General features: G+C 48.5%; 91 protein-coding genes (2 of these 91 running past the window's edge). 34 read left to right on the top strand and 57 right to left on the bottom strand.

From position 1 onward, the window contains the following. Both CBX96_RS00525 and CBX96_RS00530 read right to left on the bottom strand, forming a co-directional pair. On the bottom strand, nucleotides 1-1,495 hold the start of the coding sequence (locus CBX96_RS00525; protein WP_109285342.1) for a DEAD/DEAH box helicase. It extends 1,754 nt beyond the left edge of the window; 1,495 of the gene's 3,249 nt are visible here — the first part of the coding sequence; it begins with the start codon at nucleotides 1,493-1,495; its stop codon lies beyond the left edge, outside the window. A 183-nt stretch (nucleotides 1,496-1,678) separates the two neighbouring features. Further along, nucleotides 1,679-3,502, bottom strand: a complete 1,824-nt coding sequence (locus CBX96_RS00530; RefSeq protein ID WP_109285343.1) for a DUF885 family protein — start codon at nucleotides 3,500-3,502, stop codon at nucleotides 1,679-1,681. Between the two features lie 522 nt (nucleotides 3,503-4,024). On the opposite strand from CBX96_RS00530, the gene CBX96_RS00535 reads away from it, so the two are divergent. Then, nucleotides 4,025-4,234 carry a cold-shock protein gene (locus CBX96_RS00535; protein WP_011623374.1) on the top strand — a complete coding sequence of 70 codons (210 nt, stop codon included), beginning with the start codon at nucleotides 4,025-4,027 and terminating at the stop codon, nucleotides 4,232-4,234. A gap of 387 nt (nucleotides 4,235-4,621) precedes the next feature. Here the strand turns inward: CBX96_RS00535 and CBX96_RS00545 are convergent, their stop codons facing one another. After that, a complete protein-coding gene (locus CBX96_RS00545) occupies nucleotides 4,622-6,568 on the bottom strand; it encodes a monovalent cation:proton antiporter family protein (protein WP_109285344.1) in 1,947 nt (648 codons plus the stop codon). A gap of 170 nt (nucleotides 6,569-6,738) precedes the next feature. Here CBX96_RS00545 and CBX96_RS00550 point away from each other — a divergent pair, with 170 nt between their 5' ends. Beyond that, the gene (locus CBX96_RS00550; RefSeq protein WP_109285345.1) at nucleotides 6,739-7,629 is read left to right on the top strand and encodes a GGDEF domain-containing protein; all 891 of its coding nucleotides are present in this window, start codon (nucleotides 6,739-6,741) and stop codon (nucleotides 7,627-7,629) included. Nucleotides 7,630-7,679: 50 nt separating this feature from the next. On the opposite strand, the gene tilS is transcribed toward CBX96_RS00550, so the two are convergent. The 17 genes from tilS to rpsB all read right to left on the bottom strand — a co-directional run bounded on the left by tilS (nucleotide 7,680) and on the right by rpsB (nucleotide 27,510). Then, complete coding sequence (tilS, locus tag CBX96_RS00555; RefSeq protein WP_109285346.1) at nucleotides 7,680-9,077, bottom strand: tRNA lysidine(34) synthetase TilS; 1,398 nt, start codon at nucleotides 9,075-9,077, stop codon at nucleotides 7,680-7,682. Between the two features lie 78 nt (nucleotides 9,078-9,155). Next, nucleotides 9,156-12,632 (bottom strand): DNA polymerase III subunit alpha, encoded by a 3,477-nt coding sequence (gene dnaE / locus CBX96_RS00560; protein ID WP_109285347.1) that lies wholly within the window; start codon nucleotides 12,630-12,632, stop codon nucleotides 9,156-9,158. Nucleotides 12,633-12,749: 117 nt separating this feature from the next. After that, entirely contained in the window at nucleotides 12,750-13,379 is a 630-nt protein-coding gene (rnhB, locus tag CBX96_RS00565; RefSeq protein ID WP_109285348.1) for a ribonuclease HII, read from the bottom strand. Continuing rightward, nucleotides 13,379-14,536 carry a lipid-A-disaccharide synthase gene (gene lpxB, locus CBX96_RS00570; RefSeq protein ID WP_109285349.1) on the bottom strand — a complete coding sequence of 386 codons (1,158 nt, stop codon included), beginning with the start codon at nucleotides 14,534-14,536 and terminating at the stop codon, nucleotides 13,379-13,381. Before lpxB ends, rnhB begins: the two co-directional genes overlap by 1 nt. Nucleotides 14,537-14,652: 116 nt before the next feature. Next, nucleotides 14,653-15,423 (bottom strand): acyl-ACP--UDP-N-acetylglucosamine O-acyltransferase, encoded by a 771-nt coding sequence (lpxA, locus tag CBX96_RS00575; protein ID WP_011623381.1) that lies wholly within the window; start codon nucleotides 15,421-15,423, stop codon nucleotides 14,653-14,655. Further along, nucleotides 15,420-15,884 (bottom strand): 3-hydroxyacyl-ACP dehydratase FabZ, encoded by a 465-nt coding sequence (gene fabZ / locus CBX96_RS00580; protein ID WP_041412686.1) that lies wholly within the window; start codon nucleotides 15,882-15,884, stop codon nucleotides 15,420-15,422. Before fabZ ends, lpxA begins: the two co-directional genes overlap by 4 nt. Nucleotides 15,885-15,916: 32 nt before the next feature. Continuing rightward, nucleotides 15,917-16,942 (bottom strand): UDP-3-O-(3-hydroxymyristoyl)glucosamine N-acyltransferase, encoded by a 1,026-nt coding sequence (gene lpxD, locus CBX96_RS00585; RefSeq protein ID WP_109285350.1) that lies wholly within the window; start codon nucleotides 16,940-16,942, stop codon nucleotides 15,917-15,919. A gap of 3 nt (nucleotides 16,943-16,945) precedes the next feature. After that, a complete protein-coding gene (locus CBX96_RS00590; protein ID WP_011623384.1) occupies nucleotides 16,946-17,443 on the bottom strand; it encodes an OmpH family outer membrane protein in 498 nt (165 codons plus the stop codon). A 65-nt stretch (nucleotides 17,444-17,508) separates the two neighbouring features. Beyond that, entirely contained in the window at nucleotides 17,509-19,989 is a 2,481-nt protein-coding gene (gene bamA / locus CBX96_RS00595; RefSeq protein ID WP_109285351.1) for an outer membrane protein assembly factor BamA, read from the bottom strand. A gap of 31 nt (nucleotides 19,990-20,020) precedes the next feature. Next, nucleotides 20,021-21,391, bottom strand: coding sequence for a sigma E protease regulator RseP (gene rseP, locus CBX96_RS00600; RefSeq protein WP_109285352.1), 1,371 nt, complete (start codon nucleotides 21,389-21,391; stop codon nucleotides 20,021-20,023). Between the two features lie 50 nt (nucleotides 21,392-21,441). Beyond that, nucleotides 21,442-22,632, bottom strand: coding sequence for a 1-deoxy-D-xylulose-5-phosphate reductoisomerase (gene ispC / locus CBX96_RS00605; RefSeq protein ID WP_109285353.1), 1,191 nt, complete (start codon nucleotides 22,630-22,632; stop codon nucleotides 21,442-21,444). A 4-nt stretch (nucleotides 22,633-22,636) separates the two neighbouring features. Next, nucleotides 22,637-23,494, bottom strand: coding sequence for a phosphatidate cytidylyltransferase (locus CBX96_RS00610; protein ID WP_011623388.1), 858 nt, complete (start codon nucleotides 23,492-23,494; stop codon nucleotides 22,637-22,639). A 20-nt stretch (nucleotides 23,495-23,514) separates the two neighbouring features. Continuing rightward, nucleotides 23,515-24,342, bottom strand: coding sequence for a polyprenyl diphosphate synthase (uppS, locus tag CBX96_RS00615; protein WP_011626708.1), 828 nt, complete (start codon nucleotides 24,340-24,342; stop codon nucleotides 23,515-23,517). A gap of 82 nt (nucleotides 24,343-24,424) precedes the next feature. Then, nucleotides 24,425-24,982 (bottom strand): ribosome recycling factor, encoded by a 558-nt coding sequence (gene frr, locus CBX96_RS00620; RefSeq protein ID WP_011623390.1) that lies wholly within the window; start codon nucleotides 24,980-24,982, stop codon nucleotides 24,425-24,427. A gap of 30 nt (nucleotides 24,983-25,012) precedes the next feature. Next, nucleotides 25,013-25,741 (bottom strand): UMP kinase, encoded by a 729-nt coding sequence (pyrH, locus tag CBX96_RS00625; protein ID WP_109285354.1) that lies wholly within the window; start codon nucleotides 25,739-25,741, stop codon nucleotides 25,013-25,015. A gap of 69 nt (nucleotides 25,742-25,810) precedes the next feature. Further along, nucleotides 25,811-26,662: a translation elongation factor Ts gene (tsf, locus tag CBX96_RS00630; protein WP_011623392.1), complete on the bottom strand. Its 852-nt coding sequence runs from the start codon at nucleotides 26,660-26,662 to the stop codon at nucleotides 25,811-25,813. Between the two features lie 119 nt (nucleotides 26,663-26,781). Then, on the bottom strand, nucleotides 26,782-27,510 hold the full coding sequence (gene rpsB, locus CBX96_RS00635; protein ID WP_011071784.1) for a 30S ribosomal protein S2: 729 nt from the start codon (nucleotides 27,508-27,510) through the stop codon (nucleotides 26,782-26,784). Nucleotides 27,511-27,819: 309 nt separating this feature from the next. Here rpsB and map point away from each other — a divergent pair, with 309 nt between their 5' ends. The 4 genes from map (at nucleotide 27,820) to CBX96_RS00655 (ending at nucleotide 32,704) form a co-directional block, all read left to right on the top strand. Beyond that, the gene (map, locus tag CBX96_RS00640) at nucleotides 27,820-28,617 is read left to right on the top strand and encodes a type I methionyl aminopeptidase (RefSeq protein WP_041408815.1); all 798 of its coding nucleotides are present in this window, start codon (nucleotides 27,820-27,822) and stop codon (nucleotides 28,615-28,617) included. Between the two features lie 82 nt (nucleotides 28,618-28,699). Continuing rightward, nucleotides 28,700-31,285 (top strand): bifunctional uridylyltransferase/uridylyl-removing protein GlnD, encoded by a 2,586-nt coding sequence (glnD, locus tag CBX96_RS00645; protein WP_011626709.1) that lies wholly within the window; start codon nucleotides 28,700-28,702, stop codon nucleotides 31,283-31,285. 18 nt (nucleotides 31,286-31,303) lie between these two features. Next, nucleotides 31,304-32,128, top strand: coding sequence for a 2,3,4,5-tetrahydropyridine-2,6-dicarboxylate N-succinyltransferase (dapD, locus tag CBX96_RS00650; protein WP_109285355.1), 825 nt, complete (start codon nucleotides 31,304-31,306; stop codon nucleotides 32,126-32,128). Nucleotides 32,129-32,350: 222 nt separating this feature from the next. Continuing rightward, on the top strand, nucleotides 32,351-32,704 hold the full coding sequence (locus CBX96_RS00655; protein WP_109285356.1) for a DUF3718 domain-containing protein: 354 nt from the start codon (nucleotides 32,351-32,353) through the stop codon (nucleotides 32,702-32,704). Between the two features lie 150 nt (nucleotides 32,705-32,854). On the opposite strand, the gene CBX96_RS00660 is transcribed toward CBX96_RS00655, so the two are convergent. The 6 genes from CBX96_RS00660 to CBX96_RS00690 all read right to left on the bottom strand — a co-directional run bounded on the left by CBX96_RS00660 (nucleotide 32,855) and on the right by CBX96_RS00690 (nucleotide 39,478). After that, nucleotides 32,855-34,783, bottom strand: coding sequence for an HD domain-containing phosphohydrolase (locus CBX96_RS00660; RefSeq protein WP_109285357.1), 1,929 nt, complete (start codon nucleotides 34,781-34,783; stop codon nucleotides 32,855-32,857). Nucleotides 34,784-34,991: 208 nt separating this feature from the next. Beyond that, nucleotides 34,992-35,807, bottom strand: coding sequence for a formyltetrahydrofolate deformylase (purU, locus tag CBX96_RS00665; RefSeq protein ID WP_023267379.1), 816 nt, complete (start codon nucleotides 35,805-35,807; stop codon nucleotides 34,992-34,994). Nucleotides 35,808-36,023: 216 nt separating this feature from the next. Beyond that, nucleotides 36,024-37,505, bottom strand: coding sequence for a PTS transporter subunit EIIC (locus CBX96_RS00670; RefSeq protein WP_109285359.1), 1,482 nt, complete (start codon nucleotides 37,503-37,505; stop codon nucleotides 36,024-36,026). Continuing rightward, nucleotides 37,457-37,921, bottom strand: coding sequence for a flavodoxin (locus CBX96_RS00675; RefSeq protein ID WP_109285360.1), 465 nt, complete (start codon nucleotides 37,919-37,921; stop codon nucleotides 37,457-37,459). Before CBX96_RS00675 ends, CBX96_RS00670 begins: the two co-directional genes overlap by 49 nt. Nucleotides 37,922-38,316: 395 nt before the next feature. Further along, nucleotides 38,317-39,171, bottom strand: a complete 855-nt coding sequence (truC, locus tag CBX96_RS00685; protein WP_109285361.1) for a tRNA pseudouridine(65) synthase TruC — start codon at nucleotides 39,169-39,171, stop codon at nucleotides 38,317-38,319. Continuing rightward, complete coding sequence (locus CBX96_RS00690; RefSeq protein ID WP_109285362.1) at nucleotides 39,158-39,478, bottom strand: YqcC family protein; 321 nt, start codon at nucleotides 39,476-39,478, stop codon at nucleotides 39,158-39,160. Before CBX96_RS00690 ends, truC begins: the two co-directional genes overlap by 14 nt. A 146-nt stretch (nucleotides 39,479-39,624) precedes the next feature. Here CBX96_RS00690 and CBX96_RS00695 point away from each other — a divergent pair, with 146 nt between their 5' ends. Continuing rightward, entirely contained in the window at nucleotides 39,625-40,638 is a 1,014-nt protein-coding gene (locus tag CBX96_RS00695; protein ID WP_109285363.1) for a DUF3549 family protein, read from the top strand. After that, nucleotides 40,635-41,021, top strand: coding sequence for a DUF3301 domain-containing protein (locus tag CBX96_RS00700; RefSeq protein ID WP_011623404.1), 387 nt, complete (start codon nucleotides 40,635-40,637; stop codon nucleotides 41,019-41,021). The genes CBX96_RS00695 and CBX96_RS00700 overlap by 4 nt, the downstream gene beginning before the upstream one ends. Nucleotides 41,022-42,679: 1,658 nt before the next feature. Here the strand turns inward: CBX96_RS00700 and CBX96_RS00710 are convergent. Further along, nucleotides 42,680-42,985, bottom strand: coding sequence for a DUF962 domain-containing protein (locus CBX96_RS00710; RefSeq protein ID WP_109285365.1), 306 nt, complete (start codon nucleotides 42,983-42,985; stop codon nucleotides 42,680-42,682). After that, a complete protein-coding gene (locus CBX96_RS00715; protein ID WP_109285366.1) occupies nucleotides 42,978-43,616 on the bottom strand; it encodes a GNAT family N-acetyltransferase in 639 nt (212 codons plus the stop codon). Before CBX96_RS00715 ends, CBX96_RS00710 begins: the two co-directional genes overlap by 8 nt. Nucleotides 43,617-43,760: 144 nt before the next feature. On the opposite strand from CBX96_RS00715, the gene CBX96_RS00720 reads away from it, so the two are divergent. Next, the gene (locus tag CBX96_RS00720; RefSeq protein WP_011623407.1) at nucleotides 43,761-43,994 is read left to right on the top strand and encodes a DUF2789 domain-containing protein; all 234 of its coding nucleotides are present in this window, start codon (nucleotides 43,761-43,763) and stop codon (nucleotides 43,992-43,994) included. A 49-nt stretch (nucleotides 43,995-44,043) separates the two neighbouring features. Here CBX96_RS00720 and CBX96_RS00725 read toward each other — a convergent pair whose 3' ends face one another. After that, a complete protein-coding gene (locus CBX96_RS00725; protein ID WP_109285367.1) occupies nucleotides 44,044-44,442 on the bottom strand; it encodes a DUF3192 domain-containing protein in 399 nt (132 codons plus the stop codon). 147 nt (nucleotides 44,443-44,589) lie between these two features. Here CBX96_RS00725 and CBX96_RS00730 point away from each other — a divergent pair, with 147 nt between their 5' ends. After that, on the top strand, nucleotides 44,590-44,973 hold the full coding sequence (locus CBX96_RS00730) for a hypothetical protein (protein ID WP_109285368.1): 384 nt from the start codon (nucleotides 44,590-44,592) through the stop codon (nucleotides 44,971-44,973). Beyond that, complete coding sequence (locus CBX96_RS00735; protein ID WP_109285369.1) at nucleotides 44,973-45,746, top strand: Zn-ribbon-containing protein; 774 nt, start codon at nucleotides 44,973-44,975, stop codon at nucleotides 45,744-45,746. The genes CBX96_RS00730 and CBX96_RS00735 overlap by 1 nt, the downstream gene beginning before the upstream one ends. 102 nt (nucleotides 45,747-45,848) lie before the next feature. On the opposite strand, the gene syd is transcribed toward CBX96_RS00735, so the two are convergent. Next, nucleotides 45,849-46,499 carry a SecY-interacting protein gene (gene syd, locus CBX96_RS00740; protein ID WP_109285370.1) on the bottom strand — a complete coding sequence of 217 codons (651 nt, stop codon included), beginning with the start codon at nucleotides 46,497-46,499 and terminating at the stop codon, nucleotides 45,849-45,851. Between the two features lie 59 nt (nucleotides 46,500-46,558). On the opposite strand from syd, the gene queF reads away from it, so the two are divergent. Then, the gene (gene queF / locus CBX96_RS00745) at nucleotides 46,559-47,419 is read left to right on the top strand and encodes an NADPH-dependent 7-cyano-7-deazaguanine reductase QueF (RefSeq protein ID WP_109285371.1); all 861 of its coding nucleotides are present in this window, start codon (nucleotides 46,559-46,561) and stop codon (nucleotides 47,417-47,419) included. Nucleotides 47,420-47,513: 94 nt separating this feature from the next. Here the strand turns inward: queF and CBX96_RS00750 are convergent, their stop codons facing one another. From CBX96_RS00750 to CBX96_RS00760, 3 genes are all read right to left on the bottom strand, one after another. Continuing rightward, the gene (locus CBX96_RS00750) at nucleotides 47,514-48,254 is read right to left on the bottom strand and encodes a sporulation protein (RefSeq protein ID WP_109285372.1); all 741 of its coding nucleotides are present in this window, start codon (nucleotides 48,252-48,254) and stop codon (nucleotides 47,514-47,516) included. Nucleotides 48,255-48,315: 61 nt separating this feature from the next. Then, on the bottom strand, nucleotides 48,316-48,837 hold the full coding sequence (locus tag CBX96_RS00755; protein WP_011623414.1) for a hypothetical protein: 522 nt from the start codon (nucleotides 48,835-48,837) through the stop codon (nucleotides 48,316-48,318). 269 nt (nucleotides 48,838-49,106) lie between these two features. After that, entirely contained in the window at nucleotides 49,107-50,105 is a 999-nt protein-coding gene (locus CBX96_RS00760; protein WP_109285373.1) for a 4'-phosphopantetheinyl transferase superfamily protein, read from the bottom strand. Between the two features lie 380 nt (nucleotides 50,106-50,485). On the opposite strand from CBX96_RS00760, the gene CBX96_RS00765 reads away from it, so the two are divergent. The 8 genes from CBX96_RS00765 to CBX96_RS00800 all read left to right on the top strand — a co-directional run bounded on the left by CBX96_RS00765 (nucleotide 50,486) and on the right by CBX96_RS00800 (nucleotide 72,374). After that, nucleotides 50,486-51,355, top strand: coding sequence for a transcriptional regulator (locus tag CBX96_RS00765; protein WP_109285374.1), 870 nt, complete (start codon nucleotides 50,486-50,488; stop codon nucleotides 51,353-51,355). Further along, nucleotides 51,352-59,277, top strand: coding sequence for a type I polyketide synthase (locus tag CBX96_RS00770; RefSeq protein WP_109285375.1), 7,926 nt, complete (start codon nucleotides 51,352-51,354; stop codon nucleotides 59,275-59,277). The genes CBX96_RS00765 and CBX96_RS00770 overlap by 4 nt, the downstream gene beginning before the upstream one ends. Then, nucleotides 59,274-61,754 carry a PfaB family protein gene (locus CBX96_RS00775; protein WP_109285376.1) on the top strand — a complete coding sequence of 827 codons (2,481 nt, stop codon included), beginning with the start codon at nucleotides 59,274-59,276 and terminating at the stop codon, nucleotides 61,752-61,754. The genes CBX96_RS00770 and CBX96_RS00775 overlap by 4 nt, the downstream gene beginning before the upstream one ends. Then, the gene (locus tag CBX96_RS00780) at nucleotides 61,751-67,687 is read left to right on the top strand and encodes a beta-ketoacyl synthase N-terminal-like domain-containing protein (RefSeq protein ID WP_109285377.1); all 5,937 of its coding nucleotides are present in this window, start codon (nucleotides 61,751-61,753) and stop codon (nucleotides 67,685-67,687) included. The genes CBX96_RS00775 and CBX96_RS00780 overlap by 4 nt, the downstream gene beginning before the upstream one ends. A gap of 128 nt (nucleotides 67,688-67,815) precedes the next feature. Continuing rightward, nucleotides 67,816-69,468: an eicosapentaenoate synthase subunit PfaD gene (gene pfaD / locus CBX96_RS00785; RefSeq protein ID WP_109285378.1), complete on the top strand. Its 1,653-nt coding sequence runs from the start codon at nucleotides 67,816-67,818 to the stop codon at nucleotides 69,466-69,468. Between the two features lie 663 nt (nucleotides 69,469-70,131). Beyond that, nucleotides 70,132-70,308: a DUF1328 domain-containing protein gene (locus CBX96_RS00790; protein ID WP_011626732.1), complete on the top strand. Its 177-nt coding sequence runs from the start codon at nucleotides 70,132-70,134 to the stop codon at nucleotides 70,306-70,308. Nucleotides 70,309-70,330: 22 nt separating this feature from the next. Further along, a complete protein-coding gene (locus CBX96_RS00795) occupies nucleotides 70,331-70,525 on the top strand; it encodes a hypothetical protein (protein WP_011623423.1) in 195 nt (64 codons plus the stop codon). A 154-nt stretch (nucleotides 70,526-70,679) separates the two neighbouring features. Continuing rightward, nucleotides 70,680-72,374: a diacylglycerol kinase family protein gene (locus CBX96_RS00800; protein ID WP_109285379.1), complete on the top strand. Its 1,695-nt coding sequence runs from the start codon at nucleotides 70,680-70,682 to the stop codon at nucleotides 72,372-72,374. Here CBX96_RS00800 and CBX96_RS00805 read toward each other — a convergent pair. The 3 genes from CBX96_RS00805 to CBX96_RS00815 all read right to left on the bottom strand — a co-directional run bounded on the left by CBX96_RS00805 (nucleotide 72,367) and on the right by CBX96_RS00815 (nucleotide 75,793). Beyond that, a complete protein-coding gene (locus tag CBX96_RS00805; RefSeq protein WP_109285380.1) occupies nucleotides 72,367-73,023 on the bottom strand; it encodes a hypothetical protein in 657 nt (218 codons plus the stop codon). The genes CBX96_RS00800 and CBX96_RS00805 overlap by 8 nt on opposite strands. A gap of 212 nt (nucleotides 73,024-73,235) precedes the next feature. Then, nucleotides 73,236-74,312, bottom strand: coding sequence for an L-dopachrome tautomerase-related protein (locus CBX96_RS00810; protein ID WP_109285381.1), 1,077 nt, complete (start codon nucleotides 74,310-74,312; stop codon nucleotides 73,236-73,238). Nucleotides 74,313-74,419: 107 nt separating this feature from the next. After that, nucleotides 74,420-75,793 carry a sigma-54-dependent Fis family transcriptional regulator gene (locus tag CBX96_RS00815; RefSeq protein ID WP_109285382.1) on the bottom strand — a complete coding sequence of 458 codons (1,374 nt, stop codon included), beginning with the start codon at nucleotides 75,791-75,793 and terminating at the stop codon, nucleotides 74,420-74,422. A 253-nt stretch (nucleotides 75,794-76,046) separates the two neighbouring features. Here CBX96_RS00815 and CBX96_RS00820 point away from each other — a divergent pair, with 253 nt between their 5' ends. Beyond that, on the top strand, nucleotides 76,047-76,523 hold the full coding sequence (locus CBX96_RS00820; protein ID WP_109285383.1) for a hypothetical protein: 477 nt from the start codon (nucleotides 76,047-76,049) through the stop codon (nucleotides 76,521-76,523). 272 nt (nucleotides 76,524-76,795) lie between these two features. Then, nucleotides 76,796-77,344, top strand: a complete 549-nt coding sequence (locus CBX96_RS00825; protein WP_109285384.1) for a BON domain-containing protein — start codon at nucleotides 76,796-76,798, stop codon at nucleotides 77,342-77,344. A 148-nt stretch (nucleotides 77,345-77,492) separates the two neighbouring features. On the opposite strand, the gene CBX96_RS00830 is transcribed toward CBX96_RS00825, so the two are convergent. The 6 genes from CBX96_RS00830 to CBX96_RS00855 all read right to left on the bottom strand — a co-directional run bounded on the left by CBX96_RS00830 (nucleotide 77,493) and on the right by CBX96_RS00855 (nucleotide 82,837). After that, on the bottom strand, nucleotides 77,493-77,909 hold the full coding sequence (locus CBX96_RS00830) for a DUF3224 domain-containing protein (RefSeq protein WP_109285385.1): 417 nt from the start codon (nucleotides 77,907-77,909) through the stop codon (nucleotides 77,493-77,495). Between the two features lie 124 nt (nucleotides 77,910-78,033). Further along, on the bottom strand, nucleotides 78,034-78,843 hold the full coding sequence (locus tag CBX96_RS00835; protein ID WP_181382115.1) for a hypothetical protein: 810 nt from the start codon (nucleotides 78,841-78,843) through the stop codon (nucleotides 78,034-78,036). A 165-nt stretch (nucleotides 78,844-79,008) separates the two neighbouring features. Continuing rightward, complete coding sequence (locus tag CBX96_RS00840) at nucleotides 79,009-79,599, bottom strand: histidine phosphatase family protein (protein WP_109285386.1); 591 nt, start codon at nucleotides 79,597-79,599, stop codon at nucleotides 79,009-79,011. Nucleotides 79,600-79,668: 69 nt separating this feature from the next. Next, complete coding sequence (locus tag CBX96_RS00845) at nucleotides 79,669-80,277, bottom strand: histidine phosphatase family protein (RefSeq protein ID WP_258293816.1); 609 nt, start codon at nucleotides 80,275-80,277, stop codon at nucleotides 79,669-79,671. Nucleotides 80,278-80,359: 82 nt separating this feature from the next. Then, the gene (locus tag CBX96_RS00850) at nucleotides 80,360-81,403 is read right to left on the bottom strand and encodes a porin (protein ID WP_109285387.1); all 1,044 of its coding nucleotides are present in this window, start codon (nucleotides 81,401-81,403) and stop codon (nucleotides 80,360-80,362) included. Nucleotides 81,404-81,493: 90 nt separating this feature from the next. Continuing rightward, entirely contained in the window at nucleotides 81,494-82,837 is a 1,344-nt protein-coding gene (locus CBX96_RS00855) for an MFS transporter (protein ID WP_206191659.1), read from the bottom strand. A 484-nt stretch (nucleotides 82,838-83,321) separates the two neighbouring features. Between CBX96_RS00855 and CBX96_RS00860 the strand changes: the two genes are divergently transcribed. The 4 genes from CBX96_RS00860 (at nucleotide 83,322) to CBX96_RS00875 (ending at nucleotide 88,518) form a co-directional block, all read left to right on the top strand. After that, nucleotides 83,322-84,476 carry an ABC transporter substrate-binding protein gene (locus CBX96_RS00860; protein ID WP_258293820.1) on the top strand — a complete coding sequence of 385 codons (1,155 nt, stop codon included), beginning with the start codon at nucleotides 83,322-83,324 and terminating at the stop codon, nucleotides 84,474-84,476. Between the two features lie 44 nt (nucleotides 84,477-84,520). Next, a complete protein-coding gene (locus tag CBX96_RS00865; RefSeq protein ID WP_258293822.1) occupies nucleotides 84,521-86,845 on the top strand; it encodes an ATP-binding protein in 2,325 nt (774 codons plus the stop codon). After that, nucleotides 86,835-88,112: a sigma-54 dependent transcriptional regulator gene (locus CBX96_RS00870; protein WP_109285389.1), complete on the top strand. Its 1,278-nt coding sequence runs from the start codon at nucleotides 86,835-86,837 to the stop codon at nucleotides 88,110-88,112. The genes CBX96_RS00865 and CBX96_RS00870 overlap by 11 nt, the downstream gene beginning before the upstream one ends. A gap of 163 nt (nucleotides 88,113-88,275) precedes the next feature. Beyond that, a complete protein-coding gene (locus CBX96_RS00875; protein WP_011626746.1) occupies nucleotides 88,276-88,518 on the top strand; it encodes a hypothetical protein in 243 nt (80 codons plus the stop codon). A gap of 8 nt (nucleotides 88,519-88,526) precedes the next feature. Here the strand turns inward: CBX96_RS00875 and CBX96_RS00880 are convergent, their stop codons facing one another. The 7 genes from CBX96_RS00880 to CBX96_RS00910 all read right to left on the bottom strand — a co-directional run bounded on the left by CBX96_RS00880 (nucleotide 88,527) and on the right by CBX96_RS00910 (nucleotide 95,161). Then, nucleotides 88,527-89,033 (bottom strand): YgjV family protein, encoded by a 507-nt coding sequence (locus tag CBX96_RS00880; RefSeq protein WP_109285390.1) that lies wholly within the window; start codon nucleotides 89,031-89,033, stop codon nucleotides 88,527-88,529. A 133-nt stretch (nucleotides 89,034-89,166) separates the two neighbouring features. Next, on the bottom strand, nucleotides 89,167-89,775 hold the full coding sequence (locus tag CBX96_RS00885; RefSeq protein WP_109285581.1) for a Crp/Fnr family transcriptional regulator: 609 nt from the start codon (nucleotides 89,773-89,775) through the stop codon (nucleotides 89,167-89,169). Between the two features lie 4 nt (nucleotides 89,776-89,779). Next, nucleotides 89,780-90,406: a fumarylacetoacetate hydrolase family protein gene (locus tag CBX96_RS00890; RefSeq protein ID WP_109285391.1), complete on the bottom strand. Its 627-nt coding sequence runs from the start codon at nucleotides 90,404-90,406 to the stop codon at nucleotides 89,780-89,782. A 48-nt stretch (nucleotides 90,407-90,454) separates the two neighbouring features. Beyond that, nucleotides 90,455-91,468: a succinylglutamate desuccinylase/aspartoacylase family protein gene (locus CBX96_RS00895; RefSeq protein ID WP_109285392.1), complete on the bottom strand. Its 1,014-nt coding sequence runs from the start codon at nucleotides 91,466-91,468 to the stop codon at nucleotides 90,455-90,457. A 69-nt stretch (nucleotides 91,469-91,537) separates the two neighbouring features. Then, on the bottom strand, nucleotides 91,538-92,074 hold the full coding sequence (locus CBX96_RS00900) for a MarR family winged helix-turn-helix transcriptional regulator (RefSeq protein WP_109285393.1): 537 nt from the start codon (nucleotides 92,072-92,074) through the stop codon (nucleotides 91,538-91,540). A 175-nt stretch (nucleotides 92,075-92,249) separates the two neighbouring features. Next, nucleotides 92,250-92,813 (bottom strand): alkylphosphonate utilization protein, encoded by a 564-nt coding sequence (locus tag CBX96_RS00905; protein ID WP_011626751.1) that lies wholly within the window; start codon nucleotides 92,811-92,813, stop codon nucleotides 92,250-92,252. Between the two features lie 134 nt (nucleotides 92,814-92,947). Continuing rightward, nucleotides 92,948-95,161 carry a TonB-dependent receptor domain-containing protein gene (locus tag CBX96_RS00910; RefSeq protein ID WP_109285394.1) on the bottom strand — a complete coding sequence of 738 codons (2,214 nt, stop codon included), beginning with the start codon at nucleotides 95,159-95,161 and terminating at the stop codon, nucleotides 92,948-92,950. 230 nt (nucleotides 95,162-95,391) lie between these two features. Here CBX96_RS00910 and CBX96_RS00915 point away from each other — a divergent pair, with 230 nt between their 5' ends. Continuing rightward, nucleotides 95,392-96,099: a DUF2461 domain-containing protein gene (locus CBX96_RS00915; RefSeq protein ID WP_109285395.1), complete on the top strand. Its 708-nt coding sequence runs from the start codon at nucleotides 95,392-95,394 to the stop codon at nucleotides 96,097-96,099. Between the two features lie 86 nt (nucleotides 96,100-96,185). Here CBX96_RS00915 and CBX96_RS00920 read toward each other — a convergent pair whose 3' ends face one another. Beyond that, nucleotides 96,186-96,797 carry a TetR/AcrR family transcriptional regulator gene (locus tag CBX96_RS00920; RefSeq protein WP_109285396.1) on the bottom strand — a complete coding sequence of 204 codons (612 nt, stop codon included), beginning with the start codon at nucleotides 96,795-96,797 and terminating at the stop codon, nucleotides 96,186-96,188. 155 nt (nucleotides 96,798-96,952) lie between these two features. Between CBX96_RS00920 and CBX96_RS00925 the strand changes: the two genes are divergently transcribed. The 5 genes from CBX96_RS00925 to CBX96_RS00950 all read left to right on the top strand — a co-directional run bounded on the left by CBX96_RS00925 (nucleotide 96,953) and on the right by CBX96_RS00950 (nucleotide 103,940). Beyond that, entirely contained in the window at nucleotides 96,953-97,579 is a 627-nt protein-coding gene (locus CBX96_RS00925; protein ID WP_109285397.1) for a glutathione S-transferase, read from the top strand. A 61-nt stretch (nucleotides 97,580-97,640) separates the two neighbouring features. Then, on the top strand, nucleotides 97,641-98,309 hold the full coding sequence (locus tag CBX96_RS00930) for a glutathione S-transferase family protein (RefSeq protein ID WP_089067366.1): 669 nt from the start codon (nucleotides 97,641-97,643) through the stop codon (nucleotides 98,307-98,309). A 179-nt stretch (nucleotides 98,310-98,488) separates the two neighbouring features. Beyond that, on the top strand, nucleotides 98,489-99,862 hold the full coding sequence (locus CBX96_RS00935; protein ID WP_109285398.1) for an RsmB/NOP family class I SAM-dependent RNA methyltransferase: 1,374 nt from the start codon (nucleotides 98,489-98,491) through the stop codon (nucleotides 99,860-99,862). A gap of 554 nt (nucleotides 99,863-100,416) precedes the next feature. Beyond that, nucleotides 100,417-100,575, top strand: a complete 159-nt coding sequence (locus CBX96_RS00945) for a hypothetical protein (RefSeq protein ID WP_011626757.1) — start codon at nucleotides 100,417-100,419, stop codon at nucleotides 100,573-100,575. A 239-nt stretch (nucleotides 100,576-100,814) separates the two neighbouring features. After that, nucleotides 100,815-103,940, top strand: coding sequence for an NAD(P)-binding protein (locus CBX96_RS00950; protein WP_109285399.1), 3,126 nt, complete (start codon nucleotides 100,815-100,817; stop codon nucleotides 103,938-103,940). Between the two features lie 105 nt (nucleotides 103,941-104,045). Here CBX96_RS00950 and CBX96_RS00955 read toward each other — a convergent pair whose 3' ends face one another. After that, a complete protein-coding gene (locus CBX96_RS00955; RefSeq protein WP_109285400.1) occupies nucleotides 104,046-105,713 on the bottom strand; it encodes a diguanylate cyclase in 1,668 nt (555 codons plus the stop codon). Nucleotides 105,714-105,910: 197 nt separating this feature from the next. On the opposite strand from CBX96_RS00955, the gene CBX96_RS00960 reads away from it, so the two are divergent. Next, nucleotides 105,911-106,762 carry a DMT family transporter gene (locus CBX96_RS00960; RefSeq protein ID WP_109285401.1) on the top strand — a complete coding sequence of 284 codons (852 nt, stop codon included), beginning with the start codon at nucleotides 105,911-105,913 and terminating at the stop codon, nucleotides 106,760-106,762. A 57-nt stretch (nucleotides 106,763-106,819) separates the two neighbouring features. On the opposite strand, the gene CBX96_RS00965 is transcribed toward CBX96_RS00960, so the two are convergent. From CBX96_RS00965 to CBX96_RS00975, 3 genes are all read right to left on the bottom strand, one after another. Next, nucleotides 106,820-107,359 (bottom strand): YfaZ family protein, encoded by a 540-nt coding sequence (locus CBX96_RS00965; protein ID WP_011626761.1) that lies wholly within the window; start codon nucleotides 107,357-107,359, stop codon nucleotides 106,820-106,822. A gap of 163 nt (nucleotides 107,360-107,522) precedes the next feature. Beyond that, nucleotides 107,523-108,032 carry a GNAT family N-acetyltransferase gene (locus CBX96_RS00970; RefSeq protein WP_109285402.1) on the bottom strand — a complete coding sequence of 170 codons (510 nt, stop codon included), beginning with the start codon at nucleotides 108,030-108,032 and terminating at the stop codon, nucleotides 107,523-107,525. 28 nt (nucleotides 108,033-108,060) lie between these two features. Beyond that, nucleotides 108,061-109,431, bottom strand: a complete 1,371-nt coding sequence (locus CBX96_RS00975) for a magnesium transporter (RefSeq protein WP_011626763.1) — start codon at nucleotides 109,429-109,431, stop codon at nucleotides 108,061-108,063. 146 nt (nucleotides 109,432-109,577) lie between these two features. Between CBX96_RS00975 and CBX96_RS00980 the strand changes: the two genes are divergently transcribed. Next, the gene (locus CBX96_RS00980; protein ID WP_011626764.1) at nucleotides 109,578-110,063 is read left to right on the top strand and encodes a glutathione peroxidase; all 486 of its coding nucleotides are present in this window, start codon (nucleotides 109,578-109,580) and stop codon (nucleotides 110,061-110,063) included. Between the two features lie 599 nt (nucleotides 110,064-110,662). Here CBX96_RS00980 and CBX96_RS00985 read toward each other — a convergent pair. The 3 genes from CBX96_RS00985 to phoR all read right to left on the bottom strand — a co-directional run. Beyond that, nucleotides 110,663-112,480: a M1 family metallopeptidase gene (locus CBX96_RS00985; RefSeq protein ID WP_109285403.1), complete on the bottom strand. Its 1,818-nt coding sequence runs from the start codon at nucleotides 112,478-112,480 to the stop codon at nucleotides 110,663-110,665. 470 nt (nucleotides 112,481-112,950) lie between these two features. Next, entirely contained in the window at nucleotides 112,951-113,922 is a 972-nt protein-coding gene (locus CBX96_RS00990; protein WP_011626766.1) for a PstS family phosphate ABC transporter substrate-binding protein, read from the bottom strand. A gap of 226 nt (nucleotides 113,923-114,148) precedes the next feature. Next, on the bottom strand, nucleotides 114,149-115,343 hold the 3' portion of the coding sequence (gene phoR / locus CBX96_RS00995) for a phosphate regulon sensor histidine kinase PhoR (RefSeq protein ID WP_109285404.1). Its footprint extends 104 nt past the window's final position; 1,195 of the gene's 1,299 nt are visible here — the last part of the coding sequence; the start codon falls outside the window, past its right edge; the stop codon is at nucleotides 114,149-114,151.

Below are 115,343 nucleotides of genomic sequence, written 5' to 3' on the forward strand. Positions count from 1 at the left end.
ACGACAGGGAGAACCAGCCCTCTTGGCTGTCATCCAGCTCAACCGTTAACGGCGTATCGACCACCTTAAGGCTAAACTCTGGGGCAAATCGCACCTCTATGCCTCGAGTTTGTAATCTTGGGACTTCTTCATCGATAAACGCTAGCCATTCCCGAATCACATCGGGCAAGTTGCCTAAGCTCCAGAAGGAAGTCCCATTTGCTACGCCCTCCAAGGAGAAACGGCTAAAGCCAAGGGTTTGCAGCTTGGACACGGCTTGCAGCTCTTCTTCAAGCGCGCGGTTAATTTGATAGGTGGTGCCGCCTTGAGTCACTAGGGTTAATGCTTCTTTGGCAGCATTGCCACTTAAGACGAGATCCCCGTAGACAAACTCCAGCGCCAGATACGGCTGGGCGATGCTGCTCTCCGTTGCAGATGATTGAGTACTTCCAGGTGGCATTGTGGCTGCGGGGACGACCTTAAGCGTCAAACGAAGCTGTAACTTATCTCTTAGCTCAACAAAATCAATCGCACTTGGCGGCGGCACAGTACGCGCCGAAAAATGCTTGATCAGTCGATGGCTCACCAGTTCAACCTGGGTGCTCGGCACGGGCGGCATTTGGCTGAGTAGCCGCAGCTTATCGACGCTAATGTCGGTATCTATAGCGCCGATGTGAAAATAATCCAGTTCGATATAGTAAGGCGGCTCTGTCGGCACGAGTTCCCAGTTATCCCGCTCGGGCAAGACTAGGCGCATTTGCTTGTGCTCGCTGTCGATATCTTGCCAGAGAAATTGCGGTGTAATGGCCTCGCCCGCGGTTAATGCGAGACGGCTCTCCTCCCAGAAACAGCGCTCAGTAGCGAGCATTTTCTCAATCGCTACCGCCCCTAACTGCGCCTTAAGATACAAGCGCGATGCGCCGTGGCGTCTGGTCGACATGATAAGATTTAAGATCAGCACATCCTCGGCGCCAATCCAAGCGGGCATATAATATTGCACGTCCGAGAGCGCAATCTTAGTGCCCTTGTTGTAACCGCCCTTCTTGCCAAGCTTACCGCGCCTAAGCTCGATAAACACCCCGTTATCGTCCTTTGAAAGGATATACAGCACCCTGTCATCGTAAAGGGATTCGACATCATTCACATTGGGATCATCGGCTTCATCGAGTAGGTGTAACCACTGGGCGATACGTTGGTCCTCAACGGTCTTATCCGTAAGCAGACTGTAGAGTACCGCGGCCATATGTTTACAGTTGCCGCTGGCGGGGCAGGAGCAGAAGCCATTCATAACGAGTTTATGATTGACACTGACCAGACGAATATCCTGACGATAAGGCGTGGTTTCCGTGCCAGTGACGGTGCCTTCGATATGGCGAAAATCGGCATTGGCTTTCGCGCTTAACACCCTCCCCTGCATCACATAATCACGGGCGCGCATCAGTGTCGGCGGCGTGAATAAGGACTCAATAGCCGTTTGAGTCAATTGGATTGGCTCTTGGGGGGACAAGCGATTCATCTGCAAAACCTTGAAACTCAAAAATACCTCGACGGACAATAAACCATGATTGTCTAAGGCATTTATCAACGTGTAAGGGAGAATTGTATTGAAACCGAATGGGGAAAGCCAGAATAGGACTCACATACAAGAGCCGGATAACATACCCGCAGGCTCACCTGCGGGTCGTTAGCTTACGCAAGCTTAGGCTTGGCTGCGTTTTTCGGCGATATAACGGTCCACTAATTTTTCTAGAATATCTAAGGGAACGGCACCATTTTTCAGCACTACATCGTGAAAATCCCGTAAATCGAATTTATCACCTAGGGCTTGTTTGGCTTTTTCCCGCAGCTCGAGAATTTTCATCATGCCCACCTTATAGGCCGTCGCTTGGCCGGGCATAACGATATAACGCTCGATTTCTGCAGTCACGTCGCGGTCGGACATACCAGTGTTTTGTTTCATATAGTCAATGGCTTGCTCACGGGTCCAGCGGCTATGGTGAATTCCCGTATCGACAACCAGACGCACGGCCCGAAACAGCTCCGCCTGTAAGCGACCGATATTGTCGAAGGGATCTTGCTGAAAACCGAGTTCCCAGGCCAAACGTTCAGAATAGAGTGCCCAACCTTCGATATAGGCCGTAAAAGGCGCCATCTTGCGGATCAGCGGTTGTCCTTCCAATTCCATCGCCACCGCGATTTGGAAGTGATGCCCAGGGATGCCCTCATGGTAAGCCAAGGTGCGCATACCGTATTTAGGCGTCGCTTTGATATCGAACAGGTTGGCGTAGAAACGTCCCGGACGACTACCGTCAATCGCCGGCTGCTGATAATAAGCGCCCGGTGCAGTTTTCTCTTTAAATTCAGGAATGCGCACCACTTCCATTCCCGCTTTCGGGCGAATACGGAAGGCATTGTCTAAGCCAGCATTCACTTCATCGAGGATTTTTTGGTAATCCACTAAGATCTGCGCTCGGCCCGCATCTGAGTCTTCATAATAGAATTTTGGATCGGCGGCCAGCGCTTCGATTGCCACCGAAAATCCTTGGCTGGTGTCGTATCCCTGCGCGGCCAAAATCGTCATGATTTCGTCCTGAATACGGCTCACCTCAGCTAATCCCTTGGCATGGATTTCATCGGCGCTGTAATTTGTGGTGGTAAAAAACTTCAGCAACTGCTCGTAGGCCACATCACCATTCGGCAAGGCCCAGTAGCCATCGTCCGTGCCCGCTTTGGCTTGTAATGCCGTGAAGTAATCGATAAAGAGTCGATATGCCGGTTTAACATCAGACTCGATATTGGCTTTTGCCTGCGCGAGCAAACGCGCCTGTTCATCGGCACTGATTTGCGTGTCAGCGAGCTTAGTCTTAAAGGAGCTATAGAGAATATTGTCTTCGACGGGCGCGTTGATGAAGTCATTCATCTCGGTTAGCACCCGCTCAATCACAAACTTAGGCGGAATAATACCCTTAGCCTCTCGAAGCTTTAATCCTTCTAAGGTTTGGCCAAATTTAGTCTTAACCGCAATTAAGCGTGATAGATAGTTTTCAGCATCTTCAACCGAGTGAACTTGGTGCTGCGCCTGCATAAAGCTTGGATAACCATTTTGCACACCAAACAGCTGATTTACAGGGTAATTGTGGTAACGGTAGGGTTCAGAGGCCAAAGCAAAATCCGCCAGATACAGTGCAATGTCCTTCGAAATGCGCTGATTATCATCCAGATCGGTATCTTGGTAGCTGAGTAAGGTATCCCTTAAGGCACGGACTTGGGCAAAGGTTTTATCCATGGCCGCAGGGCTATCATCGTCGAGCAAGGCATTGTGGCCAGTGATGCCAACGGATTCTAAAAATCCCAATGAGGTTAAGGTCTCTGGGCTTTCGAATGCCATTTTGACCATGCTTCTATCTAAAAATGCACGGAAGAAAAAAGGCTTTTTCGCAAACCATTCATGGGCGGCGAGCGCCCCGAGCAACAGCACTATGGCGAGTGTGCCAAGTCCAATTCGTTTTAATACCGTTTTCAATATTCACGCTCCACTGGTCGTTATTATCAACATCAATGGGACAACATCCCGAACGAAACAATACCACCACCAGAAATTAACAACAATTTAATAAAGTAACGAAAGATGACAACGAACCCATTCTCCGCGAGAAGATTAAAAGCGATTTTATTGCCACACTGAGTCTGGTTAATAAATTATTTTCATTTAGGACTTATGGATGCCGAAAACTGCTATCCCCATGAATACGTAAAGTAAAAATATTTATTTTTTTCAATAACTTTTCATAAAAACTCAATATGAAAGCCCTTATTAAAAATAAAGCTATACAAAACGTCAGCGTATGTTATTCTGCGTTCTGGCCTGTGAGTCAGACCTATTTATAAGCAATATTATGTTTTTGAAAACCTTCGCTGTATCCTGCAATTTGTTTGCTGTCATGAAGCTTTCCACTCATAACTTATCATCGATGTAAATAATTCTATTTCTGGCTAAAGTCCCGCATTGTTGCGAATTATTTTTGATAAAAATTTGGAGACATTCATGTCTAAAACTACTGGTATAGTAAAATGGTTTAACGAAGACAAAGGTTTTGGTTTTATTTCCCCTGATAACGGTGGCGCTGACGCATTCGTTCACTTCCGCGCAATCGTATCTGAAGGCTTTAAAACTTTAGCCGAAGGCCAGAAGGTTTCTTACGAAGTCGAACAAGGCCAGAAAGGTCCTCAAGCTGCGAACGTTGTTGTTCTGTAATTAAACTCCCGTAAGGGATTAATTAACAACAAGTTTACAGACAAAAAATGCCGACTTAGTGTCGGCATTTTTATTGGTGTCTTTTGGGGATTCTCGTTTTTTTACCTAGTCGTAAACTCTACTAGGGCGTGTTGACGTTTCGAGATTAAATTTTGTTCGTTCTGGCAAGCACGTGCTCGCGAAACGAGGAATGATGTGTAGTTATTCTACTCAAATGACGAGTGACAAAGAGCAAGGGCTTGCCAGACGAACCCTTCGGGCAGCATTTGGCTGGCTTTTTTGCTGCGTTATCGTCCGTTTATGTAGAATAACTACACTGCACGGACTTTGCCTTGCATAAAAGCCAGCCACATTGCTGCAAAAATAACCCTGAAACGTCAACACGCCCTAGCCATGTAATAATTTCGCTTCCGCTTTTTCTAATCTTCTAGGTTTACCCACAATCAGCAAAATATCACCAGCGCGAAAGACCCAATCCTGCTCAGGATGTTCAACTTCGGCGCCGCTGCGGCGGATGGCTCTTAACTCTACCCGAAGCAATTCCCAATCGATATCGGCAACTTGCTTACCCACGGCATCCGCGCCGCGGTGTAACAACACGGCGTGCAGCGACTCTAAGGTAAAGTCCGTTTCGGTACCCGAAAAGAAACCGTGTAAAAACTGATAATGATTGCGCCGCTCCGACTCCAGTCGCTTGAGGATCCGCGCCAGCGGCACACCACATTGATGCAGCACCTGCGAGACCAACATCAAACTGCCCTCGAGGGATTCGGGGATCACCTGATTCGCCCCCGCCTTTTGCAGCATATCTAATTCACTGTCATCGCGGGTTCTGACCAGTATTTTGGCGTCGGGCGCCAACTGCTTACACAGGGGTAAGGCTTCTTCTAAACTGCGGGTCTCACAGAAGGTGATCACGATCATTTTGGCGTGTTTAATCCCCACCTGCTTAAGGATCGCCCGCTTACACACATCGCCAAAATAAATCGGCTCCCCCGCGCGGCGCGCCTCGGACACCCGCGTGGGGTCAAGATCGAGCACTAAATAGGGCACGGCTTCTGTCTTTAAAAACCGGGCTATGGTTTGGCCAACCCTGCCGTAACCTAAAATCAGCACCAGATCGTGATCGTCGGTAATAATCGGCACCACTTCATCCACATGCCCAGACTGGCGGATCCCCAATAGCCACTTGGCAATATCCACGCTATGGCGCACCAACCAAGGGGCAATACTCATAGACAATACCGCGACCATCACCAACATAGTGCTGGTCTCGTTACTCAATAGCCCATAACTTACCGCAAGGGCTAACACTACAAAACTGAATTCACCGACCTGCGCCAGACTCAAGGCCGTGCTGATGGCAATCCGAAAAGGCTCTCCAACCAGTCGCAATAAGCCATGGATAATCAGTGCCTTGCCAACGACTACCGCCAGCAGAATAAGTAAAATCTGCCACCAAAATTGAATAACGAGCGCGAAATCGAGCATCATGCCAATGGAGATAAAAAACAGCCCCATGAGTAAATCGCGAAACGGCCGAATATCCGCCTCAAGCTGGCGGCGGTACTGACTCTCGCCAAGTAGCATTCCCGCCATAAAGGCCCCTAGCGCCATAGATAAGCCTAACCACTGGGTAAAAGCCCCCGTGACTAAGGCCACCACCAGCGTCGAGAGTACAAAGAGTTCATTGGAGCGGGATCTTGCCACCTCATCAAACAGTCGAGGTAAGGCCCATTTGCCTAAGGCCATCAGCAAGAAGAAAGCAAGAATCCCCTTCAGCAGCGCCAAGGCGATTGCCGCTAACATCAATGGCTCATCATTCTGCCCAAGCAATGGCAGCAAAATAAGCAGAGGAACGACGGCTAAATCCTGAAATAACAACACACTGACCGACAGCTCACCATGGCGGCGCCTTAGCCAGCCCTGCTCGTTAAGCAGCTTGAGTACAATCGCGGTGGAAGAAAGTGCAATCGCCGCGCCGATGACGAGGGATTCTACGCCATTCAAGCCACAGGCTAAGGCAATCAGCATAGTCAACACTGTGGTCACCACCACCTGCGCGCTACCTAATCCAAATACGGTTCTGCGCATGGCCCACAGCCGAGGGACCGAAAACTCGAGTCCCAGTGTAAACATCAAGAGCACGACCCCAAGCTCGGCGACGGACTGCATTTGCTGCTGGGTAAACCAATGGAACCCACTGGGCCCACTCACCACACCGGTTAATAAATACGCCAAAATGGCTGGTAAACCGATACGCCGCAGCAAGGCAATCGCGACGATCGCAATCACTAGCATCAGCAGTATCTGGATTAAGAAACCATGCTCCATAGGCGAGATAACTCCTGTCAAATAACTGGCGTGTCAAAAATATGGGAGTGCGCTTTAAGCTTAACTGAGTGACATACAAAGACAAATTTTATTAGCAAACAACACGGCACACATATTGCTTAACCAAGGTAACAGTTTTTATCGCCATTTCATTTGCTGGGGTAATCATAATGGACTTTGGCTTAGCGACAACCTTATATCCTGATGAATATAACTATCAAACAGAGGCATACAGTCCAGCATCTACGCCACTGGATTTAGTGCAAGTGATCCAGCAGCTGCACGCGAGCTTAGATCCGCGGACAGTCTTTGCCTGCTACGGCAAAGTGCTAGGACAACATCTGCCCGTCCAAGGTGTTCGCCTGCAAGCCGAACAACAAAAATTAAGTTGGGGCAAACGTTATGGGATCAGTCTTAAACGACAGATCATCTGTGGCGGCACCCCACTGACACTGCAGTATCAACTGTTGACGCCGCTCACGCCTTCGCAAACCATAATCCTGCAAGAGATTGAGCCCTTGCTGCTGCAACCATTATTAAATGCCATGCAGTATCAAGAGATGTCGATGCAGGCGATGTTCGATTCCCTCACCGGCCTTGGCAATCGTCATTATTACACTCAAAGTTTAAAAAATGCGGTAGCCAGAGCCCACAGAAAGCAGGGCGCTGTGTCACTTATCGTATTGGATTTGGATAATTTTAAGCAGCTTAACGATAGATATGGTCACAAATGCGGTGATTATATTTTGAAGGAGTTTGGAGACATTATCCGCAGTAGTATCCGCAGTACCGATCAGGCCTTCCGTATTGGGGGCGACGAGTTTGTGGTGATAGTGCAAGGTAATATTCATGCGGCGGGCTTACTGTGCGAACGTATCGTCACTGCGACCAATGCCCATGCGAGTTTCCATCAATTTGGCGTGAGTAGTAGTCTCGGGGCGGCTGAGGCGAGCGACACCATGGAAGCTGAACAACTCTATGAGCAAGCGGATAAAACCTTATATCAAGCCAAAGCTTCGGGCCGTAATTGCTACAAGTTAAGTCCAGCCCAACTGTCCTAATCGAGCATGGATGCTGCTCACTGGCGATAAAGCCTGGTAAATAGACTTTGCTATCCGATTGCCTGCCCATCAAACTTAAGCCCGACATCATCCCCTTGGGCACAAAATGCCTTTTCGACCCAGAGTCCCAGCGCCATCACTAAACGCTCGTTATAGAACAAGAACCCCACCTCAGCACGTAACCATGGCGGCACTGCGCATTCTTGCCAGAGTTTTTTAAGGTCGCGCCCTTTATCGCGAAAATGCGGCTGACAGCGAAATTGTCCCGGCAGCTGATAGCGCAGGCTCACCACCTCATCCGCATTGGGTAATCGCAGCCGAGGCCCCATGGTCGCTAAGGTAAATGGCGCAATGTTATCTTCAACCATTGTTGATGCTTGAGTCAGTAAAGCCAGAATATCTTGATGCAGCTCGCGCGCAGTGATTCGCGGCGCGGTGGATGCAATGCTTAGCGAATCCAGATAAAGCATGCCGGCGAAGCGGCGCAGCACACAGTCACCAATCTGGAGCTGCACTTTGGCATCCTCTTTTGCCCCCATTAACTGCTGCAGAATTTGCTGTAGCTGCACATAGGAAGGCAATGCAAAGCCTTGGGATTCGATAAAGCCCCGCAGCAGTAATCCTTGCCATTCGCTAGTTTGCGTAGAGAGCCCATCAAGCTTAAGCACGGTTTGCAGGGTAAAGGGCGCCTCGGTTAACAGCTTAGGTAAACGCTCACTCACCTCGGCGTCCACTATGGCCTGCTGCTCGGCGCAAAGCTGGGCGCTGCGGCTTGCGGTGGTGGCGATACTGGGCCAACGTGCTTTTAGGCGCGGGATAATCTCGAGGCGTAAAAAGTTACGATCGTATTTATCGTCTTGATTACTTTCATCTTCGATATGCACTAACTGCTGCGTTTGGGCAAAAGCTTCAATCTGCTCACGGCTAATATCGAGTAAGGGACGCGCTTGCAGGCAAGCCCCCTTCTCGCCGAGTGAGAGCATTTGGATTTGCCCCATGGCGGCTAATCCTTTGGGGCCCTGACCGCGTTTGAGGGCGAGTAGAATCGTCTCGAGTTGGTCATCTTCATGGTGGGCGGTCAGCAGCACATCCTGAGGCTTAAGGTGCTGCAATATCGCCTGATAACGCATTTTTCGCGCCTCGGCTTCAACACTCACTCTCGGCCCTAGGGTCAGTTGCACCCGCTCGACCGTGATTGGCAAACCATAGTTGGCGGCGCGAGTTTGGCAGTGCTCAGCCCAAGCATCGGCATTAGGACTCAAGCCATGGTGCACATAAATCAGTTGATAATGTAACTCGGGATGATGTTTGGCGAATTCACTCAAACCGTAGGCGAGCACTTCGGAATCGATGCCGCCGCTGTAAGCGAGGACTAACTTGCTCCCCGCTTGCAGAGGTAAGCTCGCTAAAAAACGCGCTATATGGGCACTCAGTTCCACTGCCGCCATTGCAATCACCCTATAAAATCCATCACTCGCAGATGCTAATTATCCCCTGCCAACCCCAAGTCTTTGTCAGCTTATCAATTATGGGAACAAAATCCGCACCTTATTTGGCCCAAGCAGGCTCTCAAGGGCAAACACCAATTCATCGCTGGGGTTCACTCGCCAATGTTCCGCCAACCTAAATTGGCCCTTGGCCTGCGCTTGACTGTAGTTAATCACCACGGGTACGGCACCATTGCGCCACGGGCTTATCGATTGCTCGATACTTTCGAGCACGCTAGGCGTTAGCTGCGAAGCGTCTAGATCGATTTCTAAGGCGCTGGCAAAGTGGCTACGTGCCTCGCTGATATCGATAATGTTGCGCGCCGTCATACGGTTGCCACCGGCAAAATCATCGAAGCTGACTTCGCCTTCGCAGATCAGGATCCTGTCCTTCTCGAGCAGATGGTTAAACTTCTCAAAGGCTTCGGTAAAGAGCATCACCTCGAGGCGCGCACTCTTGTCATCTAGCGTCAGCAGGCCCATTTTTGAACCACGCTTAGTGAGCATCACCCGGGTTGCAACCACAAGGCCTGCCGCCTTCACGGTTTTGCCGCGATCGGTTGGATGCACGTCCTTTAAGCGCCCAGAAGTGTAATGCTTAAGCTCTTTAAGATATTGATTAATCGGGTGACCGGTTAAATATAGGCCTAAGGTCTCGCGCTCCCCTTCGAGCCAAATTTTATCGGGCCACGGGGTGCATTCGACAAACTGCTGCTTGCTGTCCTCAGGATCGCTATTGAGCAGACCAAACATATCATGCTGGCCGATGGCCTCGGCCTTAGCATGCTGATCGGCGGCGCTAATCGCCTCGGGCAAGGTGGCCATCATAGAAGCGCGGTGCGGCCCAAGCGCATCTAAGGCGCCAGCGCAGATAAGCTTTTCAATCACCCGCTTGTTAAGTTTTTTAAGATCGATACGGGCGCAAAAGTCGAATAAATCTTTAAAGGGGCCGTCCTTACGCGCCTCAAGAATCGACTCAACCGGCCCCTCACCCACACCTTTGATGGCGCCGATGCCGTAAACGATGCGTAGATCATCATCGACGGTAAACTTAAACAGACCTTTGTTCACATCCGGCGGGATAATGGTCAGTCCCATGCGCTCACATTCATCCACTAGAGTGACGATTTTGTCTGTGTTGTCCATATCGGCGGACATTACCGCCGCCATAAACTGCGACGGGAAGTGAGTCTTGAGCCACAGCGTTTGATAGGACACGAGCGCATACGCAGCGGAGTGGGATTTGTTAAAGCCATAGCCCGCAAACTTTTCCACTAAGTCGAAGATTTTCATCGCCAACTCGCCATCGACGCCGTTCTTAATCGCCCCTTCTTTAAAGGTACCGCGCTGTTTAGCCATCTCCTCAGGCTTTTTCTTACCCATAGCGCGGCGCAGCATGTCCGCGCCACCTAAGGTATAACCCGATAGCACCTGCGCAATCTGCATTACCTGCTCTTGGTACAAAATAATGCCGTAGGTGGGCGACAACAGCTCCTTCAAGGATTCATGCTGATATTGAGAATCAGGGTAAGACACCTCTTCACGACCATGCTTACGCTCGATAAAGTTATCCACCATGCCCGATTGCAGAGGCCCCGGGCGGAACAGTGCCACGAGTGCGATCATATCTTCGAAACAGTCGGGTTGCAGACGCTTAATCAAATCCTTCATACCACGGGATTCGAGCTGGAATACCGCAGTGGTTTCATAGCGTTGCAGCAAGCGGAACGAAGCGGGGTCGTCTAGCGGAATCGCCTCAATCCGCACTGGTGGACGCCCGTTTTTAACCTCCACCTTGTTGATCATCTCCAGCGCCCAGTCGACGATGGTGAGGGTTCTTAACCCTAAGAAGTCGAATTTGACTAAGCCGGCGGTTTCCACGTCGTTCTTATCGAACTGGGTGACCGGGTTTTTACCTTCGGCGTCGCAGTAAAGCGGCGAGAAGTCGGTGATCTTGGTGGGCGCAATCACCACGCCCCCAGCGTGCTTACCGGCGTTACGGGTCACCCCCTCGAGTTTACGACACATGTCGATAAGATCTTTCACATCCTCATCGGCATCGTAGGACTCCTGCAGCGCAGGTTCCACCTCAAAGGCCTTGGCGAGTGTCATGCCAGGCTCTGGAGGAATAAGCTTAGAAATGCGGTCCACAAAGCCATAGGGATGGCCGAGCACACGGCCCACGTCGCGGATAACCGCCTTAGCCGCCATGGTACCGAAGGTAATGATCTGCGATACCGCCTCACGGCCATAGAGTTCGGCCACGTGGTCAATCACCTCATCGCGTCTATCCATACAGAAGTCGACGTCGAAGTCGGGCATAGATACCCGTTCTGGGTTGAGGAATCGCTCGAACAGCAGGTCGAATTCGAGGGGGTCTAAGTCGGTAATCTTAAGGGCATAGGCCACAAGCGAGCCCGCGCCCGAGCCACGGCCAGGCCCCACAGGAATGCCGTTATCCTTACCCCACTGGATAAACTCCATTACGATAAGGAAGTAACCGGGGAAGCCCATCTGGTTGATAACCTTAAGCTCCACATCGAGACGCTCGTCATATTCACCGCGGCGCTCGGCGCGCACTTGTGGATCGGGGAATAAGAACTCTAAACGCTCTTCGAGCCCCTTCTTAGAGCAATCAACCAGAAAATCCTCAATCGACATATCGCCTGTAGGAAAGTTCGGTAAGAAGTATTCGTATAAGCGAATGGTAACGTTGCAACGCTTGGCAATTTCAACGGTATTTTCGAGCGCGGCAGGAATGTCAGCAAACAGCTCGCACATTTCCTCTTCACTGCGAAGGTACTGCTGCTCGCTGTATTTTTTAGGACGGCGAGGATCGGCGAGTGTAAAACCATCGTGGATCGCAACGCGGATCTCATGGGATTCAAAGTCTTCTGGTTTTAAAAACACCACCTGATTGGTGGCGACGACGGGAATGCCCTTTTCCTGCGCCAGTCCTACCGCCATGTGCAGGTAACGCTCTTCATCGGGGCGCCCCGTGCGCAACAATTCGAGGTAATAGCGCCCTTCAAAATGCTGTTGATAAAACTCGCATAAGGACTCAACTTGGGTATTGTTGCCCTTAAGTAGTGCCTTACCTACGTCTCCTTCCCGACCGCCAGATAGCAGTAAAATGCCTTCGTTGTAGGTGACAAGCCATTCTTGGTCAATCACCACACGCCCTTGAACATGGCCACGTAAATAGGCTTGGCTGATGATTTGGGTCAGATTTTGATAGCCATCATTATTCATCGCAATAATGGTTAAGGCACAAAACTCGCCATCAAAACCCGGCACTTGCATCCAAAAGTCCGCGCCGATAACCGGCTTGATCCCCGCCCCATGGCAGCCACCATAAAACTTGACCAGACCACAGAGGTTGTTTTGATCCGTTAAGGCCACTGCAGCCATGCCCTTCGCCTCAACTTGGGCGAGGATGGGTTTGACCTTAGCCACACCATCGGACATAGAGAAGTCACTGTGGACACGAAGATGCACAAAACGAGGATCGGACATAATTAGAATTATCTTTGAATAGCAGGTTAACAATCACTAAAAAAGCAGACTAACAAAGTCACAGCCCTTGGGCTAGTGACTTCGCTCTCAAGCTGAAGTGAAAACACCCAATCGGTGTTATCGCTCCAGTAATGCCTTGACGGGTTTGAAACTTTTACGATATTGGTCGAACACGCCGTGCTCGGCGATGGCGTCAAAATGCGCCTTAGTCGGATAGCCCTTATGCTTAGCAAATCCATACTGGGGATAAGCGGCATCGAGGGCATCCATCTCCCGATCGCGGGTGACTTTGGCAATAATCGACGCCGCACTGATACTCGCAATCAGGCCATCACCTTTGACTATGCTATGACTGTTCAGAGACAGCCCTTGGTGCGTAAACGCCGGACTGCGATTACCATCGACTAAAACTAACTCGGGCGCACGAGCAAGCCCTGCAACCGCGCGCTGCATCGCCAGCATAGTGGCATGCAGGATATTCAGCTCATCGATTTCCGAAGGTGTTGCCCGCCCCACATGATAGCTTAAGGCTTTTTCACAAATCTCATCGAACAAGGCCTCGCGGCGCTTCTCGGTGAGCTTTTTAGAATCGTTTAAGCCAGCAATGGGGCGATTGGGATCGAGGATCACCGCAGCGGTGACGACATCGCCAACCAGTGGGCCACGGCCGACTTCATCCACGCCCGCCACTAAACCTGTTGAGAAGATGGCCATATCGGCGTCGGTTAACGTCTTAAATACCGCCATTAGTTCACATCCTTAGCATCGACCAGTGCTAACACCGCCTCAGCCGCTTTTTGACTGGCATCGCAGCGCAGCATTTGGTGCAAACGCTCAAACTCGGCTTTGATTGGTGCAAAATCGCGGTTCAGCTCAATACCAACCGCTTCGGCAATCTTCTCCGGCGTGCAATCGTGCTGGATAAGCTCTGGCACCACATCTCGCCCCGCTAATAAATTCGGCAAAGAGAAACGACTCACTTGCATCATGGTTTTCGCTATCTGATAGGTCAGCGAACTCACGCGATAGGCGACGACCATAGGACGTTTGATCAGCATGGCCTCAAGCGTTGCCGTGCCCGACGCCAGTAAAATACCATCGGCAGCGGCCATCACCTCACGGGACTTACCTTCTACCATGTGGATTTCCAGATCCGGCGCATGCGCTGTTAACGCTTGCTCAAACTGCTCACGGCGCTTTTGATTCACTAAAGGCGTCACAAAGCGAATATCGGGAAATTGCTGCTTGATAAGTAGCGCTGCCTTCACGAAGGGCTCGGCTAATTGCTTTAATTCGCCGCCACGTGAGCCGGGTAAAATCGCGAGGTATTCGGCCTCAGGATCGAGTTCAAGCAACTGACGGGCGCTCGCCTTATCACTCTCTAACGGAATATCGTCAGCCAAGGTATGGCCGACAAAGGTACAAGGCACCTGATGCTTATCGTAAAAAGCTTTCTCAAAGGGCAATAATGACAGCACCATATTGGTGGCCTTAGCGATTTTAAAAATACGCTTGGGGCGCCATGCCCATACCGAAGGGCTCACGTAGTGAACAGTTTTAATCCCCTGCGCCTTTAACTTAAGCTCAAGACCGATATTAAAATCCGGTGCATCGATACCGATAAAACAATCGGGTTTAAGTTCGGTGATGGACTTAATCAGGGATGAGCGCACATGGAGTAAGCGTGGCAAGCGTGATAGCACTTCGACTATCCCCATCACGGCTAACTCTTCCATTGCGAACAGGGATTCGAAGCCTAGGGCTTCCATACGAGGTCCACCAATACCGACAAAACGGGCGTTGGGGTGTGTTTTTTGCAGTGCGGCCATTAAACCTGCACCTAAAATATCGCCGGAGAGTTCTCCGGCGACCATTGCAAACACTAATTGAGATTTTTTGCTCATAAACCAATCATATCTGACAAGTGAATGGCACCGCAGCGCATCTCTGCCATGGCATTGTCTAAAGCAGAATATTACGAGCAGTGCCTATGAATGGCATAGTGTAGAGTCTAGGACTCTTAACGAATAATGCCGCGACCCGATGATTTAACAAACTCAATGAACGACTTAACTTGCTCATCGTTCTGCGCATCTTCGGCAAGCGCTTCAATCGCTTCATCAACAGTTAAACTGCTGCGATATAAGGTTTTATAGGCTCGGCGCACCGCTAATTGGCTCTCCTTAGAGAAACCACGGCGTTTCATACCTTCGCTGTTTAAGCCACGAGGAATGGCAGGTTGTCCCGCCGCCATCACAAAGGGTGGCACATCCTGTAGCAATAACGAGCAACCGGCGGTAAAGGCGTGGGCACCGATATGCACAAACTGGTGAACGCCAGTCATACCTCCGAGAATCGCCCAGTCCCCCACATGCACATGGCCTGCGATAGACGCATTGTTGGCCATAATCACGTTATTACCGACCACACAGTCATGGGCGATATGTACGTAGTTCATAAACAGGTTGTTAGAGCCGATACGAGTTTCGCTATTATCTTGAACCGTACCACGGTGAATGGTCACATGCTCACGGATAATGTTGTTATCGCCAATAATGAGTCGAGTTGGCTCGCCTGCGTATTTCTTATCTTGGCATTCTTCACCCACGGAGGCGAATTGGAAAATACGGTTGCCTTTACCGATAATGGTTGGGCCCTTCACCACTACGTGGGAGCTTAACCAACAATCGTCGCCAATCTCGACACCCGCGCCCACATAACTCCATGGGCCTATGGTGACGTTTTTACCAATTTTTGCATCGGGATGCACAAACGCTAATGTATCTATCACTGATTAATCTCTCTGCGGGCACACATGATTTCAGCGGAACAAACCACTTCACCATCCACTTTGGCCTCACCATAGAAAACGCCAATCCCGCGGCGCTCTTTAATCATTTTGACTTCAAAATGGATTTGATCGCCAGGCTCAACCACACGTCTAAAACGCGCGTTATCGATACCAGCAAAATAGTACAACACACCAGGAGGCGGTACATCGTCACTCATGGTCTTAAACGCGAGCAGACCAGTGGCCTGTGCCATGGCTTCTAAAATCAGCACGCCGGGCATCACAGGCTGAACAGGGAAATGTCCCTGGAAAAAGGGTTCATTAATCGTCACGTTTTTAATCGCATGGAGACTCTCACCTGGGGTGTAATCTAAAACGCGATCGATTAATAAAAATGGATATCTATGGGGTAGATACTTAAGGATCTCCGTAATATCCATAGTGTTCATTTGATTAGACACGAACCTAGTTCCTCAAAATTGCCTTGGGGCAATTACTCTGGTGTATTTGAATTCTTTTCCAACGTCTTCACGCGTTGGAACAGTTCATCCAATTGACGGAAGCGAACTGTATTTTTACGCCACACTTTGTTTTCCATTGCCACTGTCGCAGAAGAATACAAACCAGGCTCACGCATGTTACCTGTAACGTTTGTCGCGCCAGAAAGATGGACACCGTCGGCAATGGTCAAGTGGCCTGCAATCGCGCAGTTACCACCAATAATACAATGTTTACCAATGGTCACACTGCCAGCAATGGTCGTGCTGCCAGCGATCGCGGTATTTTCACCAATAATATCGTTGTGGGCAACCTGTACTTGGTTGTCGATGATCACACCGTTGTGGATCTCGGTATGACCTAAGGCGCCACGGTCGATAGTTGAATTCGCACCAATTTCGACGCGATCGCCAATACGTACACCACCGGTTTGGGGAATTTTAATCCATTGTCCACGCTCGTTGGCGTAACCGAAACCGTCGGAACCAATAATTGCGCCGGAATGGATAATACAATCTTGGCCTAAATGGACATTGTGATAGAGGGTCACATTGGCCCACAGACGAGTGTTAGAGCCTACGATGGAGTCTTGACCAATCACAGAGCCCGCACCAATCTGCACGTTTTCGCCGAGGATCACATTCGCGCCAATCACCACATTGGCACCAATTGCCACACCTTCGCCTAATTGGGCAGAAGAGTCGATTTGTGCCGAAGGATGGATACCTACGGCCGCCTTGGGCGTGGTATCTAAAAACTGAGCCACACGGGCAAACCCCACATAGGGGTCTTTAACAACTAACGCAGTGCCTGAATAGTCCTGCGCGTCTTTAGCCGACAATAACACCGCACTCGCTTGAGTTGACTCAAGCTGAGCACGGTATTTGCTGTTGGCTAAAAAAGAGATTTGACCCGATTGGGCATGCTCAAGTGTCGCAACGCTGTTGATCACTAACGTTTCATCGCCTTGAACAACGCCGTCTAATAACAGGCTTAGCTCTTTTAAAGTCACACTTTTCATTAATTACTTGCCTTTGCTTAAGGCTTCAACCACTTTGCCACTGATGTCAGCATTTGGCTTAACATAAATGACGGCACCGCGCTGTAAAACTAAATCGTATTTTTCTTTTTCAGCGATAGTGTTAATGGCTTTTTGAACCTTAACTAACAGTTTGTTTTGCTCTTCACCTTGGCGACGACGTAAGTCTTCATCCAAAGCTTTACCTTTTAGCTGATATTCAGATTTTAACGCTTCCATTTTACGAACCAGCTCAGTTTTTTGCGTGTCATTCATTAACGCGCCGTCACGTTGCTGCTTCTCCATCAGAGAGCGCATTTCTTCTTGCATTTTCTGAACTTCAGCCATGCGATCACCAAACTCTGATTTCAGAGATTGGGAGATTTGCTCACGTTGAGGTAACTGTTCAAACACAGCGCCCATATCAACAACAGCAATATTTTCTGCCTGCGCCGCTAAAGGTGCACCTAATAAAGCCAACGTCACCAGGGCACGGTTTACCATCTTGTTCAAAATAGACTCCTTGTTACCTTTGTTATATTCAGCAAAACCTGCCGAGTGTATGCCTTTTAAAAAGTTTTGCCAATATTGAACGAGAAGATCTCTGTTTGATCGCCTTCGTATTCTTTAATCGGCCATGCCAAGCTGAATACCATTGGGCCCATAGGAGATAGCCACTGTAAGCTTAACCCCCAAGACGCTCTGATACGGCCAGGATCACTGTAGTCCTGTAGCTTATCAAATTCTTCCGCTGGCAGCGTTTGATACTTAGCGAAATCGAACTCAGTATCCCATACGTTACCCGCATCGACGAAGAAGCTGGTACGAACAGAGTTAGTGTAAGCCTCATCCAAGAATGGCGTTGGCACAATTAACTCCATGCTCGCAGTTGCAATCGCGTTACCACCGATAGAACGGCCACTGTTAAGTTGGATGCGGTTTGGATCGCCCGGTAAGCTACAACCGTCACCCGATGGATCCGGCGCACAAGGCTCACTTCCACGGAAGAGGAAGAATGAACGTGGACCGACCGAGTTAGACTTAAAGCCTCGCAGTGAGGTACTACCGCCCGAGTAATAGTTTTCCCAGAAAGGCAGGATTTGGTCATTATCATTAAATTGACCATAACCGTTGCCATAACCTAAACGACCACGCGCTAACAGCACAAAACTGTGGCTACGGTTGATGGGGAAATAATAGTTAGTATCGAAGTCAGTCTTAAAGTACTGCAGATCCGAGCCTGGTACTGTCATCTTACCGCTTAAACGCTGTGACGAACCGTCCGTTGGGAAGGTGCCACGGTTTAAGGTACTGCGGTACCAGCCTAAGCTCAGCTCGAAGTTATCGAAGCTTAAATCGGCATTTGGATCATCGTCACGGTAGATATTGTAGAAACGCAGCGCTTGTTCGTAGGCTGAGACTTCTGAAATCGTGTTATGGCGATAGCCAATACCACCGTTGATACGGTTGTATTCATTAATTGGGAAGCCTGAGTTTAATGCCACGCCGTACGAGCTGTTCTTATAGCGTTCAAGGTTAGCCTCATTCGCATCGAACTCGTTCCAGTAAACGCTGCCACCTAAGCTCACGCCATCTTTGGTCCAATATGGATCGGTGTAAGATAAGTTAACGCTCTTAGAATACTTGTTGGTGCTTAAACTCACGCCCGCTTGGTTACCCGTACCGAGGAAGTTATTTTGCTGCACACCAAACTGCAGACTTAAGCCCGATTCAGTACCATAACCCACTCCGGCGTTAAATGAGCCCGATGGCTGCTCTTTAACTTTCACGGCCACATCGACTAAATCGTCGGTACCTGGCACTTGAATGGTTTCGGTATCAACGGTCTCGAAGAAGCCTAAGCGGTTTAGACGAGCTTTAGATTGCTCAACCTGCGCCGAGTTTAACCAAGCACCTTCCATCTGACGCAGTTCGCGGCGCATCACTTCATCTTTAGTAACTGTGTTACCAGTGAAGTTAACCGAACGCACATACACACGTTTACCCGGTTTGATATTGATGTTTAAGGTCACTTCCTTGGTTTTATCATCAATTTCAGGGTAGGTTTTCACTTCAGGGTAAGCGTAACCGAAACGGCCTAAATATTTGCTGTACATCTCTTCGGTGAAGGTCACATCACCGCCGTTGTACATATCGCCCGCCTTAATTGGCAGAATCGATTTCATTAACTCTTCGCGGCCCATTAAGTCGCCGGTGAGGTTAACGTCTTTAACCTTGTACTTCTCACCTTCGTTGACGTTGATGGTGATATACAAACCTTTACGGTCAGGCGTCATCGCCACTTGAGTCGAGGTGACTTCAAAGCGGATATAACCCTTGTTGTGGTAATAGGTTTTAATGGTTTCAAGGTCAGCTTGCAGCTTTTGCTTCTGGTAGCGACGTTCACCGAACAGATCCCACCAAGCCACGTAGTCTTTGAGTTCTAACATGCCGATAAGCTCAGCATCGGTGAACTCTTTGTTGCCAACCACGTTAATTTGGCGAATTTCAGCCGCTAAACCTTCGGTGAACTTGAATTTTAGTTCGACACGGTTACGGGGCAAGTTAATCACCTGCGCTTCGACTTTCGCACCGTATTTACCCACACCGTAGTAGAAGTCTTGTAATCCCTTCTCGATGCCCGTCAGCATAGTACGGTCTAAGGACTCACCGACTTTCACGCCTGAGCCGTCCAGACTTTCCTGTAACTGCTCATCTTTAATGTCTTTGTTGCCTTCAAAGGTCACGGCGCTGATCGTTGGTCGCTCAGTGACTTTGACAATCAACACACCGCCATCATGACTGACTGAGATGTTCTCAAAGTTAGTCGATGCATACAGGCTTTTAATGGCTTGTTGAATTTTTAACTGGTCAACAGTGTCACCCACTTTCACTGGTAAGCTTAACAAGGCAGCACCCAGTGCGACTCGCTGCAAACCTTCAACTTGGATGTCGGTCACTTCAAAGGGTTGGAAAGTATCCGCCAACACAGTCCCTGAAAACGACGCACCGACGAATAACATCGAGGCAAAAAGTTTATTCAATCTCATAGAGCACTTCTAATTATTAGTCTGTCCTTGCTCAGAGTCGGGCAAAGTCATTGAAGAGCGCGATGCTCATCAACATCAGCAGCAATGCTGCCCCAAATCTGAATCCTATTTCCTGTACCTTTTCAGACACAGGTTTACCAGTGATTACCTCAACGAAGTAATACAGCAGGTGTCCCCCATCGAGCACAGGCAATGGCAGCAGGTTAATGATGCCTAAATTGACACTGATAAGCGCGAGGAAACCGAGAAAGTAAACCAAGCCATAGTTTGCACTATTGCCCGCACCCTGTGCGATTGAGATAGGTCCACTTAAGTTTTTCACTGACACATCGCCAGTAAATAATTTGCCAATCATCTTAAAGCTCACAGCAACAAGTTGCCATGTTTTATCCACTGCGATAGCGAAAGAATCGATTGGGCCATATTCGAGTTGTAGGCGCATATTCTCGGGCCATTGCGCCTGAGCAGGGCTCACCCCAAGCACGCCTATATCTTTGCCATCGCTATTTTTAACACTCTCAGGTGTCACAGAGATGGCAAACTGCTCGCCATTACGGCGCACAGTTAACTCCACAGGCACATTGGCAGAATGTTGAATAATGTCAACAAAAGCTTGCCAATCGGTGTAATTTTGGCCATTGATGGCAACCAAAGTATCGCCGACTTTCAGATCACTCTTAGCCGCCGCACTGCCTTCGCTGATGAGCGCAATTTGTGGCTCAATCGCAGGGCGATACACACCCAAACCCAACGCCGTAATCGGCGACTCTTTTTCTGGGTCGAAACGCCACTCGCGGGTATCAAGGGTATAAGTGCGAGCCGTGGTATCTAAACCTTGCAAGCCATTTAGCGGCGCAAGGGAGACGGTTAAGCTGTCATCGCCGATATGGCCTACTAGCGCTAAATTCACTTCTTCCCAATTGCGTACAGGCTGGCCAGAAATTGCCGTCACTTGCATCGGCTCATTCACTTGGATTTGCGCCGCCGCAGTGCCAGGTGTGGTAGAGGTAATAACTGGCTTGAGCGATGGCACGCCAATTAAATACATTAAATACAGTGCAATAATCGCAAAGATAAAGTTTGCAATCGGACCTGCGGCTACAATCGCAATCCGTTGCCATACACTTTTACGGTTAAAGGCTTGGTCCTTTAACTCATCGGGTACGTCTTCTACTCGCTCATCGAGCATTTTGACATAGCCGCCTAACGGGATCATGGCAATGACGTACTCAGTGCCATCTTGACCTACTTTGCGCCAAATCGCCTTACCAAAACCAATCGAGAAACGTTCAACCTTCACGCCACAGCGGCGTGCAACATAGAAATGGCCGTATTCGTGGGCGGTGATAAGCAGCCCAAGCGCAACGATAAACGAACCTAAGTTCCACAAAAAATCTAACATTCCACTCCTTATGTCATCGTAAAATTGGCTTATTCCTCATCAAATGAGGATTAAGCCAATTTCGCTAACTGTTCGCGGGCATATATCCGCGTTTGCGCATCGAGGGCGATAATATCATCGATGCTGGTCATCGTCCGTTTAGGCACTGATGATAAACAAGCTTCATTCACCTTAGCGATATGGGTAAAACCAATCTGTCCCTGTAAAAAAGCCTCAACGGCGATTTCATTGGCGGCATTGAGTACCGTAGTCGCTTCTTGGCCTTGGGCACAAGCGGCGATCGCTAATGCCAAACAAGGGAAGCGATTAAAGTCCGGCTCACAAAAGCTTAACTGTCCGACTTTGAAAAAATCCAAAGGTTCAACGCCAGAGCTAATTCTTTGTGGATAGGACATACAATGTGCAATCGGTGTACGCATATCCGGGTTACCCATTTGTGCGATCACGCTGCCATCGCGGTATTGCACCATCGAATGGATAACGCTCTGCGGATGGATAACCACCTTTAATTGGTCTTTCTGGGTATTAAACAACCAGCGCGCTTCAATAAACTCCAAGCCCTTATTCATCATAGTGGCGGAGTCGACTGAAATTTTCGGCCCCATCGACCAGTTTGGATGTTTACAGGCCTGTGCTGGCGTCATCGACGCAAGGCTGGCAAGCTCAGCGGTCAAGAAGGGGCCGCCCGAACCGGTCAGTAAAATATGGGAAATTCCCGATGCGGCTAGATCACAGCGGCCTAAATTGGCCTGCACTTCTTCGGGTAAACATTGGAAAATCGCATTGTGCTCACTATCAACTGGCAATAGAGTCGCGCCAGAGGCTTTAGTGGCCTCAATAAAGAGTTCACCCGACATCACCAAGGCTTCTTTATTGGCAAGCAATACTCGCTTACCCGCCTTAACGGCGGCTAAGGTGGGCACTAGCCCCGCAGCGCCGACGATAGCGGCCATCACAGTATCCACTTCAGTGGCTGTGACTAAGGCAATGAGTTCATCCTCACCGCTACTGACTTGGATATTAAGCTCGGGGGGAAGCTTGGCTTGTAGCGCTAATGCGGCCTGACTATCGACCATATGGGCGACTTGGGGGCGATGGGTCACACACAGGGCGAGCATCTTATCGACACTCGCATTCGCCACTAAAGCGTAAACACGATAGGCATCGGGATTAGCCGAAATCACACTTAAAGTGCTGGCACCAATCGACCCAGTTGCGCCCAAAATCACCATATTTTGCATAGCGTTACATCCAAAATGCAATGTAGATTAAGGTAAACACCGGCAAGGCCGCAGTGAGGCTGTCGATGCGATCGAGTACGCCACCATGCCCAGGCAGAATCGTGCCAGAGTCTTTGATGCAGGCGGCACGCTTAAACATACTCTCCGATAAATCGCCGAGCGCCGAAATCAGTGCCACGAAAATGGTAACCGCGACCACTAACCCTAATTCCTGCTCAGGCGAAATATACATCACCCCAGCGACAACAATCAGTGTTGTCATCAGGCCGCCCAATAAACCCTCTAGAGTTTTAGCAGGGCTCACCGCAGGCATCAGCTTGGTCTTGCCTACAGCTTTACCGACAAAATAAGCGCCCGAATCGGCCGCCCAGACAATCAGCATCACCAGTAATACCAATGATGCGCCATAGTAAGGCGATATTTGCGAACTAATGGATTTGAGTGCAATCAGCGCCACAAAACAAGGCACTAGGGTAAGTTGTCCAAACATGGACTTTAGCATCGGGTTCTTTTGCCAGAGTTTGGCACTTTTAGGGTAAGTCACCACCAACAGCAGTGACACTATCCACCAGAATGCGCCGATGGCAATCACGGCAAGATAGATAGGATGAATTTGTCCCCTGAGCCAAATGGTGTCGGCGGGAACAATTAAATTCAACGCGATAAGTAAAATACCGACGGTGCAAGTAAAACTCCATTGAGTCACATCACATTGACTATCAATGATCCTGCCCCACTCCTTAGCGGCGATCAGAAACACGGCCACTAAGGCCCAAGCAAAGTACTCTACGGGGAGTAAAAAGATCGCTCCCAAAACTAATGGAATTAACCAAATTGCTGTTATTATACGTTGTTTTAGCAAAAAAAATCCCTCATGACGTTTTACAATGCGCGCATCTCATCAATTTGACTTCCGGTCAAACCAAAACGGCGCTGGCGACTGGCAAAAGTGGCAATCGCTTCATGAAAAGCCTGTTCATCGAAATCAGGCCAAAGGGTGTCCAAAAACACCAATTCAGCATAGGCAGCCTGCCAGAGCACAAAATTGCTGATCCGGTAATCCCCACCAGTACGGATCATTAAATCAACTTCACTCTGATTTTGCATGCATAAATGTTCACTCAAGGCTTCTTCGGTGAACTGACTGCTGGTCATTTCGCCAGTTTCCACCTTTTCAGCTAACTTTTGCGCAGCTTGCAGTATGTCCCAACGACCGCCGTAATTGGCCGCCACATTCAATATCAATCCATTATTACTGGCAGTTTTTTCTTCTGCGGCACGAATTTGTTTTTGTAAACGCGCAGAAAAACGGCTGATATCGCCGATGATATTCAGTCTGACCTGGTTTTTATCCAACAACTTAATTTCCCGTTGCAACACGGTAAAAAACAGTTCCATCAGCAAGCTGACTTCTTTATCGGGTCTGCGCCAATTCTCGCTGGAAAACGCAAATAGCGTCAGCGATTGTATTCCTAACTGACTGGCCGCACTCACCGCACGCCTCACCGCCTTTACGCCGGCTTTATGCCCCATAACTCGTGGTTTGCCCTGGGTTTGGGCCCAACGTCCATTACCATCCATAATAATCGCAACATGTTTAGGTAATGACTGTTTTACGAGTTCAGGTAATACCTCAGGTAAGCTTGTCTGAGCACAAGCATCCTGCTCAGTCGACCTAGATTGCGGATCAAATTCCACTGTGGATGACATCTATTACAACCCTTTAAAATAGACAAACGCCGTGTAGTATACCCCTACACGGCGTAGCAACTCTAGCTTATAGCGCCTGAGATTAGACTTCCATCAACTCAATTTCTTTGGCAGCTAAGATCTCATCGACCTTCTTAATGTGAGCATCGGTGAACTTTTGCACTTCGTCTTCAAAGCGGCGAACATCGTCTTCAGTACATTCTTTGGCTTTTTCGAGCTTCTTCACATCAGAAATGGCGTCACGACGTACGTTACGAATCGCCACACGGCCGCCTTCGGCTTCTGCACGTACGACTTTGATGAAGTCTTTACGACGCTCTTCCGTCAGTGCTGGTAATGGAATACGTAAGGTAGCACCCGCTGACATTGGATTTAAGCCAAGGTCTGAGCTCATGATCGCTTTCTCAACCGCTTGGATTGCACTACGATCAAACACAGTTACTGACAGAGTACGCGCATCTTCGATGCCCACGTTAGCCACTTGGTTAAGCGGTGTCATAGTGCCGTAGTAAGACACTTGGATAGAGTCCAGTAAGCTTGGGTGTGCACGACCAGTACGTACTTTCGCCATTTGGTTCTTAGTCGCTTCTACGCATTTACCCATGCGTTCTTGAGCATCTTTTTTAATATCTGCAATCACGTTAAATGTCCTTCTTGGTCATTAAATAACTTATTTCGCTTTGATCAATGTGCCTTCTTCTTCACCCATGACCACACGGCGCAGCGCACCTGGTTTGTTCATGTTGAATACTAGGATTGGCATGTCATGATCACGCGCCATCGTAAAGGCTGCTAAGTCCATTACTTTTAATTCTTTGTCCAGTACTTCAGTGTACGTTAAATCATCGTACTTGACTGCTTCTGGATTTTTCATCGGGTCGTCAGAATAAACGCCGTCGACTTTAGTGCCTTTTAGCACGACTTCTGCTTCGATTTCAATGCCACGTAAACAGGCGGCAGAATCGGTAGTGCAGAATGGGTTACCAGTACCCGCAGCAAAAATCACTACACGGCCTGATTTTAATAAGCTGATAGCCTCAGCCCAATTGTAGTCGTCACATACCCCTTTTAACGGGATTGCCGACATCAGACGAGCATTAACATAGGCACGGTGCAGGGCATCACGCATGGCCAAGCCGTTCATAACCGTTGCCAGCATACCCATGTGATCGCCCACCACACGGTTCATGCCAGCTTTTGCTAGGCCTTCACCGCGAAATAGATTACCACCACCAATGACCACACCCACCTGAATGCCTAACTCTACCAGCTCTTTCACTTCTTGAGCCATGCGATCTAACACTTTAGGATCGATGCCGAAGCCTTCGTCGCCCATCAGTGCTTCGCCACTTAATTTTAGAAGAATGCGTCTAAATGCAGGTTTTGGATTGGTGCTCATAGTTTTTTGTCCTGGTCATAACAAGACCGCAGCCATTGCTGCGGTCTTGGGGGTATTTAGCGTTGGCGATTAAGCCTTTTTAGAAGCAGCGATTTGAGCAGCAACTTCAGCTGCGAAATCTTCTTCTTTCTTCTCAATACCTTCACCCACTTCTAAACGAATGAAGTTAGTGACTTTAGCGCCTTTCTCTTTCAAGAATTCGCCAACAGTTTTCTTTGGTTCCATGATGTAAGCTTGACCAGTCAGAGAGATCTCACCGGTGAACTTCTTCATACGACCAACAACCATTTTCTCTGCGATTTCAGCAGGCTTGCCTTCATTCATAGAGATTTCGATTTGCAGAGCTTGTTCACGAGCAACTACGTCTGCTGGAACGTCTTCTGGGTTAACGTATTCTGGCTTAGAAGCAGCAACGTGCATTGCTAGGTGCTTCAGAGTTTCCTCATCCGCTTCACCAGTTACTACAACACCAATACGCTCACCGTGACGGTAAGAAGCTAATTGAGTGCCGTCGATGTACTCAACGCGACGAACGTTGATGTTTTCACCGATTTTAGCAACTAGAGCAACACGGGCTTCTTCGAATTGGGCTTTTAAGTCTTCTAAAGACACTTTAGACGCTGCAGCAACGTCTAAAACAGCGTTAGCAAAACCTAAGAAGTTCGCATCTTTAGCAACGAAGTCAGTTTGGCAGTTTACTTCTAACAGTACTGCGAAACCTTCACCGTTTTTGATCAGGATAGTACCGTCAGCAGCGATGTTACCTGCTTTCTTAGCAGCTTTAGCAGCACCAGACTTACGCATGTTGTCAATTGCTAACTCCATGTCGCCGTTGGTTTCTTCTAACGCTTTTTTACAATCCATCATGCCTGCGCCAGTACGCTCGCGCAGTTCTTTAACTTGGGCAGCAGAAATTGCCATTGTTAAATCCTCTCTAAAAATTCGACTAATTTGCAGATATAAAACAGGGGCCGAATGGCCCCTGTTAACCAATCAAAATCTTGGTTAATAAGGGTGATGAAACTCATCCCGCCTTATTATTATTCGGCTTCTACGAAACCGTCTTGCTCAGCTTGAACAGCTAAATCTTGACCACGGCCAGCGTTAGCAGCTGCAGCAACAGAAGTAGTGTACAGGCGAATAGCGCGCATTGCGTCGTCGTTACCAGGAACGATGTAGTTAACACCGTCTGGAGCAGAGTTAGTATCAACAACTGCAACAACAGGGATACCCAGGTTGTTAGCTTCTTTAATAGCGATATGCTCGTGGTCAGCGCCGATAACGAATAATACGTCTGGCAGGCCGCCCATGTTCTTAATACCGCCTAAAGATTTTTCCAGCTTTTCAAGCTCACGAGTACGCATCAGCGCTTCTTTCTTGGTCAGCTTGTCGAAAGTACCGTCTACTGATTGGCTTTCCAGTTCTTTCAGACGCTTGATTGACTGACGAACGGTTTTCCAGTTAGTCAGCATACCGCCTAACCAGCGGTGATCAACATAGTACTGATCGCAAGAGATAGCAGCTTCTTTGATCGCTTCGCCAGCAGCACGTTTAGTACCAACGAATAATACTTTACCTTTCTTTGAAGCAACGTTGCTGATGAAAGCCAGCGCTTCATTGAACATTGGCACAGTATGCTCAAGGTTGATGATGTGAACGCCGTTGCGAGCACCGAAAATGAATGGCTTCATTTTTGGGTTCCAGTAACGGGTTTGGTGACCGAAGTGGACACCGGCCTGGAGCATATCGCGCATTGAAACTGTAGTCATTTCTATTACCTTAAAATTTAGGGGGTTAGACCTCCACGCATCCCATGTCTTCGACCCCGCAGTTAACAGCTGAGGGCACCCCGAAGAATGTGTCGACACGTGTGTGATTTAGTATTTAGATAAATTGCCATGTATAATGGCCGCCATCTTTAGTTTTGCTATCGCCCAAAAGCAGATAAAGCTGCGCTTGGGAAATTCATCAAGACTTAAACATAACGGCGCGCTTTATACCATAAATAGCCCTAAAGCACAAATTTTTGCATCGGGTGGATGCCGCCAATAGACATCGAAGACACAAGAGAAAACGCAATGAGTATAGTCATTAAGACAGCAGAAGAAATCGAGAAAATGCGTGCAGCAGGTAAACTGGCGGCACAGGTATTAGAAATGATCGCCCCTTATGTAAAGGCTGGCGTGAGCACTAATGAATTAAACGATATCTGCGCCAAATATACCGAAGAGCAAGGCGCGATTTCTGCCCCGCTCAACTACCATGGTTTTCCTAAGTCGATTTGTACTTCGTTAAACAACGTTATTTGCCATGGTATTCCGAGTGACCGCGTTCTCAAGGATGGCGATATTCTCAATATCGATATCACAGTCATTAAAGACGGTTACCACGGCGACACCTCTAAAATGTTCTTAATCGGTGAAGTGAGTCCTAAGGACAAGCGCCTATGCCGTATCGCCCAAGAGAGCCTATACCTTGCCATTCGTAAGGTTCGCCCGGGGTTAAAACTGGGGGAAATCGGCAATACTATCGAAAAATTCATCAAAGCCAGCAAAACAGGTCTTGAGAAATATTCCATCGTGCAAGATTATTGTGGTCACGGTATTGGTGCCGGTTTCCATGAAGAACCGCAAGTCATGCACTACCGTAATGGTGACAACACCATTTTACGCCCAGGCATGTGTTTTACCATTGAGCCAATGATCAACGCTGGTCGCCACACCACAGTGTTAGACCGCGATGATAAGTGGACTGTGACCACCTCTGATGGTAAAAACTCAGCCCAGTGGGAGCACACATTATTAGTGACCGAAACCGGTGTAGAAGTCCTGACTCTGCGTGATGAGGAAGATTTTCCGCGGATTATTAATCACTAATGACAATCGTTAAACTATCCACCAAGTCATCATGAGGCTCGGTGGATAGCAAATATCTTAACGCATCCAAACAAGGGACTCGATGAATACAGCTCTGCTAGCTAAACAATCATTAATCGAACAGAATCAAACGCTTTTAGCAAGATTCAAGGCCAAAACCCCGATTGAAGAGCTAGTGACGCAGCGCTGTCAGTTCGTCGATTCCCTCGTCAAACAGGCCTGGCAACAACACGGTCTGGACCAATATCCTATCGCCTTGATCGCCGTTGGCGGCTATGGTCGCGGCGAGTTACATCCGCACTCGGATGTCGATTTATTATTCCTGTTCGAAGGCGAGTTATCGCAAGCGGCCGAAACCGCACTGAGCGAATTTATCGCCTTTTTATGGGACGCCAGCCTTGAAATTGGCCACAGTGTTCGCACCCTCAGCGATACCTTAAATCTGGGGCGAGAAGACATTACCATCGCCACTAACCTGCTCGAGGCTCGGTTACTCTCAGGCCCAGAATCCCTGTTCGATCAACTCTATGACGCCATCCGTCAGAGCGATTTTTGGACGTCGAGCCAGTTCTTTATCGCCAAACGTGATGAACAAACGGCCCGCCATGCTAAGGCGAGCGCCTTCGATCTTGAGCCAAATATTAAGAGTTGCCCCGGTGGCCTGCGGGACATTCAAACTATCGCCTGGGTTGCCATGCGCCACTTTGGCGCCTCACGCCTAGAAGAACTGGTTCAATACGAATTTTTAGAGCCCGCCGAGCTAGAAGAGCTGCTCGAGTGTCAGCATTTTCTGTGGAAGCTGCGTTTTGCCCTACACATGGCGGTCGGGCGCGATGAAAATCGCCTGCTGTTCGATGTCCAGCGCCAAGTAGCCGAACTGATGGGCTATGAAGACGCCACTCAACTCGCCGTTGAGCAGATGATGAAACGCTACTATCGCACGGTGCGCCGCGTGATGGAGCTGAACGAAATGCTGCTGCAACTGTTTAAGCGGGCGACACTGGGCCAAACCAAGGCCTTAGAAATTCAAGCGATTGACAATAACTATCAACGCCGCGGTGCCTTTATCGAGGCCCTAAGGGACGATTTATTCGATAGCGGCGAAGAAATTGTACGCCTCTTTGTCCATGTCGCTAAAAACTCCAATATTAAAGGCATTTATGCGCCGACACTGAGGTCGCTAAGGCGCGCACGCCGGGCGCAGCTGCAACCCTTGCAGGAAAATCCGCAGTGCCGCCAAGCCTTTATGGAAATATTAAAGCATCCTCGTGGCATCGCGGCCTTATCGCTGATGCATAAACACGGGGTGCTGTCGGCCTATTTGCCCGCATGGCGCAATATTGAAGGCCAAATGCAATTTGACCTGTTCCATGCCTATACTGTGGATGAACACACCCACAGATTGCTGCTCAATATCGAGCGCTTCTCACAGCCGGAGCAGAAGGAAGAGTTTCCTTTAGGCTCAGTGCTGATCAATCAGTTACCGAAAAAAGGTTTGTTGGTACTTGGCGCAATTTTCCATGATATCGCCAAGGGACGCGGCGGCGATCACAGCAAGCTTGGCTCAAGCGATGCCCTCGCCTTCTGTAAGCTCCATGGCTTGAACGACCACGATGGCCGCTTAGTCGCTTGGCTGGTCGAAAATCACTTAGTGATGTCGGTAACCGCTCAGCGCCGCGATATTTCCGATCCCGATGTGGTGGCCGACTTTGCCAGCAAAGTGCGCGATGCGGTGCATTTAAGTTATTTATATTGCTTAACCGTCGCCGATATCTGCGCCACCAACGAGAAAACTTGGAACAACTGGAAAGGCTCACTGCTGCGTGACTTGTATTTCTCCACCCAAAGGGTGCTGGCACGTGGGAAAGAAAAACCCGTCGATATCCGTGCGCGAGTACGGGAATATCAAGCCAAGGCCAAGAAAGACCTGCTTCGCCGTGGCGTGAAAGAAAAAGATTTAGATACCCTCTGGCAACGCTTTAAGGCCGACTACTTTTTGCGCCACCAGCCGAATCAAGTTGCTTGGCATGCCGAAGCTATCCTTAAGCATAAACAGCTAGATGAGCCGCTGGTGCTGGTGTCCAAACACACGACACGCGGCGGCACAGAGCTCTTTGTCTACTGTCAGGACAGACCTAAGCTGTTCGCCACCGTGATGGCGGTGCTCGACAATAAAAACATCAACGTCCACGATGCTAACATTATGACATCGAAGGATAATTACGCCCTTGACACCTTCGTTATCCTCGAGCAAGACGGCGCCCCCGTGAGCCAACTCTCACGCATTCAGAGTATCCGTAAGGCCCTTGAAAAGGCGCTTGCAAGCGATAACCCTAAGCTGCCGCGCTTTAGAAAGCTGTCACGCAAGATGAAACCTTTTAATGTTCCCACTCAGGTGAGTTTCCTTGAGAGTAACCGTCATGGTACAAGTATGATGGAACTCATCGCCTTGGATACGCCGGGATTATTAGCTAAAGTGGGCGATATTTTTTATCGCTGCAACACGACCTTGCTGGCCGCCAAGATCACCACCATTGGCGAGCGAGCCGAAGACTTTTTTATTTTGCAAACCAATGATGGCTTGCAACTCAATGAAACCCAAGAGAATACGCTCAAGGAAGCCTTGATTAGCGCGCTGAGCGCCATCAACACAGAGTCAACCAATTAACCAAAACGGGAGAAGTAAATGGAGGCTTTACGCCAACGTATTGAGGCCGCATTTGAAGCGCGTGCCGACATCACACCAAGCACTGTTGACGCAAGCGTGCGTAACGATGTGCAAAATGTCATCAATATGCTCGATAAAGGTGAACTTCGCGTCGCCGAGAAAATCGATGGCCAATGGCATGTACATCAATGGTTGAAGAAGGCGGTATTACTGTCATTCCGTATTTTCGATAACGCGGTTATCGATGGTGCCGAAACCAAATATTTCGATAAAGTACCGTTAAAGTTCGCCGAGTATGACGAAACCCGCTTTAAAGCCGAAGCTATCCGTGTGGTGCCATCGGCAACCGTACGTAAAGGCTCTTTTATCGGTAAAAACACTGTGTTAATGCCTTCTTACGTGAACCTTGGCGCCTACGTTGACGAAGGCACTATGGTTGACACTTGGGCAACCGTTGGCTCATGTGCGCAAATCGGTAAGAACGTGCACTTATCCGGTGGTGTGGGCATCGGTGGCGTACTCGAGCCGCTGCAAGCAGGTCCTACCATTATTGAAGACAACTGCTTTATCGGCGCACGCTCTGAGATTGTCGAAGGCGTTGTCGTTGAAGAAGGCTCTGTGATTTCAATGGGCGTTTATATCGGCCAAAGCACCCGTATCTATGACCGTGAAACGGGCGAGATCCACTATGGCCGCGTACCAGCTGGCTCTGTCGTGGTATCGGGTAACCTGCCATCGGCTTGCGGTAAATACAGCCTATACGCTGCCATCATTGTGAAAAAAGTGGATGCGAAAACCCGCGGTAAAGTGGGCATCAACGAACTGTTACGTATCGTCGATTAAGCCATATTCATGCTGTACACCATGCCAAAATGCCAAGCTAAAGCTTGGCATTTTTTATGGTAAAAACACACTCCAAAGGGCTCAAAGACACATCAAGTTACACCGAGACACACTCTGTTCCCAACCCCACATTTAGATACACTTCTGCGGCCAAATCCCTCTGCAAGGCCCGTAAAAACAGACTTTACTCAAAGGGTCTACTCACCCGTCAAGGAGCTAAAGATGAAAGCAACATTGGTAAAATTGGGCGGTGCCGCCCTGCTCTGCAGCTTAGGAATAAGCTCAAACGCTTTTGCCGCCATGGACCCACAGTTAGAAAATACCTTAGTGGCCGTTTGTAAGGCTGGCGCCAGTAATAATCTGGTCTCGTTCGGCAACACCATGAAGGAATATCGCATCAACCAAGCTCGGATATTCCCTCGTTTAGTCTGTAACGGCGAAAACTTCCATCAGTTCGCCCTCAGCCAAGGCGCCGACAAAACCGCCAAACGTATTGGTCGTTATGTACAAGGTACTGTCACCATTAAAGATATTGCACAAAATTCAATGGATGAGGTTTATGCCGTTAATTTCTAATTTGAACGTCACGGCAAGATTAGGCGTCACTTTGACGCCTTTTTATTGTCACCGATTTAAGGGGAAAATCCATTGATAGAGAGGTAGAGCACAAACCGCTGATACCTTAGATTTAGTTCATAAAACCAACGCAGCTAACAACCAACGTAATTAAATCAATCGCTCCGCCTCTTGGCGATCCTTATTTGCCATGGCGATGGTCCGCCAGCCAATCACACCTATCGCATGTTTGGATTTATTCACTACAACCAGAAACTCAGTATCCATTTGATTTAGCAGCTGCAATGCATCTTCAGAGGTGGCGACATCGCTAATCAAAGGCACTGAGTGCTCCATAATCTGATGAGCTTTTTTACGCAGGAATGCCCTGTCGTGTTCCCGCTCCGCCGCAGTGCCAATCAAGGGGCTAAGCCAATAATCCACTAGGCGCTGAGTGATAACACCGATGATTTTATGGTTTTCATCCAGCACCACCGCCACCTTGGCATGGGCAGTGGTTAATAAACGTTTGATATCGGCAAGCTCATGATCGAGCGTCACCGACACCACAGGCTCCAATACCGCAGCGCCGATATGGTCACTGATACTCAGCTCGCGATTGATTAAAATCTCTAAACAAGTATCGACAATTTTCGCGTCAAACAAGGTGCCTCTACCCGCCTTTAATACCTCTGTCATTTTAGCCAGTCCCATAGAGGGCCGATAAGGGCGATGGGATAAGATGGAGTCGGCCACATCGGCCACGGCAATGATCTTGGCCTCATAAAGGATCGCTTTATCCTTCAAGCCTAAGGGATAACCCGAGCCATCGAGCCGCTCGTGATGCTGTAAAATCATCTGCTTAATCGGCCAAGGGAATTCCACATCGGCAACAATTTCGGCCCCATGCAACGGATGGGTTTGGATTAATGCGTACTCTTCTTTGGATAATTTGGAGGGTTTAGTCAAAATCTGCGACGGGATCGCAAGCTTACCAATATCGTGCACCAGCGCACCGATTTTAAGCCCTTCTAATCGCTGCGGTTCAAGCCCGAGTTTTTCACCAATCAAATAGCTTAACTGGGCAACCGATTTTTGGTGCCCAGCGGTATAGGCATCTTTTAACTCAAGCGCCTCCGAAATCGCGCTGATAAGCTGGGTCAAGGATTGGGATAACTGCTCCTTTTGCGCCTTAATGATTTTTGATTGGCGCGACACCGCCCGCAGACTGCGGGGAAGCTCAATCGAATGCCATAAAATACTCGCAAAAGTCAGGAGTGAACGGGCATCATTGCGGCTATAGGGTTCGTCTCGCCCCAGCACACACACTATCCCCACCAAGCGGTTATGAAAAACAATCGGCACTGCAAGATAGCGCTCGCCCAGTAATAAGCGGTCAAACAACAAATTATCGGGTCGATTATCCGCTAACGTATTCTCAATTATGGGTTTGTAGTCTTTAGCACATTCCTGCCATAGCTGACTTTCCAGCTCAGAGGCTTGAGTGTTTTCTTCTACAAATTCGGCTTGATTGACCTTGGGCGCAGGATAGTCCGAACGGGCCACTAAGGTGAGGGATTTGGATTTATCATTATGCAGCAAGATAAAACCGTAGTGGCTGTTCATTAATGCAATCGCCTTAGCCACAGCGACCTTAAACACTTGTTCCTGTGGAGATTGGATCACGTCATCAATATGTTGCAGCCAGGCATCGCTCGCTTGAATCGCTTGGCGATAATCAGAATGCAGCCCATTGAGCGGCCATTCTTCAAAATTAATCTCGGAAAGAATGAGCTGCCAGCCCTGCTCAGGAATAGCGTACAGGCCAAAATGCACCCGTATCCCCTGATTATCCCGCAACACCAGTCCAATATAATCATCGGTGCGTTTCAGAATATCGCGGCAAAGATCGGCATTAAATTCAGTAAATAACTGACAAATTGGCTGATGGATGATTTGTGCCGCCGAGCGTTGGCACCTTTGATAAAATGCTCTGCTCATGCACTGCACTCTAAACTGACTATCTAGCCGAGCCCAAGACAGAGGCAAATCCTCGGGCAAGTCTTTAATTTCAATAATGAGGCTACGGCTCATAGACATCAAACACCCCTTCCATGATTAATCTACTGGTCGAACAACAGGCTCAAATCAGCCACTTGAAGTTCAACTCAGGGTGCAATATTAAGGTGATTACACCTTAATATTGCAATTAACCATACTGATGGCAAGCCCAAAGCCGTGTGTTAATCCTAAAGTCTTAATTGGTAAGTCCGCAGCTATATTTCAAGTTCATACAAAAAAGTTAGCCTTAAAAAACAATGGTTTTATTACCGTAAACCACCACTTGCTCATTCAGCACTAGCTGTAACGCTTTGCTGAGGACACTTTTTTCGACATCGCGCCCCGCTTTGGCCATTTCAAGCGCACTGTAACTATGATCGACGGGGATCACGTCCTGCTTAATGATTGGCCCTTCATCGAGGCAATTATTCACAAAATGCGCAGTCGCGCCGATGATCTTTACCCCTCGCTCCCAGGCTTGGCGGTAAGGTGCAGCCCCAATAAAGGCAGGCAAGAAAGAGTGATGAATATTGATGATACGGTTTGGATATTCGGCGACAAAATCCGGCGTCAGCACCCGCATATATTTGGCGAGCACCAGATAATCGGGCGCATATTGCGACACGGCGGCCAATAACGCCTGCTCATGCTGAATTCTGTCGAGCCCTTCGTGACTGACAAGGTGAAAAGGAATATCAAATTTTTCAACCAATTCCCTTAACACGTCATGGTTACCCACCACGGCTGCAATCTCAACATTCAAGCCGCCATAGTAGGCCTTCATCAGCAGATCGCCCAAACAATGGGCCTCTTTGGTGACTAATACGACGATACGCTTCTTGCCCGCGCTGACCAAGGTCATATGATTTTGGGCGGGTAACACCTCACGCAGATCCTGCAGTAATTGCTCGCTGTTAAAGTGCCCCTCAAGCTCAGTACGCATAAAAAATCGCCCCTGAGCATTATCCACAAACTCACTGTTTTTGATGATGTTAAGCTGATGATTAAAACAAACACTGGTGATTTTAGCGATAAGCCCTTGGGCATCAGCGCAATCTGTCATCAGGATTTTACGTGCTAAGGCGGGTTGCGCGTTTGATACTTGTTCATACTGTGACTGCAAAATCTGATCTCCTCTATGGTCCCTCATTCGAGTGTGCCATAGCCAATCAGGCCGTACAGCATGAAAAGCTTATTTTTTGTGATAAAAAGTGAATTTATTGTGAGTTAACTTTATTAAACACAATAAAGCAGCGATTAATTTCAATAAGATTCAATATTAACGCCGGGTATCTAAATAACGCTGCAAGACTTTGCGTAGGGTTTCGGCCTTAGTGCCGTAGACCACTTGCACGCCTTTGCCCATCACAATCACGCCCTTAGCACCGAGCTGGCTGAGTCGCACTTTATTGACGAGCTCAGGGCTGTGCACACTCAAGCGTAACCGAGTAAGACAAGCATTAAGTTCGACAATATTCTCACGACCTCCTAATGCCGCAATGATGGCTCTTAAGCTCTCTTTGGCGCCATGGGGTTCATCGGGTTCGAGTCGTCCTGGCGTCTTTAAATTAAATGCCAGAATACTTCCCCTAAACAGCAGGTAATAAATCAGCGCCGTCAGCGGCCCTAAGAATACAAACCAGCCCGTATTGCGCGAGAGGGAAAACAGCAGCGTGAAATCCACCAGCCCATGGGAGAACACGATACTGTGGTGAATGTCGAGCATGATGCAGACAAAATATGCCAATCCCGACAGCAACACATGGATAAGAAACAGGATAGGTGCCACAAACATAAAGGCGAACTCAATCGGCTCTGTGACTCCGGTCAGCCAACTGGCCGCAGCAGCAGAAAGCATAATTCCCGCGACCCGATTACGCTCCGAAGGATCGGCGCAGCGCCAAATGGCCAGTGCCGCCGCGGGAAGTCCCCACATTTTAATCAAATAACCACCCGCTAAATTTCCCGCTTGCGGATCGCCGGCTAAATAGCGCGCCACTTCACCCCGAACCACTTCCGAATTCTGTAACTGGTATTGGCCGACTTCTAAATAGAAAGGCGCATTCCAGATATGATGCAAACCAAGGGGAATGAGTAAGCGTTCGAGCGCGCCATAGACCCCAAAGGCGATGGCCGGTTTTTGGTAAACCGCCCAGTCGGACACACGCTCGATGAGCAGAGATAACGGCGGCCACACATGGGCAAGGATATAACCTAAGCCCATCGCCAACGGAATGATCAATAAAGAAGCGCTACGTCGCCCTTCAAAAAAGGAGAAAATCGCTGGCAGGCGAATATATTGGCTCCAGCGCACGGCAAAGCAAGTCACGCCACCAATCAACATGCCGCCGGCAATCCCAGTGTCTAAGGTTTCCATACCGAGTAATAATTGGGTCGGCAGTTGGTAAAGATCCGCTAACGCGGCTAAGGTGGCCGTCATCACCCCATAACCAAATACGGCAGTAAAAGCGGCGATGCCTTGATCGCGGCAAAACCCTATCGCCACCGCCACCGCAAACAAAATAGGCATGATGGCGAAAATCAGTTTGCCAACCGCCAGCATTAGTACGGTTAGCACCTCGGGCATAAAAGGGATTGGACTCACGGTTAAGCCCAGCATCACACCCGCGGCCGGTAAAATCGCAATCGGGATTAACAGCGCCTGACTTAAGCGCTGGGCAAATTTAAACCACTGCTGAGTAACGAAATGACCTAAGCGGCGCGTTCGGATTTGACGATTTGATTCCAGCTTTCCAGCCATTTTATCGCTTCGACCTCGGGTTCCATGGTTTCACAGGCATCAATTTCAAGACGCGTCACAACGGGTTTGGCGCCTAGTTCACTGAGCAATTCATCTACCGATTTACCCGCACCACAAAAGGTATCGTAACTCGAATCGCCGAGTGCTATCACACTGTATTTCAGCTCAGGCAGATAAGGCGCCGTCTCCTTAAGATGAGAGTACCAAGGCTGGATATCGTCGGGTAAATCCCCTTGCCCAGTGGTCGAGGTCACCACCACTAACAACTCATCCTGTGGCGGCGTAAATTGGCTAATTTCATTCGGTTGCCACAATTTGGCCTCATAACCGAGTTCTGTCAGCGCTTTTTCTAAGGTTTCGGCGGTAAATTGTGCGCTACCATACACAGTGCCAAACACCAGATTAACTTTTTTCATGATATACTCCGTGCCACATGCGTAAACGCAACTTAGCTGAAGTTACTTTATTGTGAGGCTTTAGGGCAAGCAACAAGGTAAAAATTTTATAAATCAAGTTATTGAGCATGGGGAAGCGAACTGATGCGACAGAGCAATAGGCAAAAACACCTCAAGCACCAACATAAAACCACCCAAATTAGACGCAAACATTACTTTCACGCCGCCCAACAAAATCTGCAATTCCCGCTAACCGTTCCGGCGGAATACTCAACCTTAGCCAGCTTGATATCCAGTCTCAAACCAACCAGTAGTTAAGACCGCCGAATGTTGCGATGAATTACATGCAACTAAGCAGATTGCTAAGATGCAAGCTTAAGTGAACACTCGCCTTAAACGCACAAACAAGTATTGTCTTAAACGGTCGTAGTTTGCTCTGCAATCAACACACTTGGCTCTCGACAAAGCGCGTTATCGTCCCAGCCCAATCCTGCAAACACGGTTCCCCATTCTGGCTCAAGCTCGGTTTCAATACTTAAGCGCTCAAGTGTCACCGGGTGAGTGAAGGTTAACTTCTTCGCAATCAGCCACAATCGATTGATATCGAAATGCGCACGGAAAAACGCATTTTGCTTCCCATCGCCGTGGGTGGTATCGCCAATAATCGGATGGCGTAAATGCGCCATATGGCGTCTGAGTTGGTGCTTACGCCCCGTTTTTGGGCTCAGTTTCACTAACGCGAAGCGGCTGGTTGCATAACGCCCCGACGGATAAGGAATTTCGGTGTTTAATAGCGGCTCATATTGAGTCACTGCATCCTGCGCGGCCTTATCTTGATTGGCAAACTTGTCAGCCACCTCATCCAATTCGACTTTAAGCGCATAATCCAAAATGCCACTCTCGTGCATATTGCCACGCACCAGTGCCAAATATTGTTTTTCAATACTGTGGTTGGCAAATTGCTCGCAAAGGGCGTTGGCCACCTCACTGCTTTTGGCAAATAACAACACGCCCGAGGTGGGTCTATCTAAACGGTGAACCGGAAACACGTGGCAACCGACCAAGTCACGAGTCAGTTGCATCGCAAAAAAGCGCTCACGCCGCGCTAAGTAGCTGCGATGAACCAATAATCCCGCGGGTTTGTGGATAGCCACCAAGTGCTCGTCTTGATACAAAACACGCAGCTCTGGCGCAGGCTCTGACTGTTCGTCACTCTCGGTCTGGTTATATTTATCCTCTGGCATATCCAGCCAATCATCATCTAGGTTCATTTAACAACATATCCAATTCATTTAAGACACCGATTAAAGGCGCTAACGCCGCTTGTTCGGCCCACACATGTTCCGCCATCGGGGCTATCGCAATTTTGCTTGGCAAAGGTTGCCCCGTATCGATAAGGGCTTGCATGCGTGGAATAAAGATAAACTGCAACCATTGCGCTAACGACATCAGATCGCAGGCAAAAGGCGCCGTACTGGCCATGGCTTCATCACTGGGCGCACTGGTAGACCAAAGCCCGGCACTTTGTAGCTCGTGGGCAATTTGGGCTAGTTTGGTTTGAGTTTGGCTGTAAAGCATAGATATAAGGTCCATTAAGCCACAGTCATTCGACAATTTAGCGCTGCGACTGAGGCGATAAAACTGTGGCAATCATACCATCGCGGACAACTTCCCCCTATAATGTCGCCAATTTATTGAGCCTTTTTGATTGATATGGCAGCCAAATGACTGAAATTACCACGCTTAGCCAATTTTTAACGACAGCCAAAACCCAATTCCAAGTCTATGAATTAGGACGAAGAGTGCAGCACATCGATATGCTGGCCTTCCATCAAATCGAATCATTAGTCACGCCCTACCCTTACCCCATACAAGGGCATGCCCAATTTGCCATCGTGTTTTGGAATGAGAGCCAACAGCACTTTATTTGGTTCCTAAAGCTACCGTTAGACGAACAAGGACTGCTCTCGCCTGCGCCGCGCTCACAGTTTATTGAAATGGTATTAACGGCACTGGGGCAAGATCCGACTCAGCCATTAACCGATGAACAGCAGGATCGCCTCGCTAACAATCCGTTTAGCTTTAAGCCCAGCCAAGAAAAACTGGCTGTATTTAACGCCTTAGTGCGTAAACAGTTAGGTTTAAGCGCTTCTATTCAATATGAATTTGCAGTGCAATATCTCTCGGGACAAATTGCAACGAGTGAATGGCAGCATATTGGCCTGCAAGGTTTGAGCGACGTGTGTGTTCGCCTTGGCGAGTTAGATCACGAGCAGCAACTCCTTGCCAGTTTTGACAATAGTGCGATTGAAGTACAAATTGCCCTGTGCCAATGTCTCGAACACCTGCATTTAACAGAAGCGCTCGCCAATAAGCTTTACGCTAAGTTTGTGGCGGCTCCTCCCGAGTACCAAGCCTATTACTTGCGCGCACTCGCCTCTCATACCGAATTGAGTCAGCAAGCCCTCGCCCATCTTCAACAAACCGAGCGCTTAGAGGCCAATGAACTCATCAGCATCGCGGGCCGAAACTGGACCGTATTAAAGCAAGAGCTGAGTCGCAGTATTTACCTGGAAGCACTGGCACGACAACCCCAAGCCTTTTTTAATCAGATCTTTGCTGATATTGTGGCGATTCCCAGTTTGCGTAACCACTTATTGGGGGAGCTAAGAAACCCCAATCGGAGTGTTCAACTATCACAGGCCATTGGCGGCTTGTTTAAGGCTACGAGTAAATGATGTCAGATCTGCTGTTAATTATTGCGCTAGTTGTGGTTGCGGCCTTCTTTTGGCAATTACGTCAAATGGCAGAATTGAGCCGTATTTTTGCTGAAAAAGAATGTTGCCGACAAAAAGTACAGCTCTTAGCCATCGCAATGGAAACGGCTCGCCCCAGCCTTGGCGGCACGACAGGGATCTGTTGGAAGGCAAAATACCTATTCGAGTTCAGCACCGATGGCATCAATCAATACCGCGGTCATATTTGGATGTTAGGGAAAAAAGTGCAGAAGATTGAATGGCCTATTTTCCCAGAGCCAGAATGGCAAGAAGCACCAATGGCCAAAGGCAAGTTTGGTGGTTGCGGCAGCCAAAGTAGTTGTAGCTCGGGCAAATGTCACTAAGCGACTGCCGTTTACCTTTAGATAAAGCTGGACTGAATAGATAACGCCGAGCCGTATAGAGAACACTAAGCCATAACTCGGCTCTAATCCGCAATTAGCTTTATCTGTGTGAATATCAAAAAGAAAGGGCGTGGTCTAAGACCACGCCCTTCTGTTCTCTGTTAAGCTATCCCGCTATTTTCGTGCTCCCTGCACCATCCATGCGTCAACTTGCGTCCTGCATCATCCCTGTTCAATCCGTGATATTTCCCTGTACTCAACGTACTTCCCTATCTCTTGGCGTTCCTTTTACCAAGCTTGCTCTTTCCTGAGCGGTTCCAGCATCATCCGTGAAATAGGTTCAGTAGCATCCTTTCTGTTGCACTCCATGTGCCATTGCAATCCTGTGCAATTAGGCTATCTATCCCTGATAGTCTTTCCTTCCGTGGTTCGCATCGCTTTCATCCTGAAAGTCTCTCCTTACAACTCCATGAGTGTTTATTCCTTAAACACTGTTCAGTCATCCTGACTGCTAACTTCCTGTTCGCTGTAGTTCCGTCTACAAATGAATTCTACGACAGCTATGGCAGCTCGGCTTTCGCAAAAGATAAAAATGTAAGCCGCAATATTAAGTTCATAATGGAAAATAATTCTTAACATATTGATTATACATGCATTACCTAAAATTAGGTAGTCATTGTCAGTCAAAAAACTTACAAATCACTTACAGCCTTGTGAGATATATCTCACAAGAAGTCGGGCAATTTATCCCATTTAAAGGCACAAACAATGATTAATTCCGAGACGTTTAAACACGACAAAGGAAATAGCGACTGCATAAAAGAGTAAAAATCGTCCGCTAGATTTTTTTTTCAGATATACCGCACGTAAAAGTGGACATTATGACGTACCGTAAAAATAGGCGTCGGAGAATAGAAAAAAGAAAGGGGCGCACTATGTGCACCCCATTTATCCTCTGCAAGCCATCCTGCTTGATTGTGCTCCCTGCACCTTCCTTGCGATCGTTTGCTCCCTGCAAGCGTCCTTCGATCCCTTTATTTCCCTGTGCAGTGAAGTCTCCACTACACTCAATCCTTTGACCCGAATATCCTATTTCGGCTCCTGTCACCTCCAGTGACTCATCCCAATCGCGTCCTGCTGAATCCTTTCCTAACCTTAGTACAAGCTGTTCACCCTTATACTTATCCTTTTACTCGATACTTCCTGCATCCAGTAACGCTTAATCCTTAAGCTTGTCCTTTTCATCCTGAAACCTGCTATCCCAGCAGATACAACGTCCTCTATCATCCATGAGAAAGCAGCCTTGCTTTTCCTTAGCCTATCCTAGGCAGATGACAGTTTTCCTACTGTCAGTGGTTCAAATCCAAGAACCTGAATTCGTCGCTTCTTGCGTCCCTCTCGTCTGTATTGCAATCCCTGCTGTCCATTTGCTTTGGCGATGAGTTAATTCTACGTGGTTCTCGCTATTTTTGTTTCGGTTAAAGAACACACACTAGCGCACTTTTCATACAACCAAGCTTTATTAAAACATAACACTATGATTTTAAATGCAGTTTAAAAGCTGTGATTACAAAACAGTCAGTAAGAAAACATTTTATCCTACAGGCTTTGTAAGCGATCTCTCACACGGGTGTCAGCTTCTCACTGGTGAGGGACATTTAGCACTTCAACTTACCAGTGATAATTTGTGCAAACATCACCCAATCCCCCATCAAACTGTACAAGGGATATTGGAATGTCGCGGGGCGATTATGCTCAAACACAAAGTGTCCCACCCAAGCAAAACCATATCCCACTAGGGGGATAAACAGTAAAAGCCAACCATTTGCGAAAAACAGTGCAGCCCCGAATAACAGGATCACCAGAAAACTGCCAATAAAGTGCAGTCGCCTACAGCTCAAGTTTTGGTGCTGTGAGAGATAAAAAGGGTAAAACTCAGCAAAGGAGCGGTAAGGTTCATTCATCTTGTTGACCCGTATAAAAGAGTAATTGCCCTGCCACGTTGCCGATACTCAATTCGCCGAGGGAGACAAAATCATGTTGCATAAATAACTGGCTATGGGCTTCTAGGGTAGTAAAGACCCCAATCCCCTCAAGCTCGGGCTGCTCATCGCACCAACTTACTACGGCTTGCACGAGTTGATGACCTAACCCCTTTCCCTGCTCATTGGGCGCAAGGGCAATAAATTGTAGGATCCCGCAGTGCTCGCTCGGCAGCAGCTCGACGATGCTCGATTCTTTCTTCATCATCGCCTGAGTCGATTGCCAGCCCGTGCCGAGCAACATCTTGAGTCGCCAGTGCCAATAACGCCCCTCCCCGAGGGGCACTTCCTGAGTAACCACACAGGCAACACCGACTAAGCGTGTTTGGTCAAACAGCCCGATTAAGGCTTGCTTCTCCTGCCAGAGCGCATTCAACTCTTCACGGATTGCGGCACGTAATTTTTGTTCGTAGGCGAATTTGTCTGAATTGGATAAAGCATCCACAAAGAAAGGGTCGTCATGATAGGCGTTATAGAGAATCGAAGCGGCGAGGCGTAAATCTTCGGCGGTGAGATAAACTGCACGGCACTCATCCAAGGTATTATTGTCCATTATTAGAATTCCTTGATTTAGATCACACTCTTAGGAGTAATTATCACTGTATCAAGGAAACAAAAAAGTGCAAATTTTAATCATAGATTGCATTTTTCAGTGAGTTGCATACCCTAAATAAAGGCACACAGAGAGGATGCGAGCATGGATACAACGCCAGTCGATTTAAGTCATCTGTTTGAACAGTTGGGATTAGCCAATCAAGCTCAAGCCATAGGGCAGTTTATTGCGACCCATCAACTTCCCCCAGAGACACACTTAACCGAAGCGCCATTTTGGACGCAGGCACAAAAGAGTTTTCTGACCGAGGCATTAGAGGCCGATGCCCAGTGGACCGAACTTATCGAGCAGCTCGATGTGCAATTAAGAAAGCCCTAATGGCTTAGGGCTAACACTGAATCACTTCATGGCGAGTTGCGTTGAGTCGTTAAATTTTGCTGTAGGCGGTGTCGCCCCAACCGACTAACACACTATTACTTAAGACGATTGGCGTACATTCATCCTTAGTGGTTTTACCGTCACTGTTGGTATGCTGGGTGCGATAAAAGAGGACCAACACTTCTTTATCGGCTTGGCCGTCTTTCTGTTGCAGATAAGATTCGCTAAAGTCCGAGGCACCCATCAGGGTCATCACTTGGTCTTTGCTCATGCCAAGGCTGAGCTTAGTCAGATTATTGCGGTTTTTATCCTGTGTTTTTTCCCAAGATTCGTTGCTATCCCACTTAGATTCACTGTCGCCGACATTGACCACACAACCGCTAAGACCTAAGCTTGCTAACCCTAAAAACGTGACCGCGATGAGTTTGCGATTAATATTTGCGTTCATATTATGACTTCCTGTGTACTTGTTATAAAAATGCTTAAAAAGCAAAATCAATGCCAAACGGCAATACATTGATTTATAAGAACTAAAATAACCACATCACAGTAAGTTAGTGAAAAACACGATATACATTAAGGAATTTCACTTATTATGAGTCCGATTGACCAAGTGTTAGCAGCAGCGTGCGCACTCGAAGCCAGTGGTAAAACCCCAAGCCTTGCACTGATAAAAAGCCGCGTCGGTAACAAAATTCCCATGCCGCTGTTAATCCAAGGATTACAGCAGTTTAAATCGATACCCAAAGCCGAGCGTGAGCGTTTAGCAGCCCAATCACAGCCAGTGGTCGAAGAAACTGACACCGCCAAAGCTTCGCCACTCACAGTCGCCACATTGGCGCAACAGTTAGCCCAGTTACAACAGGGCATTGAACAGGCACTCGCGTTAAAAAACAACGAGATCATGCAACTCAAAAATGAACTTATCGAGCTGAAACAACGTGTCAGTCAACTCGAATCCCAAGGAAAATCCGCTTAATGTTTGTCACCGAATTGCGCTTTGAATGCTTTGCCGATACCACCATCAGTGCGGCAGAACGTGCCATCAATCAATTACTCGAAGCCTACCGCGCTAATGGCCAAATCCTTGGCCGCGAATTTGCCGTGGCCTTTAATGAGGGCGAATTCCGAGTACGCCTTCTCACGCCTGAAAAAAACAGTTTGAATCATCGTTATCACAGCCCTTGGGTGAAAAAAGCGCTGGCAGAATTAACCGAGGCTAAGCTACTGGCGCCACGCGAAAAATTTATCGGTCAGGATATTAATTCAGAGGTGAGTAACACTGAGCCACCCAGCTGGCAGCTGCTCTACACTAGCTATGTGCATATGTGCTCGCCCCTGCGAAGTGGCGATAACCTATTGCCTATTCCTCTGTACCAAATCCCCGCCACTTTTAATGGCGATCATAAACGGGTTATCCGCTGGCAAACCGAGTGGCAAGCCTGTGATGAGTTACAAATGGCGGCTGCCACTAAGGCAGAATTTGCTGCGCTAGAAGAATTATCCAGCCCAAACAGTGATTTATTTAGGAGGGGTTGGGATTTACGCGGCCGAATCGAATACCTGACCCAAGTCCCCACTTACTATTATTTGTATCGCGTCGGGGGACAGGATCTGCAATCCGAGTTAGCTCGCCCCTGCCCACGCTGTGGCAGTCACGACTGGAAACTCGATGAGCCACTATTAGATATGTTCCACTTTCGCTGCGAACCTTGCCGCATAGTGTCTAATTTGTCTTGGGATCATCAATAACATCCCGTACTGAAGCGCAAACTCGGCAGGCAAAATAGCCGAGTTTGCGAAACAGGTTTGCAAGAGGCTTTTTCAAGAGACCGTTGCAACATTTCCCCGCGCTTAACGCTTACCTATCAGGTTGTGCCACATACGTTTAAAGCTGGCAAAAATCCCCGGATGTTCGAGCGCTGGCATAGGCAATTCTTCATGTTTCACAGGCGGCGCGATACGTGGCGATAACGCCTCAATAAATTCAGCTATACTCGGCGCCAATTGGGCAGAAGGAAGCTCGCCAGGGATTTCAACCCACACACTTCCATCGGAATTATCAACGGTTAGCATCTTATCGCCCTCATCGAGCAAACCAATAAACCAAGTTGCCGGTTGCTTGAGCTTTTGCTTCATCATTAAGTGGCCGATGATATTTTGTTGCAGGGCATCAAAATCCGCCTCGTTCCATACCTGCAGCAATTCGCCCGTACCCCATGGTGAATCAAACAACACGGGCGCTGCAAAATATTCACCATAAAAGTGATTGATATCCGGCCACAATGTTAACTCAAGCGCATGCTCAACATTCGCAAAACTGCCGAGCTGTTCACGCTTAACGGGGAGCCAAGACACCGCCTCATCGGATGATTCATCAAACTCACCTTGAATACACAAAGATGGCTCGCCCTGCGGGTAATATCGCGGTAATTCGCCTAAAGTTGATAGGTAAGACTGATGATAGTTTTGCAAAAATTTATCGAGAGCAGGCAGACAAGACACTTAAGCACAATCCAATTTCGGGTATAATGTGCGCCTATTTTGACATGGAAACAGTATTGATGACACAGAATCACGATCCCTATAGTGATGCAAAAGAGCTTGCCGGCCTAACCTTAGGTAAAGCCACGGATTACCAAGCCGAGTATGATGCGTCGCTGCTGCAAGGGGTTCCTCGCTCACTTAACCGTAACGCTATCAACCTCACGGCGGAAAGTTTGCCTTTCCACGGAGCCGATATCTGGACGGCCTATGAGTTGTCATGGCTAAACGCCAAGGGCAAACCTATGGTGGCTATTGCCGACATTCAGCTAAGCCATGAAAGCCAAAATCTGATCGAGTCAAAATCCTTCAAACTGTATTTAAACAGTTTTAACCAAACCAAGTTCGACAATATCGAAGCGGTGCAAAAAACCTTAGTGCAGGATCTGAGTGAATGCGCCCAAGGCCAAGTCACAGTGAAGATTATTGAGCCTAAGAGTTTTGGTATTCAACGCGTCGTCGAGCTGCCAGGCACTTGCATTGACGAACTGGATATCGAAGTCAGCGACTATGACTTTAACCCGGATTATCTTGAAAACAGCACAGATGACAAACAGATTGTTGCCGAGACACTCAATTCTAATCTGTTGAAATCAAACTGCTTAATCACCTCTCAGCCGGACTGGGGCAGTGTGATGATCCGTTATCAAGGGCCTAAAATCGATCGCGAAAAGTTACTGCGCTATTTGATTTCGTTCCGTCAGCATAACGAGTTCCATGAGCAGTGTGTCGAGCGGATTTTTGTCGATTTAAAACATTACTGCCACTGCACTAAGTTAACCGTTTACGCCCGCTATACCCGTCGCGGCGGCTTAGACATTAACCCTTACCGCAGTGATTTTGAGCACCCAGGCGAGAGCCACCGCTTAGCAAGACAGTAATCAACTTGCAGCAAAAAGCCCTGAATAATCAGGGCTTTTTTATTATCTGTTGTAAGCTATTCAACCAAGCTCAGAACTTAAACTGTACCCGCACTTAACCCAAATTCGCGCTAAAAATTTCTTGCACTTGGCTCAACGTGGCATTGTTTGGCAGGCTGAAATACAAGTAACCATCGCCACGGAATGCGCGGTCAAGCTCAAGCAATACATGGGTTTGCTCGGCATCGCACACCAGAGAAACCTCTATCTCACGCAAACGATTAAAGCCCATATTGCGCGGCTTAAACTCTAGCTCTTGGTAACAACCCGAAGTGGAACGAAAGGCTCGCGTATTGAGGAAACCTTGCTCCACATCGGCTTTCACCAACACAAAACCAAGGCCCTCCATCGCCTTTAACACATGCTCGGCAATCGCCGTTGGCATAATAACCAGCGCATCGATATCGCTAGGGTCGAGCGCGGTATCTATGTCCACTCCCGTTTGTAACCATACCTGGGATTGATTATTGCGCACAGGGAGCTGAGTAAAAGGGGTTTCGGGGTGCAATTTACCTGAAAACGGGATCTCACGAATTTCACCCGCTTGAATTTCAAAGGACTCAGTTAAGCGCCAGCTCGCCAAACGATGGTTCTTAAAATAGTCGCCGTTATCGCTACTCACTTTCACCTTAGTCATTAGGGCTAAGTCGAGGCCGGAGATCTGCTGCGGCACATTACCGCCTTTAACGACGATAGTGGCATTAAAGATTTGACCTGGCAGCAGTCGATTATCATCTAATTGGGTATCGACCGTCGCACCACCGATACCGACAGAGGCCAGCAATTTTTTAAACATGGTATTTCCTTATGTTGCTAAGGCTGACCGGATAAGCAGCCTTAATACAGCGGTTATTCAATTAATGAGCAGATTTGCACTCGAGCAATAATTGCTGGAAATGCGCGCCTAAATCCTGCTGAGCAAATTGTTCACTGGCGAGTGCCATTTGCTTAAGGCTTTGCATGGCTTGCTCGACGCCCTGCTGTTCAATCAAACTTTTGGCATAGGCCGCCGCATCCGCGCCCTTTTGTAACAGGCTTGCGACTTGATCAAAACTCACCTCTTGTTCCATCACCTTCTGTAAATCACCGAGTAATTCGGCCACTTTTGCCGACTCTACTAAGGCGCCTTCGACACTCACTAATTTACCGAGGGGATCTTGGCTGAGTTTTTCGGCCACACATGCAGACACAGTGCCCGCCGCCGCACTTTGGGCGACCACATCGAGCCCGCGGCTGCGGATTTGCTCAACCACTTGTTGTAGTTGGGGATCTTGAGCAAGCCATGCCTGCTCTAATTGCTGTTTTTCATCGCCACCAAAGTAGCCACAGCCACCGAGCAGTAGCAAAGTGGTGGTCGATAAAAGGCATTTGAATTTCATGATTAACAACCTTGTCAGTGAGTTCTCTGGCATGACTATAGCGAGCTAGGTTTAATCCAAAATGAAATATGAACGGAGGAATAACAAAGTCAGTGAAGGGACAAGGCACTGAGTTAAAAGCAGTAATTCAAAGCGCTAATTCCAAGTACACATTCCAATTACACATTCCAAGTACTCATTTAAAGCACTCGTTGAAAGGGTTTTGAAAGGTTTGCGTAAAGCAGTTATTCAAGAACGAAGGCGACCTAAGCCTTAGTGCGAAGGCCGCACTAGATGGCAGAGCATGCCGCCAGTAATGCAGTGATACTGGTCAGCTGCATCGAAATAGTCACCTTCGCCAACCTGTTATCCTGCACTAAGCTGTCATCATCAACCAAGCTGAGCCCAAAACGATATTCCTCATCAAGTCGGCCAAAATAACTCCGCCAATGCTGGGCATGGGAGCTTGTGGCATTGAGTGCAGTTTCAGGTTCAATCAGCAGCTTAATATTGGAATAAAGTGGAATACGCGATGGGAGTTGAAGATAAGAACAGGGCATAGCTTGGCTCGGTGAAGCAAAGTTCTCTTGCTGCTCAAGCTCAACCCAGTTCGGGGAGTCGACAGTTTGCAGCGCGCCACCATCAACCGCCAGCAAACTGTTTGGTGCTAAGTCAAAGGCAAAGGATTTCAGCGACTGCGCTAGGCCCAAACCCGTTGCCTTGATGTAGGATTCCTTGAGTGCCCAAAGATCAAAAAAGCGCTGCCGCTGCGCATCCTCGCCCTCAAGGGCTAATAAGCCTTCGGCTTCAATCGGGGAGAAATAATGATTAAGGATCGGGTAAATATTAGTACTGGCGCGGGAGCGATCTATATCCACACCCAAGCCTAAACGGGGCTGCGCTGTGTTAGCAGTTTCTCCCTTGTCATCGTCTTGCGCTAAGGCAATCAATAACCAGTCGCCACTGTGGCTCAAGTTAAACTCAATGCCAGTACTCAAAAACTGCTCATGGTTAAGACTGGGTTTGCCCTTTGCCCCATACTCAAAACACCAATCTTGGGGCGCAATCTGTCGTTGGGAGGAGCAAGGTGAGGTTCCACCGCGAGATTGCAGCCCTTGAGATAAGACGCAGCGCAGCGCCGCTCGCACCAATAAGCCGTTCATTTGCGCCTTGGGCGCCCGGTAACGCGCCACTTTAGCGCGCTCGTCCTCACTCAAGAGCGCCATACACGCATTCGTACTGGCCGTATCCATTTCGGTTAATAGTATAAAAAAAAGCTCAATATTCATTAATTTATCCCAACAACCCTTGAGTTTAACCGCTGCCCTATTCTACTCAGTTCTACTCGCCTGACGAGCAGTATCTCAATTTTGTTTCTAATCCTATGAATTTAAATGATTATTTTAACATAGACCCTGTGCTAAACAGGAGTTTGGCTCCCTTGAGCAGAGTCATTTGAACATTAAAAAATCATTTCAAGTCCCATATGATTGTATCGAGCCGAAACCTCAGGTAATCTGCATCACCATTGTGCGTAACAAAACACATAGCTCACGGGTTTTAAGCCTAGATTAAGCATGAGTCCACACTCCGCTTTGGCAGGCAAGTTTAAGCAGTCCCGATAGATTATGTTGGATGAAAATAATAAAGATGGGACAGCACTAACAACATGAGTTCTCGAAAAGTGGGTACTCAAGCCGCGGATCATGCTCAGGCTGGTAAGCCAAGCTCGGAGCATAAATCTGCCCCCAAAACGGCAAGGCACCGCAATGCCACGACCACGCCGGAGATGCGACACTTTATTCAGCAATCTGAATTGAGTGTGAGTCAGCTCGCCAAAATTTTAAATATTACCGAAGCCACAGTGCGTAAATGGCGCAAGCGCGAGTCAGTGAACGACAGCCCGAATACGCCGCATCACCTCAATACCACCCTCACTCCGATGGAAGAATACGTGGTGGTGGGACTGAGATATCAGCTCAAACTGCCGTTAGACAGGCTGCTCAAGGCCACTCAAACCTTTATTAACCCCAATGTGTCCCGCTCGGGGTTGGCCCGCTGCCTTAAGCGATATGGGGTTTCGCGCCTAGATGAGTTTGATCAAGAGCTTGTGCCTAAACAGTATTTTAATCAATTGCCTATCAGCCAAGGCAGCGATGTTCAGACCTACACGGTCAACTCCGAAACCTTAGCCAAGGCGCTTGCCCTGCCAAGCACAGATGGCGATACCGTAGTACAAGTGGTGTCCCTCACCCTGCCGCCGCAATTGACCGAGGCCGAACCTAAATCGGTACTCCTTGGCATAGATAGCAAGGCAGATTGGATTTATATCGATATTTATCAAGACAGTAACACCCAAGCGGCCAATCGCTACATTGCCTATGTGCTGAAGGATGGGCCGTTTCATCTGCGTAAATTGCTGGTACGCAACTACCACACTTTTTTAGCCCGCTTTCCTGGCGTACAAACCCCAAAAGCCATCGCTAAATCCCTTAATAAGGCAACGGCTAAACGCTTTGCCAGTGGAGACTCGTTATGAGCCATACCCCATCACAGCCTCAATTATCAACCGATGAAAAAGCCGATAAGAGACTGAATAAACGCTTAAAAGATATGCCGATTGCCATCGTTGGCATGGCGAGTATCTTTGCTAACTCCCGCTATTTGAATAAGTTTTGGGATTTAATTTGCGACAAAATTGATGCAATCACCGACGTACCCGAGTCCCACTGGTCGATTGATGACTATTACGATGCGGATAAGTCCAAGGCCGATAAGAGCTACTGCAAACGCGGTGGCTTTATGCCAGAGGTCGACTTCAATCCGATGGAGTTTGGTCTGCCGCCCAATATTTTGGAACTCACCGACAGCTCACAGTTACTCTCATTGGTCGTCGCCAAGGAAGTCCTACAGGATGCCAATCTGCCAGACGATTACGACCGTGACCGCATCGGCATCACCCTCGGGATTGGCGGAGGCCAAAAGTTAAGCCATAGCCTCAATGCCCGCCTGCAATACCCAGTGCTGAAAAAAGTATTTAAAAGCAGTGGCCTGAGCGATGAAGATAGCGAACTGCTGATCAAAAAATTCCAAGATCAATATGTCCACTGGGAAGAAAACTCTTTCCCCGGCTCCCTGGGCAACGTGATTGCCGGACGCATCGCCAACCGTTTCGATTTAGGGGGAATGAACTGCGTCGTCGATGCCGCCTGCGCCGGTTCGCTTGCCGCCATGCGTATGGCGCTGACCGAACTGACCGAGGGTCGCAGCGACATGATGATTACCGGCGGTGTCTGTACTGACAACTCGCCCTACATGTATATGAGTTTCTCAAAGACGCCAGCCTTTACCACCAACGAACAGATTCAACCCTTTGATATCGATTCTAAGGGCATGATGATTGGCGAAGGGATCGGCATGGTCGCCTTAAAACGCCTCGACGATGCCGAGCGCGATGGCGACCGTATCTATGCGGTAATCAAAGGCGTTGGCGCATCATCGGACGGTAAATTTAAGAGCATTTATGCACCGCGCCCCGAAGGCCAAGCCAAGGCATTAGAGCGCGCCTATGATGACGCAGGCTTTGCGCCGCACACCGTTGGCTTGATTGAAGCCCACGGCACAGGCACAGCCGCAGGCGATGTGGCCGAATTCAATGGATTAACCTCAGTATTCTCGAAGGATAATGAGCAGTTACAGCATATCGCCTTAGGCTCAGTTAAATCTCAGGTCGGTCATACTAAGTCCACCGCAGGCACGGCGGGTGTGATTAAAGCAGCATTGGCGCTGCACCATAAAGTCTTGCCACCAACAATTAACGTTAGTCAGCCCAACCCTAAATTAAACATTGCCCGCTCGCCCTTTTATCTCAATACCGAGGCACGCCCTTGGATCCAACGCAGTGACGATACGCCGCGCCGCGCTGGGATCAGCTCCTTCGGTTTTGGGGGCACTAACTTCCATTTAGTGCTCGAAGAATATCACCCAGAGCACGCGCGCGATGACGCCTATCGCCAGCGCAGCGTGGCGCAAAGCTGGCTGTTTGCCGCCGCCGACAAAACCGCGCTGCTTGGCGAATTAAAAACCGCGCTACAGCAAGCAACTGCCGCCAAAGCAGAACTTTCTCAGGCGCATTTTGTTGCCTTTGCAAAAGCCTACGCCCTGCGTGAACTAGCGCCACAATCGGCCCGTCTTGGCTTTATTGCCAAGGACTATGCCCAGTTACAGACTCTGTTAACGCAAGCGATAGCGCAGCTAGAATCCAATAGCGCCGAGAGCTGGCAACTACCCTCAGGGATAAGTTTTCGCGCCCAAGCGCTGGTCAAGGATAACAATAAGGTTGCGGCCTTATTTGCCGGTCAAGGCTCGCAATACCTGAATATGGGACTGGAAATTGCCAACAACTTCCCCGAGCTTCGCCGCCATATCCACGCCAGCGATAAAGTGTTTAGCGACCGTGGTGAGGCTTCGCTTTCAAGCGTGCTGTACCCGATCCCCGCCTTCGATGATGAATCGAGAAAAGCGCAGGAAAGTGCGTTAACCAATACCCTTTATGCCCAAAGCGCCATCGGCGCGATCTCTATGGCGCAGTACGCCCTGTTGACTCAGGCGGGTTTCGCCCCGGATATGCTCGCAGGTCATAGCTTTGGTGAACTCTCGGCCCTGTGCGCCGCAGGCGTTATCTCAATGGATGACTACATCAAGCTTGCCTTTGAACGTGGTCATGCAATGGCGCAGTCACCTCAGGATGCCGACTCAAGTCGTGATGCTGGCGTCATGTATGCCGTTATTCTTAAGCAAAAACAGGATATTGAGGCTATCAACGATTGCCTAGCGCAGTTTGATGGCGTCAAGATTGCCAACTACAACTCACCGACTCAGCTGGTGATTGCAGGCGCTACCACAGCGACACAACAGGCCGCTAAGGCCATTGGTGAGTTAGGCTTTAAGGCGATAGCCCTGCCCGTTTCTGGCGCCTTCCACACGCCATTGGTTGCCCATGCGCAAAAGCCTTTTAGCGAAGCCATCGATAAGGCTCAATTCAACACGCCAAAGATTGCCCTGTATGCCAATGGCACAGGCGAGCTACACCCTAGCGATGCCAATGCCATCAAAGCCGCCTTTAAAGATCATATGCTGCAATCGGTGCACTTTAGCGAGCAGCTAGAAGCCATGTATACCGCTGGCGCACGGGTATTTGTCGAGTTCGGCCCGAAAAACATTCTGCAAAAGTTGACAGAAAATACTCTCGCCGCGCAGTTAAGCGAGCTTTGCCTTATCAGCATTAACCCCAATCCTAAAGCCGACTCCGATAGCCAACTGCGCAGCGCTGCGGTGCAACTGGCGGTTGCGGGGGTAAAACTGGGTGAGATTGACCCTTATCAAGCCGAATTGATTGCGCCAGCAACGCCTTCGGCGATGAATATCAAGCTCAACGCGACCAACTACATCAGCCCAGCGACCCGCAACAAAATGGTCGATTCACTGCAATCGGGCAAAATTACCAGCCAAGTGCAGTATGTGGATCGCCTCGTTGAGAAAGTGGTTGAAAAACCAGTGATTGTCGAAAAAATTCTAGAAAAGGTTGTCGAAGTGGAAAAGTCAGTGGCACAAAATAGCAATAATATTCAACAACAAACGTCTGCGCAGCCAACCAGCGTTACCACTGGACAGGCGAATCAAGATGCCCTGAGCGCCTTTTTTGCAGCCCAAACCCAGGCCGCGCAATTACATCAACAATTTTTAGCCATCCCGCAGCAGTACGGCGATACCGTCAGTGCCCTGATGGCTGAGCAAGCCAAAATGGCAAGCCTTGGCATTGCCATTCCGGAGAGCCTGCAACGCTCGATGGAGCTGTTCCACCAGCATCAGGCACAAACCCTAAAGAGCCATGCTGAATTTATGCAATTGCAGACCAGCAGCAGCCAAGCGGCATTAGCCCTACTCGGCCAAATGCCAGCGCCTCAGGTTCAAGCCCCCACTCAAGCAGCACCTGTGACGGTTGCACCAGTGGCAGTTACAGCGGCAACGCCTGTTGTTCCAGCTCAGTCGTCCGTGGTTCAAGCGTTAGTTACAGAGCCAAAAGCGACTGTTGCGCCTGTGAATGAGCCCCAAGTTCCGCAACCTCAAGTTCAGCAACCTCAAGTAACACAATCACAAGTAGCACAACCACAAGTACAAACTGTGGCGACAGCAACTAACGTGCTTTCCGAAAAGTCAGCAGTGCAGCAAATCGAGACCGCCATGCTGGCAGTGGTCGCCGATAAAACGGGTTATCCCGTTGAAATGTTAGAACTTGGCATGGATATGGAAGCCGACCTTGGGATCGATTCTATTAAGCGGGTGGAAATTCTAGGCACAGTGCAGGACCAACTGCCAAACCTGCCAGAACTCAGCCCTGAAGATTTAGCCGAGTGCCGCACCCTAGGGGAAATTGTGGCGCTATTTAGCCAAGCGACTCCTGTAACCGCTGCGGCCACAGTTAGCCATGCGACACAAAGTGCAGTCGCTGTAAGTGCGGCGGTTTCTAATGATGAAATTGAACGCACTATGATGGCGGTCGTGGCCGACAAGACTGGTTATCCCGTGGAAATGCTCGAACTCAGTATGGATATGGAGGCCGACCTTGGGATCGATTCTATCAAGCGCGTGGAAATTCTAGGAACAGTACAGGATGAATTACCGAACCTGCCAGAACTCAGCCCAGAGGATTTAGCTGAGTGTCGCACCCTAGGGGAAATTGTCGCGCTCTTTAGCCAAGCGACTCCTGTAGTATCGACAGCCGTAGTAGCTGCGGCCACAGCCAGCCATGCGACACAAAGCGCAGTAGCTAAAGGAGCTGCAGTTTCTAATGATGAAATTGAACGCACTATGATGGCGGTGGTAGCCGACAAGACGGGCTATCCGGTGGAAATGCTGGAACTTGGCATGGATATGGAAGCCGACCTTGGTATCGATTCTATCAAGCGTGTAGAAATTCTAGGCACGGTACAAGACCAGTTACCGAACCTGCCAGAACTCAGCCCTGAAGATTTAGCAGAGTGCCGCACCCTAGGGGAAATTGTGGCGCTATTTAGCCAAGCGACTCCTGTAACCGCTGCGGCCACAGTTAGCCATGCGACACAAACTGCAGTAGCTGCAAGCACGGCGGTTTCTAATGATGAAATTGAGCGCACTATGATGGCGGTCGTGGCCGACAAAACAGGCTATCCCGTGGAAATGCTGGAACTGAGCATGGATATGGAAGCCGACCTTGGTATCGACTCCATTAAGCGCGTAGAAATTCTAGGCACGGTACAAGATCAACTGCCGAACCTGCCAGAACTCAGCCCAGAGGATTTAGCCGAGTGTCGCACCCTAGGGGAAATCGTGGCGCTCTTTAGCCAAGCGACTCCTGTAGTATCGACAGCCGTAACTGCTGCAGCCTCAGTTAGCCATGCGACACAAAATGCAGTACTCGCAAGTGCAGTAGCTGCAAGTGCGGCGCTATCTAATGGCGAGATTGAACGCACTATGATGGCGGTCGTTGCCGACAAGACTGGCTATCCCGTTGAAATGCTGGAACTCAGTATGGATATGGAAGCCGACCTTGGTATCGACTCTATTAAGCGCGTGGAAATTCTAGGCACAGTACAAGATCAACTGCCAAACCTGCCAGAACTGAGCCCTGAGGATTTAGCCGAGTGTCGCACCTTGGGTGAGATTGTCGCCCTCTATGCGGGTTCGCAAGCATCAAGTGAGGCGCCACAGCAAAACCATGCTGCGCCAATTCAAGAGATTCAAGAGGCAACTGCAGAAACCGTCGAGGAAACCATCGACCTGCCGCCCCATAGTGAGGTGATGCTAAAAAAGTTGCCAGCGGCGGCTGAGTTAGCGCGCATCATAGCAACTAGCGATGTTCAACTGACGGCAAACAGCTACGTCGTTATCGGCGACGATGGCCACAACGCGGGGGTGATTGCCGAAAAGCTTCACGCCCAAGACGTTAAGGTCGCGGTTGTACGCTCACCGAAAACGGTTGTGACCAGCGCATCACCACTCGATAGCCATATTGCCAGCTTCACGCTGGAGGCGATTGATGATGAAAGTATTTGTGAGGTCATCAATCAGATTGAAGCGCTTGGCCAAATCGCCGGTTTTATTCATCTGCAGCCACAACATAAGTCCGTTCCCGATAAAGGTGCTGGCTTAGTGCTGGCAGACGACGCCAAAGCCTCGGTCGAGCAAGCCTTCTTGTTTGCCAAACACTTACAACCGCTGTTAACCGAGCGCGACCACTGCCGCTTTGTCACCGTCAGCCGTATCGACGGTGGCTTTGGCTATATCGGCATGGACGAGTCGGCTGGCGCTGTTATTAGCCAGAGTGAACTCAACCAAGCGGCGCTCTCTGGACTCACTAAAACCTTAAATCACGAGTGGCCGGGAGTGGTTTGCCGCGCGCTGGATATCGCACCAAACTTGGACGCTAAAACGGTCGCTAATGCGGTAGTGCAGGAATACTACCTCCAAGATGCGCCGGTCGAAGTCGGTATTGATAGCGAGCTTGAGCGCACCACCTTAGTCGCGGGCAATGCCGTGCTTCGCCGCAGTGGCGCGTCTCTCTCGTCAGCGGACAAAATCCTCGTCACAGGCGGTGCTAAGGGCGTCACCTTCGAGTGCGCCTTAAGTTTAGCGAAACGCTGCAAGGCACATTTTATCCTCGCGGGTCGCAGCGCCCATCAAGGGATCCCCGCTTGGGCTCAGGGTAAAAATCGCAATGAGCTGAAAGCCGCAGCCATTGCACATTTGCAAAGCCTGGGTGATAAACCCACACCCAAACAAGTGGATGCCTTAGTTTGGCCAGTACAAAGCAGCCTTGAAATCAGCCATGCCTTGCAAGCCTTTGAAGCGGTTGGCGCCAGCGCCGAATACTTAAGCCTAGATGTTAACGATCCTGCCGCCATTGCCAGCACGATTGCGCCTATCAGCGCCCTATCGCCCATCACGGGGATTATCCACGGCGCGGGCGTACTTGCCGATAAACATATTCAAGACAAAACCTTAAGCGAACTTGAACGCGTTTATGGCACTAAGGTGACCGGACTTAACAATCTGCTGTCGGCACTGGATCTTAGCCAGTTAACACTCATCGCCCTATTCTCTTCGGCGGCGGGTTTTTACGGCAATACCGGCCAGAGCGACTACGCCATGTCTAACGACATTCTCAATAAGGCTGCGCTGCAACTCGCGCAGCAGTTGCCACTGGCCAAGGTGATGAGCTTTGACTGGGGTCCTTGGGATGGCGGCATGGTCAATCCTGCGCTGAAAAAGATGTTTATCGACCGTGGGGTCTATGTCATTCCACTCAAAACCGGTGCCGAGTTATTTGCCAGCCAATTATTGAGTGATACGGGAGCGCAGCTGTTGGTCGGAACCGATATGCAGGGCAATACCGCCAATACTGTTGAAGCTGCATCAGCAAAAAAGCCTGAAGCGGATCTAACCATGGCGTTAGATCCGCAGCCTATGGCCCAAACGGTCCCGCAAAACATTCGCGTCATGCGCAGCCTCGACCCTAAACGCATGAGCTTTATTGAGGATCATTGCATCAACGGTCATGCGGTGTTGCCAACGGTATGCGCCATCGATTGGATGCGTGAGGCCGCCAAGGCCCATTTAGGTAAGGCGGTGAGTGTCAGCGATTATCGACTGCTCAAGGGAATTATCTTCGATGAGGCGCTGCTTGCCCGCGATGCGCCTATTGAGCTCGAATTGATGCTCACGCCGCTTACTGACGCTACACAGCAATCGACTAAAGCGTTAACCGCGCTGATAAGCTTTGAAGGTCGCCCGCAGTATCAGGCAGTGTTAGTGGCGCAGACGGATGATATGCCAGACGTGCAGCGTTTCGAGGTTGGCGAGTTGCATTCTCTGATGCAGGAGATAACGCAGCAACCCGCTATCGCGAACCGTGAGTCGCTCTACAGCGATGGAACACTGTTCCATGGCCCAAGACTGCAAGGCATAAGCGAAGTGCTCGCCTTTGATGATCAGCAGCTTATCGCTAAGGTAGCACTGCCAGCGGTGGCCTTAGATGACTGCGGCGAGTTTGCGCCAAATCTTGAGGATAAAGGCACACAACCCTTTGCCGAAGATCTGTTATTGCAGGCCATGCTCGTGTGGGCGCGCCTTAAATATCAAGCGGCAAGCTTACCCAGTGCCATTGGCGAGTTTGTGTCCTATTCGCCCTTAGGTTTTGATGAGAAGGCGGTATTAGTGCTGGATGTTATCAAGCATTCGTCCCGAACACTTGAAGCCAATATTGCGCTCTATCATCAAGATGGCCGATTAAGCTGCGAGATGAAACGGGCCAAGGTTACGGTCAGTAAGACGCTCAACCAAGCGTTTTTGGCCAATAAACCTCAGCAACAAACGCAAGAGCAGGCAGCAGGCCAAAGCACGGCCGAGGTAAGCGTTAAGTGACACTCGACCCAAGCGTACATGCCGCATTAAGCAATGCGGCATTAAACAGTCCGCATCCCAATGCCAAGCCACTGCGAATAGCCGTATGGATTGGTGATGGGTGGATGCAGAGTGTACTTAGCCATGCACAAACCGATGTTAGCAAGCTGCAGCAGTTGATTGCTTGTCGAATTCAGCTCAATGTTGAAGATAAGCCACTGATTAATGAGCCAGCTGATGAGCCAACACTGGTCGCCTTGCTCACTGATCAACTCGACCATATTGCGCAAAAACAGCTCGTTGAAATTCGCTTTGAATATCAGCAGCAAGCCCGTAGCCTGTATCTGCTCGATGGGCTGTTGGCAGCGCAGTTACACCTGCATGCCGAGGCTTATATTTCCGCATTAGCGCAAATCCAAGCTGAAACAGCCGAAGAAACAAATGCTATCAATACAAATACCGTCGAGCGCTGCTTAAACAGCGCTTTTAGCTTGGCGAAACGCGATTGTGCTCAGGCGGTTAATAGCTACGCGCAGGCAGGCAATCTTGCCAGTCAGTTGAATGTATTATCTCAAGCGGTTGAGGCGTTAAGTCATCGCAGCCTTAAAGGCATTGAACCAATGCTTGATGCGACTGATGCAGCACAACTGGCTGAACGACTCGCTGAACAACACGCTGAACTGCGCGCTGAAAAGCCCGTAATAAGCGCCCAGAACGGCTATTGGTTTATCCAGCCCCACCAGGCGAGAGTGTTAAGCCTAAATCTCTTGGGTAATCTCTTGGATAAGCTCTTGGATAAGCTCTTGGATAAGCCCTTGGGTAATCTCTTGGGTAAGCCCCCTCAAGCGAGCACAGCCCAAAGCCTTATCTTGACCCAAGGCACTCGGCTTATCGCTCAGCCGTTGCTCAATGCCAACAGGCTTTTTATTCCCATTAGCGGCAACACACATGAGTCTTTAACGGTACAGTTATCACAACTAATTGATTCATTAGATTTATCGGCAAACTTTCCCGATACGGATTGGCTCAGCAGCCAAGGCAGTGATTGGTTTAAGCGCTATCAAGCAAAGGATAAATTAGCTTTAGTGCTGATGGCTGGCTCCCTTGAAGAGCTTATGCAAGAAGCCAAGGCGATGCGCGCTTATATTGAAAAGACGCAACAGACTCCTGCGCCAGCTCCAGCCCAAACGCCAGCGCCATCGGCCAATCTAGCCTTTAAGACCCCTGCGGGCAGTTATTTTACGCCAACGCCCCTCGGCGATACGGGCTTAACCTTTGTCTACCCCGGCGTTGGCACGGTTTACCCGAATATGTTCAGCGACTTATATAGCTATTTCCCTGAACTTTATCGTGAGCTTGAACGTGAAGGGGATTTAGCCGCCATGTTGCAGGCCGAGGCGATTTACCAAGGCGCTGCCAAAAGTGCAGTTGATGTAAAAAGTGCTGTTGATTTAAAAGATGCGGCAGACATGAGCTTAAGCCAACTTGCGATTAGCGGTGTTGGCGCCAGTTACCTATTTAGTCGGCTGTTGACTCAAGTCTTTAATATCCAACCGCAACTCGCTCTGGGCTATTCCATGGGTGAAGCGGCCATGTGGGCAAGTTTAGATATCTGGCAAACGCCACAGGCCCTGATTAATGCAACTCAAAGCAGCGCCATCTTCAATCAGGAGATTTCAGGCCCACTGCTTGCGGTGCGCCGCGATTGGCAGTTGAGTGAAGATGCTCCGCTAGTATGGAACAGCTTTTTAGTGCGAGCCTCTCGCGCCGAAATTAATGCCCTGCTGAATGATTTTCCACGGGTTTATCTGGCGATTGAACAGGGTGATACCTGTATTCTCGCGGGCTGCGAAGCAAGCTGCTTACAACTCCTTGCAAGGCTGAATAAGCGTGGTATTGCCAGCAATAAAGTCACCGCCATGCATACCCCGCCCTCGCAGTCACAGCACAATGCTATCCAAAGGTTTTATACCTTGGGCTTAAAGGCGAATGCCTGCGAGACTCAAGTGCGTTTTATTAGCGCGGCGCAGCAAAGCGCCGTCAGTATCGGCAGCCAAAGCATTGCCAAGAGTATTGCCGACACCTTTTGTGCGCCGCTGAATTTTACCGCGCTGATTAACACCGCGTATCAACAAGGTGCGCGCTTATTTGTTGAGGTGGGCGCCGATCGTCAAACCAGCACACTTATCGATAAAATCGGCCGCCAACTAGAGTTGGGCGCCGATGGCGTTCAAACACAGGAACAACCGATATTAGCCATGGCATGCAATGCCAAGGGCAGCGATACGATCACCAGTTTACTCAAATGCTTAGCTCAACTTATCAGCCATAGAGTGCCACTCTCCCTTGCGCCGCTTATGCCTCAATCGGCAGCTCAGTCAGCCACTCCTGTTGCGGATAAGATTGCAGATAAGACTACAGCGAAAACGATAGCGCCACATTCAGCCAGCGCATTAGGCCATTATTCAAACGTATTCCAAGAAGGAGAACCCCTTTGAGTTCTCAAATGCATGCTCACCCGACTCAGCAAGACAGCACAGCTGTGCCAAACGACCAGCGCCAAAGCTCAAAGGCGATGCCAAAGATTGCCATCGTCGGCCTTGCCGTTCAGTATCCCGATGCCGACACACCTGAGCAGTTTTGGCAAAATCTGCTGGATAAAAAAGATTCCCGCAGCCAAATCGATGCGGCCAAACTCAATGCCAATCCTGCTGATTACCAAGGGATTCAAGGCCAAGCTGACCGTTTTTATTGCGACAAGGGCGGCTATATCCGCAACTTTCGTTTTGACCCGCAGGGTTATCAGTTACCGCCAGCGGCCTTTGACGAGCTCGATGAAAGCTTTTTATGGGCATTAGATTGCAGTAAAAAAGCCCTGCTGGATGCGGGCGTGGATTTAACGGCACCATTACTTGAGCGCACAGGGATTGTAATGGGCACGCTGTCGTTCCCGACCGCAAGCTCCAATGAATTGTTTTTACCGATTTACCATCAAGCGGTTGAAAAGGCATTAAAAACCAAGCTTAATCAACCCGAATTTGCCCTAGCACCCTTCGCCAATGGTTCAATTGCGGGCACGCAACAGGCCACCAATGGTGCCATCGCCCACACGGCGTCTAAATTGTTAAGTGATGCCCTCGGCCTTGGCGGCGCACAGCTCAGCCTCGATGCCGCCTGTGCCAGCTCAGTGTATGCACTTAAATTGGCCTGCGATTATTTAACCACAGGCAAGGCCGATATGATGCTCGCGGGCGCGGTATCGGGCGCCGATCCCTTCTTTATCAATATGGGATTCTCGATTTTCCACGCCTATCCAGACCATGGAATTTCGGCGCCTTTCGACAGCAATAGCAAAGGCTTATTCGCAGGCGAAGGCGCTGGCGTATTAGTGCTTAAACGTTTAGAGGATGCCGAGCGCGATGGCGATAATATTTATGCCGTGGTCAGTGGTATTGGCTTATCGAACGATGGCAAGGGCCAATTTGTCTTAAGCCCCAACAGTAAGGGCCAAGTGCAAGCCTTCGAGCGTGCCTATGCCTATGCCGCCGCCAACACCCACCCGAGCAATATCGAAGTGATTGAATGCCATGCCACCGGCACGCCGCTGGGGGATAAGGTTGAGCTCACTTCGATGGAGCGTTTTTTCGAAGATAAGCTCGGCGGCACTAAAGCGCCGCTGATAGGTTCGGCTAAATCCAACCTTGGACATTTGCTTACCGCCGCCGGCATGCCTGGGATCATGAAAATGATCTTCGCTATGCGCTCAGGCCAGCTACCTGCGAGTATCAACCTTAAAGCGCCGATTTCATCGCCTAAGGGATTGTTTAGCGGTAATAATATCCCCACTCAGCTGCAGGCTTGGCCCGATAAAACAGGCAACGATCGTCGCCATGCGGGGGTGTCTGTATTTGGTTTTGGTGGCTGTAATGCCCATCTGTTGTTGGAATCCTATCAACCAACAACTCACAGCGCCGAGAAACAAGCCAACAAACCTGTTTATCAGCAGCAAGCATTAACCGTTATCGGCATGGCGTCGCACTTTGGGCCTTTGGCCTCCATCAATGCGCTGGATAAGGCGCTAATAGTCCAAACGGATGCCTTTATCCCGCTGCCACCTAACCGCTGGAAAGGCTTAGATAAACACCCCGATATCCTTAACCAGTTTGGCCTAAATCGCGCGCCCAAAGGCGCCTATATCGAGCAGTTTGATTTTGACTTTCTACGCTTTAAAGTGCCGCCTAATGAGGATGACAGGCTGATCTCCCAGCAATTGTTGCTGATAAAAGTCGCCGATGAAGCAATTCGCGATGCCAAGTTAACCGCGGGCAGCAAGGTCGCCGTATTAGTGGCGATGGAAACCGAGCTTGAGCTGCACCAATTCCGTGGCCGGGTGAATTTGCACACCCAACTTGCAGATAGCTTAAAGAAACAAGGCGTTCACCTCTCCAATGATGAATACCTTGCCCTCGAAGCCATCGCCATGGACAGCGTGCTCGATGCCGCCAAGCTCAATCAATACACCAGCTTTATTGGCAATATTATGGCGTCGCGCATCGCCTCGCTGTGGGATTTTAACGGCCCGGCGTTTACCATTTCAGCCGCCGAGCAATCGGTCGCTCGCTGTATCGATGTGGCGCAAAACTTACTGTCCCAAGAGGCCCTCGATGGCGTAGTGATTGCCGCCGTGGATTTAAGCGGCTGTGTTGAACAGGTCATATTGAAAAACGCCGAGGTCGCCGTTGATCTCGATGCCGACAGCGCGAATCCACAGTGGAAGGTGGGTGAAGGTGCGGGCGCTATCGTGCTGACAAACCAGCAAACGAGCAACAGTCAACAAGCGAGTAACAGTTCTCAAAAGGGTTACGGCCAAATTCGTGGTCAGGCATTTGGCACACATCATCAGCTGCCTAAGCTGCTTGATTCGCTGATAACCGAAACGGCTATCGCCAATCCTTCAGTGCCAGCTGCCATTCATATGGTTGAGCAATGTATTGCTCCAGAAGAGCAACTGCCCGCAGAGCCGCTATTAGCGCAGCTTAATCTTATGGGGACGCCATGCAATCGAGTCGCCAATACCCTTGGGCATAACTTTGCCGCTGCGGGTATGGCTAGTCTTTTGAGTGCCCTGTTAAGCCTAAAGAACGGGTCTGCGGGTACGGATAAAAACACCGAAAAACAGGCATTAGTCTCTACCCAAAGCCAAGGAGTGAGCTCACTGCTGCTGTTAAGCCAAACGGCAACGCAAGCGGCACAACTAGAACAGCGCCTTGAGCAGGACTTAACCTTGAGTGAGCAAAAACACTTAATCAAACCAGTGACGCTCGGTGGCCGCGATATCTATCAACATATTGTGGATACGCCACTGCCCGCACTTGCCGCCATCCAAGGCAAAATGCGCCAGTTGCAGCCTGTAGCACCGCTGGCGACACAAACTGTGCCCAGAGTACAAGCTGCACTTGATACCACGGCTGAAAACGCCACCCCATTTGCCACACCAATAGCAGTAGAGAGCGGTATGTCATCTAACGCACCACACCAATATTCGGCGGCGCCCTTGGCGCAGGATAGCGCGGCACTGTTACAAAACCAGCAATTGGCCCGCGAGGCTCACTTAGCCTTTTTACAGAGCCGTGAGCAAGGGCTCAAACTGGCCGATGCGCTGTTAAAAGCGCAATTGTCCCAGACGACACAAATGGGGTCTGTTGCACCACATGTTGCCACCAGCGCGAATATTGCTCCCATTGCGGCGCAGCAAGCTGTATCAGTCCCAGAACTAAAACCAGAACTAAAACCAGAATTAAAACCAGAGTTAAAACCCGATCACGCAAATGTCGCTCCCTATACGCCACCCATTCCTGCGGCTAAGCCCTGCATTTGGAACTATCAGGATCTGGTGGAATACGCTGAGGGCGACATTGCCAAGGTCTTTGGTGCCGATTACGCCATTATCGACAGCTACGCACGCCGCGTGCGTCTGCCAACCTCGGATTATCTGCTAGTCTCGCGGGTGACTAAGCTCAACGCGCAAATGAACCGCTATCAGCCGAGCACTATGACCACAGAGTACGACATTCCCGTGGATGCGCCCTTCTTGGTCGATGGCCAAATTCCGTGGGCGGTGGCAGTCGAATCGGGCCAGTGCGACTTAATGCTGATCAGCTACTTAGGTATCGATTTTGAAAACAAAGGCGAGCGCGTCTATCGCTTGCTCGACTGCACACTCACCTTCCTTGGGGACCTGCCCCGCGGCGGTGATACCCTGCGCTACGATATCTCCATCAACCACTTTGCCCGCAATGGCGATACCCTGCTGTTTTTCTTCTCCTACGAATGTTTCGTGGGCGATAAGCTGATCCTAAAAATGGACGGCGGCTGCGCGGGATTCTTTACCGATAAAGAACTAGCCGATGGCAAAGGGGTGATCCGCACCGAGGCCGAAATTAAGCTGCGCGAGCAAGCACAAATTGCACTGGCCAATGAATATGCGCGAAACGGCAATCAGCCACGCTTCACGCCGCTACTTAACTGCGCGCAAACGGCCTTTAGTTACGGCCAAATCCACCGTCTACTGAGCGCCGACATTGGCGGCTGTTTTGGTGGTGAACATGCGGCCCATCAGGCGAAGTTTGGTCTCCAGCCTTCACTGTGCTTCGCCTCGGAAAAATTCCTGATGATCGAACAAGTCAGCAAGCTCGAAGTGCATGGCGGCGCTTGGGGCTTAGGCTTGATTGAAGGTCACAAACAATTAGCCCCCGACCATTGGTATTTCCCCTGCCATTTTAAGGGCGACCAAGTGATGGCCGGCTCCCTCATGGCCGAAGGTTGTGGTCAGTTACTGCAATTCTTTATGTTGCATATTGGTATGCACCTTGGGGTGACTAACGGTCGTTTCCAACCCCTTGAAAACGCATCGCAAAAAGTGCGCTGCCGCGGTCAGGTATTGCCACAATCTGGCACGCTCACCTATCGGATGGAAGTCACCGAAATTGGCATGAGTCCACGCCCCTATGCCAAGGCGAATATCGATATTCTGCTCAATGACAAAGTAGTGGTGGATTTCCAAAACCTCGGGGTGATGATTAAAGAAGAAGCGGATTGCACCCGCTATTCACACAGCGGTTCTTCGCAGAGTAATGATTCCCAAGCAGCAAATATCGCAATCCTCGCGGAACAAGCGCCGCTGATGGCGCAAATCCCGGATGTTGCAGCTCCCGTGAATAAAGGCGTTGTGCCGCTTAAGCATGTAAGTGCGCCGATTGCGCCAGCAGGCTCTAAGTACGCCAACCGCGTGCCCGACACCCTGCCGTTTACGCCTTACCATATGTTTGAGTTTGCCACCGGCGATATTGAAAACTGCTTCGGCCCCGATTTTAGTATTTACCGAGGCTTAATCCCGCCGCGCACGCCCTGCGGCGATCTGCAACTCACCACCAGAGTGGTAGCCATTGAGGGCAAACGTGGCGAGCTGAAAAAGCCATCCTCCTGTATTGCCGAGTATGAAGTGCCCAACAACGCGTGGTATTACGCTAAAAACAGCCACCCGAGCGTGATGCCCTACTCAGTGTTGATGGAAATCTCATTGCAGCCCAATGGCTTTATCTCGGGTTATATGGGCACGACTTTAGGCTTCCCGGGGCAGGAGTTATTCTTCCGCAACCTCGACGGCAGTGGCAAGTTACTGCGCGAAGTGGATTTACGCGGTAAGACCATAGTCAACGATTCGCGCCTACTGTCCACCGTGATTGCTGGCAGCAATATCATTCAAAACTTTAGTTTCGAACTGAGCTGCGATGGCGAGCCCTTCTACCGTGGTAATGCGGTTTTCGGTTACTTTAAGGCCGATGCGCTTAAAAACCAGTTGGGGATCGACAATGGTAAAATTACCCAAGCCTGGCACATTGAGCGCGGTATCAAAGCCGACAGCCAAATCAATCTGTTAGATAAAAATGGCCGCAGTTTCGTGGCGCCGCTGGGCAAACCACACTACCGCCTCGCGGGTGGGCAGCTCAACTTTATCGATAAAGCCGAGATTGTAAAAACTGGCGGTAAGAAGGGTCTGGGATACTTGTACGCCGAGCGCACCATTGACCCGAGCGATTGGTTCTTCCAGTTCCATTTCCATCAGGATCCAGTGATGCCAGGCTCCCTCGGCGTCGAGGCGATTATCGAATTACTGCAAACCTATGCCATAGACCAAGACCTAGGCGCAGGCTTTAATAATCCGAAATTTGGCCAAATTCTGTCAGAAATTAAATGGAAGTATCGCGGTCAAATTAATCCATTAAACAAACAGATGTCGCTGGATGTGCATATCTCCAGCATTGAAGATAAAGACGGTAAACGCATCATCAAGGGCGATGCCAACCTGAGTAAGGATGGCCTGCGCATTTATGAGGTAACCGATATCGCTATCTGCATCGAAGAGGCATAGCGCTAGCGCCTAACTTGCGGCATTAGCCAAAGTTAGCTTAAACAGTACACAACAGCCGCAGTGCAAGGGAATAACCCCACTGCGGCAAACAAATTCAGGCCCCAAACACCTAAAAGTGAAAAGCCCAAATGACGAATACCACACTCGATAATAATAAGCTCAGTCCTTGGCCATGGCAGGTTGATGAAGCCGCCATCAGTTTCGATATCGATTCCCTTGGCAAAAAACTTAAAGATCTCAATCAAGCCTGTTACTTAGTCAATCATGCCGAAAAAGGCCTAGGCATAGCCCAAAGCGCCGAGGTCGTCGGTCTTGCAGAACCACAACCCAGCAATGGCTTACACAAAAGCAATGGTTTGCATCCTGTGAGCGCCTTCGCCCCCGCCCTTGGCACCCAAAGCTTGGGTGACAGTAACTTTCGCCGTGTGCATGGGGTGAAATACGCCTACTACGCGGGCGCCATGGCCAACGGCATCGCCTCGGAAGAGTTAGTTATCGCCTTAGGTCAGGCGGGCATTTTGTGCTCCTTTGGCGCGGCAGGGTTAATCCCATCTCGCGTTGAAGCCGCGATTAAACGCATTCAAACGGCATTGCCCAATGGCCCCTACGCCTTTAACCTCATTCACAGCCCGAGCGAACCAGCGCTTGAGCGTGGCAGTGTCGAACTCTTCCTCAAGCATCAAGTGCGTACGGTTGAGGCCTCGGCCTTCTTGGGCTTAACACCGCAAATCGTCTATTACCGAGCCGCAGGCCTGAGCCGCGACGCCAACGGCGAGATTGTGATTGGCAACAAAGTGATTGCGAAAATCAGCCGTACCGAGGTGGCGACCAAGTTTATGGAGCCCGCCCCGGTTAAGATGCTGCAACAATTAGTGAACGAAGGGCTTATCAGCGAAGATCAAATGTTGATGGCACAATCTGTGCCTATGGCCGATGACATTACCGCCGAAGCTGACTCTGGCGGCCACACCGACAATCGCCCTCTGGTCACGTTATTGCCGACTATTTTGGCGCTCAAAGATACCATTCAAGCCAAGTACCAGTACAAAACACCGATCCGTGTGGGCGCAGGTGGTGGTATCGGCACGCCCGATGCGGCGCTGGCGACCTTCAATATGGGCGCGGCCTTTATTGTCACTGGCTCAATCAACCAAGCCTGTGTTGAGGCTGGGGCCAGCGAACATACCCGTAAATTACTCGCCACCACCGAAATGGCCGATGTGACTATGGCGCCCGCCGCCGATATGTTTGAAATGGGCGTTAAGTTACAAGTGGTTAAGCGCGGCACCCTATTCCCAATGCGCGCCAATAAACTCTACGAGATTTACACCCGCTACGACTCGATTGAGGCGATTCCAACAGAGGAACGACAAAAGCTGGAAGAGCAAGTGTTTCGCGCCTCATTAGATGATATTTGGGCAGGTACTGTAGCGCACTTTAATGAGCGCGATCCTAAACAAATTGAGCGTGCACTGGATAACCCAAAACGTAAAATGGCATTGATTTTCCGCTGGTATTTGGGTCTTTCAAGCCGCTGGTCAAACACGGGTGAAGTTGGCCGCGAAATGGATTACCAAATCTGGGCAGGCCCCGCCCTCGGCGCCTTTAATGCCTGGGCAAAAGGCAGTTATTTAGATGATTACCGCGAGCGCAATGCGGTCGATTTGGCCAAACATTTAATGCAGGGCGCCGCCTATCAAGCACGGATTAACCTGTTGTTATCCCAAGGGGTAAGTATTCCGGTCAACCTGCAACGCTGGAAACCACTGCAACGCTGCTAATTCGCTTTGCTAAACCTTATTGAGCGGGTTAAGTGAAAACTTAACCCGCTTTTTTTTTGGGTTAAATTGGGGGGTTAAATTTTGAGTTTCATTTTTAGCTCTATTACGGGTTCAGTTCCGCTCGGCATTGTCGCTTTCAATCAATCTAATAAACAATGCCAAAGCCGATTGGAGTTCTGTTTCCGCTCCGCATTGTCACTTCAGTGGCACGCCGTAAACCCATCCCTGGGGGCTCAACGGAAAAATCCCTTTTTCCGATGTCCACTGCCGTGACAATGCTCGCCTACAAACTATCAAATACATACGACCTGATTTTAAAATGGATTACAGAAACGAACTTTGATGGACGCGATTTTCCCTCGATTTCCCCACTGCAACTCTTACCGAATCGCAGGTAAAAATTGCCTATCTCGCTTATATCAGCCAATACTCCCGCCAATACAAAATTTAAAAATTACACTAATAATCAGTGGATTAACTAAAAACTTCAAAGTTGGCATTAAGCTCGCAATATCCCCTTTGTGAGTTTATTGCGGGATTGAGTGATAACAGGATGTAAGACGTAACCTTGCTTATCCAACTCACCCAGCAACTAGCTCACTCGACGTAAACATGCAGAGTGAAAGAAGACAGAAAAACCGAAATAAGACAAAGGAGGTGGCTATGTTAGGTTGGACCTTAATGTTTCTGGTTGTGGCCATTATCGCCGGACTGTTTGGATTTACGGGGATCGCTGGCGCCGCAGCGGGGATCGCAAAGATTATTTTCTTCCTATTTATTGTATTACTTGTGATTTCCCTGCTGGTCAACGCCCTTAAGGGCAAGGCACCACGCGCTTAAATTGGATAAAAGGAGAATCGATATGAAACCTATGACCATGATTACCACTGCATTTTTAGCCTTATTATTAACCTTTGGACTGTCAGCCTGTAGCGACAACCACGCCGAGGACGCAGGCGAAAAAATCGATGAAGCCATCACAGATACCGGCAATGCGATTGAAGATGCCTGTGAAGAACTGAAAGAAGGCGTTAAAGCGAAAGATACTCGCTGCTAGAACGGATGACGGAAAGTAGATAGTCCCGCAAACGAGTCTATCAGGGGAACCACAGTTCAATTGAGTACCACCGAACCACTTTATCGTGACAGCTATTGGTCACGATAAAGTGGGTTTCCCTGAGGCTCGCCGCTTATCGATGGAGGAGATGCCAATGCTGAGTAGGATCCACATTAAGTATTTCTACCTGTTCGGAGCGCTGTTATTTGGCTATTTCGCCGTAACGGGCCACTCCCCTATCCTCACCTTTATTTGGGCATGGAGCAGCCTTTCCCTCGCCCTTGTCGGCTCAGCCTATTGGTTTAATCTCGCCAGTATTTTTAGAAAACGTCAGGATGGATCCATCCCTTGGTATATCCGTTGGGGCTTTATTCCATTTTTATTAGGATGCCGACTCTATAATCTCTGGGCACGGCGCCGCGATAGCGTGCCTTCAATGCAAGCCATTGATAAATATCTATACTTGGGTAGCCGCTTAAGCGCTGCCGATTTACCTAAACTGAATCGTTATGGCATTACCGCCATTTTAGATGTCACCGCCGAATTCGACGGCCTCGATGTGTCCCTGTATGAGGATCATATTGACTATCTGAATATCCCTATTCTTGACCACAGTGTGCCGACTAGCGCCCAATTAAATCAGGCGATTAACTGGTTACACCGTCAAGTACGCGCCCAAAAGCGGGTATTAATCCACTGCGCGCTCGGACGCGGGCGCTCCGTAATGGTGCTGGCCGCTTATCTTGTGTGCCGCCGTCCCGAGCTCAGCTTCGCCGAGGTGCTGCAACAGATTAAAAGCATTCGTAAAACCGCAGGGTTAAATCGCTGGCAACTTAAAGCGCTGGAGCAGATGTACACTCAAGGGGAAATCAAACTGCATAAGCGAGCCTGGATTATCGCCAATCCCGTCTCTGGCGCGGGAAAATGGCAGAGCCATGGCGAACAAATTTGCACTGAACTGAAACGCTATTTTGAGGTGCAATTAGCGCTCACCACGCCAGAGATTAGCTCCCAAACCCAAGCGAAAAAAGCACGGCTTCAGGGCGCCGATATCATCATCGCTTGCGGGGGCGATGGCACAGTCACAGAGGTCGCGGCGGAGATTATCGACACCGATATCACCTTAGGCATTATCCCGCTAGGCACCACCAATGCCCTGTCACACGCCCTCTTTGGTTTAAGCAGTAAGCTCAATGCCGTCTCCCAAGCCCTTGATAATATTATCCAAGGCCAGACTCAGACCATAGACTCGGCGCGTTGCAATGAGCGGCTGGTGTTGCTGCTGGTCGGCATTGGGTTTGAGCAGCAAATGATTGAGTCTGCAAGCCGCGAGCGTAAAAATGCCCTCGGCCAACTCGCCTACCTCGATGGTTTGTGGCGCGCGGTGAACACCGACACCAACCTCGAGTTGCAGCTGACTTTAGATGACCAAGCCCCAATGACAGTGCAAACCCACAGCCTAGTGGTTGCCAATGCAGCGCCTTTTACCAGCTTACTCGCCCAAGGTAAGGGTGAACCCAATATGACCGACGGCTTGTTGGATATCACTTGGTTAGATTCAAATAATGAGCCAAATGAACAGCTTATCAGTCTGGCTGAACTGGCTTTTACTGGCTGGATTAAAGAGGCCGCTAATAGCGACTCTGCGGCCATGGGCAACACGGGTAAAGTGAAACATGCCCACGCTAAAAAGGTGAAGATCAGCAGTCAGCCCCCATGCAAGTATGTGATTGATGGCGAGATTTGTGAGCCGGAGGAACTCAATATCGATATCCTGCCCGCCTCTTTGAAGGTGTTTGTGCCTTATCAAGAATCGACCGAAAATGCTATCGACCGAAAAATCACGTAAATGACACTATCGCGATGTTTATTAAGATAAAAACAGCAAGCGCAATAAGCACTCGCATAAAATTAAATTCACTCACTTTGGGGTGGGATTTTTGAGGACTATTGCTAAAATCCTGAAACTTACAGCCTATCGCTTGCGCGCATTGCTGCAAAACTTGCTGTAATTCCTGCTTGTCAGTGCTGTTAGCCAATTTCAATTGACTCCCTTTAGGCTGCTGCACTTGTAAATAGGCGAGATAGTGATCGACCGTATCTTCCGCTTGGCGGTTACGGTCGAGCTGGTGCCAATGGGTTGTTTGTAGCAGATAGAGTTGCACAGCATTAATATCTGAAAAGGCATAGGCGCGCCAACGCCACAATCCAGGCGACTTCCCATTGAATACACCTTTACAGAGCCACAATTGCTGTCGCTCGGTATCTAACCAAGATTGTTGCCGAACTAACGCTAGCGGCAGTACAGGGAACAACAGAAAAAATGCCACCCAACCAAGCACAAGCCGTAACACGGGCTCGGGTTGTAACCAGGCCGCCCTCGCACAAAGCAATCCAAGCACTAACAAGGCAACGGCAAAAAACCACAGTAGAGGTCGGTACAGGGTACTCAACGCCTTGAGATAAAGCGCACTCTTAGGAGGTTGATTAAGCGTCACTGAACTTGCTCCTTGTTCCAAAAATTATCTCACCATCTCAAATTGACCTGTGCTAGTAACAATATGAGGCATTGATAGTTTACACAATCAACACCTAACTTATTTTTAGATCCTTTCGAGTTAAACCAACGACTCACATCAATGGAAATAACCGTTGCGATATCGCTCATACTGCAACGAAAAGCTGCAACTTTGCAGTTGCAGCTAAGGTGTTATTGACCCGCAGCGGTATCCTCACCAGTCCAGAGTCGCATGATGCGATAAGGTGGTTTGGCTGTTTCAGCTTCACCATTAAAGGCTTTTGCTTTATGCAATTGATTCACTGAAATATATAACCAGCCCGTTTCACCAAATTGCACACTATCGGGAAAATCCAGCAGTGGAGAACTGACCGCTGTTGATAGCGTACCTTTGTTATCTAGCATAGATATGGCATTGTGGTTCAAATTGGTGAAGTAATGATTACCTTGTTTGGACGTTGCAGCGCCATCTGACACTGGCTTAGCTCCGACTAATTTTACAGTCGCGATAATTTTATCATTACTGCCTGTTTGTAAAGCCGCAGTTGATAACTGATACCAGTGAGTGCCATTCATTGCACCATAATAGAGTGTACTTCCATCGGCAGATAAACTGATGGGATTGACCGCGACACTGGCGACCTTGCCATTAAACAATGTTGTTTTGTTATCTATGTTCATTACTGCATCCGCTTCGGCCTGCAGCGAGCTATGACCTGAAAAACGTACGGTATGACCATCGTCGATACGCACTGCTAAGAGGCCTGGGTTGGCGATATCGGCTAAATAAATCCAGCCTTTTTGTGAATCGACAACCAAATCCTGCATAAAGCTGCCTTTGGGCGCGAGTGCTTGTGGTAGGACAATTTTTTTATATAGACTGCCATCCTTAATGTTGAATCCCCAAATCCTCGTCTGACCTAATTCTAACCCCATATCTGCGGTCCAGAGGTGTCCAGCTTTGTCCTGAGCAATCCCTAATAAGGTATCAAATTGAGTCATATTGGCAGTCGAAGCTTTTTGTAAATCCATTGAAGGCCAAGCATTGTAAGCATTGGTTTCACGATTAACTTCAATCAGTTGTAAACCTGACGGCGTATCAAGTGGATGTACCGTGGCAAAAATCCGACCTTGTGCAGTGACGCTGACATTGCCAGGTCGTATTGGCAATTCAGCGACTGTTTCAAGACTTCCTACCGCTGGGGTAGCGTTTACAAAACTACTGGCAGTCAAAGAAAGCCATAATGCTGTAGTAAATAAGTGTTTCATATTCTATCTCCGCTTTTCTGTTTAAGGGCTGTAGAATAGGAGTTATTATTTACAAAAAAAATAGTGTAAAAATCGGTTCTGTTTCAATATTAATTTGATAATCAGCACTATTCCGCCGTCGGCTCACCCGCTTCGACTTGTTGCTCATACTTGCTGAGCTTGTTGTAAAGGGTTTTTACACTGATCCCAAGCTGCTCGGCGGTGTCGGTTTTGTTGCCCTGACTCGTTTCAAGCGCTTGGTAAATGGCGATTTTTTCCAGCTCCTCAAGGCGCATACCTTGGGGGATCACGACATTTTCCTCTGCAGTCGCCTCTTTATCCAAACTGGGCGTAAGCTGTAAATGCTCAGGGGTAATCTCATGGTCCGCCAGAATATAAGCACGCTCGATAGCATGCTTTAACTCGCGCACATTCCCCGGCCAAGCGTGAGCCGCAATCGCCTCTAAACTTGAGGGCGAGAACACTTTACTCTGTTTTTCTGCCGCATTGCGATAGGCCAGAAAATGCTTCGCAAGTCCGACAATATCTTCCCCACGCTCCCGCAATGGCGGCACTTGAATGGGGAAATGCGCTAAGCGAAAGTACAAATCTTCCCGCAGTTGTCCTTGCTCAATCGCCACTAAAGGATCGCGGTTTGTCGCCGCCACAATACGCACATTGGCCTTGAGCACCTTAGGGCTGCCGACGGGACGATATTCATTATTTTCGAGTACTCTTAATAGCTTAACTTGATGCTCGAGTGGCATTTCGGTGACTTCATCGAGGAATAAGGTGCCGCCTTCGGCCTGCTCAAATACCCCTTGATGATCACGATTCGCGCCAGTGAAAGAGCCTTTTACATGGCCGAAGAGTTCACTATCAACTAATTCAGGGCTCAAGGCGCCACAGTTAATCGCAATATAAGGCTTATTCACCCGCGGGCTGGCTAAGTGAATGGTATTGGCAACCAGTTCTTTACCCGCACCACTCTCACCGATAATCAACACATTGCTCTCGGCGGCCGACACGCGGCGGATAGTGCGATACAAACGGTGCATAGGTAATGAGGAACCCACCAGCAGACCATATTGGTCTAATTCGCTAGCAAAGGGGCGAATGCGCGTCGAAGTATTGGCAACCAGATGCTGGGCAAAATCCGCTAAGGTTTCGCACAGCAACGACATATCGATGGGCTTACGGAAATGGTAGCCCGCGTATTTGGATAAGAGTTTATCGAGATGAGGATTCGGTAGGCCATCGGAGAGGAAAATAAACTCCACATCCGCAATGGCGCTGGACTCGAGTAAGGCTAGGTAATCTTCACGGCTTAGACGGGGCAGCTCAATGATCGCCACATCGATACGATTTGCCTCCAGCTGACTAATCCAAGATACATCATCGGTACTGCGTAGCTTGTTGTAGGTCTGCGCGCCCTCGAGCTGTACTAATGCCTGCTCGGTCTCGAAGTCCTGTAGATGATAGAAAAGCGTTGGTCGGATCATCTTGTGCCACTCCCTGTGAATGAAGCACCACTGTATGCCAGCCGTGAAATTTTAACAATCTCAACGGTAAGAGTTGCCGATAATAAGCGAGGCACTGGCGACAATGGATAAATATCATCAGTTAAATCAAGACATTAACTTATCATTAAAAAGTGAACGAAATATGCATAGAAGCTGAATGAAACTGAAATTTCCATAAAATGTTGGGCAATCCGTGTCGGCGGAGCAGCCCAAACTACCACAGGAGGTCGTTATGAAGTCTAATGTTGCGCAACATCAGACCGAGTTGAGCGCCGATATTAAGCTGGTTAATGAGTTAATCGAGCTGACCCAAACCGGCGTGGATTTTTATACTCGGGCCAATACCACTGTCGATGACTACAGCCTAAAACGCATTTTTATTGCCCAAATCAAGACGTATCAAGGGATGCTGGCGCGATTTAAGCAATTGCTCACCCAAACATTACAACAAATGGGCCCGCACATAGGCCCGCACTCAGTGCCGTCGTCGCAGACTCGGCCCTATGCCGATGTCGATGCTTTACTTATTAAACAGCAACTCGCCGATGCCCTCGCCGTGCTCTGCGAGCTTGAGCGTCAGCGCCTTAATCACCTCAAACAGCTAATTAAAAAGGCCAATCACCCAAGGTTAATCAGCCAACTGGCCGAGGATATTGCCTGGCTACAAATCCATCTAGATACCTTACACCTGCGTAGCCAAGCCCTGTAAGGCGGCAATGCCATCCAATAACGCGGCCAACTGAGCCGCGTTTTTGTTGCCTGCGATCTATTTGAGCTTAACGCCTATCCCATTTAAGCCAAAAAGCTTAATTACCCTCGGTAATATTTACATTTTGTCGGTAAAAAGCGCCGATTTGCCGATTAAGCCAAACATCTAAAACTGGTAACCCTTCCAATTAATCACATTAAAAATCAGTAGGATAAAAACATTGGCACGATTCACGCTTTAGTATCTTCGAGATAACAACGGAGGATATCATTATGAAAAACACGACAACTTTAGCCTTAACCACCTTACTTGTCGGTTCTATCAGTTTAAATGTGGCCGCCGCACAGGATTGGAAAGACGATGCCAAAGATGCTTGGCTAGATGGCAAGGCCGAAACGACTTTGTTGCTCAATACTAACCTCAACTCCTTTGACATTATGACCGACGTGAAAAACGGCCATGTCACCTTAACCGGTCAAGTGGAGAGCAGTGTCGATAAGGCGCTCGCCGCTGAGCTCATCAAAAGCTTAGATGGTGTAAAAGGAGTCGATAACAAGTTAACCGTGATGAAAGAAGACGAAGGCACCAATGAGGTGGTGAAGACCTTAACCGACTCTAAGGTCGCAACGGTCGTAAAAACCCGTCTGTTGTTCTCGACCGACGTATCGGGCACCCAAATTAACGTCGATGTTGCCGATGGCGTAGTGACCTTACAGGGTGAAGTGGTTAGCGATGCCGAGCGTCAATTAGCCCTGACCATTGCTAAAAATACCGATGATGTGAAAAAGGTCATCGATAAAATCAAAGTCAAAACCTCATAATGGTCCTGACATTCCGCCCTTGCTAATTCAGCTCTTGATAACTCAGCTGTTGGTAACTCAGCTGTTGGTATTAGTCACTCGGGCAAAAACCACAAAACCAGCTTCGGCTGGTTTTGTTTTATCGGCGCGATGTTATATTCATCATGCCTTAGGCTTCGGCTTCCTGTTCGAGGCAGAAGCTAAATTCATAAAAATGTTGGCCATTTTCGATGCTTATCGCCATAGTGCCATATAACCCAACGAGTTCACCTGCGCCAGAATGGGGGACAACCTCAAGGTGTAAACGGTTTTGCCCATCGGTCATAATGCCAAAATGTTGCAGCACAAAACTGCCCTGTCTACCGCACAGTTTACCTACGACTTGCTCTATCGCCACGTAACCTGCCGAGCCTTTTACCGCCGTCATGGCACTGAGCATTTCGCCTTGGCTGCGGGCTTCAAGCTCACCATAAAAGCTTTTATCTAAGGTCATTCTGCCCAAGTTCATGCCGCCCACACCTGTGGCATAGGCACTCTCGGGATTGAGCTTAACATCAAATTTGCCCGTGACTTTGGTCATTTCCATGACTCGCTCCTTGTTTTAATTTTATGCTTTATGCCAAAACCTTAGCTTTCCCAGCCGCTAGGTGAAATAAATACCTCAGCCGTAGCTGAGGTAAAATTAACTTAGCATAAGCCCAGATATAAACCTAATGCAGTGCTTTGATTTCCGATTCACTCACACCGACCTCAAGGGTTTTCGCCACCTTAGGCTCCTCTGCCATAGGTTGGCCTGCCGCCCTGTCGCGGTAGGTAATGGCGACTTTATATGGCGCCTCAAAGGGATACACGGGCTCGATATTATCGACTTCGATACGATCGCCAATAAACACACTGCCTAAGTGCACTAATCGATTTTGAGCATAATCTAAGCTAAACAAGCCAAGGTACCAAAATACCCCCGAACCTTGGTTCGTGACGATATAAGGCGCCACAAAGGGCATGGTTTGCTGCTTAGGATCGTCCTGTAATGGCGCATCACTTTGGGTATCAGGCTCTAATGCTGGGTCAAAATTAAGCGGCGTAATCCGCATATAATCCAGCAATACCCGCCCCTTTTCATTACCTTGTTGATAATCCCCCAGCGCAAATTCCGTTTGCTTGATCTTAATAAAGTGCGTCAATACCACTGGCAGTTGGCTATCGGGCAGCTTTACTTCAAAGGGATTGGCCGTATTCAAACTAAAGAGTTTCAGCATCACCTCGGAGGCATTCGCCACCGGTTTGACCTCACTTGGCACCACAGATTCGATGGCATCTTCGCTGGAAGATAATGCCGCCTCTTTGGCTTTTGCCTTTGCATCGGCCTGTGCCATGGCCTCATCGTATTGCAGCACTTGGCCATCTTCCATGACCATGTAGATATCATCATTGGTCATGTTAAAACGATAAATGCCCGCGGCAAGAATACTGAGCACAAGGACAGTCGCCGCTATCGTTAATTTAACAAACATACTCATCCGCTCCCCCAATGCGCTTTACTCGCGCTTTTTACCTAACTCAAGCTCTGTGAATGTCGGAGCAGTATTACAGATACTGAGTCAAAGCGGAGCGGGAAAAGTGTAAAAAAATAACACTATTTGGCAATTTGTCAGGTTAAGTTCAGCTAATCTTGCCCGCTCCACTCATAGGCACTGAATTTTGGTCACCTTGCCATCTTCAAGCTTAAAAAAGGCGTCCTGCGGCATCTCCTGCGACCACAGCGCCTGATAATCCAGATTAGCGTAAATCCCGCGGAACACCGCGCCAGACAAGGCATGGGATACGATGATAACTCGCTCGGGCACGGTCGGATCCTGCAACCAATCTTGAATGCGCTCACTGATACTGGCGAACGTCTCCGCATTCGGCGCATAGGTATACCAATCGGCCAGCGCATTTAACTCTGGTTGGTTTTGCTTGATTTCGGGCACGCGCTGCTGCTCCCAATCACCGAGACCAAGCTCCTTTAACCGCTCATCATGTTGTAGACGTTCAACGGGAAAGCCGATTTGTTGGCAAATGATTTCGGCGGTTTGCACCGCTCGTCCTAAGGGGCTCACATAAAATGCCCAGTCCTGCGGTTCTTGAACAAACTCACTCAATACATAACCCACGGTTTTCGCCTGTAACTCACCGAGTTCGGTGAGCGGCGAATTGCAATGTCCCTGCAAACGTAGCTCTGCATTAAACTGTGTTTGCCCATGGCGTAATAAATAAATCGTTTTGCTAGTCAATGTAATAACCTAAAAATCAGATAAATGATGTCAATGCGTATTTTGCCAATACCTAATGTTACCAATGCCTTAGGCAACACTTTGGCATTGATAATGGGAGATATCGTTATTGAGGATCAAATGGCATCCCTTGGCATCGGAATGTAAGATGCTCAAACTGGCTGGACGGATGGAATTCCACTTAGTTTCAACGTTTTGCTCGCTTAAGAAATGGTTCGTCAATAACTTCACCATCAGGGGTTCCATCACAATAAGCACATTGCCTTTGTATAAGGCACCGATATTTTCGACAATCTCTAACAGGCGTTTTTCGACTATTTTCAATTGCGCATGGATGGAAGAACAAAAGCCGCGGGATTGCGCCATCATAGTATAAATACACAGGGATAAATCAAAGCATTCGCCGTTAATGTCAAAGTCGGACTTAAAATCGGCTAGGGCTAATCGCTTGATTACGGAAATAGCGCGCTTTCTATTTCTGTTTAAGATTTCAGCCGTCTCCATCGATAAGGGTGAAGAACAGGCATACACCATCTCAAAACGTGTGTCCCTTAAGGAGTGGGCCAGCATATTCACATGCACCTCCCCAAGACTGGACAAGGTTGCCTGAGAAGGTACTGACGGTTGGAATGCTTCTACTGTTGCGTCTCCCTGACTAATTAAATATAGATTGGCCAATTTAATCACCTCTACTGCGCCATTAAGTTGGAAAGTGAGCCGAGTGCCTATTTGCTATTGCACTCGGCTTGAGTTGAAACGCTTAAAAAACGTAACGAACACCGACTGTGAAGACCTTATCGTCGCCAATGTCCTGGGTAATGCCAGACATTTGATACTCACCCTCATACATAGCGTAATGGGTGTATACACGGGTCGATTTGGTCAATTTTTTCTCTGCGCCAAGGGTAAATTGGCTAATGTCCACATCTGTTATCTGCTCATTTGGGCCAACGAGTTTAGAAAAATAACCGCCCAAACCAGCGTTGTCTTGGCCAAACTCGGCCTTTAATGTGGTGCCCCAGAGGTCGTAGGTGGCATTAATGAAATAGGAGTTACCCTCCATATTGGAAAATTTTAAGCTTTCGGTATGTTGAAAAATCCCGCCCAGTTTCATGTCGCCAAGCTTTACTTGGGTCACAAACCGATAGGCATCGATATTGGCGATCCCTTTATTGATGGCGGCGGCAACATAATAAGGCGCCTTTTTAAGATCTTTATCCCCAAGCGTGGTACTTAGGGCATACAGCTCATTATCGGCGCCATAGTTATCCTGTAATAAATAAGTTGCGTTGATATCCATCAGGCCGAATAACTTAGGCGAGTAATACCAAATACCATCGGCGCTACGCGTCTGCCCTGAGACCAATTGATTAATATCCGCATTGGTCGTTCCAAAAATATCGACTTTGCCTTCGGCGGTTTTGAAAACCGTATCATTGCGCCCGACAAGCAAGGTGCCGTAGGCCGTTTCGACGCCAAGGTAAGTATTTCTCGCCGAGAATACCTTGCTGGAATCGTTCGCCCGATTAGAGGTGTTGTTAACGCCGAACTCCATCTTGTAGATGACATTAATGCCATCACTGAGTGCCGATTTGCCCTTAACACCAATATTGGAAGAATTGTTTTCAAGATAGGTGCCGCTTTCCCCCACATCAACGCCACTGGTACCGCTATAAACGGTTGAACCTAATTCGGAATGGGTCACGGATAAATCCAAACGACCATAGACTGCGGGTGAATCATCGGCCATCACAGGTAATGAATACACAGCAAGCACTGAAGCGGTTAATATGACTTTTTTCATCGTGTTTCTCTTACTTAGTTTGAGATTAATGATTGAGAAGAAACGCTTTTAAAAAGGTCATGGTGATTAGCCATGACCTCATCAGGCTAATCAATCAACGACAGTGACTTTTTTCGCGCGCCATACCGAAGCAGCCAGCACAATCGAGAGCACTGAAGTACCAATCCAGAAATATTGCGCACTACCGAAGTCATAATGCTTAACACCAGCCACTTCGGTAACCAGGATTAATTTAGAAGAAACAATCTCTTGTATAGAGGCTGCGAGATAAGAGAACAGTCCGATAAAGCCTTTAACCGCACCAACAGCGTTTTTAGGCATTAAGTCACAGGCCGTTAACCCCGCGAGGAACACCACCAGACCACCGATAGAGAAGCCGATTAAACCTAGGCCGAAGGCATCCATCATGCGGCTATCAGAACCCCAGAATAACAAGCTCATACCTATGATATTGGCAAGACCGTATAAGAAGGTCGGAATGTGACGGTTAGCGTTGAAGATTTTGTCTGAAATCACCCCAGATAGGATGGCGCCGAAGAATCCCGCGATGGGGTAAGAAGACATGGCCACACCCGCGTCGATCAGGGAATAGTTCTTCTCAGACTGCAGGTACAACACGGCCCATGAACTCATGGCATAACGTGATGAGTACATCGCCGCACAGGCTAAGGCGATAATCCAAACCACAGGTTGTCTTAATACAAAGAATTGCGCCTTACGAATAGCAGCGGGATCATGGCCTTTTACTGATTCGGGTTCTTCGCCATATGCCGTTGCAGGATCGGGTAAACCGTAGGTACGTGGGCGGTCTTTTAACAGGACTAACATACAGGCCGCGGCGGCAAATGCAGCAATACCTGCGCCGACAAAACCTATCTTCCAACCGAAGAAACTGACTAATGATGCCGTTAAAATCCAGCTGATGGCTTCACCAATGTTACGTGAGCCGCCCCAAATGGAGTACACACTGCCCCGCTGTTTAGGCGAATACCATTGGAAAATCGATACACATGAAGGCGCAGAGCCCACAGATTGGAACCAGCCGTTCATCCCCCACAGGATCACGAAGAATAAACCGGCAACGCCCATCCCCATGGCCATACAGGTTATGGAGGAAAGCATGAGCGACACAGACATAAAGCGGCCAATGTTGGCATAGTCCGCTAAGAAACCATTGGAAAACTTACCTATGGCATAGGTAAAGAAGAACGCAGAGCCCATTAAGCCCAATTCTTCAATGGTCACTATACCCGAGTCGAGCATAGGTTTTTTCACCACACTCAACGCCATACGTACTACATAAAACATGGCATAGCCGAACACTAAGCCAATAAAAACTTGCCACTGATATTTTTTATAAATCGAACGAATTTTTTCGGGCGTTTCGTCCATAATTGGTCGGTCGGCACCGGTTTGGAAGAATTTTTTTATCATAGCTTGCTCCAAAAGTTGGAAGTCTAGTTAGCCAAAAAATAACGATGCACATACCAAAACCCGATGTAACATCATTTTCACAGACACACTAATACCCAGTCAGACTCGCAACAAATTGGTAAAAAAGGGTTAGTTTTGACACAAACTCGTCCTTAGAAAGCTAATTCCTATGTGTTAGTACAAAGCGAAATCGATAAAGATGACTTAAGCTATTTCAAACCCCAAAAAATCGAGTCAAATTTGACTCAACCGTCGCAAAGTAAGAATTTAAAAATTTAAAAAATATGCGAGTTGAGTCACCAATTAAGGTGTGAAAGGTATGAGTGACATTAAAGTGGCGACAAAAAATCCACGACAGAAAATAAAAATTAACATCTCAAGGTCACTATTATTGTTGTGCGCTAGCCTCTGCTTAAGCGTATTTGTTCATTCCGCCAGAGCGGCCGAACCTATAGTGGTATTAACCACATTTTCTGAAGAACCAATGGGAGCATTGTTCGAAGAATTCAAACAGTTAAATCCCGATATTCCAATTCAAGTGGTATACCGCCGCACCGGCCCTGCCCTAAAATGGGTGCAGCAATCATCAATCAATCCGGTTGATATGATCATTTCCTCCAGTCCAACCTTCTTCCATGACTTAGATAATGAGGGACTGATAGTCGCCCCCTTAGAGCAGTACGAGATGCCAGCTTGGTTAACTGTGCACGACCTAACAAAGAGCAATAAAACCATTGCGTTAGGTTACTCAGGCATCACCATCATGTATAACCAGCGATATCTGGAGAAAAACAACTTACCCATACCCCACACCTGGAAAGACCTGGCTGCCGCACAATTTTCTGGGCATATCATGATGAGCACCCCTAACAATTCGGGCACCACACACATGATGGTCGAAGGGGTATTGCAGCAAAAAGGTTGGCAACAGGGCTGGGCCTTACTACGTGAAGTGGGCGGCAATTTGGCCTCAGTCTCGGCCAGAAGCTTTGGGGTGAGTGAATCTATCTCCCGCGGACTCGTGGGGGCTGGGGTGGTGATTGATAGCTATGCGATTGATGCTAAAAATAAATTTCCCTTTACCGATTTTAACTATTTACCCAACACGGTGATTTTACCGACCTATATTTCAGTCACTCCCCGCGGCCGAAATAAAGCCAATGTTGCGAAGCTAATTCAATATTTTCTCTCTAACAATGGCCAAACCCTGATCAGCTCCAGCGCCATTGCTAAACACTCGCTCACGGATGCCAGCCTAGCGCAAAGCTCCCACCCCGTGATTAATGAAGACCTATTATTTAATCGGGCAACTATTATTAATGCCTTATTTGATCAAGTCATTACCTATCAATTACCTAAACTGCAGCTCGCCTGGAAATTGATCCATCAGGCAGAAGCCACAAATAATATTTCGCCAGATGAGCAAAATATCATCAAGCAAGCGCGGCAATTAGCCAGCGCGGTGCCGATTAATGAAACGGAATCATTACAGTTACAACATCAATTTATTCGGCAGGCGAATGAATATAAACACGCCACCGAAATAGAACAAATAATGTACCAATGGCGTAAAGAAAGTGAATCACAATTAGACCAAGCCATTAGTTTAATGAATAGCCTAGCGTCCCAAAAACGATGAAAACGAATTATTTTAAAATACCCACATCCCTAGGCGGCAAATTAATGCTCGCCTTTGCGAGCATGACGTTCTTAAATCTATTTATTGGTATTACGACAGTGCTCATTTGGGAAGAACTGAGTAATAAAATCAATCATATTGTCGAGCACAGTCTGCCACCGTTAAATGGCGCTTATATGCTCGAACGCTCTAGTGGAAACCTGCAAAGCATTATCTCGAACAGTTATAAAATAAATGATGAACTCGGCTATCAAAATTTTGAGAACGATTTAAAAAATGAAATCGACACGATTAAGCAAGCCTATATCAGCAGCAACCCCGACCGCCAACGACTCCCAGAGCAACGGCTGGCACTCGAGCACTTTTCCCGTTTAATTGAACAACAGGACACATTGTTAAAGCAAAAAATAGCCTATAGCCAAGAGCTTGATAACCTTCAAAAACGTATCACTTGGTTGCATCAGGATTTGAATGATGAGATGACACCTTTGATGCAGGAAGTCGAGTGGCACGTCACTCGGTTACTCTCGCACCCTGTCGATAACCTATCGCCGAATGCCCTGATGAATGAGTTCTTTATTCTGCAGGAGTTATCCACCAAGGAGACTGAGCTATTTACCCTAGTGAATGAGATTATTGACCAGAGATACACCCGGGAATTAACCAGTGCCTTCTCATATCTGGATCAAAAAATCGCTGAAATCGAAACCTTAGTGGAGAAACTCACCAGCTTCCCTTCGACAATCAGCCATAGACAGATCATGAAGAATCTCATCACCCTGATTAGCTCTAATGGTGAATTGATCCGACTACTTAAATTGGATACCCAGGCGCAGTTGGCATTATCCCAATTAGCCGACCCCTTAACCCAAGTGTTAACCCAATTTCACCTCAAAAATATTGCGACACTCGAACAATCGAGCCAAGCGTTTAACTCCCTCAACACCAACACTAAGTCGATGATCATCAATGGCAAATTGATAATTGTGCTTATCTCTATCATCTCTATTGTGATCAGTGTGTTAGTGCTGACAGTGCTTATCCGCCAACGGGTATTAAAGCGCCTCAACACCCTCGAAATTGACCTGAAAAATGTGGCCGACGGCCATTTAGATTGGCCTATCACCACCCAAGGAAAAGATGAAATCGGCCACATGGGCGACTGTTTACGGCAGTTCTGTGTCGATATGCAGGCCATGGTCAAAAGCAATGCGCTAACGCTGATCAATAACGCTCAAGCCAGCTTGATCACCTGCCATCCCAATGGCGAAATCGAATCGGCTAACCCCCATGCATTGCAATTATTGAGTCTGAACACACTCGCGCCGCAATTGACCCTGTGGCAGGCGTTTCCTGCCGCTTGCCAACCGCAATTATTGGCGCAGTTCGCCACCGATAGCGAATTGAGCCGGACAGGACAAAGTGAATGTATCCTCAATTTAGTGAAACATAACGCGCCGCAGTACTTACATTTTCACCTGCAGGCTTTCGAACACGCTCGCCAAGCCAAGTATATGGTGACGATTACCGACATCACTAAACAGGAGCTAAACACCCGCGAACTCGAACGCTTAGTGGCGGACAGAACCTTAAACCTCACGGTGAAAAACCAAGAGTTAACCGCAGAAATTGAGCAACGCAAACTGGCGGAAGCGCATTTATATCAAGCGCAGGCGGACCTTATCCAGGCGGCCAAAATGGCGGCGGTCGGCCAAACCATGACCAGCCTTGCCCATGAGTTAAACCAGCCGCTGTCGGCCGTCAGCACCTATTTATACAGTTGCCGTTTGGCGCTTGAGACCAATCAACTTGAGTTACTTACCGAGATGCTAGGCAAGACGGAAAAGATGAACCTCAGGATGGCAAAAATTATTTCGGCTATCCGTAACTTTGCGCGCAAGTCCCCCACGCAGGTGGAGAGCGTCAGTATCGATATCAATCAACTGGTGAATAATGCGCTGGTACTGGTCGAAACCCGCGCGCGAAACGAAAACATCATGATTCATAATGAGTTGACTAAAGAATATCTTATCCAAGTGGATGCGGTTCAAGTCGAGCAAGTGCAGCTCAACATCCTGATTAATGCCATGGATGCCACCGCAAGCCAGGCCGATAAACACATCTATGTGACTGTGCTTGAACAAAGCGCAGCCAAACTGACGCTGGCCATTTACGACAATGGGCCGGGATTTGCGCCAAGTATTTTACCGCAAATTTTCACCCCCTTTACCACCACCAAGGCCGTTGGTCTAGGCTTAGGATTGAGCATCTGCCGCTCGATTCTCGAACGTTTTAACGCTGACATTTATCTGGCATCACACTTAGATGGCGGCGCTATGATTATTTTGGAGTTCCGCAATGCCGATTGAAAATTCGCCGCCCTTTACCGTGCTACTCGTCGATGATGATGAGGATGTACTGACGGCATACCGTCATTTGTTGCAGCTTTCGGGCTACAGCGCTAAGGGAACCCACTCGCCGACTAAGGCCCTTGCCCTACTCAATGAACATTGGAATGGGGTTGTCGTCTCAGACATTTATATGCCGGCGATGAATGGCATGGATTTACTCAATGAAGTGAAAAAAATCGATCCCGAAATCCCCGTCATCATGATCACTGGTCATGGTGATATTCCTCTGGCCGTCGAGGCGGTTAAACGGGGAGCATTCGATTTTCTCGAAAAACCCCTCGATTCGGCGCAATTTTTACAGCTGCTGAAGCGCGCACAACAGATCCGCCAAGGGATCATTGAACAACGTGAGGCGATTTCGAGCACCTTTAAAGAGCACCTCTTTGGCACCAGCGAGCAAATCAACCAGATCCGCCAGCAACTGAGCCAAATTGCCAGAATCGATAAAGATGTGATGATTGAGGGGCAAATCGGCACGGGTCGCCATTTAGTCGCTTCCGTGCTTCATAGCTTAAGTCAGCATAAAAACAACAGCTTAATCATCCATGATTGTAAAGAGTCCCCCAGCTTAACCGAGTTAGAGGCCAGCATTGCCAAAGTCCAAAATGGCACCTTAGTGCTGCGTTCATTAACTCAACTGAGCCATGAGCATCAACGCTGGCTATGTACTCGCCTGCTGGATCAAGAAAGACTCAACACCAAAAGCCATAGAACCATTTGTATCTTCGATACTAATCCCGACGATGAGGTCAAAACCGGCGCTTTGTTGCCCGAACTCTATTACTACTTCTCACAGGCTCGGATCCAATTGCCCACCTTGGCCGAGCGTAAGAGCGATATTATTCCCTTGTTCCGTAACTTCCTGAGCCAAAGCTGTAAGCGCTTTGACATCCCTATCCCTAAAATTGACTTAAATTACATAGAGATCCTCAAGCGCCACCATTGGCCTGGAAACATCCGCGAGCTGCGAAACCTCGCCGAGCTCTATGCGGTTGGCATTATCAAACTCCCCGGCGAAGAAGCCCTTAAATTAGTGCAAGCCCCCGAGGCACCACTCGATGAACTCGTCGATGCCTATGAGAAGCAAGTGATTGAGAACATTCTGTATTTGTGTTCAGGCAGGGTAACAGATGCCGCTAATTACTTAGGGATCCCACGTAAGAAGCTGTATCTAAGAATGAAAAAACTGAACTTGGAGAAAGACAAGTTTAAGCCTAAGTCATAAATCGACGCCCTCGGCTTACTCATCGCTCAGATGAGTAAGCCGATTTGCGCTTTTCCATCCAGCAGCAACTCAGGCTATAATCCCCCACACTGGTGGATAGGCAAGTCTTTGCGTAGCCCCAGAATCGTTAATCCCTGTTGAATCCTTAAGGATCTAATTGTCTATGACCAATGCTTCGACTAGCCCTTTTGCCGTGTTAAACCAAAGCACTGCAAACTCGTTTAATGAACAGAAAAACCTGATTAAACGGGTCTTTAAAGGCAAGCCAGTGCAATGTCCAAGCTGCAATCAAACCCTCAAAGTTATCTTGCCGGAGACGGCTAAAGCCGACCAAGCCGCTGGAATTTTCTGCCCTAAGGGCTGTACCGATATCGAGCTAGATATGGAAGCCGTGGCAGGTATCTAAGCCTTCCTTTAGGATGAGCGTAATTGTCCTCGAAAATAATGGCGGTAATATCCCACGAGATTACTGCCTATAAACAGCAGCTCCATCAATACCGCCACGGGTGAGCCAACTAAGATATTGTGGCACAACCAAAAACTGGTGCCGACTATCATCAATAAGCGCAGATTTTTATCCGCCTGACAAAAGGCTGCGCGGGTTTGAAACAGTGTACCAATACAACTTATCACGCTCACAAGCCCGCTGTAGGTCAAGCCGCTCATCAGCACCGCAGCCCCACTAAAACCCCACATGGCCTTTTTAGACGTTGTAAAAATACTGGTGAGGTAACGCACACTGGCAATCCCCATTAGCCCAGCGGCCGTCCATTGTGCCAATAAGCAAAAATGGATGGAGATTAAGATGCCCGAGACGAATAAGCAGGCGACGATGCGCTCACGCGCCTTAAATTGAAACGAGATCAAATCGAAAACGATGGCAATCGCCACCAATAGTTGCGACAGGGTAAAAGCACTCAAGATAGGCTCCTTTAGGGTTCGATATCGGCCTATAACATAAGCCGATACATTCCGCAGTGACTCAAACTTAGAGCCGAGGAGCATGCAGGGGATGACCTAAAAGCGCATTAACTTAAGTTAATTGGATGGCTATTTATACTGAATCTTGCAAACGTCTACGGATCCGCGACAGGCTAATCGCGGTAATACCAATATAATTAGCCAGTTGGGCATGGGTTAACCGTTTAACCCAGAGGGGAAAATGCTCGAGTAAATGTAAGTAACGTTGCTCTGGTGTGTTGAGCAGCAAAAAGGCTTCTTTTTGTTCTTTATACAATAATTGCTGTTTGAGTAGTGCAAGTTGTACTCGCTGCATCGATGGCTCGTTTAACACGGCAAGTGGCATTTGTACTAACCGACAAGCACTGACAGTTTCTAGCTGATAGGGCGCAATATCCTGCTTTAACCAACTGCGATATAAGAAACAAAGCTCACCTTCGAAGTAAAACTCCTTGCAGCGCTCACTGCCCTCTTGGGTATAGTGGCAAGCGCGCACTATGCCATCCGCCACAAAATAGGCAAAAGTTTGGTGCTCGCCTTGGGATAATAAGCATTCGCCTGGCAGATATGAAAGCGCCCTTGCTTGACTGAGTAGCGGCGCTAAATGCTCAGGCTCGGCCCCTAAGGCGAGCAAATATTGCCAAAGGGGGTTGATTGCCTGCTCAGTAGTCGCCTGATGAGCCGATGCAGAAGGCGCCGTCATTGCATTACTGGCTTTGCCATTCACATTCGACCAATGGCGTTTGGTGTGACGCATCCTTAAGGCCTAAGGCCACCTTAAATACCCGATTCGGTGGAATGATGCCAACCCCTTTTGGGGTGCCTGTCATCACAATGTCGCCGTCTTCCAAGGTAGTAAAGCGTTGTAATTCTTCTAGAATCGTCTGCGGGTTATAGATCATTAACTCAATATGGCCCGCTTGAGTTAACGCCCCGTCGATCGTTAAGCTAAATTCAAATGCCGCACTGGCATCATCGATAGTAACAAAGGGACTAAAGAGCGCCGCGCCATCGAAGGCTTTGGCTTTTTCCCAGGGCAATCCCCTGGCTTTCAGTTTGCTTTGCAGCTCTCGCTTAGTGAGATCCAGCCCGACCCCAACATGGCTAAAACGCCCCTGCTGATAGATAAAACACAACTCAGTTTCATAGTGCAGCGCCTCGCCTAAATGCTCAGCATGCAGCACTGTGCTAATCGCCGAGTTTGGCTTGAAAAACACCACCATATCTTCGGGAATGTCATTACCCAGTTCGTGGATATGGTCGACATAATTACGCCCAATACAAAGAATTTTACTCGGGCAAATCTGTTTATCACCGACGTTAACAGTCTTCATTTGACTCCTCATTGCTCGATTGGCTGTAAAGCTATGGCACAGTTAATATCAGGCGTATTCCATTAAAAACTCATCGAGTTGTTCGTTGGCGATTTCAATTTCATCCCCCTCGAACTGCGCAATGTGGAACATGCCCTCACCTTCGTTGGTCACAGGTATATTGCTAATCCCTATGATAATGCCATCGGTGGGCGCGCGAATGGCTACGCTATCTCCCCCATGCGGACTCACAATATGGGCGATGATATACCCCTTATTGACCCGCTGCCCGAGTTTAAGCTTCATATTCACTAAACCATCGGACTCACTGCGGACCCAATAACTGCGAATCGCACTCACGCTGGCGACCTTGTTACTGACTCGCCCCTTGAGCATACCAAGGCTGCGCATCACATTGAGTACGCCCTTAAGACCCGACTTAATCGCCAGTTCACTAAAGCGCAGCGCCTCGCCCGCCTCATACAAAATACAGGGAATGCCCTGTTGGTTCGCATAACCACGCATCGACACGCTGCGCGCCTTGGAGTGCATGATAAGTGGCGCGCCGAAGGCATTGGCCATGGCTAACATGGTTACATCACTGGTATCGCAGCGGATCTGCGGCAAGTTATCCCTATGAATAGCACCCGTATGTAAATCAATCACATGGGTTGCATGCACGAGTAATTGGGTGGCAAAAAGGTTGGCTAAACGGCTCGCCAGCGCACCTTTGCTCGAGCCGGGGAAACAACGATTAAGATCGCGTCTATCGGGGAGATAACGGGATTGTTGAATAAAACCAAACACATTGACTATGGGCACCACAATCAGGGTGCCGGCCAAATTCTTAGGATTGACGCGCCCAAGCAAGCGCCGGCAGATCTCTATGCCATTGAGCTCATCGCCATGGATGGCGGCGCAGACTAACAGTGTCGGGCCAGGTTTGAGGCCATGGAACACTTCCACGTGAATATCGAGTTGGGTATCGGTATAGAGCTTAGCGGCGGGAAGTTTTATCCCCATTTGCGTGCCCGCAACTACTCGCTTGCCTTCAATTTCAAACGCTTCGCGTTTTTTTACCATAGTCACTCCCTGATGCTATCCCTAAGACGCCATACAACAGTTTGTCTCTCGTCCCCCAAATTGGGCCGATTAACGTTCAAAGTGGGCAAGCCACGTCTTTAAAATCTGCTGTAATATTTCGCGCTCAGCGCTCGGCACCCCTGCCAATAATGCGCTCTGGCATTGAATATGTTTGGGCAGCGCCGCATCAATTAACGCCTTGCCTTCGGTGGTGAGCGACACATGCACGGCGCGGCGGTCTTCCTTACTGTGCTCACGGGCAATAAGCCCTTTATTTTCAAGCCGGTCTAAGCGACTGGTCATGGCGCCCGAGCTTAACATCATGCTCTGATACAGCTGCGAAGGCGATAGCATATAAGGCTCGCCTGAACGTCTGAGGGTCGCGAGCACATCAAACTCCCCCTGACCTAAGCCAAATTCGCCATGACAAAGGGCGATGGCGTTTTCCATATATTTGGTCAGGCGCGCAATGCGCCCTAACACCGCCATTGGCACTAGATCCTCTGTCACCCCTTGAGCCTGCCACTGCCCAAGGATCGTATCTAATCCATCTTCAGTGGGAGTCGACTGTTGCTTTGCGCCGGGTGATTGCGAGTCGTTTACCATAGCTTTATCTCTATATAAAGATTCTTCACATGCCACACATTTTATCGCCTAATTAAACGATTTGTATATGCGCAGGCTTTTCGTGGGCAGATAAGATTGCATTCTGCATAAAAAAACCGCCCAATTAATAGAAATTGAGCGGTTAAGTGTTCAAACAAGCTTTAGCGATAGTGACTTACGACTTTTTCACAAAGCAGGTCAAGATCACAATGCGAGTACCATTCACACGGCCTTCGATATGCTCTGGATTATTGGTCAACGAGATATTGCGAACCGCGGTGCCACGTTTTGCCACAAAGCTGGTGCCTTTAACGTTGAGATCTTTAATGATGACCACGGTATCGCCAGCGTTCAGTACCGCACCGTTGCTGTCTAAGGTCGGAGGTGTATCATCACTCGCGGCAGCCGCTTCGGCATCGCCCCAAGCGCGTAAATCCTCTTCCAGATACAGCATATCCAGTAAATCCTGCGCCCAGCTTTCGCTGCTTAGGCGTTTCAGCATGCGATATGACATCACTTGAACCGCCGGGACTTGGCTCCACATGCTGTCGTTCAGACAACGCCAGTGGTTCATGTCCATGGTATCCGGCGCTGCGATTTGGCTGCTGCAATTTTCACAAATCATGATCTCGTTTTCATGACCATCGGAAGCCGGTAAGTCATAAATAGAGAGTTCGACGTCACTTGCGCAGAGTTCACATTTGCCGCCACAGCGAGTTAGCAATTCATTTTCAGTCATTTTTTCTGTCTACATGCGTAATAAAACGCGGATTATGCCATAAATTGGCTTTTCACGGCAGGGGGGAAGGCAAGATAACCCTATTTTTTATATGAGTTATCTGTTTATCCATCCTTGGAATTCCCATTTAATCCTTAAAATTCATAAGCTAAACTGAGTCTAATATCTCGCCCCGGCGCGGGGATGCCATCCGAGAGAAACGGCGTCACTTGCTGGTTCGTCAGATTTTTTGCCATTAAGCGCACGCTTAGTCCTTTGAGTGTTTCTTGTGGCTCGTAGGCTAAGTATATATTTTGTAATAAATAATTCTCACTTGGGGACTCAGCGTTAAAGATATCCCCCTGAGGCACATTATCCTGCGCATCGTACCAAGTACCTTGCCAAGCGACTGAAATGTCATCGGTAATGTACATGCCCACACGCAGGCGAATATCCAGCGGCGCGATATTCGCAAGGTATTCATCCTCGCCTTGGCTGTCTCTGAGCGATCCCCGATGCTCGCCCTGTAACCAAGAAACGGCTAAGTCACTGAATAAATACTGATAACGGTACTGGGACTCGAGATCGGCGCCGTAGATCTCATAGCCGTCAAGATTGGTGTAACCACTTTGAATCGCTTGATTGGGGTCGGACTTTGCCCCGCGGCGCTGGGCAATATCATCCCGCCCCAAGTTAGCGAATAAAGTCACTTGGGTTGAAAGCGTATCTTGGGCGGCAAAAAGATGGGTTTGCTGTGTCATCAAGCCCAGTTTAAAGGCGTGCAGACGCTCAACATCAATATCTCGACTCGTGCCGGTAATGCTCGCCTTGACGTATTGCACCGCATAGATTTCATCGACCACTGGCGCCTGTAAGCTGTAGGCGTAATCGAAATTCACTCGGGTATTCGTTGTTAGCTGGTAGTCGATACCCAATCGCGGTGAAAAGCCCGAATGATGGGTCGAACTGTAGTCGTGCCCCGCCGCGATGTCGTTGTAATCGGGGGCAATGTTGGGACGACCAATGCTGTAGATAAAGTCATACCGTAGTGAAGGGGTGATGGTCAGCTCATCTGTCACACTAATCGCATCGCGCAAATACACTGCATAAGTATCCTGACGCCCTTCGGGCTGATAATAGGGGGTGTACCAACCGTAGTTTTTCTCGGGATTTTTCTCATAACTTTTATTGAAGACCATTGAATCCCTATCGAGGCTACGGAACTGCAACCCTATGGTGATCTCATGATCCCCAACAATGCTTAAGTTGTTGATGTCAATGTAGTCACGCTTGTAATCCAGCCAAGACTCATGGCCGAAGTTGCCGACGGAGACAGTCATCTTCTCCCACGCAATTGGCGGCCTGATCCAATGGCGCGCATTCGCCGAATGGGAAATCACAATCTGGGTATCAATTAAAGGATTACTCGGTGAATAGCGATAATTCGCCGACCAAGTATTGTCTTCATAGGTGTTGTAGGCCGTGGTGGCATAGAGCGCCTGTTCATAGGAGCCATATTTACGGATGTTGTAGTCAGAAATCGCGGGCATAGGACCACGGCGATTGGCCCAAGGCTTTCGCCCTTCGTCGAGATAATGGGTCAGGCTCAACATAAATTGATGATCGCCCTGCTCATAATCCAGTTTGCCGAGGTAATTATTTTGCTCATAACCTGAGTATTCAAATTCATCACCATTAGCGAGCGTCACATCCCCCGCATCACGACGAGTGATATGCAACAAGCCTGAAAGTTGTCGATTCGCTCGGCCATAAAGGGTTCCTGTGTAGCTTTTGGCGTCGTTATTGCTGGCGTAACTGGTTTTAACTCTTGCTCCAACACTTTGATTGTAATTTAAAAAATCATCTGCAGATTTTGTGACTACATACATGGAGCCACCAAAACCGCCGTTCCCCGAGCGGACATCGTGGGCCCCTTTAATCACTTCGACTCGCTTGATTAAATCGGGATCTAAGAAGAACGAACCATAGCGATACTGCTCAAATCCCACGGGGGCGTTATCGACATAAATATTAAAATCTTCTGTTTCGCCAAATCCCCATAGGTTAATGCGCTCGCCGCCACTGCGAGTCCCGCCATCAACATGGGCACCGGCCATATCATCGATGACTTCGGCAAATGTGGTCGCTTGCATCTCTTCAATTTGCTCCATCGAGATGATCGCCTCGCCCGGCTTAGTCATAGTGGTCGCTCGGCGATATTGCTGACCATGTACTTGTAATATCTCGATAGGCTCGACCTTAGGCGCTCCCAATACCTCCTTGGCATTGAGTGGCAACGCAGGCAATACCGTCAAACCCGCACAACCCATCATTATTTTCGCTATCCTGCTCTTAGGTTGATATCCCATCTCCCCATCCCCTGTTACCTAGTGTAAAAAATAGGGCGGCATTATAGGCATCAAAGTTAAAGATGAGAATAATTCTCACATAGCTTTACATGTAAATCGCAACCTGAAAGTCACGGCAGATAAATGCTCGAAGAATTTGCAATATCCACGCGCATTTGTTCAACTCGCACTAGCCTGTTTTGATTAACAATCGGAATTCCAGTCTCAAGCACCTCAAAGGTTTTATGGACATGACTAAGCTAACCGCACAACCCCAAACCGAGTTGGCATTTACGGCCGCCAGCTTAGATTTTCTTAAGCAGCTGGCGCTCAATAACTCCCGCGACTGGTTTAAAGCCCATCAGGAAGAATATGAAAATAAGGTCAGAACCCCTGCACTGCGTTTTATCGAGCAAATTCAGCCTGATATCCTTGCTATTTCCCCAAGATTAACGGCGGTTGCCAAAAAAGTCGGCGGCAGCTTAATGCGTCCACAGCGCGATAGCCGTTTTAGCAATGATAAGACACCCTACAAGACCAATGTGGGGATCCAGTTTCGGCATTTTCAGGGTAAAGATGTGCATGCGCCAGGGCTGTATTTACATATTGCCGAGGATGGATGTTTTATTGCCGCTGGTATTTGGCATCCCGAATCCAAGGTACTGAATGCGATTCGGACTTGTATCGATGAAAACCCCAACGGCTATAAAAAGGCGCTGCACACCTTAACTAGTCAAGGCTTTGTGATGGATGGTGATAGTTTGACGCGCCCGCCAAAGGGATTCGATAAGCATCACCCTATGCTGGACGAGCTCAAACGTAAGGACTTTATCGCTCTAAAGCCAATTCCCTTCGAGCGACTCTGCCAAGCCGATGCCGCCCGCTACTGCGCCGAACAATTCGCCCACTGTAGCCAATTGATGGCTTACTTGTGCTTTGCCCTCGAGTTGGACTTTTAAGCTTTTGCATTAGTTTTTGCATCAGTTTTGGGGTTAACGAGGCCAAGCATTGACTTGGTCTCATGCTTCTCGGTGTAGCATACACCCTATTTCATATCGACGGGCTTAAGTGGCGTCAACGCCAAACACTTAAGGTATTCGCTTAATACCTCAAATGCGTTATCCAACAGCGCGTATTCCTTCGCCTTGCCTAACACTCTAATCCCTTGTAATTGAAGCACTAAAAATGCCGCTAGCGACTCTGGTTGAACCGATTGAGACAACTCACCCTGTCGCTGGCTGTAACCTAATACATCGGCGAAATTACTCTGTAACTGGACAAATAAGCGCTGGCACTCCTGCTGCACGCAGTCATCGTCGAGGCATTTTTCCATCACCGCATTCTGCATAAAGCAGCCGTATTCTTGCTCGCGCTGCAAGGCCACAAATCGTGCTAAATAGGTCAAGATTTCACTCAGCCCTGCCTGTGCGTGCAGGATTTGCTCCTTCGCGCCGAAGGAATAGTGATCGAGATAAAAGCGCAGGGATTCGCGATACAAACTCTGCTTATCGCCAAAACTGTTATACAAGCTGAAGCGATTAATCCCTAAGTGTTCGACCAGATCGGCAATCGAGGTCTCGGCAAATCCCTTTCGCCAAAACAGCTCCATCGCCTGAATGAGCTTTTCTTGTCTATCAAAATTACAACTGCGTGCCATGGTCCAAACCTACATAGATGCCTGCATTAAACGGAATATCATAGGGCAAAAACATTCTTGACTGACCGTTTAGATATGGCGTAAATTCTATCCTAACCGATCGTTCCGTTAAAGCCCTATTTAGGCAAACTTACAGATTAACAGAAGGAAAGAGCATGAAGCTTTATGAATTAGCACCAACGCCAAGCGCAAGACGCGTGAGTATTTTCCTCGCAGAAAAAGGCATCGACATTCCACGTGTGAGTGTGGACATTCGCGGCGGTGAAAACCTTAACCCTGAATTCAAAGCCAAAAGTGTCAACGGCCGCATTCCCCTGCTCGAACTCGATGATGGCAACCATATCTGTGAGTCCGTCGCTATTTGCCGTTATCTCGACGAGATCTATCCGAGTGACACTTCCTTATTTGGCAACACGCCGCTAGAGCGCGCTAAAGTGGAAATGTGGCAACGTATTATTGAGTTACAAGGTTTTACCGCGGGTTTTCAGGCCTTTAGAAACCTAACGGGTATCTACAAAGACAGGGAAAATTGTGTCGAAGCCTGGGGCGCAGAATCACGCCAACGGGTCATTGACTTCCTACCGACCTTAGACCAACAATTAGCCAAATCAAGTTATGTTGCGGGCGATAACTTTACGATTGCCGACATTTCTGCATACGTTTTTATTAGCTTTATTAAAAACTTAGATATTCTGGTGGATGACACTCTGCCCCATATTCAGGCATGGTTTGCGAAAGTGGCCCAGCGCCCTGCGATAGTGTCGCTTACCCCAAAAAACTGACAGCGATGCCCTATTGGGCAGCCAAGTTAAGCATTAACCAGTTAAGACTTAAGGGATAACTATGATTGATTTATATACCGCCGCGACCCCGAACGGTTTTAAAATTTCCATCGCGCTCGAAGAAATGGGTCTCGACTATCGAGTGCATAAGTTAGATTTCAACACTAACGAACAGAAGCAGCCTGAGTTTCTCGCCATTAACCCTAATGGCCGTATTCCAGCCATTATCGACCGAGATAACGATGACTTTGTGGTGTTCGAGTCCGGTGCGATTCTTCTGTATCTGGCGGAAAAAACGGGTAAGTTTTTGCCTGCCGATCCTAAAAAACGCTCGCAGGTCATTCAATGGCTGATGTTCCAAATGAGCGGTGTTGGCCCAATGATGGGTCAAGCTAACGTGTTTTACCGTTACTTCCCTGAAAAAATCCCCGCGGCCATTGAACGTTATCAAAAAGAAGGTCGACGTTTGTTTGAGGTAATGAACACCCAGTTAGCCAAGCATCAGTATCTGGCCGGTGAAGAGTACACCATTGCCGATATCGCGACTTGGCCTTGGGTGCGCATCCATGAATGGAGCGGCATCAACATGGAAGGACTCACTCACCTACAACGTTGGTTAGACGAACTAGCCCTGCGTCCCGCCTGCCAAAAAGGCATAGTGACACCTCCGCCTTCGGTCTTGAGTGATGAAGAACGTGCTAAGCAAATCCAGAAGATGGTGACTAAGTAGGTCATCCTTTCCTCACCCGCGCATTCGTTTTCCCATCAAGCCCCAACTCAGCATTGGGGCTTTTTTACTGCTAGCGATACGTAAAACTGCTACACTCTGCGCCACTTATTGATTTGCTTGGCCATATTCATCCCAACGGCTGGATGTCACTCGGCCGAGCCCCTTTTCAGGCTAACTTTATGGGCAATCCAAACGGCTTATCATCAGCAATCATGGCATCAACAGTGAATATCGAACCGCAAACCCTCGCGCAAAAACGCGGATTAAGTTATGCCAATACTATTAAGTTATTGTTCGATGAGATTTTAAATACCAAGCAACCCGCCGACCGAGTGCTCGCGAACTACTTTAGGGAACATAAAAAGCACGGCTCTAAGGATCGCAAAGTGATCCGCGAATCCTTATTTAGCCTGTTCCGTTGGTGGGGCTGGTTTAAAGCCACGGGCGATCATCAACAGGCGCCCCAATTTTTTGCCATGCTCAGTGCGAGCGCCTTAATCGAAGCCCATCCATGGCAGGACATCGCCCAAGCCTGGCATGAACTCGCCCAATCGCCAGTTGATTATCAACAACTTCAATCCCTTAGCGTTAACAGCTTAACGGATAAGTTGGCACTGGTACGGCAGCAATTTCCCGAAGTGTCCTTCGAACTCACAGATTTATTACCCGAATGGTTTTGGCAGGTCTGCCCGATTGCCCCAGAGTTGCGTCCAAATCTCATCGAAGCCATGTCTAGCCGCCCACCGATTTGGGGACGCGCGCAGGGAATAGATAGCCAATCGGCAGTCAAACAACTGCAAGCGCTAGAGATAGATGCGAGCCTCAGCCCCTATTTTGCAGATGCCATTAACCTTGGCACTAAGAGCATGAATCTCAATGAAATATCACTCTATAAAGAGGGCAAAATTGAGATCCAGGATCTAGCCTCACAAGTGATAGGTCAAATTTGTGCACCAGAGCCCTGGCAACACTGGTGGGATGCCTGCAGTGGCGCAGGCGGAAAAACCTTGCAATTGCGATCACTGATGCAAACGGCCGCGACTAAGCAAAACCCATTAGTAGGCTCAATTGTCTCATCAGATATTCGCGCCCACGCCTTAGAAGAACTCAGCAAACGTGCCCAGCGGGCAAGATTTGATGGCATCAGCATTGCGCGCTGGCGCAGTGATGCACTGCCGGTCGATGCCAACCATTTTGATGGGGTTTTAGTCGACGCGCCCTGTAGCTGCACGGGCACCTGGCGCCGCAATCCCGATATGCGCTGGCTCGACAGCCTCGATGCCGTCACAGATAAAGCAGCACTCCAACTGGATATATTAAGCCGCAGCAGTAAGGCGGTAAAACGGGGCGGAAGCTTAGTCTACGCCACTTGCTCACTGTCACCGGTTGAAAATGAGCAAGTAGTTTCCGCCTTTTTACAACAACATCCCGAGTTCAACCTAGTGCCGATCCGCCACCCCTTTACCGGCGAACAAACAGAAATGTTGACCGTGTGGCCCTTCGAAGCCAACACAGATGGAATGTTTGTAGCGCGCATGCAGCGCAATTATTAGGGCGTGTTGATGTTTCAGGGTTATTTTTGCAGCAGTTTGGCTGGCTTTTATGCAAGGCAAAGTCCGTGCAGTGTAGTTATTCTACATAAACGGACGATAACGCGGCAGAAAAGCCAGCCAAATGCTGCCCGAAGGGTTCGTCTGGCAAACCCTTGCTCTTTGTCACTCATCATTTGAGTAGAATGACTACACATCATTCCTCGTTTCGCGAGCACGTGCTTGCCAGAACGAACAAAATCTAATCTCGAAACGTCAACACGCCCTAGCACTAACTCCTTATTTTTTATCAGAACTTGGCACTCATATTCTGAGTGCCATTCTTTTTGCTTCCATACAATATGAATGCGCTTTTAATCTTATTCATTTAATAATCATCAAGATAAACCCTATGGCGCTGGGTAAAATCGCTAACGCAATTCCATTGAGTCATATCGCCCCTTCTTGGACAAAACTTTTCACCATCAGTGATTAAATATTTCGCTTTAGCTTAATCTCGCCTTTGGGTAAAAAGATCGAGTGCTGAGAATGGCACAGGTATTTTTGGAATTTTGACCATGTCACACTCCTATGAATTTGACGACGATGATGCGCCATGGGGCGATAACGTCAAAGGTAAGCAAAAAAACAAACGCGTAAAACAACGTCGCAGGGACACTAAGCGCCGTTATTCAGATGATGCAGAGGTGGATTTCTATCAGCATAAATCGAAGTAACTGAACTACGACCCGTTTGCCTTAGCAAATTCGAGCTTTATAAGCAGTCAAATCCCAGCAAGTTGGAGTTAATCCAACTTGCTAGTTAATCTAAGTTTTTCCCTCTATTCATCTTTTAATTCAATTGTAAAATCAATAGGCTAATTGGCCTATTTACCCTATGCTCTTTAGGGTTTACTCATGCTTTTTTGTCGACAAAAACTACCTTACATATCTTTACGGGTTTAAAGGATGATCCCATGGAAAAACAACGCCCCGATTTTATCTATCCCCCAGGCAGTATGCTAATGCACTCCCCCTTAGTGTTGAATAAAGCCGATATGTACGGTTTTTTTCTCAAGGGAAAACTCGCCAACTTACAGCGCTCCATCGATAAAACCCTTAATCAAGTGGCCGGAAGCGCCATGTACTTTAAAGTGCTATCGCCCTATGTACTGACAACCTTTACCCAAATCGAGAAAGCCTATTCAGAAGACCCAACCGACAGGGCTAAAGGTTGGATCCAAGAAACCGACATCATCACTTGGGTGATGGTCGGTCGCCAAGACAATAGCAACAGCACAGCCATCAGTCATGTGTATTTTCAGCCACTGCATATTTGGGTAAATGATGCGATGGCTCTGATCAATGGCCGCGAGTTATTCGGTTATCCCAAGTATTTGTGTGAATACACTATGCCCGCGGTCGGGGAGCCATTAACCCGCCTCTCCTTGGCCACAAAGAGCTTCTTACACTTTAGCCCTGACACTGAGCTTGCCATGCACCCGCTGATTGAGGTGAATTGCAATGCCAAGCCCGAGGCGCAGCTCACCACGCTAGAAGCCATAGCCCAAACCTGGCAACTCTTTAAAGAGCAAACGGATTTTATTCCAGAGCTGGATAAGCTAGGTGAGGAGCAACTATTTCATTTGCTGTTCAAACCAGCCATTGACCAAGTGTTTTTAAAGCAGTTTCCGGATGCTTCAGGCCAAAAAGCGGTTTATCAGGCGATTACTGCGGCGCCGGCACAGGTCAACAAAGTGCACAGTGTCGCCCTGTTGGAAAATGACTTTGTCGCCACTATTTTTGATAACGCTAGCTTCCCACTCAAAGAGACCCTAGGCGTCGAGGTCGGCGAGCAGCATGTATTACTGCCCTACCATGTGAACTTTGACTTTGAAGTACCGCCGGGCGAAGTGCTGGTCGATAACTCTGAAATCAAAAAACAGAAAATTGCCATTCTCGGCGGAGGCGTCGCCGCCATGACCGCCGCCTGTTATCTCACCGACAGACCCGGCTGGCAGAATCAATATGAGATTGATGTCTATCAATTAGGCTGGCGTATCGGTGGCAAGGGTGCAAGTGGCCGTAATGCCGCAATGGGACAACGGATTGAAGAGCATGGCCTCCATATCTGGTTTGGTTTTTACCAGAATGCCTGCGCCTTGATGCGTAAAGCCTATGAAGAATTAGACCGCCCGCCCGAAGCGCCGCTAGCGACCTTCTTCGATGCCTTTAAACCCCATAATTTTATTGTGCTTCAGGAAGAAATTAATGGCCGCTCCGTTAGCTGGCCAATCACCTTCCCCACACTCCCAGGGATCCCTGGAGATGGCACCGAAACCTTAACCTTCTGGAAGGTAGTTAAAGCCGCCTTTGCTTGGATAAAAGAATGGCTAAAGGACATGGACTCCCTGCTAGAAGCCGATGAAAAAGCCATGGCGACGCCGAAAAACTGGCTCGATATCGGCTGGTTTGAACGGCTGAAGGATAAGTTAGAGGATTCGGTCGATGATGCGATGGAATCCCTAGACGCCCTAGGTGACAAGCTCGAATGCCATTTTAATCAAATGATTGGCCGCGAATGCGATGAGCATGTTCACAGCGAGAGTGACGATGGTTTGGTCGAATCCGCCGTCGATGCTCTGCACCAAAGGTTGGTTAAGCGCTTTAGCGATCATTTAGACACTAACGATGAGTTACGCCATCTGTATATTGCCGTCGACTTAGGCTTAACCATCTTAAAAGGAATGTTTGCCGATGATGTGTTTGAAAAGGGCTTCGATGCCATCAACGACTATGATTACCGCGAATGGTTAACCAAACACGGCGCCAGCCAAAAATACACGGTCGACAGTGCGCCGGTACGTGGTTTTTATGATCTGGTGTTTGCCTACGAAAAAGGCAACTTCGACAAACCCAATGTCGAAGCGGGGACTATTATTCGCTCCATGCTGCGTATCGCCCTGTGTTATCAAGGCGGAGTCATGTGGAAAATGCAGGCGGGTATGGGCGATGTGGTCTTTACCCCCTACTATGAAGTGCTGAAACGGCGCGGGGTGAATTTCCACTTCTTCAATCGGGTTGATAATTTAGAATGTCGCGACAACAGCATTCAAGCGATTGAGATCACAGAGCAAGTCGCACTGGCTCCTTCGGTTAAAGACTACAATCCACTCGTGGATGTTAAAGGGTTAGCCTGCTGGCCCAGCACGCCCAATTACGATCAACTCGAGCCTGAGCAAGCCACATTGCTAAAAGCCCATGATATTAATCTTGAGCACTTCTGGAGCGATTGGGACAATCTGTACGAGGCGCAATTTGGTCAGGCACTACCGAAAAAACGTCTGCAAAAAGGCGTGGACTTCGACAAAGTGATTTTTGGTCTGTCATTAGGATCGGTTCCCCATGTAGCGAGCGAGGTTATGGCACAGAGTCCGGCGCTCAAAACCTGCGTCGATAAAGTGCAGACCGTCGCGACCCAAGCCTATCAACTGTGGATGAATCAAGATCTTAATGGTATAGGTTGGCCCAATTATTCAGAGGATGGCGAACAGCCCGTCTTATCTGGCTTTACCGAGCCCTACGATACGTGGGCATCGATGGACCAATTGCTCGATAAAGAAGACTGGCGGGGCATAGAGCCGAAAAATGCCAGCTATTTCTGCTCAGCGTTGCCTGTGGATGCTTATCCTCCGCGCACGGATATTGGTTTTCAACAGAGCAAAACCGCTGAAGCCAAGGCTGGCGCCATCAATCAACTCAATACGGAAATTCATAAGCTGTGGCAGCAGGTTGGCGACAGTTTCCCCTGGGAATGGTTGCACGATGAACAGCAGCGCCAAGGCGAGGCGCGATTCGATAGTCAATATTGGCGCGCCAATGTCGATCCTTCCGAGCGTTATGTCTTGTCAGTGAAAGGCAGCTCTCAATATCGGATCACCACGGATGGTACGGGCATCGACAATCTGTATATGACGGGAGATTGGATTAAAACGGGTCTCAACGCCGGTTGTGTGGAAGCAGCGACTATGGCGGGTATGCATACTGCCAAAGCCATCTGCGGCCATCCGGCCATTATCAAAGGCGAAAAAGACTTCGCCTAAATACCAAGGGGCTGCATAATGCAGCCCCTTTTTTATCCAACTATTTGTATCTGTTCAAATTTAAAGAGGCGCTCGATTAAATGGAGGCTCCTTTAAATAGACACTCTAAATCGAGACAATCTCGCCCGCGCGGGTATCTGCGTATTCCTGACGGCGCTTTTCCATCCGTGACTGATACAAACTGCTATCGGCGCTGCGAAGCCACTCGTGGGGCTCGGCCACATCGGTATTGATAGCAAAACCAAAACTAAACTGGCAATCCTTTAACCCCTCAGCGGCAAATTGCGTCGTTAAGCCCCTCAAGCAGATCGTTAAGGTTGCCATACCATTTGCGGGCAGGATCAGCACAAACTCATCGCCACTGATCCGATAAATTTTAAGGTGAGCAATATTCGTCGCCTGCAAAACCTGTACTAAGTGTTGCAGTAAACGGTCGCCCTCTTGATGGCCTAAGGTATCGTTCACCATTTTAAGGCTGTCGACATTGAGTAACACCAAAGCCATTGGCTGAACCACTTTATTGCCAAAGGCCAACTGTGAATTCATAAACTCATCAAAGGCATAGCGATTACCCACTCGGGTTAAGCCATCGAGCCTAGCCTTTTCCCAAGCGATTCCTAACTCTTCGATATGCGCCTTACGTTCCTCGGATAGCAGTTTAAGCTTGTTCGCTAAGGCGAGAGATAACAACAGAGCATCCACTGTACCGCCCAGCAGCGTGGCAAACTCGGCATGTTCGATAAAATCGGGGGTGATCCCCATATTGCCCGGAAGAATAATTAACGCTGGCAGCAATAAACAGCTAAAAGCCATAATAAAATAACGGGCAGGCGCAAAACCTTTCATTAAACAGACATTGCCGCAGGTAATGGCCAGTGCAATCCACAGCATGATTAATACCGAGGCAATAATCGCGGTATAGGACAATAACAACACACTGGTTGGCAGGGCTAAAATGCAGGCGATTAATAGGTACTTGCTAAGGCGCCATAATCGCGGCGAATAACTGGGAAGTTGTAAGAAGTGTTTGTAGAACAGAATGTTAAATATCGGCAAACTGATAAAAAACAGATGATGCAACTCAAGCTGATGAAAGTTGAATAGGTGCGCCGGTAAATGGAAGGTCAAGGCCCAACCACCAAAATAGGTCAACACATACAGGCCGTAATATAGAAAGGCTTTATCAAAAATAGAGATATAAATCAGCAAATTGTACAGCGCAATAAAAAACAATCCACCTAAACAAATCATTATGGCCAAGGCCATGCGGTCCGTGGTCAGTTGGTGTACTTCTTCCGACTCAATAGCCAGCTCAGGGGCTGATGAGAAATATCGGCTGCTCAGCCGAGTCACTAACCAATAATCCGTCCCCATATTGAGCTTAACTTTACGGCCATAATCGAATAAAAACTCATAGGGCGCATAGTAACCACTCTGGGCAAACTGCACTGAACCATCGCTGCCGAGCAACCAATAATCGACCGATTCGACAATGGAATTACTGGCATCCACCACCCAATGGTTTTGGCGACTGTTGACCATCACGGGAGACACCATCCAATAATCGCCCCCCGCAAGGCTCACCGAACTGGCCTCTTCGAGCTGGCTCATCCATTGAGTCACTTGATTAAAATCAGCCGGTGGCTGTTGTTTATTATCGGCGTGGAATAAATAGGGGGAATCCAACGCAATTTCAGCGCTCAAGGCAAACGGACTAAATGTCCAAAGAAGCAGCAAAAAGCACCAGAAATTGTGTAAGTTAGTTTTGCTCATAGGTATCTTGGTTTATATACCAGCGTCTAGTTCCAAGCAGAAAATCATTTTAGAGTGTTAACTTTATGACTACATTTTATTTTTTACAATTGATTAGACTAAATTAGTCGGCAATCGGGTACCTTATGATGATATTTTAATCGTTCACTTAGTGCGTAAAAGCTTAGCCACCATTTCAGCCGTTAACTTGGATACCTATGGCACCCTTATTGATGATTCTAGCTGCCCAGTTGTTGATTGCCAGCGGTAACCTATTGGTTAAATTGCTTGAAACGAATGCGCCCGTGTTTCAACTGGTGCTGTATCGCCAATTATTCGCCACGCTCTTAGTATTACCCTTTGTTTGGCGACTACAGGGAAACCTTAAGTTAAGCCCCTTTTACAAGGTGCACTTGAGCCGAGCACTGTTAATCGGCTTAGGCAATGCCATCTTTATGCTGGCGGTACTGCACTTACCGCTGGCGACTGTGACTGCGGTCATTTATACCTCCCCATTGTTACTGTTGCTGATGTCCGCCTTCTTTTTAAATGAGCGTATTGGTTATCGCCGCACCGTCGCGGGGATTATTGGTTTTACAGGGATTTTGCTGATAAGTCAGCCGACGGAATTTAACCTCTATATCGGTCTAGCCTTTTTTGGTGCTATGACCTCGGCAACCAACAGTCTCATTTTGAAGGCATATTCAACCCATGAGCATCCCTTTTCAACACTCTTTTGGTCTAATGCCTTTGCCATGGTTTTTCTGATACCGGCAACCTGGTACGAAGGCGCCGACTTTAGCCTGCCCGTCGCCCAAGTTGGTTTGACCTTAGGCCTGTTTTATATCGGCATGACCTACCTCATCATCCACGCCTATCGGCGTGCCGATGCCAGCCAAATGGCGCCCGTGGAATACACAGGCCTTATTTTTGCCGCATTGTTTGGTTGGTGGTTTTTGGATGAGCACTTAAGCATTGTGGTGTGTATTGGCATAGGACTGGTGATCATCTCTTCCATCCTGCCAAGCTACAGCGAACTGAAAGCCAAATGGAAAAGCCGGCGAAGATAACCTTGGCCGGCTTTGACAGCGAAGTGGCCTCTGTAAAGGCCACTCAATAAGGCGAGATTAGAAGCGGAACTTACCGCCGATGTAAACGCCATCTTCGAAGGTAAAATCACGGGCGTGATCATATTCGAAGGCAATCTTACGGTAACCGACATAAAACGCCATATTAGGATTCACACGGTACTGCACCTTTGAATCCAATTCGTATTGACCATCGACATTACCGAAAGACAATACCGATGGCGCATAGTAAGCAGCGGCATGCAAAGAGATGTTTGGCCCTAACGCCAAGGCATAACGACCACCCACTGACACTGTGCTGCCATTTGGCGCATCATCTGCCCATAACTGGCTTAACTTAGCGCCAACTTCAAAATGATGCACACCCGCATCATGGGTCATGTGCATTGCGCCTTGGGCAATATGACCACTATCGTCTGAATAAATATATCCTAATACTGCATTGACATCTTTATTCACTTGCAGCTCTAACTCGGTAGAAACCACATCGTTGTTTAACCCAAGATTAAATTCTGACGCATTCACCTGCAGCGCGGCTGCACTCAATAATAAGACACTTGCTACTCTGAACTTAGCCATAAAAACACCTCAATAATGACTGTGGGTAATGGCGCGAATCATACCGAATAAAAAAAGAAAATCTGCATATTTAGCAGAGAGTCGAAAAGATTTTTGAATTTGAAACCAAACGAAAACCGGTAAAAAACACAAGCAAAACTTAAAGCAAACAATTTAGAAACATTTAACTTACTGGAACCCGATCTCCAACGAGGGATTGCATTATGCCATCGATATCCAGCTTATCTTCGAGGGCTAAGTAATACCAACCGACGGTATTCCCCGTTCCTCTAATACTTAAATAATTCCGCCAAAAGTGAAATCCGGCCTTGAGTAAATTCACTCGGCTGGCGTTGTTTTCATCTCGAATGGTGGCAAATAATAGGGCTATCCCCAGCGCTTTAGCCACTTCAATCCGCTTAAGGGTAAGCCCTTGGGCTATGCCACGGCGGCGGTACAAAGGCGAGACCACCAGATAACCTAGTTCCCCTACGGGGCCAGACCCCGCCTTAATCGCCGCGCAGCCAACCATCTCACCCTCGAGTGTTTTCGCCAATATTACAGCGCGGGACAGAGCAAAGGCCTGATGGTCGAGGGGATGCGCGTTGTCATCCCGTTGATCGATTAAGGCCGCCGCAGCCGCTAATTCGGCTGCGCTTTGGCAAAGGACAAATTGAATATCGTTTTGATTCATACAATTGAGTTAAACAACCAACATCCACTTAGAGATACAGTATCGTCGCCATGCCGAGGAAAGTGAAAAAACCCACCACGTCGGTCACTGTGGTTAAAATCACTGAGCCTGAGAGCGCCGCATCTTGGTTAAAACGCTGCAACACCATAGGGACAAACACCCCTGCCAGCGCCGCGACCGCCATATTGATCAAAATCGCGCACCCTATCACTATGCCTATGGTGCTGTCGGCAAACCACCAGCCCGCCACGAGTCCAATCACAATTGCCCACAGGGTACCATTGACTAAGCCAATACCTAACTCGTTCTTCATTAACGAGAATAAGTTACCCGCAGAGATCTGCCCCATCGCCATACCGCGGATCATCAAGGTGAGCGACTGACTCCCCGCAATCCCGCCCATGGACGCCACTATCGGCATCAACACCGCAAGAGCCACTACTTGCGATAAGACGTTCTCAAATAACCCAATGGTTGCCGAGGCCAAAAATGCAGTGAGTAAGTTAATCCCTAACCACACGGCGCGGCGCTGCGCACCTTTGATGATCGGGGCGAATAAGTCGTCGGACTCATCCATACCCGCGGTTGCCATTAATTGGGCTTCGTAATGTTCACGCACTAAGGCGGTAGCGGCCCTTAGGGTGACACGGCCAATCAGCTCCCCAGCCTCATCAATAACCGGTAACTCAATTTCGCGGCTGTGTTCAATTGCCTCGGCGGCATCGAGTAGCGTCGTATCTGCGGTTAAGGCGCGGCTATCTTCCGATAACAGTGAAATCAACGGTTCAGAGGGATCATGCTTGAAAATATCATAACGTCTGACCGTACCTAGGTATTTATCCGCCTCATCGACGATAAATAAGTTGTCGTTACAGTCGAGTTCGATTCGTCTGAAAAATCGCTGCGCTTGGGCCACAGTCGCCTTATCGCTGAGCACTAACATTTGATGATCGGTATAACGACCAATCTCATTTTCAGAGTATTGGTCGTACAACTCGAAGCGCTGCCGCTGGCGTTCACCCATTTGTGCCAAGGCGCGGTCGGTAAAACTTTCAGGGAGATAATCACTCCACTCAATCAAATCCTCAGGACTGAGCTGCGCGAACAGCAGATCCACCTCATTGTCGGGCATCTGCTTTAGGATCCCCATACGCGGATCGGCGCGCATTAAACTCAGCACTGTCACACGGTCACTAAACTCAACCTGTTGCCAACGCTCGTAACGCTCGTCTAAGGGTAAAGACTCTAGCACTAAGGCAACCGTGCCAGGCTCAGCTTCATTTAAGATTTCACTGAACACTTCAGCCTGTTCTTCACCTTCAACTTCAGTGAGTTGCTGAACAACCTGCCCGACATCGGCCTGTGTGTTTGTTTCGTATTCGGCTTCATGTTCAGTCACATAAACGCCCTTCTGCTGAGATAAAATTAGCGTAACTATATTGATATTGAAGAAGATTAGCAAATCCGCAAAATAAATTGCACACAAATCAATTGATAACAATCAAACTATTATTTATGCTAATCACCACACCTAAGGAGGTAATGATGACATCGACTATCTATAGCCACAGCGCAAACGACATTCAAGGCAATCCAACGGCACTGGCGCAATATCAAGGCAAAGTGATCTTAATTGTGAATACCGCCAGTGAGTGCGGTTTTACACCACAGTACAAGGGCTTAGAAGCGCTCTATCAAAAATATAAAGCGCAGGGATTGGTGGTTTTAGGCTTCCCATGCAATCAGTTTGGCGCCCAAGAAAAAGCCGACGAGAAAGGCATTCAAAGTTTTTGTGAACTCAACTTTGGCGTGAGCTTTCCACTGTTTTCGAAAATCGAGGTAAACGGTGAGCACACTCACCCTTTATACCAGTACCTCAAAAAAGCGGCGCCAGGCGTATTAGGCACGGAACGCATTAAGTGGAATTTCACTAAATTCTTAATTAATCGTCAGGGCGAAGTGGTCGCTCGCTTTGCGCCAACCACAAAACCAGAGGCCATTAGTGACAAGATAGAAGCGCTTTTAAAATAATCCGCACGCTATCCCATTGAAATTTTATTATTAAATAAAAAATTTAAGTTATTTTTTATTTTCGATGGAACTTTAATTCTATAAGCCCCTCAAACATATTGAACAGCGAATGTCTTTTTCATGTTCATCATTCTCCCTGGGGCTTCTAGCGCAGCCCCCTTGACCTAGGAATAGGTCACTAGGCAACCAATTGGTTGCCTTTTTTTATGTCTATGTTTTATATGTAAAATAAATGTAGCCGCTCACCAACGGCTCAATTTGCTGATGTCAGCAAGCCCAAAAATAAATTTAAATTTTTTAGCCGCCAACTGAACTTTATCAAAAGGTCTTAGTCTGACTATATGTAAGGATTAACAAATCCGCTTTGATGCAGAATTGATTGCTAAATGAAATGTTTAGCAAAGGATTAAATGGATAAAACCCGCCGTTTAATTCAATGAAACAGTTTCAAGTTATTGCATAGAGTCGAATTGGTTGGTCGTTCATCATCATCTCCCTTTTGGGAAACAATCGAATACACGCTAGCGCACTGCATTCCTTTGTCTCCTACTTTGATTCTTTTATGGCAACCTTAGGTTGCCATTTTTTTTATCTGTATTTTACCCCTTCAGCATTCTATCCAGTTGCACTTGAATCGAAGGATGGTATCCCGCCCGCGCACTGGCATAGATTTGTTGTAACTCAGCGTGGTAACCCGCAACCTGCAATTCAGCATAAAGTGGGCGGACAAACTTACCGCGGCCAATGCGCTGTAAATACGCACTTAAGGCGGGCAGCACGGGGTCGTAATGATTGCGGATAGCGACCCTAAACCAATCGCAGGCAATTTCAGCGTTAGTAGACTCGGTGAACTTAAAGGTATCGTCCAAATCCATCAGTTGTACCTGCGACACCACTTCGGGCAATTGAGTCAAAAAGTATTGCCAATGGTGGACTCGCCAGCCCTTAACCTTAAGCTCGCTGGCCGCTTTGCCCTGTAAGAAGTCATCCAAGGCGCTATCAACCTTATCTAAACTTCGTGATGTGGGCCCCACATAACCTTGCGGTAACCCTTCGCCATAAATCCATTCCTGCAGCTCAGCTTCGTTTATTTTATCGGGATAGGCTTCGACTAAAGCGACTTTCGCATATTCGACAAACACTTCGGTGGTGATCGCCTTAAAGGCAAAGTGCTGCACATAGGCAAACAGAAACTTATCGAACTCGACTCGGCCGAGGCGATGCTCTAGCTCATGGACGAACATCGATGCCTTATCGTAGGTAAAACGGTTAAAGGCCAAATTAGGATCGGCCTGCTGCACATTCGCGGGCAGGGTTTGCCTGTGGCGCGGTAACATGGCCATTTCTTCGGTTAATCGGCCAAATTCAATGACCCATTCCAGCTCGGCCTGCTCCTTACCATAAACGGCTTCGACAATCCGATTGGTGAAATAGGTTGTAAAGCCTTCATTCAACCAGAGATCGCGCCATGTGGCATTGCTCACCAAATTGCCCGTCCACGAGTGTGCCAACTCATGGGCTACGGTCGACACTAAGCTTTTATCCCCCGCAATCAGGGTTGGGGTTAAAAAGGCTAAACGCGGGTTTTCCATGCCACCAAAGGGAAAGCTCGGTGGCAAGATGATCATGTCATAACGCCCCCATGCATAAGGGCCTAAGAGCGATTGCGCCACATCCAGCATATGCTCAGTATCGGCAAACTCAGTAGCCGCGGCCTCTAACATGCAAGGTTCGGTATACACGCCGCTGCGCGGACCTATGGCTTGAAAGGCTAAGTCGCCCACCGCTAAAGCCAGCAAATGGGTGGGAATGGGCTTTTCCATCTCGAATTGGAATTGCCCCTCGAGCGGTGTATCCGGGTCGTTCATTGCACTCATCACGGCACGCATGCCCTTTGGCACCTCAACATGCGCATCGAAGGTTATTCGCACCTTTGGCGTATCCTGCAAGGGGATCCAACTGCGGGCATTAATGGGCTGAGACTGACTAAAGAGATAAGGTAATGCTTTGCCCGCCGTTTGTTCAGGCGTAAGCCACTGCAGCCCTTCAGCCTCCGGCGAGGTGTGGTAGCGAATGCAAACTTGCTTACACTGCCCTTGGGGTAACTGGATGACTAATTTCTGCCCGAGAATCTCATCAGCCGCTTCAAGATGAAATGCCAGCGCCGTTTCATCCTCTGTCGTGACCGATAAAATGTGTAAGTCGCGACTATCGAGCCATAACTCGCCAACCTGTGATTCTAGATAGCGCAGCGACAAAGTCGCCTTCCCCTGCAAACGACGAGCCGCAAAATCGACTTTAAGCGCGAGGGATAAATGCGTGACCTGTACTTGGTCGCTATTAGCAAAGGAATGGTAATCTCGGTTGTGATCCCAGGTTTGGGGTTCAATTGGGACTGGTTGGTTTTCTGGCGGCATCTGTTAAGCGACCTGTTATCGGTAAATGAGCTAACCCTATTATCGTTCGCTGATTTACTCCTACGCAATCGAATAAACCTTTCCGGCATCCGCATTTTGCAACAACGCTTGAGGTCGATAACGTGCCAGAATCGGCTTGAGTTAAGCTGTAAAAATAAAATTTACATATTTTTCAATGCATAAAGGTTATAAGAAAAAATATTTTCAAAAATTTTCTATTTTTGCTGAACTAATTTCGCGCCCTTGAGTCAGATATTATGAACCGAATCTTTGCAATGAGTTTCTTCGTTCATCATCATTCTCCTTTAGATGGTTTCTAGCGCGACCGTCCCCAGATTCCGAATTGGAATTTACAGCAACCTTATTAGGTTGCTTTTTTTATGCCCACTTTTCGGTCTTAAGCAGCAATGAATCTTCCCAAAAACAAAAAGGGCCTCCGAAGAGACCCTTAATGGTTTAGCGATTAAGAATTAGAGGCGGATGCCTAACTGTTCTAAATCTTTAGCAACTACGCTCTTAGGCAGAGTCACATAACCGTCTTTTTCTACCACTTGCTGACCTTGCTTAGACAGCACGTAACGGATGAATTCTTTTTCCATTGGTGCTAAGTCTTTGTTTGGTTGCTTGTTCACGTAGACATATAAGTAACGTGATAATGGGTAAGTACCGTTAGCAGCGTTTTCTGCAGTCGCTTCGATAAACTCGTTACCTTTCTTAGCGATAGCAACGGCTTTCACGCCAGCAGTTTTGTAACCGATACCAGAGTAACCGATAGCGTTCAGTGATTGAGAAACTGACTGAACCACAGAAGCAGAACCTGGTTGCTCGTTTACGTTGGCCTTGAAGTCACCTTTACACAGAGCGTGCTCTTTGAAGTAACCGTAAGTACCAGATACTGAGTTACGACCGTACAGTTGTACGTCTTTTGCTGACCAGTTACCGTCAAGACCTAACTCGCCCCAACGTTGGATATCGCTGCTACCACACTTGTGAGTAGAAGAGAAAATACCGTCAACTTGTTCAACAGTTAACCCTTTGATTGGGTTATCTTTGTGTACGAATACCGCTAAAGCGTCAATCGCAACACGAACTGCAGTTGGCTTGTAACCGTAGTGCTTTTCGAAGGCTTCTTCTTCGTTAGGCTTCATCTTGCGGCTCATTGGACCGAATTGTGAAGTGCCTTCGGTTAATGCTGGTGGCGCAGTAGAAGAACCAGCAGCTTGAATTTGGATGTTGACGTTAGGATACATCTGTTTAAATTCTTCAGCCCACAGAGTCATCATGTTGGCTAAGGTATCCGAACCTACAGACGAAAGGTTGCCTGATACACCACTTGCTTTCTCGTAAGTTGGCAGAGATTGATCAACAGATGCCATTGCAGTGGCAGAGAATACACCAGCGGCTGTGAGGGTCATCGCGCCGACAAGCTTTTTCAGTTTCATTATGTGCTCCAGTAATAAGCTAACTAATTTCTAACTTAAGTTTCTTCAGACGCAGCCAGTATCAATCGCTACAATGACAATTCTATGTCCAAGATGTGACACTTAGATGACAAAACACATTTTTCGTATTTTTTTGCAAAAAAGGTCATTACCCAGTACTGATAAAAACAAAACAGGCCCTAATGGCCTGTTTTAAATATAAAAATAAATTAAGTCTGCGCTGCCGTTATTTTTTACGGACGATCAAATGGTGTGGGATAACAAAGCTAAAGGTGCTGCCTTTGCCCAATTCACTGCTGATATTGAGCTCACTATGGTGATGACTCAGGGCATGTTTCACAATAGCTAAACCAAGGCCACTGCCACCGGTTTGCCTTGAGCGCGCACTGTCGACACGATAAAAGCGCTCGGTTAAGCGACTAATATGCTGCGGCGCAATCCCCTCGCCCGTATCCGTCACACTAAAGAGGCCTCCAGTTGCCACACTGCGCCATTGCACGGTAATTTTGCCGCCGGGTTCTGTGTAGCGAATCGCATTCGAAATCAAATTAGAACAAGCACTTCTAAGCTGTAACTCATTGCCATGGGAGTTGAGTCCCGCCTCGCAATGGAAACTCAGTTCGTACTTATCCTGCGCCAGAGCCTTGGCCTCTTCCTTCAAGACCTCCATCAACTGCGCCATATTCACCGTATTCTCAAGGTTAATATCGACCGCATCTTCGATACGCGATAACACCAACAGCTGCTCCACCATCGACTGCATTCGCCGCGTCTGTTGTTGCATTAAGGCTAAGGGCTTGGCGTTCATCGAATCGGGTTCGGCCATGCTTTGCATCATCTCTAAATAACCCTGCAATACAGTGAGTGGGGTTTTTAGTTCGTGTGACACATTGGCGACAAATTCTTTACGCATGCCTTCGAGTTGTCTTATCCGCGTAATATCACGGGCGATCAGCAGCAACTGTCTATCACCATAGGACATGATACGAATTTCGAGTAGGCGCCTATCCGAGACAGGTGAGGCCAACTCTAAGGGCTCCTTATATTCTCCCAACTTAAGGTAAGCGGAAAAATCAGGATGACGGATCAAGTTATCAATCCGTTGACCATTATCCTGTGGCCAGACAAAGCCTAAAATCAGCTGCGCTAACTTGTTACACCATAAGATATTGTGCTCTGAGTCGAGCACGACTGCCGCATCGGGCAAGGCCTCGGCGCCTTGGCGAAAACGTCCTAGCAAGGCGGCTAATTGGCCAACTCGGCGACGATTTTTCCCCTGCAAACGGTATATGCCGTTGAACACCCCTTCCCAACTGCCACTGCCCTGGGGAGGCGTTAATTTTCTGTCACGCCATAACCAAAAATTGAGACGAGCTAACTGACGGTAATGCCAGAACACCAGTCCTAGCAATCCAATGATA

The organism is Shewanella sp. BC20, from assembly GCF_003129585.1.
In the GTDB taxonomy this organism is placed as follows: domain Bacteria; phylum Pseudomonadota; class Gammaproteobacteria; order Enterobacterales; family Shewanellaceae; genus Shewanella; species Shewanella seohaensis.

What these genes read in the sequence shown, in the direction of transcription:
- CBX96_RS00955 (WP_109285400.1), bottom strand. Translation starts at nt 105,713, where the DNA reads ATGAGCAAAACTAACTTACACAATTTCTGGTGCTTTTTGCTGCTTCTT.
- CBX96_RS00935 (WP_109285398.1), top strand. Translation starts at nt 98,489, where the DNA reads ATGGGCAATCCAAACGGCTTATCATCAGCAATCATGGCATCAACAGTG.
- CBX96_RS00985 (WP_109285403.1), bottom strand. Translation starts at nt 112,480, where the DNA reads ATGCCGCCAGAAAACCAACCAGTCCCAATTGAACCCCAAACCTGGGAT.
- CBX96_RS00900 (WP_109285393.1), bottom strand. Translation starts at nt 92,074, where the DNA reads ATGGTAAACGACTCGCAATCACCCGGCGCAAAGCAACAGTCGACTCCC.
- CBX96_RS00670 (WP_109285359.1), bottom strand. Translation starts at nt 37,505, where the DNA reads ATGGCTGGAAAGCTGGAATCAAATCGTCAAATCCGAACGCGCCGCTTA.
- bamA (WP_109285351.1), bottom strand. Translation starts at nt 19,989, where the DNA reads ATGAGATTGAATAAACTTTTTGCCTCGATGTTATTCGTCGGTGCGTCG.
- CBX96_RS00735 (WP_109285369.1), top strand. Translation starts at nt 44,973, where the DNA reads ATGTTTGTCACCGAATTGCGCTTTGAATGCTTTGCCGATACCACCATC.
- CBX96_RS00920 (WP_109285396.1), bottom strand. Translation starts at nt 96,797, where the DNA reads ATGGCACGCAGTTGTAATTTTGATAGACAAGAAAAGCTCATTCAGGCG.
- CBX96_RS00890 (WP_109285391.1), bottom strand. Translation starts at nt 90,406, where the DNA reads ATGAAGACTGTTAACGTCGGTGATAAACAGATTTGCCCGAGTAAAATT.
- CBX96_RS00950 (WP_109285399.1), top strand. Translation starts at nt 100,815, where the DNA reads ATGGAAAAACAACGCCCCGATTTTATCTATCCCCCAGGCAGTATGCTA.
- CBX96_RS00945 (WP_011626757.1), top strand. Translation starts at nt 100,417, where the DNA reads ATGTCACACTCCTATGAATTTGACGACGATGATGCGCCATGGGGCGAT.
- map (WP_041408815.1), top strand. Translation starts at nt 27,820, where the DNA reads ATGAGTATAGTCATTAAGACAGCAGAAGAAATCGAGAAAATGCGTGCA.
- CBX96_RS00855 (WP_206191659.1), bottom strand. Translation starts at nt 82,837, where the DNA reads ATGATAAAAAAATTCTTCCAAACCGGTGCCGACCGACCAATTATGGAC.
- pfaD (WP_109285378.1), top strand. Translation starts at nt 67,816, where the DNA reads ATGACGAATACCACACTCGATAATAATAAGCTCAGTCCTTGGCCATGG.
- CBX96_RS00655 (WP_109285356.1), top strand. Translation starts at nt 32,351, where the DNA reads ATGAAAGCAACATTGGTAAAATTGGGCGGTGCCGCCCTGCTCTGCAGC.
- CBX96_RS00835 (WP_181382115.1), bottom strand. Translation starts at nt 78,843, where the DNA reads ATGAGTATGTTTGTTAAATTAACGATAGCGGCGACTGTCCTTGTGCTC.
- CBX96_RS00960 (WP_109285401.1), top strand. Translation starts at nt 105,911, where the DNA reads ATGGCACCCTTATTGATGATTCTAGCTGCCCAGTTGTTGATTGCCAGC.
- CBX96_RS00820 (WP_109285383.1), top strand. Translation starts at nt 76,047, where the DNA reads ATGAAGTCTAATGTTGCGCAACATCAGACCGAGTTGAGCGCCGATATT.
- CBX96_RS00730 (WP_109285368.1), top strand. Translation starts at nt 44,590, where the DNA reads ATGAGTCCGATTGACCAAGTGTTAGCAGCAGCGTGCGCACTCGAAGCC.
- pyrH (WP_109285354.1), bottom strand. Translation starts at nt 25,741, where the DNA reads ATGAGCACCAATCCAAAACCTGCATTTAGACGCATTCTTCTAAAATTA.
- CBX96_RS00930 (WP_089067366.1), top strand. Translation starts at nt 97,641, where the DNA reads ATGATTGATTTATATACCGCCGCGACCCCGAACGGTTTTAAAATTTCC.
- CBX96_RS00660 (WP_109285357.1), bottom strand. Translation starts at nt 34,783, where the DNA reads ATGTCTATGAGCCGTAGCCTCATTATTGAAATTAAAGACTTGCCCGAG.
- CBX96_RS00790 (WP_011626732.1), top strand. Translation starts at nt 70,132, where the DNA reads ATGTTAGGTTGGACCTTAATGTTTCTGGTTGTGGCCATTATCGCCGGA.
- truC (WP_109285361.1), bottom strand. Translation starts at nt 39,171, where the DNA reads ATGAACCTAGATGATGATTGGCTGGATATGCCAGAGGATAAATATAAC.
- dapD (WP_109285355.1), top strand. Translation starts at nt 31,304, where the DNA reads ATGGAGGCTTTACGCCAACGTATTGAGGCCGCATTTGAAGCGCGTGCC.
- CBX96_RS00815 (WP_109285382.1), bottom strand. Translation starts at nt 75,793, where the DNA reads ATGATCCGACCAACGCTTTTCTATCATCTACAGGACTTCGAGACCGAG.
- CBX96_RS00770 (WP_109285375.1), top strand. Translation starts at nt 51,352, where the DNA reads ATGAGCCATACCCCATCACAGCCTCAATTATCAACCGATGAAAAAGCC.
- CBX96_RS00870 (WP_109285389.1), top strand. Translation starts at nt 86,835, where the DNA reads ATGCCGATTGAAAATTCGCCGCCCTTTACCGTGCTACTCGTCGATGAT.
- rseP (WP_109285352.1), bottom strand. Translation starts at nt 21,391, where the DNA reads ATGTTAGATTTTTTGTGGAACTTAGGTTCGTTTATCGTTGCGCTTGGG.
- CBX96_RS00695 (WP_109285363.1), top strand. Translation starts at nt 39,625, where the DNA reads ATGACTGAAATTACCACGCTTAGCCAATTTTTAACGACAGCCAAAACC.
- tsf (WP_011623392.1), bottom strand. Translation starts at nt 26,662, where the DNA reads ATGGCAATTTCTGCTGCCCAAGTTAAAGAACTGCGCGAGCGTACTGGC.
- CBX96_RS00970 (WP_109285402.1), bottom strand. Translation starts at nt 108,032, where the DNA reads ATGAATCAAAACGATATTCAATTTGTCCTTTGCCAAAGCGCAGCCGAA.
- CBX96_RS00725 (WP_109285367.1), bottom strand. Translation starts at nt 44,442, where the DNA reads ATGAACGCAAATATTAATCGCAAACTCATCGCGGTCACGTTTTTAGGG.
- CBX96_RS00690 (WP_109285362.1), bottom strand. Translation starts at nt 39,478, where the DNA reads ATGCTTTACAGCCAAACTCAAACCAAACTAGCCCAAATTGCCCACGAG.
- CBX96_RS00825 (WP_109285384.1), top strand. Translation starts at nt 76,796, where the DNA reads ATGAAAAACACGACAACTTTAGCCTTAACCACCTTACTTGTCGGTTCT.
- uppS (WP_011626708.1), bottom strand. Translation starts at nt 24,342, where the DNA reads ATGTCATCCACAGTGGAATTTGATCCGCAATCTAGGTCGACTGAGCAG.
- CBX96_RS00800 (WP_109285379.1), top strand. Translation starts at nt 70,680, where the DNA reads ATGCTGAGTAGGATCCACATTAAGTATTTCTACCTGTTCGGAGCGCTG.
- CBX96_RS00885 (WP_109285581.1), bottom strand. Translation starts at nt 89,775, where the DNA reads ATGACGGCGCCTTCTGCATCGGCTCATCAGGCGACTACTGAGCAGGCA.
- ispC (WP_109285353.1), bottom strand. Translation starts at nt 22,632, where the DNA reads ATGCAAAATATGGTGATTTTGGGCGCAACTGGGTCGATTGGTGCCAGC.
- CBX96_RS00700 (WP_011623404.1), top strand. Translation starts at nt 40,635, where the DNA reads ATGATGTCAGATCTGCTGTTAATTATTGCGCTAGTTGTGGTTGCGGCC.
- CBX96_RS00750 (WP_109285372.1), bottom strand. Translation starts at nt 48,254, where the DNA reads ATGTTTAAAAAATTGCTGGCCTCTGTCGGTATCGGTGGTGCGACGGTC.
- CBX96_RS00535 (WP_011623374.1), top strand. Translation starts at nt 4,025, where the DNA reads ATGTCTAAAACTACTGGTATAGTAAAATGGTTTAACGAAGACAAAGGT.
- CBX96_RS00675 (WP_109285360.1), bottom strand. Translation starts at nt 37,921, where the DNA reads ATGAAAAAAGTTAATCTGGTGTTTGGCACTGTGTATGGTAGCGCACAA.
- CBX96_RS00875 (WP_011626746.1), top strand. Translation starts at nt 88,276, where the DNA reads ATGACCAATGCTTCGACTAGCCCTTTTGCCGTGTTAAACCAAAGCACT.
- purU (WP_023267379.1), bottom strand. Translation starts at nt 35,807, where the DNA reads ATGACAGATTGCGCTGATGCCCAAGGGCTTATCGCTAAAATCACCAGT.
- rpsB (WP_011071784.1), bottom strand. Translation starts at nt 27,510, where the DNA reads ATGACTACAGTTTCAATGCGCGATATGCTCCAGGCCGGTGTCCACTTC.
- rnhB (WP_109285348.1), bottom strand. Translation starts at nt 13,379, where the DNA reads ATGGCGGTATTTAAGACGTTAACCGACGCCGATATGGCCATCTTCTCA.
- CBX96_RS00865 (WP_258293822.1), top strand. Translation starts at nt 84,521, where the DNA reads ATGCTCGCCTTTGCGAGCATGACGTTCTTAAATCTATTTATTGGTATT.
- CBX96_RS00550 (WP_109285345.1), top strand. Translation starts at nt 6,739, where the DNA reads ATGGACTTTGGCTTAGCGACAACCTTATATCCTGATGAATATAACTAT.
- CBX96_RS00915 (WP_109285395.1), top strand. Translation starts at nt 95,392, where the DNA reads ATGACTAAGCTAACCGCACAACCCCAAACCGAGTTGGCATTTACGGCC.
- CBX96_RS00720 (WP_011623407.1), top strand. Translation starts at nt 43,761, where the DNA reads ATGGATACAACGCCAGTCGATTTAAGTCATCTGTTTGAACAGTTGGGA.
- CBX96_RS00590 (WP_011623384.1), bottom strand. Translation starts at nt 17,443, where the DNA reads ATGGTAAACCGTGCCCTGGTGACGTTGGCTTTATTAGGTGCACCTTTA.
- CBX96_RS00980 (WP_011626764.1), top strand. Translation starts at nt 109,578, where the DNA reads ATGACATCGACTATCTATAGCCACAGCGCAAACGACATTCAAGGCAAT.
- lpxB (WP_109285349.1), bottom strand. Translation starts at nt 14,536, where the DNA reads ATGAGCAAAAAATCTCAATTAGTGTTTGCAATGGTCGCCGGAGAACTC.
- tilS (WP_109285346.1), bottom strand. Translation starts at nt 9,077, where the DNA reads ATGGCGGCAGTGGAACTGAGTGCCCATATAGCGCGTTTTTTAGCGAGC.
- CBX96_RS00965 (WP_011626761.1), bottom strand. Translation starts at nt 107,359, where the DNA reads ATGGCTAAGTTCAGAGTAGCAAGTGTCTTATTATTGAGTGCAGCCGCG.
- glnD (WP_011626709.1), top strand. Translation starts at nt 28,700, where the DNA reads ATGAATACAGCTCTGCTAGCTAAACAATCATTAATCGAACAGAATCAA.
- dnaE (WP_109285347.1), bottom strand. Translation starts at nt 12,632, where the DNA reads ATGTCCGATCCTCGTTTTGTGCATCTTCGTGTCCACAGTGACTTCTCT.
- CBX96_RS00895 (WP_109285392.1), bottom strand. Translation starts at nt 91,468, where the DNA reads ATGGTAAAAAAACGCGAAGCGTTTGAAATTGAAGGCAAGCGAGTAGTT.
- lpxD (WP_109285350.1), bottom strand. Translation starts at nt 16,942, where the DNA reads ATGAAAAGTGTGACTTTAAAAGAGCTAAGCCTGTTATTAGACGGCGTT.
- CBX96_RS00715 (WP_109285366.1), bottom strand. Translation starts at nt 43,616, where the DNA reads ATGGACAATAATACCTTGGATGAGTGCCGTGCAGTTTATCTCACCGCC.
- CBX96_RS00795 (WP_011623423.1), top strand. Translation starts at nt 70,331, where the DNA reads ATGAAACCTATGACCATGATTACCACTGCATTTTTAGCCTTATTATTA.
- CBX96_RS00830 (WP_109285385.1), bottom strand. Translation starts at nt 77,909, where the DNA reads ATGGAAATGACCAAAGTCACGGGCAAATTTGATGTTAAGCTCAATCCC.
- CBX96_RS00860 (WP_258293820.1), top strand. Translation starts at nt 83,322, where the DNA reads ATGGGAGCATTGTTCGAAGAATTCAAACAGTTAAATCCCGATATTCCA.
- CBX96_RS00765 (WP_109285374.1), top strand. Translation starts at nt 50,486, where the DNA reads ATGAGTTCTCGAAAAGTGGGTACTCAAGCCGCGGATCATGCTCAGGCT.
- queF (WP_109285371.1), top strand. Translation starts at nt 46,559, where the DNA reads ATGACACAGAATCACGATCCCTATAGTGATGCAAAAGAGCTTGCCGGC.
- CBX96_RS00810 (WP_109285381.1), bottom strand. Translation starts at nt 74,312, where the DNA reads ATGAAACACTTATTTACTACAGCATTATGGCTTTCTTTGACTGCCAGT.
- CBX96_RS00905 (WP_011626751.1), bottom strand. Translation starts at nt 92,813, where the DNA reads ATGACTGAAAATGAATTGCTAACTCGCTGTGGCGGCAAATGTGAACTC.
- CBX96_RS00990 (WP_011626766.1), bottom strand. Translation starts at nt 113,922, where the DNA reads ATGAAACTGAAAAAGCTTGTCGGCGCGATGACCCTCACAGCCGCTGGT.
- CBX96_RS00545 (WP_109285344.1), bottom strand. Translation starts at nt 6,568, where the DNA reads ATGGAGCATGGTTTCTTAATCCAGATACTGCTGATGCTAGTGATTGCG.
- CBX96_RS00910 (WP_109285394.1), bottom strand. Translation starts at nt 95,161, where the DNA reads ATGGGATATCAACCTAAGAGCAGGATAGCGAAAATAATGATGGGTTGT.
- CBX96_RS00755 (WP_011623414.1), bottom strand. Translation starts at nt 48,837, where the DNA reads ATGAAATTCAAATGCCTTTTATCGACCACCACTTTGCTACTGCTCGGT.
- CBX96_RS00850 (WP_109285387.1), bottom strand. Translation starts at nt 81,403, where the DNA reads ATGAAAAAAGTCATATTAACCGCTTCAGTGCTTGCTGTGTATTCATTA.
- CBX96_RS00925 (WP_109285397.1), top strand. Translation starts at nt 96,953, where the DNA reads ATGAAGCTTTATGAATTAGCACCAACGCCAAGCGCAAGACGCGTGAGT.
- CBX96_RS00760 (WP_109285373.1), bottom strand. Translation starts at nt 50,105, where the DNA reads ATGAATATTGAGCTTTTTTTTATACTATTAACCGAAATGGATACGGCC.
- CBX96_RS00710 (WP_109285365.1), bottom strand. Translation starts at nt 42,985, where the DNA reads ATGAATGAACCTTACCGCTCCTTTGCTGAGTTTTACCCTTTTTATCTC.